Raw genomic sequence first — 87,230 nt, forward strand, 5'->3', positions numbered from 1 at the left:
CATCTTTTTAAAATCGAATTACTTGATAAACCATAGGTTTTCGTTAAAGATTCATAGCCTTTTTTTCCATTTAAATATTCCTAAACTATCTTAATTTTAAAATCAAATTTATAATGTTCACCACCCATAAAAACGCACCCCATAAAGTTAGATTTTAGTCCAACTTTTGGGGTGCACATCATTTTAATATGAATTCAACGAAAGTGTTTTTATATTATTCCCACAAATTGGGGTCAGCTCAATCGAAATAGAAATCATTTTTTATTATAGTCAGAAACTTTAATATTTCAAACATTTAGTGGATATTATACCTTTTTTATGCTGGGATTTCAGTACGTTTGTTACTATGTTTTCTAAGAGCTGCTGCTAATAAGCTTGATACTACTCCGAAAATCATAAATCCAATAAGCATCCACATTGTAGTGTTTAACTCTAGATGATGATTCATATAGATAATTTCTTTTAAGCTTGTTGAGTAATGTGCAAATGGGTTCCAATCATAAATATATTTTTGATAGAACTTAGGTAGCATTTGTTTTGGTAACATTACTAATTGCATACTAAAGAACATTGCAATGAAGAAGATTGGTACTGATTTCATACCTAACCATGTCATTGTTCCAAGAATCAATCCAACGAATCCCATAATAGCTAAAGCTACAAATATAGATACTCTATTTGGATGATCAAAATGGAAATCTAATGCACCTTTCATGAAATATACATATGCGAAACTACCAGCAAATGCTGTAATAGCTGTAAATACGATTTGTGCTACTGACGCAATTAAACGATGAGCAATTTTAACATTATTGCTAGTTCTAAATGCGAAGAACAATAAGACTGAAGCAACAATAGAACCCATCCAAACTGGCATGAACATTAAGAATGATGCATTGCCGCCACCTTGGTGATCTTTAACTTCATTAATTTTATCGTTATTGATTTTAACTGGATTAGTTACTGAATTAATATCTTTTGCTTCAACTTTAACATTTTGTTTTTCTAATGTTTGAAGACTTTGTTTCGTAATTTGATTGTTAATATTGTCACCCATACCTGACAATACGCTACTAGCCATTTGTGAACCTTGTAAACTTGTTCCTTCACTTACAATAGTTTTAAATTGTGCTTTTTTAACGTCAACTTCTTGGTTGCCCATTTTTTTAGCCATTTGTTGTGCTTGTTGAGCTGGAATTTCACCTGATTTTACTTTATCTTGCATTTCAGATTTTTTACTATCCATTACGACTTTTTGAGTTTTACTCATAGCATTTTTTGAAAAGTCTTTTTCAAAAATTGCAGCCCATAATATTTCTCTTTTTCCATACCTTTTTTAGCGTCTTTTTCACTGTCTACTTTAACCCATTTAACAGCGTCAGAATCACTATCTAATAATTTATCTTCTAATTTATCACCAATATTAGTTTTCTTACCTTGAATAGAAGTACCTTCATCGTGATTGACGATAGCAATTGGCATGTCTTTTGGTTTAGGATTAAACGCTGGGTAAAATGCAATTGCGAAAATCATTAATATTAATATGATTGCTATAGGTGTTAACCATAATAATTTACTTTTAAATATATTCATAACTTTTTTCCTCCCTTGAAACAATTCAACAATTTGTTGAACATTTATCACTTTTCCAATTATAATGAGTTTAAATAAATAAACAACAATCAATTAATAGAAAAACGTCTTTTATTGAACACTTTGATATGTATTGTCTATTAATTAAGGGAGGTTTTACATTTTTGAAGGAAGATCGACGTGTCCGTAAAACAAAATCAGCAATTAAACATGCGTTTATACAGTTATTAAAGGAACAAAATATTGAAAATATTACAGTTCAAGACATTGCAGATAAAGCTGATATAAATCGAGGTACATTCTATTTACATTATGAAGATAAATATTTATTATTAACCGATATGTAAGATGAATGTATTGCTCAAATATCTAAATTCACCACTTTTTCAGAAATTGAAGGTGAAAATGTTGAAATGATTGCGACACTATTTATAGATAAAGTATTGCGAAACATCATTCAACATGTATATGATAATCTAGACTTTTATAATACGATTCTTAATTTGGAACGAAAAAGTCGTTTAGAAGAAAAAATTAGCGACCTAATACAATATAATATGAAGAATCAGATCAGTATTAATAATGAAATCGAAGGCATACCAGAAATGTATTTTCATAGTTATGTGTCAGGTGCCACAATCTCAATCATCAGATATTGGGTATTAGATTCAAATCGTATTTCTGTTGATGACCTTGTAACTCATATTTTCAAAATTATTTATTATGGTCCGTTAAGAATTATGGCAGAACAAAAATACAATCAGTCTCGTTAAACACATTGCTCGTAAAATATTGTGATGCGTTTGAAGTTAAAAAGCTTGTGAAAGGACTTTTACAAATGATCACTGCATATAAACACTCTAATCAAATCAATAATGAAATAATCGAAACAACTCTTGATCAACAAGCATTGTGGATTAATGTAGTTGAACCTGATAGAGAAGAAATAGAACATTTAATGGAATATTATAATTTACCTGAAGACTTTATTCGAGATCCACTCGACTCAGAAGAAAGTGCTCGTATTGAGTATGACGAAGATACTGGATACTCTTTGATTATTATCGACTTACCTCTAGTTAATTCAACAAATCGCAGCGTTCTATCCTTTATTACAATTCCATTAGGCATAGTCATTGGTAATGGTGTAGTAATGACCATTTGTGATGCTGAAAATGAATTTTTAGAGAACTTTTCTAGACAAGACAATATTAATCTGAAGTTTCATAGTCGCTTTGCACTAGAAATCTTAACAACGATTGCAAATCATTATAATAGAAATTTAAGATTACTGAATAAATCACGTATTCGTATCGAAAGAGAATTGAAAAATAATATTACTAATAAGCAACTTTTCAAACTTATGGAAGTTGAGAAAAGTTTAGTATATTTCTTAGCAGCTTTGAAAGGTAACGATACAATAATTAAAAAGTTATTCCGTTTACCTGCTATTAAACGTTTTGAAGATGATGAAGAATTACTAGAAGATTTAATTATCGAAAATAACCAAGCAATTGAAACAACCGAACTACATCAACGTATCTTAGAAAGTATTACAACTTCTTATGCATCATTATTATCTAATGATATGAATACGATTATGAAAACATTAACTATGTTTACTGTATTATTAACTCTACCTACACTGGTATTTAGTTTCTTTGGAATGAATGTACCATTACCATTAAATGATCATAGTTACATTTCTTGGATTATCGTTGTTGTTATTTCTCTTATTCTTGTTGCAATCGTCAGTGTTTATTTATGGCGCAAACAAAAGCTATAGCTATAACAAAATTTAAAAAGGATGAGCTTGAATACATTGATTGATGTACCGGGCTCATCCTTTTATATAATCTATTTTATTGAACTTCTTTATATTTATTTCTTTTAGATAGAACAAACGTCACAAGAACTGAAACGACAAATGCTATTACCATTCCTATGAGGTAATGTAGCCAGCCACCATGGTTTGGATTGATTGATATAAATCCAGGTATACCTGCTGTACCTAAAGCAATTGCTTTAACTTTAAAGAATGAAATATACGCTGCTCCAAGACCTGACCCAATAATAGCACCTATGAATGGATATCTTAATTTAAGATTCACACCGAACATCGCTGGTTCCGTAATACCTAAAACTGCTGAAATACCTGCAGCTGATGCAACACCTTTTAATTTTTTATTATTTTTAATAATGAAGAATGACGCTAACGCTGCACCACCCTGAGCGATATTTGACATGGTAGCAATTGGGAAGATAAATGAACCACCAGTTTTAGCCTGGTCAGCAATTAATGTTGTTTCTACTGCAATGAAACTATGGTGCATACCAGTGATAACGATTGGCGCATATAGTAATCCAAAGATTAATCCACCAATTGCACCACCAAATTCGTATAGCCAAGTTAAGCCATCTGATAACCAATATCCTAATTGTCTTGTAATAGGTCCAACAAATAAAAATGTAATAAACGCAGTTACAAAGATTGATACTAAAGGTGTTACTAAATTATCTAATACTGTTGGTATAACTTTACGTAACCATTTCTCAATCGTTGCTAATATGTAAGCTGCTACTAACATTGGTAGTACTTGTCCTTGATAACCTACTTGATTAATATGTAATCCAAATAAGTCCCAATATGGAATTGACTTGCCCGCTTCTACTGCTGCTGGAAAATCATAAGCACTCATCAAACTTGGATGTACTAATATCATACCAAGTGCTGCTCCTAAATATGCATTACCTCCAAAGCGTTTCGCAGCACTAAAACCAATTAATATTGGCAATAATGTAAATGGTGCATTAGCAAAGATATTAATCATCTCTGCAAGTCCTGCAAATTGGTCATGCACTTCAATTAAAGATTTACCATCATAAAATAAATCCTTGGCAGTTAATAAATTGTTTAGACCCATCAACAAACCACCGGCAACAATTGCTGGAATAATCGGTACAAAGATATCTGATAACATTTTTACAAAACGTTGTAATGGATTCATATGTTTAGTTGACTTCTCTTTTACTTCAGATGTTGTAGATGCTTCTTTACCAGTAATATTCTCCATTTCGTTAAACACTTTATTGACAGTCCCTGACCCAATAATGATTTGGTATTGACCACCAGTTGAGAATGTTCCTTTAACGACATCCATTTTAGATAATGCGTCTTCATCTACTTTACTTTCATCGTTCAATATTAATCTAAGTCTCGTCGCACAATGTGCCATTGAGTCTAAATTCTCTTCTCCACCTATTGCTGTTAATATTTCTTCTGCTGATTGTTTATAGTTCATTTGTATAAACCCTCCTAATTTTTTGGAACCAGTTCCAAAATTACTAACTTTATTGTAAACGGTTGCAATTGTTAAATCAACCTCATTTCCTAAAGTTTTATATTAAATCATTGTTATGACCATTGTTTAACTTATATTAATTTACTTTTCAAATGGGTATATGAATATAAATAATTAAAAATGAAAGGAGTTAGTTTATTGAAAGAACGTGGATATATTGAAAAGTTATGGCGTGAAGAGAAATATCGTGTATTACTCCATAGTCAAAGTCATTACAATGCCATACGTGAAAGACTTAAACATAAGCCCTCGTATAATGAAATTAATCTAATGGTAAAAGAGGCAATTCAAATAGCCCCTAGTCAAGGAAGTGTTATGAATGCCTACGATCATATGTGGGGATACTTCAAAAAGTTAGCTACAGAAGAAGAAAAGGAAACTGCTACAAAATTAAAGCATCAATTTAAACATCAAGATATTCCAATAGAAGATTTATTATCATTTTTAAGATCGTTAGCGTATCAATATGATGTTCAATATTTAAAAGATAGTTCAGTATTAAAAGCATAAAAAAGACAAACCACACTTTTATAAGTTGGTTTGTCTTTATTTTAAGTAAAGGTAATAAACCTTTATTGACTCATTAAATGTACATTATTATAAATGTCTGAAGAAAGATTAATTCTAAGTTGTATCACTAAATAATTATAAACAATATAAAGGACTTATTTTTACATCCAGTGAAACGAATTGTCATGCTTCATTTAATTTGTGTCTACTTCGGGGGGAGTATTTCAAATTAATGTTTTTAAAAATCGCTACTTAAATATTGATGTTTCATCATACTTTAATTTTCAGAAGATGGTTATTCATTGGATGTCGTTTAAATATTTCTACTAAATATGAAATGTAATTGTCGATTCTTGTTGTCATTGTTTCATATATTCAACATTGATTCATGATGTCTAATTACTAGTTGCTAATGTGTTAGTAAAAATATTTAAAGTATGAATATAAGCCTTGTTGTTTATACTAATGTTAAGTTAATCAATTTTTATTCACTAAATATGGTATATGTGATTCTATGTTGTCTCTCTTTTTTTGTTGTTATATCTAAGTTGTGTATATAACGTACATTTAATACCATAGATTACAACCCTTAATCAATTTAAGTTTTTTAAATTTTCTTTTGGATTGGAATCTATATTTATTATGTACTAAATAATGAGATTACACGCTATTGAAAATTTCCAAATATACAATACTATATTTCTAAAACTCCTTTTATGTTGCAAACAATACAAAAATGGCTACGTTTTCACAAAATTTTTACTATGAACTTTATTTTTAACTATTACTATTTGAAGGCAAATCTATTATAATATCAATTATTATTTAATCGTGGATTAAATGCCATGGACATTGAATATAATAAAAACTATTCAATGCAAACAATTTATAAGTGATGATTTTTTTAGATTTTCAAAACAAATATAGAGGAGCTTCGTAATAACACATGACATGTAACCTAAACCTTTTTCATCAATACAGTACCAAGCCATTTCGTAATATTAATAAAGTCATCATCTTATTTTCATTAACTAATGACTTGAACATTAAAATCAACGGAGAAGTTAAAGATTTAGATGCACACATTGCTATCATTAATCATGGTGACATATTTGAAATTGAAAATGCTCATAATATAGTTCAATTAACTATTCCGATTTTTTATTTTTATGTCGAAGATGAGGACTTTTTCGAGTGCTATTTCGATAGACATTTATTACAATCTAGTGGTTATATCAAAACACTTATTCTACAAACTATACAGCAATATTCAGAGGATCAAACGGTTGATCACCAACTTTGTTCCAAAGTAATCCAAACCTTATTTAAAGAAGCAGTTATAAAATACGATGTTGATTATATCCCCAATATGTCAATTAGCAATACTTTATTTTTAGAGTGTTTACTTTTTCTTCAAGATAGAATAACTCAAACTATCTCTTTAAAAGATATCGCTATAAATAGTAATATTTCAGAATCTTATTGTTCAAATTTATTTATACGTTATTTAAATATGAATTTTAAAGATTACTATACAATTTTGAAAATTCGTCATGCTATTAAACTATTAATGACTACTAATTTATCAATTAACACTATATCCGAAGAATCTGGATTTAGTAGCCATACTAATTTTACAAATCAATTTAAAAACTATTTGAATTTTAGTCCAAAACAGTATCGATCTTACATAGTCAAAATGGATACTTTGCCCCACTTAAATATAGAAGATAAGGATTATTCACCTTTCTTGCCATTAATTAATCATTTTGATTTTAATAATCAATTAGCAACAGAGATTACTGAAATCAATATAGATAACTTTGATCCTAAAGATTATTCCAAAGCCTCAAAAGCATTTATTAGACTTGATAATTTTAATGAATTATTTCATTTTACGTTCAATGAATATTTTGATATTGATTTTTCATTTTTACCTGAACCAGTCATTCTTATTGAAAATGTTAGCGACGTAACTTCTAATCAAATTAACTATCATTTGTTACATAGATGCCTCGATAAATTATTTGAGAGACATATTGGTTTAGCAATAAAAATTAAATCTACAAATCAATTTAATGTAGTTAATCAATTTATTTTGAAGTTTTTACAAGGACATAATGACTATAAATTGAATAAAAAAGTCGTAAAATTAATGCTTATTTTTGATTCGTCTAAAATGTCTACACAAGATATACATCTTTGTCATTTAAAAATTAAAAACAAAAATAAAGATATCCAATATGGTATGACAGTAGACGGCCTATTACGTCAAAATCAGACTGTAGAAAAAACATATGATACTTTAAAACGACTTAATTTTGATTACTATTTAATTGATATTGAAAATATTGAAACGAAATTATCTTTAATTAATAAAAGAAGAACATATAATCATTCGACGACACATTTTGAAAATTATAAGCAGTTCATTTTAGATTCAGGCATAGACTCCACTCATTTTGTGTATGATTATTTATCTTTGAAATGTTTCAAATATGCAAGCAATAGTTCTAATCCTTTACAATTAGCTGATTTAGTTTGTCATATCATTGCTTTACTACGCTATGGTGGTGGTATTAGTTATCAACTCATTGCAGACGAAACGAAGTACTTGTCATTATTTAATGAATTCGGTAATGCATTACCACTGATTCACATTTATAAAATGACTCACCCTTTTGTAAATGAAGAATTACAAATTTGTAATAATTACATTATGAGTCGTAAAGATGGCAATTATCATTTCATTTTATTTAACAAAATAAACGACCGCTATTTATCTGATAGTCAACAGAAATTTATTTTCAAAAATACATTGAAATCTCATTCGTTAACAATAGTTCAAACTTTGAATAGTGAGCATGGGACAATAGATAATTTATTACCACAAACTAAAAAGCAACTGTTTCTTGATAAAGATATTATTAATCAATTGGATCAATGCAATCATCCAAAAACAGAATTATTCATTCAAGAAAATGATAATCAAGATGTTAATGTTGTTCTCAAACATGATGAAGTAATATATGTATGTTTCAAACCTATTTAGCTATAGACTGTAAAATGTTGTTGTCATAAGTTTAACAATCTCTGATTAAGGATATATTTATTATTAAGGAGATGATAAGATTGGATAATCAAAAAGCAACTGAAGCAATTGAAAAAGTATTAGACCATTCAAAAGTGGGTGTATTATCAACCGCTTATAATAATAAACCTAATAGTAGATATATGGTATTCTATAATGACGAATTGACACTATATACTAAGACAAATATTAATTCTATAAAGGTTGAAGAAATTGAAGACAATCCTTATGCTTATATTTTATTAGGCTATAACGAAACGACTAACAATAGTTTTGTTGAAATCGACACAACTATTGAAGTTGTTAAAGATGAAAAAACAATTAACTGGTTATGGGAAACTCAAGATAAATCATTTTTCGATTCTAGCAAAGACCCTGAATTATGTGTATTAAAAGTAAATCCTAAATCAATTAAATTGATGAACGACAAAGATTTAGACACACCCTTCATAATTGAATTATAAATGAATGATTAATCTCAACTTAAATAAGTTGGGATTTTTTGATGTGATACAAATTCGTATACTTGATGAAAATGTCAAATTATAATATCCACTTATATTTTAAATTTAATTGCAAATCACTCTATTTTTCTGTATAAATGAAATAGTAGATAAATAAACAATATCAAAGGAGATTTTGCTAAATGAAAGGTAAAAAAGGACTCGCTTATAGTCTTATTGCAATCATGGTCATTATATGTATTGTTTTAGTTATTGCTATGATGGCAGGCGGTAAAAAAGAAACATATTATGGCGTAATGAAGAATGGTACAACAATTGATAAAATGATTAGTGAAAAAGACGAAAAAATCGAAAAGAACGTTAAACTTCCATCAGATGCTGATGTATATGTTAAAAAAGAGGATTTCGTAAGAATTACTAAAAATGAAAAATCTGGCAAAATTGCTAGTGTTAAAAAGGTAGATCATGATGACGTACCACATGGTTTAATGACTCAAATCCATGATATGGGCGATATGCACATGTAATTTTAAAAGAAGCAAGTCAATAATGACTTGTTTCTTTTTTTATGTAATACGGTAAAATGGGTTAAGTTATAATCAATCAACCACTAGCTCTAACCATTATAAATGGAAGTACTTCTTTAAATGCATAAGAGCCCCTAATCGCTAAAGCGATAAGGGGCTCTAAAATGTCAGATTTATTATTTTATAATGTTTTTAAGTACTCTTGACCTTGTTTTTTATCATAAACGTTTTCCCATTTAGCAATGACAACTGTAGATAAAGCGTTACCCATAACGTTAACTACTGTACGTACCATGTCTAATAATCGGTCAACCCCTATAATTAAAGCAAGTCCTTGAGCTGGTAATCCCATTGCACCTAATGTTGTTAATAACACAACGATTGAAGTACCTGGAACTGCTGCCATACCTTTTGATGTAAGCATTAACGTGAACATTAAAACTAATTGTTCAGTTAATGTTAAATGCATGCCATACATTTGTGCTACGAATAATGCAGCGATAGATTGATATAAAGCTGATCCATCTAAGTTAAATGTATAACCAATCGGTATAACAAACGATGTGATATCTTTCGGCGAACCGAATCTTTCCATCTTTTTCATCATTACTGGTAATACTGCTTCTGAACTTGAAGTTGAGAAAGCCAAAAGTATTTCACTTTTTAGTATTTTCATAATAGAGAAAATACTAATGCCACACATTCTAGCTACAATGCCTAAAACTACAACTATAAAGAATACCATTGCGAAAATTACAACTAATACTAGTTTTAGTAAAGGAAGTAACGCTGATGCTCCGAATGTAATGATTGTTGTACAAATAAATGCAAAGACACCGAGTGGTGCTAATTTTAATATTTTATTAATCATCCAGAAAACTGCTTCTAAAGTTCCACTTAAGAAAGATTTTACTGGTTCTGCTTTTTCGCCAACGGCAGCTAAACCTAAACCGAAGAATACAGCAAAAAAGATAATAGGTAATAATTCACCTTTGTTTAAAGCTTCAAAAAAGTTTGTTGGTACAATGTTTACTATAGTATCAATAAAATGATTACCATATGTAGTTTGTTCTGCAGCATGTGCAGATGTTTGATATTTAGAAATATCGCCCTTTGGTAATTTTGATGGATCTAATCCAGAACCTGGTTTAAATAGGTTTCCGAAAATTAATCCAAGACCAATAGCGATTGTTGTTATAATTTCAAAGTATAATATTGTTTTCCATCCGTAGCGACCTACAGTTTTCGATTCCCCAACGTTCGAAATAGATAGTGCTAAAGAACAGAATACAACTGGAATAACAATCATTTTAATTAAGTTTAAAAAGATGTCTCCAAATGGCTTTATGTAGTTAGCCGCTTCTTCATTTCCGTATAATATAAGTCCAACGACAACACCTAGAACCAATGCAATTAATACTTGCACAGGTAGACTGATTTTTCTCTTAAACAGAGCCATATTGCAAACTCCCCTTCATCTGACATCACTTAATTATATCAGATAAGATAAAAATAGCTATAATTATTTATATAACAAATATAAATAATTGTATTGAAATGTTTTAACTTTTATGAATCAAGAGTAGTTTACTATGTTTATTTTTTATTTCTTTTTAAAGAATCTATGTTTCTGTTCTTTAATTTTAACTGATACCCAAAATAAAAAAGTTACCAAATGTTTTTCAATTTGGTAACTCACCTTATTACAATTATTTTGAAGGTTTATAGTTTTTATTAAAGTAATTATGTTTAGCACTTTTTATACTTTTCTTAGTTTCAGTATCAAAACCTTCAGCAAAGACACCTTTTCTAGTACTAATAGGTTGAATGACATAAGTTATTTTAGGTTCATCTTTAAAAATAACTTCCTTATAATAAACACCCTTTTTAGCACTATAAAGCGTTTCTTGTTTCTTCACTTTATCTTTTAAATGGTGTTCTTTTAAATAACTATCGACCATTTCAATATTTTTGTGACCTTGATACGATTTAAGTGCGAAGAAAAACGCAAACGCAATCACTAATGAAATAATTAATATAATAATAATTCTGATTAATTTTTGCTTCTTACTCATTTTATAGACTCCTTTTGCCTTATCTTAATTAGTATGAACGAAAATCATGCATTTTTAAAGTCTTATAAAAATTTTGTAACAAAATATTCTTAACTCATTGAAATAATGCAAAGATGATTCATATGTTAATTAAAGATATTGTCTTACATCATCAAGTGGTAAACATACTGATTCATGTGCTTCTTGTGCACCTTTACCTATGGCAATTGCTACAACTGGTACAAATCGTTCGCTATCTATTCCTAAGACATTCGCAATATTGGCTTTATCAAATCCACCTATAGCATTAGTATCATAGCCATGCGATTTAGCCACAAGCATTAATTGCATCGCCATTAAACTACTATCAATATTAACGATATCTTTCATACCTTCTCTAGATAGTCCTTTATAATGAGGCAATACCCAACTTAACATCTTATCTTTGATTTCTTCTGTCATATGATTTTTGCTTACTGCGTCACCATATATTTGTTCAGCTTTTTCATAATTTTTTAAGTCTCCAAATATGATTATCATAGCTGAAGACGTATTGACTTGTCTTGAATTCTTACCGAAAGATGGTAATATTTTCTCCTTGCCTTCACCAGAATCTACAACAATTAATCTCCATGGCTGCATATTCACTGAAGATGGTGCTTTTGTTGCTTTTTGAATGATATTATCCATTTCTTCATGGCTTATTTTATATTCTGTATCAAATACTTTTACTGATCTTCTTCCTTTTAATACATCGTCAAATTGAGTGATTTTCTCCATTATATATACTCCTTATTTTTTATAAGTCATTGGATTTTTCAAATCAATAATCTTTAATTATGATTTTCTAATATTTAAATGAAAAGCAATTTAACTTTACTATCAAAATAGGCACTTGACAAGTCACACACTTCATAATATGGTTACCTTAACAAGGAGTGATTTAATGTATGTCGAAAATAGTTATTTAAGCAAACAATTGTGCTTTTTATTCTATGTTTCATCAAAAGAAATTATCAAAAAGTATTCCAATTATTTAAAGGAATATGAACTCACGTACACTGGTTATATAGTGCTAATGGCGATTGAAGAAGATGAGAAACTTAACATCAAAACTTTAGGTGATAGAGTTTTCTTAGATTCAGGCACTTTAACACCATTACTGAAAAAATTAGAAAAGAAAAATTACGTTGTTCGAACTCGTGAAGAAAAAGATGAACGAAATCTTCAAATTTCACTAATAGAACAAGGTAAAAGTATTAAAAAACCTTTATCAGAAGTTTCGCAAAAGGTATTTGGCGAATTTGATATAGATGTAAATGAAGCTAAGGAATTAGTTAACCACCTTCAACTTTTTGTTTCTAAAAACTTCAATAAATCTTCAGAAAAATAATCTTATATAGAGAAAAAAGGCAAAAGTAAACTTGCCCACTTTCATCCCTTTCTTATGCGTTGATAAAATCAAGTTTTGTAAACTTTTGTCTATATTCTCTAGTACGAATTATCACTCTATTAATAATCCATTTTACTTTACCTCATAACAATCACTTCATATAATGAATTTACAATTAAATATAGTATTTATAACTGTAAAGGAGCTAATACTATGCCAAATAATGACTTCTTTAATAATTCATTTTTGAAAAATGATCCAACTGATTTATTTAGAGACTTAGGTAAACAAGTATTCAATCAATTTTCATCACAAGCTTTCCCTGTAAATTTATATAATGAAAATGATCATTACTTAATTGAAGCTGAACTTGCAGGTGTGAAAAAAGAAGATATTTCATTAACTTTTGAGCAACATACGTTAACTATTAAAGCTAATAAATATATTGAATCTCATAATGGACAAACGCAATTAAATGAACGTTCTAATAGTGAATTAGTGCGCAGATTTGAATTCGAGGATATAGACAAGTCTCTTATCAAAGCAACATTTGAAAATGGTGTTTTAAGCGTACGCTTGCCTAAACAACAACAAGAATCTGAAGATGCAACAACAATTTCAATTTCATAATATAAAATAATAGACCTTGTTATGGATTCACCATAGCAAGGTCTGTTTTATTAATGAATTGTTTTCGAGTCTTTTTTATTAACTAAAAACATTGTAATTACAGCAATAATAGCAAATATTGCTAATAATATAAATGCGAGATGGCTTGTACCAGTAATACTAGATACATAAGTAATTACTATTGGTGGGAAGAACCCTCCTAAGCCACCCATCATTGATACGATACCATTAGCTGTTCCAGCTTCTTTTGAAAAGTATGATGGTACAAGTTTAAATATTAATCCGTTACCAATACCAGCACATATACTAATTAATAAGCACCCTATTGTAAATAATACAATATGAGAAGAAATGCCCAGGATTACTGCGCCTATAATCATAGCAATGAAATCTATAATTAATACTTTAACGGCATTTAATTTATCCCCAAGCATACCTCCAATTGGTCTAAGGAATGTTGCTAAGGCGATAAAAATACCTGAACGAATTCCTGCATCTACTTTATCAATACCAAAATGATTAACTAAAAAGTTAGGTAAAAATAGACCAAATGCTACAAATGAGCCAAATGTTATAAAATACCATAAACTTGTATAATATAATTTAGGATTTTTAGCTAATATTTTAGTTTGTGCCACTAAAGGTACTTTAATTTTTGTTTCTTTATTATCACCAAAAATAAACATTAATATAGCAAATAAAGCAATAAATATTAAATACATTCTTACTGTTGTTTGCCAACCGATAATGCCAGCAATAGGTGGTGCTAAGAATGATGAAACTGCTGTCCCTATGTTCCCCATACCGTATATACCATTTGCTAACCCTACTTTTTCTTTAGGAAAATATTTAGGAATAGAAGTAACACCTACTGAAAATATAGCGCCCCCTACACCTAAGAAGAAACCAGAAAGCATTAGCATACCGGGAGATTTAGCTTGAGCTAAAAAGAATATTGGGAATAATAGTATTATGAAACTACAGAAGAAAACCCATTTAGCTCCAATGATATTTGTAAGATATCCAAACGGAACACGTAAAATGGATCCTAAAATTACAGGTATTGCTAAAATAATCGATAGTTGTTCTGCTGGAATTTTAATGTCTTGTGATATGTATGGCATTAAAGGAGATATGATACTCCAAGCCATAAATCCAACTACTAAACTTAACGTTTGTAAACCTAGTTGAAAACCACCTTTTCTTTTGTCCATGTCTTCACCTTCATAAATTATAATTATTTAGTATTTTAATGAATAAATCATTTAATAATTGTGAGTGTTACTACTTCTATGCAAAGTACTAACTATAACTATATTTTATGGCGTTTGTGAAAAATTGAACATTAGTGTAATCCCTTATTTGTTTACCTTTTTCCCCTATAAAAAATAAAAGAGTTCTGTAAAATTTATAGTATTTATTAATAGAACTCATGAGGCATGTTCATGCGTTGGAAATACTAGTGGTTATAGTGGAACACATGAGGTGAACTCATGTGTAAGAAATACTAATTTCTAAAGAAAAAGTATTTCTTTAAATGCATAAGAGCCCCTAATCGCTAAAGCGATTTTCTTCTTCGGTTCGCCTTAGCTTTGCTAATGCATAAGAGCCCCTAATCGCTAAAGCGATAAGGGGCTCTAAAATTCTAATAGTTTCTTTTTCATTGCGTATTCAACTAATTCTGGTTTTGTTTTTAATCCTAATTTGTTCATAATATGTGTTTTATGTGCTTCTACTGTTTTTACAGATACAAATAATTTTTCAGCAATTTCTTTATTACCGTATCCTTTAGCTATCAATGGTAATATCTCTAATTCGCGTTTTGATAAAATTTTAAAGGGATCAGACCCATCTGTAGGTTCTTGGTTGTTGTTATTAACAAATTCATTAACAAGTGATGTTGTTAATTTCATATCGACATAAGTATCTCCTTGATAAACTGTTCTAATTGCAAGAATTAATTGTTCATCAGGCGCATTTTTTAAAATATAACCCTTTGCACCATTTCTAAGTACATGGAATAAATATTCTTCATCATCATACATTGTTAATATTAATATTTTAGTCTCCGGAAAACTTTCATTGATTTTATTGATTTTGCTTGTTGCTATTAAACCAGATTCACCTGGTGGCATACTTAAATCCATAAGAAGAATGTCTGGTTTATGTTCTAACACCTTTTGATATGCTTCAACACCGTCAGCAGTTGTAGCCACTACTTCCATATCTTGTTGATAGTTTAATATCATGGAAAAACCTGTTCGAACAACTGCATGATCATCAGCTATCACAATTTTCAATTTAATTCCCCCAAAATTTTTCACATAGGTACTTCTAATGTAACAATTGTACCTTTATCAATATGTGTTTCTATATCTACATGCCCGTACACTAATTCAGCACGCTCGCGCATACCGTATAAACCTAGTCCAGATCCTTTTGGTTGAGAATTTGGATTAAATCCGTATCCATGGTCAATAATTTCTGCAATTAAATTATCATTATTTTTTTGAATCATTACATCTATTTCACTAACACCTGCATATTTTAATGCATTATAAATCGCTTCTTGAACTACACGATAAACAACTGTTTCTACTTCACTATCAAAACGTTGCTGTGAAATATTAGATGTGTAATTGATTTGCATTCCGAAATTTTCTTCAAACTGTTTAAAGTAAGATTTAAATGCAGCTTCTAAACCTAAATCATCTAATGAAGCTGGTCTTAATTCAACAGATAAATTTCTAACGTCATCGACTAATTGAGACATGATGCCCTCAATATTTTCAACATCATTTAATATTTTTTCTCTATCCTGTTGGTACTTTAATAAACGTAATTGGACGTTTATATTTAATAGTTCTTGAACTAGACTATCATGTAATTCTCTCGAAATACGTTTACGTTCGTTTTCTTGTGCAGAAATGGTTTTTCTTATCATCCTACGTTGGTTCATTTTTTCTTGACGTTCAATCTGAGGTGCAACGTCTTGCAAAGTAAAGGCATTGATACCTTTTTCCTTATCAATTGTTTGATATGTAGCAGTAAATGGTGCAATTTCTCTTTGATTAGTTTTCATAAAAACTTGAAATGTAGATCGATTGGGTTGTTCTACATCTAAAAAACAATTTTTACATGATTGCAAATCAAATTCATTGGTATAACCTTCACATCTACGACATATTGCATTTGTCATCGTACTATAATTATCTTCCATTGAAATCACTTCATTAGCTGCTTCATTCATAGCTATTACTTTGCCATCATTATTAACAAACACAATTTTCTCATTTGTGTACTCATAATATTTTTTCAATAAAGTTTCAAGTTTGATATCATCATTTTCCAACAATATAATCACCTAATATCTTCTTTTAAATCACCTAAACGCTCATTGATAATAATATTCTCTATATTATCAGGCAATGGTTTGTGATTTCTTTGGCCAAATAGTATTACACCATAAACTTGGTTATTAAAGCAGAGTGGTACAGCTATCACCGCTGTTAAACTCTCACTTAATAAAATGGGATATTTTACTTTTTCATCTGGTGACAGCGCTATATCCACATTAGCAATAAGCATTCTTTTCCCTGTTTTCATAACATTACCAGCTAATCCGCGACCTTTTCGTAGAACGATAAGTTTATATCTATCGTTTTTATTTCCGGAAACATATTGCCATTTTATTGGGGAATAAGTACTTGAATGCTCACAAAATGCAATCGCTGCAAAATCGACGCCTTCTTCTTCTCTTAATTTATCAATATTATATTGAATATTTTGCAGTTTCTTATTTAAACCTGGAGTCATTATCATTCCACCCTTGGATCATTACAATTTATTTTTTCGATATATAATATATCTTCTATTAGTATAAGATAACGGTACACTCCATACATGAACTAAACGAGTAAACGGCCAACATGCTAATATTGTGAATCCTAGTAATACATGAATTTTAAATTGAAGTGGTACTTCTAACATTAATTCAGCATGAGGTCTAAATAAAAATAACTGTCTAAACCACACTGAAATTGTTTCACGATAGTTAAATCCTTCATTTGTTATATTAGTGACAAGCGTTGAGTAACATCCTATAAAAATAATTAAAAGTAATAAAAAATTCACGAAAATATCAGAAAATGAACTCAAGTGTCTTACATTTTCAAATGTTATACGTCTTGCTGTTAACAATAACATACCAATCAATGTCATTATACCAAAAATACTTCCTATATAAACCACACCAAAATGATAAATTCCTTCAGTAACACCTAATGCTTCTGTCCATGATTCGGGTATTGCCAATCCAACAACATGTCCAAAAAACACAGGAATAACTCCTAAATGAAATAATAGACTTCCCCATTTAAGTTGTTTCTTTTCAATTAATTCACTAGACTTAGCTGTCCAAGAAAATTGATCATATTTATATCTTGCAATATGTCCTATAATAAAAATCATCAAGCATAAGTAAGGATAAATGACCCACAAAAATTGACTAATCATGTTGCGTCACTCCTTCTGGTGACTTTAGACATAATTTTAATGTCTTCCGTAATGCTTGGATAACGTATCCATAAGGATGATTATGTTTACCGAGCTCATTTGCCAATGCATACGTACCGTCTTCAATAATCATAATTACAAGTTGAATATTTTCTTCCGCTCTATCATCGCCATACCATTCGATAGTTTGTAGAAATTCTAACATTAACGGTAGATAATCAGATAATTCATTATCTACCATTTTTAATCCAAACATTTCGTATAATACTTTAAGTTTGGCTAACATTTGTCCTCGTTCTTTTTGAGTTTCAAATTTGTTATATGTCATATATAATGGAGAATTTTTACTGAAATCAAACGTATCAGTATAAATTTGTTTTGCTTCAGACAAAGTATAATTCATCATAACTTCTCTAAAATTAACAATATCTTGATAACCAGGATGTTGTGAAGTAATGGATTCATTAAATACATTTTCATTAAATGTTAATTTTTCTGGAAAGCTTAATAACATTGCTATATAACCAAAACTATCTTGATATTTTTTTAAATTATCGAAATTAATCACGGAATATCCCTCCATAAAAGTTTTCGTTATATATTTCTTGACCTGTTTTACCAGAACCAACAGCAACGCCACATCCTTCGCAATTTACACCGAAGTTTTCTCCACCATATCCTTGAGAACCTTGTGCATGATAAGTATCTAAATATGTTTCTTTATGTGTAGTTGGTATTACAAAACGCTCTTCATATTTTGCTAAACCTAATAGTCTATACATATCAGAAACTTGTCTTTCAGTAAGATCTAAAGCATCTAGCTTTTTAACATCAAACGGTCTATTAGTCACTTTAGCTCTCATATAGCTACGCATCATTGCCATTTTTTGTAATGATTTTTTCACTGGTTCAGTATCTCCAGCAGTAAACATATTAGCTAAATATTCGATAGGTAATCTCATTTCTTCAATTGCTGGGAAAATCATGTCTGGATCTTGTTGCGTATTTTTACCTTCGAAATAACTCATGATTGGGTTTAATGGTGGGCAATACCAAACCATTGGTAAAGTACGATATTCTGGATGTAATGGAAATGCTAATTTATACTCAATAGCCAATTTATATATTGGTGATTGTTGTGCCGCTTCAATCCATTCGTGGTTGATACCATCTTTTTCAGCTTGAGCAATAACATCTTCATCATATGGATCTAAAAATAGTTCTAATTGTTTTTCATATAAATCTTGTTCATTTTCAGTTGATGCGATTTCTTCAACGCGATCAGCGTCATATAAAAGTACACCTAAATATCTCATACGACCTGTACATGTTTCTGAACATACAGTAGGCATACCTGCTTCAATTCTTGGGAAACAGAATGTACATTTTTCTGCTTTATTTGTTTTCCAGTTGAAGTAAACTTTTTTATAAGGACAACCAGTCATGCAATATCTCCAACCTCTGCATGCATCTTGGTCAACCAATACAATACCATCTTCATCTCTTTTATACATTGCACCTGAAGGACATGATGCAACGCAACTTGGGTTTAAGCAATGTTCGCAAAGTCTAGGTAAATACATCATAAATGTTTCGTCAAATTGGAATTTAATATCTTCTTCAATTTTTTCGATGTTAGGGTCTTTAGGGCCTGTAACATTAGCACCTGCTAAATCATCTTCCCAGTTTGGTCCCCATTCAATATCCATATTTTTTCCAGAAATAACGGAATACGCTCTTGCTACTGGTGAATGGTTACCTTGTTTAGCTGTAGTTAAATGTTCATAGTTATAATTCCATGGTTCGTAATAGTCTTGTATTAAAGGCATATCTGGGTTATAAAAGATTTTACCTAAAGCAATCTTAGACCATTTACTACCTGATTTAAGTTGTAATTTTCCTTTTTTATTTAAAACCCAACCACCTTTGTAATGCTCTTGGTCTTCCCATCGTTTCGGATATCCTGTACCTGGTTTAGTTTCTACGTTGTTAAACCACATATACTCAGCACCTGGTCTATTTGTCCATGTGTTTTTACATGTAACACTACAAGTATGACATCCTATACATTTATCTAAGTTCAACACCATTGCGATTTGCGCTTTAATCTTCAAGCCAATTGACCTCCTTCATTTTTCTAACTGCAACGTAAACATCTCTTTGATTTCCTATCGGACCGTAGTAATTAAAATGATAGCTAATTTGAGCATATCCGCCGACTAATTGTGTCGGTTTCAAATGTATTCTAGTTGGTGCGTTATGTGAACCACCTCTTGTATCTGTAATTTCAGAACCAGGTGTTTGAATATGTTTATCTTGAGCATGATACATAAACATTGTTCCTTGAGGCATTCTATGAGAAATAACTGCTCTTGCAGTAACAACACCGTTTCGGTTGTATACTTCTAACCAATCATTATCATTAATATCATGTGCCTCTGCATCTACATTCGAAATCCAAACATTTGGACCACCTCTGAATAGTGTCAACATATGTTTATTATCTTGATACATTGAATGAATATTCCATTTACCATGAGGTGTAAGGTAACGTAATACTAATGCATCCGTGCCGCCTTTAATTTTTTTATCTCTTGTACCAAATACCATTGGCGGTAAAGTAGGTTTATATATTGGTAGACTTTCACCAAATTGTTGGAACACTTCATGGTCTAAATAATAACTTTGTCGTCCAGTTAATGTTCTAAATGGTACTAAGCGTTCAATATTAGTTGTAAATGGAGAATAACGTCTTCCATTTTTATTTGAACCTGGAAATACTGCTGTCGGTATAACTTCTCTCGGTTGCGATGTAATATTTAAAAACGTAATTTTTTCAGAAGCTCTTTCACTAGATATATCTGCTAATTTCATACCTGTTTGTTGTTCTAAATCTTGGTAAGATTTTTGAGATAATTTCCCATTAGTCGCTGATGAAATATTTAGCATGGCATCTGCAACATTTCGTGCTGAATGGATACGTGGTTTATCGTTTTTAATTGAGTCTGGATCGGTATCATTCCATGTACCTAACATACTTTTAAGTTCTTCATATTGATTTTTAACACTAAAGCTAACTCCGTGAGCACCTATTTTACCTGTCTCAAGTTTAGGTCCTACTGAAACGTATTTATCATAAATTAATGTGTAATCTCTCTCTACGATTGAAAAACTAGGCATTGTTTGACCAGGAATCGGATCAACTTCTCCTTTAGACCAATCTTTTACAATTCCGAGTGGCGTACCTATTTCTTGTTTTGAGTCATGACCTAATGGTGATGTAACCACATCTTTAAACGTACCTGGAAGGTAATCTTTAGCCATTTCAGATACTGCTTTTGCCAATGTTTTATAGATATCCCAATCTGAACGTGATTCCCATAATGGATCAATAGCCGGATTAAAAGGATGAACATATGGATGCATGTCTGTTGATGATAAATCATGTTTTTCGTACCAAGTTGCTGCCGGTAAAACAATATCAGAATATAAAGGTGTTGCTGTCATTCTAAAGTCGAGTGAAACCAATAAATCTAATTTTCCTGTTGTTTCTTCTCTCCATTTGATTTCTTCAGGTTTGTCATCTTCGTTTGGTGAAGCTAATAAACCAGATTTCGTACCTAATAGATGTTTCATGAAATATTCTTGACCTTTAGCAGAACTTGATATTAAATTTGAACGCCAAATAAATAATGTTTTAGGATGATTTTTTCTTAAATCTGGATCTTCTACTGCAAATTTTGTTTTCTTAGAAGTCACTTCATCTATAGCACGTTTAAGAATTGCTTCATTTGAATTGTCACCATTTTCTTTTGCTTCTTCACCAAACAACAAACTATTTTTGTCAAATTGAGGATATGATGGTAACCAACCTAATTTTGCTGCTGTAACATTATAATCAGCAGGATGTTTATGTTTAATATTTTTAGCTAATGGTGATTTTAATTTATCTACATCTGATTCTTCGTATTTCCATTGATCAGTAGCAAAGTAAAACCAACTTGTTCCATTTTGTAAGCGTGGTGGTCCTTGCCAGTCTTTTGCAAATGCAAGTGTATTCCATCCTTCTATTGGGCGACATTTTTCTTGACCAACGTAGTGAGCCCATCCGCCTCCGTTAACGCCTTGGCAACCACATAACATAACTAAATTGAGTATTGCACGATAAATAGTATCTGAATTGAACCAATGGTTTACGCCAGCCCCCATAATAATCATTGAACGCCCTTCAGTATCAATAGCATTTTGTGCAAATTCTTTAGCTACTTGAGTGACTAAATTACTTTTAATACCTGTTATTTCTTGTTGCCATGCTGGAGTATATTTAGAGTCTTTATCTTCATAACTATCTGCTTCTAAGTCATGGTTAAATCGACGTACACCATATTGACTTGCCATTAAATCAAATACTGTTGTGATATATGTTTCTGTCCCGTCAGCTAAAGTGACTTTTTTAGTAGGAATAGGTCTTTCAAATATTCCATCACCATTACTATCAAAATATGGAAATTGAATTTGCTGTAATTCATACTCACTATCAGCCATGGATAATGAAGGATCTATTTTGTTTCCTTCATCATCTTCTAATTTGAGATTCCATTGTTTGCCTTCTTCCCATCTTTGACCCATTGTGCCGTTTGGTACTGTTAAATCATTTGAAATTTCATCAAAAATTAATGGTTTCCATTCTCCATTTTCAGTTTGTTGACCTAAATCAGTAGCTCTTAAAAATCTACCTGCTTTAAAGCCATTTTCATCTTTATCTAACATCAATACGAAAGGTATATCAGTGTATTGTTTAGCGTAATCGATGAAACGTTGGTTTGGTTTGTTTATATAATATTCTTGTAAAATGACGTGTGTCATTGCTTGTGCCACAGCTGCGTCTGTACCAGGATTAGGCGCTAACCAATTGTCCGCAAATTTAACATTCTCTGCGTAATCTGGTGCTACAGAAATAACTTTTGTACCTTTATATCTAACTTCTGTCATAAAGTGAGCATCTGGTGTACGTGTTAAAGGTACATTTGAACCCCACATAATAATATATGATGCATTATACCAATCACTTGATTCAGGTACATCCGTTTGTTCTCCCCAAATTTGTGGAGAAGCAGGTGGTAAATCTGCATACCAATCATAAAAACTAAGCATTTCGCCGCCGAGTAAATTAATAAAACGTGCACCTGCAGCGTAACTCACCATTGACATTGCAGGTATAGGCGTAAATCCTGCAATTCTGTCAGGCCCATCTTTTTTAATTGTGTATAATAATTGAGCTGCTATGATATCAGTAACATCTTTCCAATTAGATCTTACATGGCCACCCATACCTCTTGCAGATTTATACTGTTTAGCTTTTTCTTCATCTTCAACAATAGATGCCCATGCCGCAATTTTATTACCTTGATTTTCTTCTAGTGCTTCTTGCCAGAGTTCTAATAATTTTCCTCTTATATATGGATATTTAACTCTTAAAGGACTATATTCATACCATGAGAATGATGCTCCTCTTGGGCAACCTCTAGGTTCGTATTCTGGCATATCAGGACCACAGCTTGGATAGTCTGTTTGTTGGTTTTCCCATGTAATAACACCATTTTTAACAAATACTTTCCATGAACATGATCCAGTACAGTTAACACCATGTGTAGTTCTAACTTCTTTATCATGGCTCCAACGTTCTCTATACATTTTCTCCCATTCTCTGCTTTTACTTTCTAACACTGACCAGTTCCCGTTAAATTTTTCTGTTGGTTTAAAAAAATTCAATCCAAATTTCCCCATATATATCCTCCTACACTAGTAAAGTGATTATCTATGTCCGTTAATTAATTTCGCTATTTTTTCTTATATTCAAATTGTATATTTTTTCACAAACTTTTTATATTAGGGAAAGTCCTAATTGAAGGTATAAATCCCCTATGATTTTTATAATCTTTCAAAATTCTTTTTATTAAAAAAAGACCACCTGTTTTTAGGTGGCCATACTGATGTGTAAGACAGAGATATAATGTACTCTCTTTTTATTATTGAGTTAGTCATATTTGAGGCTAGCTCCCGAAGGAACAATATAGAATCTAGACTTTAATAAATTGATGGTGATATTGATTTTTGATTTTTTCATATAATTGTTGTTGTGAAATATGGTATTTGCCATTACTTTTGACTTCAATTATGCAACCATATCCCTCATCACTTAATATTTCACATTTTTCCATAGCTCTTCCTTTTTCCCCTTGCACAATGTAAAAAGGTTGATCTGATTCGTTATCATTTTTAGTGTCCACATAATTCACAATATCACCTATTATGCAAACACCTGGCATGCCTTCAAGTTGATGAGATTTTATCTTTTGTTGAATATCGCTTAATGTTCCAATGATTACTTTTTCATCAAATAAGGAAGCTCGGAAAATAATAGCGATTGGAAAATTAATATCGCTAAATTGTTGTATCTGATTTATTATTTTTGGAAGTCGTTTCACTCCCATGTATATTGCTAATGTACCTTTATTAAGGAGTGGTGTAATATCCAACTGATTTTCTTGATTATCTTTAAAATGACCGGTTGAAAAAGTTACGTTTTTCGCAATACTTCTCATCGTCAACCCAATATTCATGGATTGTGCAGCAGCACTTGCAGAAGTTACCCCTGGAACTATTTCAAAATTGATATCTAACTCACTTAGCGTCTCAACTTCTTCATGTAAACGTCCAAAAATCGCTGGGTCTCCACCCTTAAGCCTCACAACATTATTGTGTTCTGAAGCTGCCTTAACCATGAGTTGATTAATATTATCTTGTTGAATATGTTTGGTATAAGGTTTTTTTCCTACATCTACAATTTCTATTTCAGGTTTAGCATATTGTAAAATTAACGGATTTACTAATCTGTCATATAGAATAATATCTGCGTTTTCTATAAGACGCTGCGCTTTCTTAGTTAGAAAATTAGGATTACCTGGTCCAGCACCTACTAAATATACTTGACCATAGTTACTTACAGACATATGAATATATCTCCATCGATAATTTCCACAGGATAAGTTTCTACACAACCGGTATCTGGTTCTTGCACATTACCAGTAGTTAAGTCTATTTTTTGGTCATGTAATGGACAATAAACAAAGTCTCCACTTACAGTGCCTTCTGATAATGGTCCTTGTTTATGTGGACATACATTATTCACTGCAAAAATTTTGCCTTCATTCGTTAAAAACAAACCAATTTCTTTATCTTTTACAATTACTTTTTTTCCAATGAGTGGTGTTAATTCATTCAAATTAGAAACTTTAATCTTTTCCATACTTTTCATAACTATACCCTCTCAACTTCAAAGATTTTTTGTGATGCTTTGTCATTTGCTATTGCTTGCCATGGTTCTTCTTTAATTGCTTGTTTAGCATCCATCACTCTATCGAATAAAGCTTGTTGGCGTTCAGGGTCCAATAAAACTTCTTTTACGTTTTCAAATCCAAGACGTTCTAACCAAGGCGCTGTTCTTTCAGCATATATGCCAGTTTCACGATAATATTGCATTAACGCACCGCACATACGTATTACATCATCTTCGGTTTCTACTGTAGTTAAGAACTGTCCTTTAGTCACTTCAGTTCCTCCATTGCCACCAATATATAATTGGTATCCATTTTCAACAGAAATGACACCAAAATCTTTCACACCAGATTCTACACAACTTCTAGGACAACCTGATACGCCCATTTTAAATTTATGAGGTGTATCAATATATTCAAAAGTTTTCTCTAATCTGATACCTAATCTTGTTGTATATTGTGTTCCAAAGCGACAAAATTCTTTACCAACACAACTTTTAACGGATCTTGTTTTTTTACCATATGCTGAAGCAGACCGCATACCTAAATCTTTCCATACTTGTGGGAGTTCATCTTTTTTCAATCCATATAACCCAACACGTTGTGATCCTGTTACTTTAACGAGAGGTACATCATATTTTTTAGCAACTTCACCAAGTCTAATTAATTGATCGGCGTCTGTCACACCGCCTCGCATTTGAGGTATTACAGAGAAAGTACCATCATTTTGAATATTTGCATGATATCTTTCATTTGCAAAACGTGATTCTTTTTCATCTTTATGTTCATATGGATATACCATATTTAAATAGTAGTTAATAGCTGGACGACATTTAGGACAGCCATTTTTATCTTTGAAATCAAGGACATGTCTAACTTCTTTTGATGTTTTTAATCCTTTTGCTCTAATTTGAGTTACAATTTGATCACGTGTTAAATCTGTACAAGCACATATTCCTGAAGGTTTAGCGGCAACAAAATCATCACCTAAAGCATATTGTAAGATTTCTCCTATTTGACCTTTACATTTACCACATGAATTACCTGCTTTAGTAGCTTTAGTTACTTCATCTACAGAAGTTAGTCCGTTTTCTTTAATAGCTTTGACAATAGTGCCTTTGTCTACACCATTACATCCACATATTGTTTCATCGTCAGCCATATCTTCTATAGAGTTACTAACTTCTTCCCCACCTTTAGTTAATAATGAAACTAATGTATAATCTTCAATTGATTCATGTTTTTTCATCATATTGTAAAATCGTGAACCATCATCTGTATTTCCATAAAGGACAGCATCAACAACTTCACCATCTTTTAGAAATACTTTTTTATAGTTATTATCTACGCTATTAAAGATTTCAATACCTTTAATTTCAGGTGATTCAACGATTTGGCCTGCACTATATAAGTCACAACCAGATACTTTCAATGATGTAAATGTTGTTGAGCCTTTGTAACCTTCTGTGTCATTATCAGTTAAATAGTCAGCAAGTACTTTACCTTGTTCATATAATGGTGCAACTAATCCATAGACTTTACCTTGGTGTTCGGCACATTCTCCTACAGCATATATATTAGGGTCACTCGTTTGCATCATATCATTGACTACAATACCTCTATTTACTTCTAAATCACTTTGTTTAGCTAATTCAGTATATGGTCTTATTCCAACAGCCATAACAACTAAATCCGCTTCTAAAACACGTCCATCAGCTAAACGTACAGCTTCAACATCTTCTTCACCTAAAATTTCTTTTGTATTAGCTTGTAATTCAAAATTCATGCCTTGCTTTTCTAAGTCAGCTTTTAACATTTGTCCAGCTTTTGCGTCTAGTTGCATTTCCATAAGCCATTCAGCTAGATGAATTACCGTTACTTCCATACCTTGGTCTAGTAAACCTCTTGCACATTCTAAACCTAAAAGTCCCCCACCAATAACAATTGAATGTTTTTTAGATTTAGCAATTTCCATCATGCGTTTAGTATCATCAATTGTTCTCCATCCAATGACACTTGGAAAATCAGAACCTTTGATTGGTAAAACAAATGCTTTAGATCCAGTTGCAAATATACATTGATCATAATCAACTTCGATGCCACTCTCTGTCATAACTTTTTGCTTATTACGATCTATTTTAATAGCTGGGTCATTATTAATAAGTTTGATATTATGTTCATCATACCAATCATATGAATTCATTATCGTCTCTTCTACTGACATTTTATTTTGTAAAATATTGGATAACATAATTCGGTTGTAATTTGGATATGGTTCTTTACCGATAATAGTAATATCAAAACGTTCATCGTCTCTTTCAAGAATCTCTTCAATCGTTCTCAAACCTGCCATACCATTTCCTATCATCACTAATTTCTTTTTAGCCATAAATATGCCCCTTTATCACTTGTGAATAGTTTTTATTAAAGGATTGGATAATTAGGCACATAGATTTTTATTATACATATAATGCTTCGAATCGTTCTCTAATAATTAATTTAAGTGAACCATCAAAGTTAATTGAAGGTGTGATGTGTAGATTGCAGTGAATAGGCATCTCATCAATCACTCCTTTCACTTTGTTGACTAATCTGCCGTCAAAAAAGAACAAAGGCACTATAATAAGTTCATCATATTGTTTTGATATTTCTTCTAAGTCATTTCTAAATGTTAGTGCACCGTACAATGTGCGTGCATACACAGGTTGTTTCGAATCAACTGCTTCTACAAAGTCTTTAAGTTCATCATGAGCCTTTGTAAATCGACCACTACCATTACCATGTGCGATAATAACAACCGCTGCGTTAGAATCATCGGATAATTTAACATCATCAATTCTTCTTTCAACTAATGCTTTCATATATGGATGTGTTCCTAACGGTTCACTTAAATAACTAGAGATATCCGGATACTTATTTTGCATTTTCATTAAAATATCTGGAATATCACTCATATAGTGCATTGCACTGAAAATAAGTAATGGTACAATTCTAAATTCTTTAATACCTTGCTGAATCATTCTGTCCATCGTTAATTCTAAACTTTGTGTATCACTCTCTAAAAATGCTAATTCATAATGGTAGTCTTCGTCTTTCAATAAAGTTGCAATAAATTCTGCTAAGGCCTTATTCTGATTTCCTTTTCTCATACCATGTGCCACTAAAATATTGCCTACCATAAAAACCAATCCTTTCAACTTGAATTGTAAACTAATTTCATGTATTTTTGTGATTATTTTCACATTTTAAGGAAAAATCAGGGAATCCCCTTATATAATAAGTATTATTTATATAACTCTTTTAGTCTTATAAAAAGGTATGAATAAATATTTATTTTACATGAAATAAGATATATAATTGAATAGTTGGTTGTTAATATATTACACAAGTAATCACTATTCTAAATGAATAGTCGTATACATAATGATCCGTACATACTTTTTAATTAACAACTTAATTTATTTTTTTCACATTAGAGAGGAGATATGTTCGTGAAAAGATTTACCTTTTTAATTATTATCGTATCTTTTATTTTAGCGAGCTGTAGTAATAATAATGCTTCTAAAAAGGATACTTTAAATGTTGAGATACCATTAAAAACAACATCAATTGCTCCTTATGAAACAGATGTGCCTGTCAAAGTTGGAGCATTAGAATCTTTATTTAAAATGTCTAAAGATGGTAAAGTAAAACCTTTGTTAGTAAAATCATACAAGCAAAAATCTAATGACACATTAATACTTACACTCAAAGACAACATCAAATTCCAAAATGGTCATAAATTAACTGGTAATGCAGTTAAACGAAGTCTTGAAAAAGGAATAGATAAAAGTGATTTATTAAGAGGCTCATTACCAATCGATAACATTACTGCTAAAGGTCAAAAAGTGACTATCAAAACGAAAGAACCTTATCCAGAATTAAAATCAGAATTAGCCAGTCCTTTTGCTGCTATTTATGATACGAAAGCAAAAGAAAAAGTCGCTGATCAACCTGTTGGTACAGGTCCTTATAAAATTGACAATTATAAACGTTCACAAAAAATTGAACTATCAAAATTCAAAGATTATTGGCAAGGTAAACCTAGATTAAGTAAAATTAACGTCACTTATCATGAAGATGGTAATACTCGTGTTAGTCACTTGCTATCTGGAAAATCTGACTTAACAACAGACGTACCAATCGATCAAGTCAATGATGTAAAGAAATCTAATAAAGCTAATATCCAAAGTACTTCAGGTTTCCGGACTCATTTATTACTTTATAATCATGACAGTAAAAAAATGAATAAAAATGTTCGTGAGGCCTTTGATTCAGTCATCAATCGTAAAGAAATAGCGAAAACTATTTCAAAAAATTATGCTAAACCGGCATCTGGACCTTTCAATAATAGATTAAAAAATATAGATGAAGGCAAAATTCAACCTCAAGATATTAACAAAGCTAAAAAATTATTGGCTAAAGAAGGCTATTCTAAATCTCATCCATTGAAAATAAATATGGTAACTTACGATGGTCGACCAGAATTACCTAAAATTGGACAAGTCATTCAGTCTGAAGCTAAAAAATCTAATATTGATGTGAAACTTCGAAACGTTGATGATATTGAAGGTTACTTGAAAGATAAAAATGCTTGGGATGCATCGATGTATAGTTATTTAACTGTCCCTAGAGGAGATACTGGTTACTTCTTTAACACTGCTTATTTACCAAAAGGTGCTAACAATAAAGGAAACTATGATAATAAAGAAGTCACTCAACTTAATCAAACATTTGGTCAATCTCAACGTGAACAAATGACTAATAACATTTTGAGAACATCTAACAAAGATATTCCAAATAGTTATATTACTTATAATGATCAAATTGATGGTGTAAGTAAAAATGTTAAAAACTTTAATGTTACACCAGAATCAATCTATTTAATTGATTATAAAGTAGATAAGAAATAAATATTAAAAGAAACTAGGACATAAATCCTAGAAAAATAACCAGTAAATGAGTTTATCCAAAAAACTCATTTACTGGCTTCTTTATTTATAATACTTCGTATTATCGGCTCGCTTTCTTAGGGGACAGCTTCAGCCTGTAGTCTTCAGCTTGTCCTGTTCCCTCAAGAGTCTCGCCAAAATACATCGTATTTATATGTAATTTTACATCAAAACAATTTTAAAAAATAAGGCCCCTTCGTACAATTTAATAAACATCACTAAACAAAATTAACGAGATACCTTATGTATAAAGATCATAACATGACTCAACTTACACTACTGATGGAAACTTCAGTTCTTATCCCCACAAATTATATGTCACGACATGTTAATAAAATCGTTGAAACTATTCCACATAATGAATTCGATGAATTCAAACATCATCGTGGAGCCACATCATATCATCCTAAAATAATGTTGAAAGTCATTTTATATGACTATACACAATTTGTATTTTCTGGTAGTAAAATAGAAAAATTACTTAACGATAGTATACGAATGATGTGGCTTTCACAAAATCAAACGCCTTATACATTTGTATGGAAAAAGAGTTTTCAAAATTATGAATCCAAAATGAATAAAGATTCTAAAGCACTTTATCATGAACTATTGACAAATCAGTTCGGAACTTATTAGTTCCGAGCTTTTGAATTTTAAAATGGCGGTTGTCCTAATATTTTTTCTTCAAAGCGTTCTGGAATTAAAATTTTTCTCATGATAACACCTAAATCGCCATCGTCATTTTCATACTTTGCATAAATTTCATAGCCTCTTTTTTCATAAATGCTTAATAGCCACGGATGCAAACGTGCTGACGTACCTAACGTCACCGCTGCTGCTTTTAATGTATCTCTTAAAAAATCTTCTTCTACATATTTCAATAACTGACTTCCATAGCCTAGGCCATCATATTCTGGTTTAGTTGCAAACCACCATACAAACGGATAGCCAGAAATACTTCTAACACTTCCCCACGGATAACGAACCGTAATTGTTGAAATAATTGTATTATCTAATTCTAATACGAAGGTTGTATTATTCTTGATATTATCTTTGACCATTTCAACGCTAGCATTGACTGATGGCCAATCTATACCTAATTCTCTTAAAGGTGTAAAAGCATCATACATTAATTGGTGAATTTCCTTAGTGTCTTTCTCGTTTGCAATTCTTATATTGACATTACTCATCTTAATCACGTCCTCATTTTTCTCTTTTCATGATTTTAAGCGTAAAAAGAAATGAGTATATAGTCAATTAACTTGATTCATCTTACATTAATTTCTAAAAAAAGCATAAGTCGTTCAATTTTTATTATGAACGCTTACGCTTTATGATCAATTTATTTTAAATGATTTCTTTGTCCATTTAAATATGCATATACTAATCCTACAAAAATACCGCCACCAATGTAGTTACCAATTAACGCAAATACGATATTTTTTAAAACGCCTAAACCTGATAAAGCATCTATATTAAAAAATAACATTCCTGAAAATAGACCTGCATTGAAAACAACGTGTTCATATCCCATGAATACAAAAACTACAACGCCACATGCAATAAAGAACGCTTTAGCCAATCCTTCTTTAAATTGCATAGAAACAAATATTCCAATATTAATGAAGAAATTACAGAAAATACCTTTAACTAGAATAGTTAACCATGTTGACGATTCTGTTTTCTTATGTACTGTTTCAGTTAATGCACTTGTCATTTCTGGAATCATAATATGTGCATATTTCATTAAGAAAAATAAAATGATACCCCCAATAATGTTGCCAATAAAACAAAATGTAAATATCCAAATCATCTTATTTAAGCGAATCGCTTTATAATACCAACCTACAGTTAAATACATAAAGTTACTAGTAAGTAATTCTGAATTGGTCAATACGATTAATACTAAGGCTAAACTAAATGCAATAGCACCTAATAAATTAATCAACCCATCAATATGTGTAGATGCAAATTGTGTTTTAATGGCAAGCATAAACACAGTAACAATGGCTAACAAAAAACCAGCCATCATTGATTTTAAAGCATATCTCATAGGTGTTTTATCAGCCATCACTTCTTTCATTTGTGTTTGGCCAACGATTGTTTCTATAATCTCTTTAGTCACATATGTATCCTTAGTGCTTTTACGATTTTCTATCCTCCATAAATCTCTCACTCTTTATTCTAACCATACTTATTATATGTGGAATTAAAGATAAAAAATAGAGGCAAATCTACTAAAAATTAAAGTTTCACTATTATTAAACTACTTTTCACTTTAATAAACAGCAAAAATACTACCTACATCAACAACTATGACGTAGGTAGCTAATATTCTTATATTTAGTAATTAATACATTATTTTGCTTTTCTTTTTAATTTAGCAAAGTAATGTAATCCTGTAGCAAAAATACCGTATCCTAATAATGTTCTTAATACAAAGCGTAAATAACGATTTGATATACATTTTGAACTAACAGCTATAGCTGAGACTAAATGTGTTAATGAGTATAATACTAATACAATAAGATATCTTTTCTTCATTTAAAATCTACCTCTTCTTTTGATTTGTTTATACTTATATTATACATCACTCATTCAACACTAAATGGTACAATTCGTTAACAATTATGATTCTAATAATTTTTCTAGTTGATCTAATGTTGAATTCATACCTTGTTCAACACCCATATCAAGTGCTTGTTGTGCTGCATCTTCTGTTGGGAAGACTGACGTCGATGTTACTGTTGTTTGATTGGGTTTTTCTTCGTTAAATTCTATAACAATGTGCATACCTGGCATACTTGTGTCCTTTTCCCCATCAGGTGTAGCAAAGAAGTCTAAATACTCTATATAATTCGGTTTCTTCACCTTTTTATACTCTGATAAAGTGTAACTTGTCATGCTAGGTGTATGAATTGCGAAAAACGTGTGCCCACCTTCTTCAACATTAAATTCAAAGACTTCAGTTGAAGCGTCTGCAGGGTGAAACCATTGCTTAAATAAATCCTCTTGAGTATAGGCATTAAACAATTCATGTATTGTACCTTTAAATGTTCTTGAAAAAATGATTTTATTTTTATCAATGTTAATAGTCATAATAGTCATAGTCCATCTCCTAATTCTTTTTGTTTTAACCAGTTTAATCATAGCAAAATATAGAAATAGTTACTAAAGAATGTATTTATTAAAAAAGCACTTCAAAAGTTAAATGCTTGGCTAACTTTTGAAGTGCATAAGATATGTTTAGGGGCTAAATCAATTAATGATGATGTTCATCTTCTTTGACTTTAATCTTACTATCTAATGCTTTTTTGATATTTTTAATATTTTCTTTCATTAGTGATTGATAAGATAGTCCTTTTTCATTTTGTTGTTCTTTTGTCACTGATTCCATATTATTAAATTTCAATGGTTTAGCATCAGTTTCTTTTCGAATCGTTTCAGTAATTTTATTTGATACGTTTTCTTCATATAAAATATATTCCACTTTATTCTTTTTAATCTCTTTTACTATGTTAGTTAAATCTTTTTGAGATGGATCTTCAGCACTCATGTTTTGTACACCTACTTGTTTAAATCCATATCTATTTGATAAGTAACCTAAAGATTCATGTGATATGAATACTGCATTACCTTTTTTACCTTCAGTAGCATCTTTCATTTTTTTATCAATATTCTCTAAATCTTTATTTAATTTCTTATAGTTCTTTTCATAATATTCTTTATGAGCTGGATCTTTTTTCACAAGTTGGTCTTTAATTTCTTTAGCAAATGTTTGGTCCATTTTTGGATCTAACCAAATATGCGGATCATATTTACCATGATGGTGTTCTTCTTCTCCATGATGTTCCTCTTCACCCTCGTGATGATGATGATCTGCTAATAAATCGTTCTTGCTAATTTTATCTTGTAGAGATAATTTTTTATTATCTTTTTTGATTGTTGAAGCTACTTTTTTTGCAACTGGATCTAAATCATCGCCTGTATAGATGAATAAATCTGATTTAGCTGCATTCAACATGTCTTTTTGTGTAGGTTCATAACTATGTAAATCAGCACCTGCTGGATAAATTGATTTTACATCAACATGCTTTCCACCAATTTGTTCTGTAAACGACTTAAGTGGATATACTGTCGTGCTAACTTTGAGCTTATCTCCTTTGTTGTTACCACTATCATTGCTGCAGGCTGCTAGTGCAAATATCATTAGAGGAATAAGAATTAATAAACTTAGATTTTTTTTCATATCGCTTCTCCTAAATAGTAATTATTACGATCAATGATTATATACCTTCTTTCCTTAAAAAACAAGTCCCTGAAAATACTTTTATATACTTATTATGTCTTTATGCATATTTAAATTTATTTATTCGAATACTCAATTTATTTTTGATATATATAAAACAGGATGGGCCATAAATATCAAAATAATAGCACTAAAGTGATTTATGTTAATAGTCTTAGTACTTTCTTTATATCCAATACTTCGTATTGTATGGCTACGCCTTCCTAGGGTACAGTTTCAGCCAGAAATACTACACAGATAAATCTGTGAGAATTTCTAAGGTCTTCAACTAGTACTGTTCCCTCAGGAGTCTTGCCATAAATACTACGTATTAATATGTAATTTTATATTAAAAAAAAACTTTAAAAAAATAAGGCACTTTCGTATAATTTGATAAACATCACTAAACTAAATTATCGAGATGCTTTATATATTAAGTTTATAAAATGACTCAACATACACTATCAATGGAAACTTCGATTCTTATTCCTACAAATAATATGTCACGACATGTTAATGAAATCAATAAATTAGATGAATTCAAACATCATCGTGGAGCTATATTATATCATCCTAAAATTATAAAAAAACTGCTAGCAAAGCACGAGGCTTTGTTAGCAGTTCAATATTAATTCTCTTTTAAGACTTTATCATATTCTTTAAAATGATATGGATCTTCAATTTTCTTTCCTTTTATAAATACTGTAGGCGCTGTAGAAATATGATGTTCTTTGGTTTCTTTTTTATCTTTTAAAGCTGCTTTCCACGATTGACTATTCTTGGTTTTATATTCCTCTTTAATTTTCTCTTTTTGAGCTGAGGTAATATTAAGATGATTAATTTGTTGGTCAACCATCTTTTCAGTAATCCACTGTTTCTTTTCATCTTTTTGATGTTCGAACATTAATTTTTGAAATTCTAAATAAGATTTAGGAGCAATTTGTTGGACAGCATGCCCTGCTCGGGATCCTATAATTGAGTCTTTACCTAAAAATGCCATATTTACATATTTAATTTTAGCTTTATTTTTGTCTAAATAATGGTCTTTAAGTTTAGGCATGACATTCTTCTCTACTTTTTTACAGTAAGGGCATTTAAAGTCGCCATAAATGACGATAAGTGGTTTGCCATCTTTTGTTGCTTCAGGTGCTTTTTCTTGTTCTTTACCGCAACCACTAATTAACACAACAATTAAACATGCGCTTATTATTCCTATTAACTTTTTCATTGTTGCTCCTTATAACTAATAGCTAATGCATATTTTCTTCTTTATAATCAGGATCATGTTGTTGATAATAACCTTTTGAATTAAAATCTTCTTTATATTTAGCTTTCTTGCCTTTAAATTCATAAGTGTAGTAATGTACTTCTTCATCATCATTTAAAGGTTTATAAGCCAAAATGACATATTTTCCTTTATCGTACACATAGATGTTAGCGTCCTTTTTATCAAAGTGTTTAACTTCGTCGCCAGCATCTCTTTTAGCTATTTTTGATTGTTTCTTTTCTTGTAATTTAACTGCTTTATCAATTTTGTCAGTATACTTACCGCTACTACATCCAACTAATACAAGCGTCAATACAGCAATAACTGCCACTATCTTCTTCAATATATTCACTCCCGATAATATGAATCACTTTATATGAAATCTTGTTTTAAATCCGTGTCATCTTTCACTTTAAATTTTATCACAGAATTCATAGCATCACAGTAATAATTAACGTAAAAATAACGATTTTAAAAGTTTTTTTAATTTAATTAAATACTTAGTATTTGTTATATCATACAAAAGTATGACGCTATTTTTTATGTTATGATGTGTAATGATTGCAGGAATTTGATAATATGAATATTAACGATTCATTTAATAGTTCTATTTCTAGAGGGGAAGATATATATTGAAATTTGTTAACTTAACATCAGAAGAGTTCGGTAAATTTACAGCCGAACATTTCTCACATTATACACAATCAAGTATCCATTACGATAATCGTAGTGATATGAAAGGAGACGTCCATCTTGTCGGCGTAAAAGACGATCAAGATGAGGTTATCGCTGCTTGTCTTTTAACAGAAGCACGTACGTTAAAATTCTTTAAATATTTTTATACACACCGAGGACCAGTGATGGACTTCAAAAATTTATCACTTGTCCGTTTTTTCTTTAAATCTTTAACATCATATTTAAAAAAACACAATTGTTTATATGTACTTGTAGACCCATATATTCTTGAAAATGTTAGAAATGCTGACGGTGAAATTTTAACATCATACGATAACCGTGCATTTGTCAAAACAATGGAAGACTTAGGTTATAAACATCAAGGTTATACTGTTGGATACGATTCAATGAGTCAAATTCGTTGGCTTTCTGTATTAGATTTAAAAGATAAAACTGAAGATCAATTGATGAAAGAAATGGATTATCAAACACGTCGTAATATTAAAAAGACTTACGAAATGGGTGTTAAAGTAAGAACGTTACCTATTGAAGAAACAGATACGTTCTTTGATTTGTTCAGAATGGCAGAAGAAAAACACGGTTTCAAATTCCGTGAAAAACCTTATTTCGAAGAGCTACAAAAGACATACGAGGATCAAGCTATGTTGAAACTTGCTTATATTGATTTGCAAGAATATCTCACTACTCTAGAAGATAAACATAAAGAATTATCAAAACAACTTCAAGAAGTAGAAACAGCATTACAAGAAAATCCTAATTCTAAGAAAAACAAAACGAAACATACTCAAGTTAAACAACAACATGATAGTAATGAAAGAAAAATCAATCAAACAAAAGATGAAATTGCTCAAGAAGGACAAGTATTGAATTTAGCTGCTGCAATATATATCTATAATGATCATGAAGTATATTATTTATCAAGTGGTTCTAATCCAAAATATAACCCTTATATGGGCGCATATCGTTTACAATGGGAAATGATTAAATTCGCTAAAGAACATAACATTGATCGCTATAATTTCTATGGTATCACTGGCGACTTTAGCGAAAATGCTGAAGATTTTGGTGTACAACGCTTTAAAGAAGGCTTCAATGCTGATGTCTATGAATATATTGGTGACTTCATCAAACCTATTAAACCAGTATTCTATCAAGTAAAAGAACTTCTTGAAAAAAGAAAGTAGCGAGTTTGTTTCCTACTTAATAACATATAAAAACCCAGTGAAATTAAATTCACTGGGTTTTCTATATCGTCATTTATTGTATTACATTTAAAAAGCGTTTAAGTTCGTCCGTTTTCGGATGATTGAAGATGTCTTCTGGGGAACCTTGTTCACCAATTTTACCTTCATGAATAAACACTATTTGATTTGAAACTTCTTTCGCAAATCGCATTTCGTGAGTGACAATAACCATTGTCATACCTTCTTGTGCTAGATCTTTAATAACTTTCAACACGTCATTAACAAGTTCAGGGTCTAATGCTGATGTTGGTTCGTCAAACAACATCACTTTAGGATTCATAGCTAATGCTCTTGCTATCGCTACACGTTGTTGTTGTCCACCAGACAATGCATGTGGTCGTTGATCTTTAACATGTGTTAAACCAACTTTTTCAAGTAAATCTAACGCTTTATTTTTAGCTTCTGATTTACTTTGCTTTTTAACTGTGACTAAACCTTCCATCACATTTTCTAATGCTGTTTTATGCGGGAATAGATTGTAATTTTGAAATACCATTCCAGATTGTTTTCTAACTTCTATTTGTGACTTTTTATCTTTTTCAGTGTATGTCTTGCCATTTACATAAACTGTTCCTTCAGTAGGAATTTCAAGTGCATTCATCATACGTAAAAGGGTCGTTTTACCTGAACCGGAACGTCCAACTAATGTCACAACTTCGCCTTGATCTACTTTTAAATCAATACCTTTAATCACTTCTGTTTGATTAAATGATTTATGAATATTCGATAATTCAATCATGAGCGATACCCTCTTTCAATGTATGATTCATAAAAACTTTGGATTACAGATATAATGAAACAAATTACCCAATACATAAGTGCAACAAGAATATAAATTGTTAAATATTCATAAGTTGTTGAAGCAACTTCTTGAGCTTTACGGAACATTTCAGCTACTAAGATAAATCCTAATAAAGATGTATCTTTAATTAGGCTTAAGAATGTATTACCTAGTGCAGGAATAGAAACTCTTATCGCTTGCGGTAAAATAATACGTTGTACAGTTTGGCGGTAATTCATTCCGATTGAATATGCCGCTTCTGTTTGACCTTTTGGTATAGAAATAATTCCGCCACGAATGATTTCTGATGCATATGCACCTACATTGAGTGACAAACCAATAATTGCAGCTATAACAGGAGCTAATGTCCATTGATTATCAGCATCATTGGTTATTAATCTACCTAATTCTGGAATACCATAAAATATAATAAATAATTGAACAATCATCGGTGTACCACGAATAATTGATACATAAACTCTTGCTACACCTTTTAAAAATTTACTTGTAGAGATACGCATTAATGCTGTAAATAAGGCAATTATTAAACCTAATACGAATGTAACAAGTGTAATTGGGATAGAATATTTAACTAACCCTTCTAACATCGGTCCAAATGCTTGCTTTGCAGCGTCTAATGCATGAAGTTGCTCACTATTCAGGTTTAGAGACATCTTGACCAAACCATTTCTTACCTATTTTTTTAAGTTCGCCACTCTCTTCGATTTTTTTCAATCCATCGTTGAATTTTTGAACTGTTTTATCATCAACTTTTTTAGAGAAGGCAAATGCTGATTTATTTTTCTCTGCGTCACCTTTGATTGCTTTGATTTTAGCATTAGACTTTTGTTTTTTATAATCTAAATAAGATAAGCTATCATTAAATGTAGCATCTACACGTTTAGATAATAATAAATCCATAGATTGGTTAAAACCATCTACTTTAGTAATTTTAGCACCTTTATCTTTTGCTAATTGACCGTAATTAGAAGTAAATGTTTGTGCTAATTTTTTACCTTTAACATCATTAAAAGATTTAATGTTCTTTTCGTTATCACGAACTACTAACACTGCACTTGAATAAGTATATGGATTAGAGAATTTATATTTTTTCTCTCTATCTTTATTAATACCTACTTGGTTAGCAATAACATCAAAACGACCTGCATCTAATCCAGCAAACATAGAATCCCATGATGTTTCATTAAATTTTAATTTAAGTCCTTCTTCTTTAGCTACTGCTTTAATAACGTCGATATCATAACCAGTTAATTTGTCTTGTTTATTGTGGAACGAGAATGGTGCATATGTACCTTCTGTCCCCACTTTAATTGTATTATCATCTTTACTGCTTGATTTACTGTCCTTGCTTGAATTATTACCACATGCTGCTAGTACGAATACTAATGCAACGACACAAAATAAAAGTCTTTTCATTAAACTATTCTCCCCTATTCTTATTATTCTAATCGGAATAAAAATATTTTAATCCTTAATGGGTGTGAAGTCAATAACTTGTTTCGTTATTCTTACTGTCATCTCAACTTTCAACCACTTATTTATTATTTGAAGTTTGAGCATTTCTTTTTAACATAAACGAACATAAGAAACTAACTATTGTAATAATAACTGCAAATAAGAATCCAGCATGATAACCATGTAACATTGTATCTATTTTAATTTGACCTAACATTTCACTGCGTTTCATACCATCATAATCACCCATATTAGGTGTATAGTTTTTACTAGCTTGGCTTAAGATAGTAATTAAGACCGCTGTCCCTATTGAGCCGGCAATTTGTTGAGCTGTATTCGTCATAGATGAACCATGTGCATTCATTTCATATGGCAATTGATTCATTGTATGTGTCATGACAGGCATTAAACCAAGTGCAATACCAATCATGCGTATACCATATACCGTTGCTAACATTGCGGAACTTGTATTTTCATCCATCACAACAAAGTAAGTAGTTGTGATAACTACAATTAACATACCTATTAGTGCTAAAGGTTTAGCGCCAAATTTTTCATAAAGTGATCCTGAAGCAAATGACATAATTGCCATTACAATTGCACCAGGTAATAAAATTAAACCAGAATCTAGAGGCGTACGATTTAGTAAGTTTTGGACAAACATAGGTAATACAGTTTCTGAACCAATCATTGAAATCATTGTTACCGCCATAATTAAAATACCAATTGCGAATTGAGAATTTTTGAAAACATCAAAGTTTAACAATGGGGTTTCAAGTTTCGATTGTCTCCAAACAAATAACACAACTAGAATAATGCAACCAATAATAGTGGTTAATACAATTGGGTCGTCCCAGCCATCATGTGATATAGAACTAGTACCATATAGTAAGCCTCCAAATCCTAAGACAGACAATATAATAGAAAGTACATCAATTGGGACCTTAACAATTTGACCTACGTTTTTAACTGTAAATATTGCAATGATAAATACAACTGCTGCGATAGGTGCAACAACATGGAATAATGATCTCCAATTAAAATATTCAACTAAATATCCTGATAAAGTGGGACCAATTGCCGGTGCCAAACCAATCACTAAACCAAACATCCCCATATACTTACCGCGTTCATGTGGTTCAAATATATTTAAAATACTAGTCATCATGAGGGGCATCATGATACCTGAACCTAATGCTTGAATAATTCTTGCAATTAATAAAATAGTGAAATTAGGACTAAATCCACCTAATATTGTACCAATATAGAATACTAAAATAGCTATTAAGAAGACCTGTCTAGTGGTATACCTTTGAATAAATAATGCTGATAATGGAATGACTATGCCGTTTGTTAATAAAAAGGCGGTTGTCAGCCATTGCACTTGTGAATATTGGATATCAAAATCTTTCATAATACTAGGTAAAGCTGTTGTTAATAATGTTTCATTTAGTAAACCAAAAAAGCCGCCTAGTAACATCGTAATAATCATTACCAATTTTGCTTTAAGTGTCACGTTAATTCCTCCTTACTTTCCTTTTCAATTATCACAACATTATACATAAGTTATATGCAATATGCATTTTATTAGTTTAGAATTAATATTTTCTTACAAATCGTAATAATTACTATTTACATTTTCGAAACTTTAATTCATAATATTACTACATAAAGGAGGTCATTTTATGAAAACTGATTTACAAACTGCACGCCGTAATTTGAACAGCCCAAATATTAAAACGAGAAAACGTGCTTTAAAAATTATTAAACAACATAAAAAAATAAAATAATTAGACATATCTGTTTTGGCAATGCTCATATATTTAATTTCTAATCATACTAAGCATCAAGTTAGATAATAAAATGCTTAAATTCTTATTTAAATTACTCCACAAAAAAGGTCACTTATTGATGCTTTTCAACATCAGTAAGTGACCTAATTTTTTTATTTTATAAATAATATTTATCTTTAACTTCTAAATCATCAGTCAATTCATAAACAAGTGGTGCACCTGTTTTAATTTCATAACCAATAATATCCTCATCAGAAACATTTTCTAAATATTTGATTAATGCTCTAATGGAATTACCATGAGCTGAGACAAGTACAGTATTACCATCTAATAAATGTTGAGATATTTGATCTGTCCAAATAGGCACCACACGTTCTAAAGTATCTTTTAAACTTTCAGAATATGGCATCATACGATGATCTAAATGACGATATCTTCTATTTTTTAGGTATTCATTACGTTGTTCTTCACTTTCTGCTGGTGGCTGTACATCATAAGAACGTCTCCATTGGTGAACTTGTTCTTCACCGAATTGCTCTTTAGCATCGTCTTTATTTAACCCTTGTAACGCGCCGTAATGACGTTCATTCAAACGCCAGCTTTTATTAACAGGAATCCATTGTTGTTCAGATTGCGCTAAAATATGTTGTGTTGTTTCGAGTGCTCTTGTTAATAACGAAGTATATGCAACATCGATTTCTAATTGGTTTTCTAATACTTTTTTACCAGCTGTAGTCGCTTCTTCAATTCCTTGTTCAGATAATTTTACATCTGCCCAACCAGTAAATAAATTTTTCGCATTCCATTCACTTTGACCGTGACGGCATAATATAAGTTTTGGCATAATTTAACACCTTCCTATTTATATAACGAACTAACTTGGATGCTAGTTGATACAATTAATGATTTAAATATAAAATAGATGACATTCATTACTAAATGATGACATGATTCTATTTATATTTTTACTGTATATCTTTATTATAGAACGCTCATGTAGATTTTCAATTAATAACGTTTGCTTTAGCTTTTGTAACTTTTGAAATATTCCTTTTTAAATTTGAAATACTTGTATTCTAACTAAAATGTGTGTCATTACCTTTTTATATTCATGTAACCTATGCAATACCTTTAGATGATATAGTATGAACACACCTTAAGAAATCAACACATTCAAATATGAACAGACACATATCCTTGGGATTATTTTTTAAGTCTGATTGAAATCACACACTAAAGGAGTTAACTATTATGAAAAAATCAATATTAGCAATTATCGCTACAGTTTCTATAGGAGCAACAGGTTTAGAAGCACATCAAGCACATGCAGCTGAAAACAATCAACCTTCACAATGCTCTCCTCAACAAAATCAATCATTTGGTAATCAACAACAAGATAAGTCTTCATCAGTTTCTTCAAATTACCAAACAACTCAAACGTCTACACAAAGCACTAGTACGGAGAGTAAATCATCATCTAGTGAAGATTCATCATCAAGCAGTGAGTCATCAAGTGATGTCTATAAAGAATTTATAGACGCAGGTGGCACAAAAGAATTATGGGATAGCGTAGTAATGCCAGAATCTGGTGGTGATCCAGATGCTTCAAACGGACAATATCATGGTTTAGGTCAAACGAACCAATCATGGGGCTATGGTTCTGTAGCTACTCAAACTAAAGGTATGATTAACTACGCAAAAGAGCGTTATGGTTCAATTGATGCAGCTATTTCTTTCCGTGAATCAAACGGTTATTGGTAAGATTACTTTATATAAATAACAACAAGCGCCAAACAGAAATCAACGTTGATTTCTGCTTGGCGCTTATTTTGCTTAAATTTCTATACTTAATTATGTATTTCATTACTTAAATTATCATTCATATTAGGTTCAGGATGCACATATACAGAAGAAATCCCCTTTTCATGTAGATGATCTTCAACTTTATCGCAAATTAAATGTGCTTGGCTAATGGATAAATTGGGTTCTACCACTATCGTAACGTCTAAGAAAATACTACTTCCATGATAACGTCCCTTAATACTTCTAACATCTAACACATCGTCCACTTCTAATATATCATTTCTGTATTCTTCCAAATCTTTTTCATTAAATCCATCACTCAATGTAAAAATAGACTCTCTAAAAATTCCAAATCCTGTATAAATGATAAGCAAACCTAGTAAGGTTGCTAAAATAATATCCACGATAGGAAATCCAATCTGAGTGAAAACCAAACCAATTGCTGTACCTATACTAACTAAACTGTCAGATAAATTATCTTTAGCGGCTGATTTTAGTGAACTACTTTTAGTTTTCTTTGCTAATTTTTGATTCACTAAAAATACACCTAGCATGATTAAACCACTTATAATACTTACTAAAATAGTAATTGGACTCGGTACATTTTTATCTTGTGTTAGAAGTCTTGGCGCATTCTCAATAACAACTTGTATACCTACAAACATGATTATAAATGAAACCAACAATGTAGATATATTTTCTGATTTTAAATGGCCATATGGATGGTTTCTATCAGCTGGTTTAATTGATATTTTCAATCCAATAATCACAGCAATAGAGACAACTATATCTGTCATATTATTTAATGCATCGGCTCTCACGGCAGCTGAATTAAAAACAAATCCTGTAACATATTTTGCTATAGATAATATGATATAAACGACTAAACTTAAATATGCACCTCGTTGTGCAATCTTTAAATTTTCATTTTGAGACATGACCTTTGACCACCTTGAATTCCTTTAGTAATCATAGTATGAATCATAAAAAATATTTTTACAACGTTTTTTAATTTCTATATTTTTTATATAATTAAGCTAATTATTTTTTAGACTTACCTAAAAAATTACCGCTTTTTATAGAATAAATGCTAAAATGCTCTGTAAAATTAACTTAGCTATGCTTAAAAATAACAAAGTAAAAAAAGCCTATAAATGAGCTAACTCATTTATAGACTTTCAAATTATGTATTACATTTTTAGGATTAATCTTTTAATATCCATTTAGATAAGATGAATGTTATAGGTATCGTAATGATTAAACCTGCAAACGGTGCAATTTCTGACGGAAAATGAAACCACTGTACAAAAACATATAATAGTAACGTTTGCATTCCCATATTCACAATTTGTGTCAGTGGAAAACTTATAAATTTACGTAATGTTGGTTTCACTTTATACACAAAATAACAATTTAAATAGTAAGATATGATGAAACTAACTAAAAATCCAGTAATATGACTAATTAAATAATTCACATCTAGTAATTTTAATAATAGTAAATAAACGATGTAATAATTTAATGTGTTCAAGCCACCGACTATTATAAATTTAATAATCTCAATATGCGTTTGAGTTAATTTCATACTTAATCTCCTTCAAGTTTCGCCAAGCTTGAACCATAAGGTACTATTTTCAGCTTAACATTCTGAGGTATATCGTAATACATTTTAAATGATTTTTGTTGCATATTAGAAAATGGCGTTGCCTTATTTAAGATATTTTCAAATGGTAACCTCTCTAACACGACAACATGTTTGTATCGATGTGTATCAAGTTGCTTATTTATCACATCAATGCGTTGAATATTATTAAAATATATCACACTCATTGTAACAATAAAAATAAATACCAACGCTAAAGAAAATCCTTTTAAACCAATCCATATTGACTGACATTGTATTTTATATTGAGAAATTAATAATAATAAGTACAAACACCACAATACATAAATAGTATAAAAATTACCTGCCCCTATTGGGGAAACTAATAATAACGGCAATGTTACCAGTGGTATCGATCCAACTGTATAATAACCTAAATTCCTTATAAATTGTTCTTTAAAAATAAAACGAACTGAAATTACTAACGCTATATAAAACCAACCACATACGAATGTGTTTATCAACGCAACCATTAATGAGCCTTTTAATAGATTAAATTGAAGAAAATCATAAACAAAAAGTTTATAAAAAGGCAATATCGCTATACTTAATATTAGTAGTATCTTCCAATATAATTTTGTAAGAACAAACAACTGATTTTTAATAAGAAAACCAATTGTGATAAATCCAATCATACTTACTATAAAAAATTGATCGGTAAATATATATTCCGGTATTTCTTTTAACAATGTATACCCTATTTTATGTTTTAACCCTATTTTATCTGAGAATCGAAAATAACTATCTCCTCCTCGATAAATGCTGATGTAAATAGGATTGATAAACATTAACATGGCACCAATTAAACTTAACATAAAACCTATAATCAAATAATAATTAAAATCACGATGTCTTATCATAAATACAATATTACCAATAAGCAATATCAATATATTGTAAAGGGTTATATTTTCTACAAAAAATTGCCCTAGCAATGTACAAATCAAGAATAATGCTATCCATTTTATCGATAGCAATTCTATTTTATATATCGTTAATACGACAATAAATAATATAAATATGGAGATTAAAGTGCTTGGCACATATCTAAAAAACCCGTCAAAGTCACCGTATGTTTCTCTGTAAATCACTCTTGGCATCATTAATAATAAAATAAACGATACTACTATATAAAATTTGAAGTGTTGCTGTTGCTGCATTAGAGCTAGTAAATAAACAAGTCCAAATGAAATAATCGCATATAATATGTATCGTAAAATATTAATCTTCATAGCTGTCAGTTCTAATAAATGACATAAATACCTTCCATCCATATATTCAATCATTTCTCTATAGTTGGATGCTTTATTTACAACAGCCCATTTAAAATCATCTGCTGACAGAGGCGTTAATATACTGATTAATAAATAAAATAGAAAAATGAAAATACATCCAACGTATAATTCATTTATTCTAAACTTAGTCATATTGTACATTTCTTGTTGTTCTCCCTACTCCTAATAATTACTGAGATATTTTATTATACTATTATATAATAAAAATTTCATATAGATATTCCTATAACAGTAAAGTTATCTCAAATATAAATACTTATGTTTTGTCTTTTGTTTTAATCTAACCTCTTATAAAATAAAGATAAATAAAACGATGAGGAAGTGTTGATTCATGAAAATAGTCATCGCACCAGATTCTTTTAAGGAAAGTATGTCTGCAAGACAGGCAGCTGAAGCTATACATCAAGGCTTTTCAAAAGTATTACCATCTTCAACTGTTTATGATTTGATTCCCATGGCTGATGGTGGAGAAGGTACTACTGCAGTTTTAATGGAAGCATTAAATGCAAGTAACATTGAAATTGATGTCAAAGATCCCCTTCTCAGAGATATAATTGCACGATACGCATATGCACAACACAACCAAACTGCGATCATTGAAATGGCAGCTGCTTCAGGGTTAGATTTATTATCTACGAATGAGAAAAATCCCATGACAACTAGTTCTTATGGTACTGGACAACTTATCAATCATGCTTTAGAACAAGGCGCTAAAAAAATTATACTTGGTATTGGCGGTAGTGCTACAAATGATGGTGGTGTCGGCATGTTACAAGCATTAGGCGTAAAATTTTTAGATTCAAATCATAATAGTATTGCACCAGGAGGCATTCATTTACTTGATATAGACAATATAGATATTTCACAGTTAAATCCAAAACTTAAAGACATTGAAATTAAAGTAGCTTGTGACGTCACTAACCCTTTACTAGGTGACAATGGTGCTACTGCTATTTATGGTCCTCAAAAAGGCGCAACTGCAAAGATGATACCAAAGTTGGATACCGCATTAAGTCATTATCATGATAAGATAAAATTACAACTAAAAAAAGATGTCAAGGATGTACCTGGTGCAGGTGCAGCTGGTGGTATGGGAACTGCATTATTGACTTTCCTTGATGTAGATTTAACTAAAGGCATTGATGTTGTCTTAGAAGAAACACGTTTTACATCTAGAGTTGAATATGCCGATCTTGTAGTAACTGGTGAAGGAAAAATTGATAATCAAACAATATTAGGTAAAACGCCTATTGGTGTTGCTCAAGCGTCTAAACAAACCAATATTCCAGTTATAGCCATTGGTGGAAGTTTAGGAGAAAACTACGAAGCTGTTTATGATTATGGTATTGATAGTGTCTTTAGTATTATGAATCAACCTAGTGACCTTAAAAATGCTTTAGATAACGGGTATGAACTTTTAACTAAAACAGCTCACAATATAGCCCGTACACTAGTGTTAAATTTGCCATTTAATCAATAAACTAGAATTGCCATTAAAAAATGAGGTGGACAGTATGAAAAGAACTGATAAGTATAAAGATTCTTATCGATATGATGATCAATATCAAAATCATCGCAGACAAAGTGAAGAACGAGATTATAGAAACCAAAGTCAATATAATGATCGACGTGAATATAATGAAAACGAATGTGAACAAAATCCTGAACGCTATTATAACGGTAGAGACTATAGAAGAGAACAAGAGCTACAGGAAGAAAACCAAAAAACACGTAAATCTAAAAAATGGTTAATAGCCATTATCGTTATCCTATTAATTATTGTAGCTATCTTCGTAACCAGAGCCGTATTAAATCATAATAATGATAAAGTTAGTAATGATCCTGACGTATCACAAAACTATAAAAAAGAAGTCGAAAGTCAAAATGATGATATTAATAATAAAGTTGACTCAGCTAAAAATGACATTAAACAAAATAAAGATAGCCAATCACAAATTAACCAATTACAACAAGACATCAATAATTTAAAACAAAAAGAAGAAACAAACGCAGATTCTAAACTGACTAAATTTTATCAAGATCAAATTGATAAACTGAAAAATGCTAACACAGCCCAACAAAATAACGAAAATCAAAGTAAAGTAAACAGTATGTTACAAGATATTAATACTAAATTTGATAGCATTAAATCTAAAATTGAAGAATTAATTAATGGCTCTAGCTCAAACGGTCAATAAATATAATGTAGTAATAATTTAAAATCAACATAAACAGGCTTGTATTTCCTAATTTTTATAGGTATATACAAGCCTGTTAGTTATTAGTTTTATATTGACTGTAAGCATTAAAAGCAAAATTTACCCTTTATACATAATATTGATGCCATAAAAAATGAAATAACTACATACAAATATGTGTAAAACATATATAATTTGTTCTATAAATTCTTAAAAAGGAGAACGCTTATGCAAAATTCAAGTGCCAAGCACTTTCCATTCATATTAATTATCATTTTTGGGGTGATGACGACTTTTGGTCCCTTATCTATTGATATGTATTCACCATCATTGCCAAACGTTCAACATGACTTTGGCTCAACAACTTCAGAAATTCAATTAACTACATCGTTTGCGATGATCGGCTTAGCACTTGGCCAATTCTTCTTTGGCCCGTTATCCGATGCTTTTGGTCGCAAGAAAGTCGCATTAACCATTTTAGTTATATATTTACTTGCATCTTTAATTGCTGTTTTTACAACTAATCTATATTTCTTTTTATTCTTAAGATTAATTCAAGGATTAATGGCAGGCGGTTCTATAGTTATAGCTAAAGCTTCAGTTGGAGATAAATTTAGTGGTGACGAGATGGCTAAAATGTTAACTTCACTTATGGTAGTTAACGGAATTATTACAATTATAGCACCACTACTTGGCGGTTTTGCTTTAACGATATCTACTTGGAGAAGTATCTTTATCATCTTAACTATTATTACACTTATCGTCATTATTGGTGTATTTATGAAGATGCCACCATCAAATAAAGCCGAACAGACTACATCAAACTATTCACGAATATTTAAAGACTTTGGTGCATTATTAAAAAAACCATCTTTTGTTATTCCAATGTTGTTACAAGGTTTAACTTATGTCATGTTATTTAGTTATGCATCTGCATCACCATTTATTGCACAAAAAGTTTATAATTTAACCCCTCAACAATTTAGTATTATTTTAGCCGTTAACGGTATAGGGTTAATTTTAGTAAGTCAAGTCGTAGCATTATTAGTAGAAAAATTAAGCCGATATACTTTACTTATTTACTTAACTGTCATTCAAATTATAGGTGTAATATTGATTATTATTACATTATCTATGCACTTACCTATTTGGTTACTTATCATAGCATTTTTCTTAAATATAAGCCCTGTAACGTCTATTGGACCTTTAGGTTTTGCATTAGCTATGGAAGAAAGAACTGGAGGTAGCGGTAATGCCTCAAGTTTATTAGGATTATTCCAATTTATTCTTGGTGGTGTTATTTCTCCTTTAGTTGGACTAAATGGCGAATTTGATCCGACACCATATTTAGTTATTATTTCAATCACAGCAATCTTGTTAGTGTTATTACAATTCATTTATTTCAAACTCAATCCAACAAAATACCGTTCTTAAACTAAAAACGCAAATGTAAGGCGTTAGTCAGATTTAATATCTGTTCTATGCCAATCACTTGCGTTTTTTTATTATTTATTTTGCTCTATTGGTAACCAAAGTTCAGTTACATAGTTATCGTCTTGAGTATCACCATTAGGATACAATTCGAAAAATGGCTCCTGTTTTAATTGAATATGTTCCTTAGGCAATAACTCATTATGAATGTGACGCATCGCATGTCTAATAGAATAAGGAACTTTACCTACTGCATTAACAACAAGATAGTCATTATCCTCCAACTGGTACGTTTCTAATCCATCATTAGGTGTTTTGTCACTAGGAACACCAATCATATAATTCATTTTTCCATCTTGCTGTGGTATACATAGACCAACTAAGCCTTCAAATGATTCATCACTTTTCTCTGACAATCTGCGATCTAAACCTATTGTTGTCACATCTTACCAAAAGTCTGGGATATTACTTTGTGCATGTCCCCCACTCTTAAATTGGCGTTTTACACCAATAAGATTAATAGCTTCCATACTTTTTATTTGATAATTCATTTTTGACTCCCCTTAAAAAATTCTGCTTTCTACTATTTATAACCTTTCTGATTCTGAAATAACATTAAAACGAATATTTCCAAACAAATAATTATCCAAAATATAAAGACTCAGTATATAATATTGAATACTATATAAACGTATAACAGCTTAAGGAGATTACCTATGAACAAAACAATTCTACCTGTTAAACCCATTAGCCAATTGTTTCCTATCCCTATGGTCATGGGATGTGAAGGCGTATCAGCTTCAATGATGTTTCAATATAATCAACAGCCTATTAAAGTAACTGACATAATGAAAAATTGGCCAACACACCCTAATAATCCTTATAAAGGTTATGTAGGCAATCATTTGCTAGTTAAATTTGGCTACCATCAAACCATTTTTCCAGAGGCTTTTGTCCCATTTTTACAAAAATATAATTCAAATGTCATTAACGGTACAGGTGCAAGTTTAGCTGAATTGGAAAAAATTATTGACCAACGACAACCAGTAGTCATGTACCATACGAGTTTAGGCGCTAAGCCAATGCGTCGTAGTTTTAAATTTGATGGTTATAAAATTCGACTTGTATCAAATATTCATGTCACACTTCTTATTGGCTATGATAAAGAAAATTATTACTACATCGATCCACTTTGGAGTCATATCAGTAAAGGAATTGTATTCCCTGCTATTATTCCAAATAGTAAACAAATCATTAAAATCAAAAAATCAAAAATGGAACGAAGTTTTAATGCGCCAGGTCGTATGTGTCTATATATTAAACCTAACAACTAAATCTCCTTAATTCATACCGTCATCATATTTTCATATAAATAGATTGACGTTTTTTTAAATGATAAAGTCAACCAATGTATGATTTATTTCCTGAGAAATATCATCTGTACGCCATTGACGCGGATAACCTAAACAAGGACAAATATAATTTATGTTGTTTTCAATTAAATTTTTTCTAAAGTGAACATGCCCCATGATACTGTACTGAATATTATTTTGTTGATAAATATGGTTAAAATCACTTGTTCCAATATATGCATTAAAGAAATCAAAAATGCGATGAGGCGTTGGAACGACAAAGGCTGGATGTGTAACGATATGGGTAACTAAAATAACTTGTCGATGACCTGTTGCTGCTATATCCTTTTCAACTTGATTAGCAGCTTGTAATGAACGCTCTCTATCATCTAGATTACAATCTATTCTTATTTTATCTTGCCATGTTGCACCATAATGTTTTCCCTTTTGTAATTTTTCCTTTGAAAATTTTGTATCGGCAAAGGAATAATCGTACCATCCTATGTGACCAACAATTGCCCAATTTTCATTAATCATATAAGGGCGCTCGATTAAACAATCTTCTTGTTGTTTAAATATTTCAAAAATCTCTTTAGAACTTTTGTCTATACTATCCGACCATAAATCATGATTACCTGGTACAAATAACACAGGTATTTCAAGTTTATTTTTCAAATCTTTAATAAATTGGATAGATTGACGATAATCATTTGAAATATCACCTGCAATAATAAGCAATTCGATTTCTCTCTTCATTATTACATCTACTAATGTTTCAAAATAATATTGTGAATTTAGTCTTGGGTTTCGATCAATATGTAAATCAGAAATAGCCCCTATTTTCATTTTAGATTCCTTCTTCATATATTTTTCATTGCTATTCATTATTACACATCCCTGTTTATATTTAAAATAACAATGTTTGGAACTTAATTTCACAAATCATTTCAAAAATGATCGACTTATCATTATAATAGTTATGTTTTCCGTAATTAATAACTAATGGTACTACCCCTGATTTACAGAATAATGTGATTTTTCAAAAAATATAAGTAATAATTATCATACAAAGCTTAATAAATGTATTTACTTATATTTTAAAAATTAATTGCTTTATTCCAAATAGTTCTATAGTATTAATTTTAAGAAAACGCTCTCATAAATTGTTTATTTTGCTTTCCTGAGGAGGAAAATTATGGCAAGACAACTACATAGAGAGTTGAATAATAGACATATCCAATTAATTGCAATTGGGGGAGCAATTGGTACTGGACTATTCTTAGGTTCTGGACAAACCATTGCATTGACCGGACCTTCACTATTATTCACATATATGATTATTGGAATGATACTTTTTGCATTTATGCGTGCTTTAGGGGAATTATTATTAAGTGGTACACACTTTAATTCTTTTGTAGATATAGCTAATGAATATATAGGTCCTTTTGGTGGTTTCGTCATTGGTTGGACCTACTGGATTTGTTGGATCGTTTCAAGTATGTCTGACTTAACAGCAATGGGGCAATATTTTGCATTTTGGTATCCACAAGTACCCCATTGGTTAACCGTGTTATTCATTGTTTTAATCTTGATTTCATTTAATTTATTAGGTGCTAGATTATTTGGTGAACTAGAATTTTGGTTCTCTATTATCAAAGTTGTAACTATTGTAGCCATGGTAATTGTAGGTTTAGTATTAATCTTCTTTTCTTTCAAGACACACTACGGGCATGCGTCTTTTACTAACCTAGTTAAACATGGTGGTATGTTCCCGCATGGTATATTTGGGTTCTTAATGTCATTCCAAATTGCTGTCTATTCATTTATTGGTATTGAGTTGATTGGGGTTACAGCTGGGGAAACTAAAGATCCTCAAAAAACGATTCCAAAAGCTATCAATAATGTACCTATTCGAATTTTACTATTCTATATTGGCGGTCTACTTGTCATTATGTCTGTCATTCCATGGAATGGTATTGATCCAGATAGCAGTCCATTCGTGAAGTTATTTACATTGATTGGTATCCCGTTTGCTGCCGGTATTGTTAACTTTGTAGTTTTAACTGCAGCAGCTTCTGCAACGAATAGTGGTATTTATTCAAATAGCCGTATTCTATTTGGTTTATCTAAACAAGGCTTAGGACCGAAAGTGCTAAGTAAAACAAATTCAAATGGTGTTCCATATTTATCTATGTTTGTATCATCATTTACTTTATTAGTTGCAGCATTACTTAACTTCATCTTTCCAGATGCCATTCAATTATTTATATATGTCACTACACTATCAACAGTATTATTCTTAGTAGTATGGGCAATGATTATTGTTTCTTATATTATTTACGTTAAAAAGAATCCTCAAGAACATAAAAATAATAAATTTAAATTGTTCGGTGGACAAGCAACTGCCTATGTCGTATTAGCATTCTTTGCATTCGTATTTATATTATTATTCTTTAGTGATGATACTAGAGCGGCTATTTTTATTTCACCATTCTGGTTTATCTTCTTATACTTTTATTATAAAAAGTACAAAAATAATGCTAAAGAATTAGCTGAGAAGCAAAAATTAGCTGATAAAGAACATACTGAAAACCTATAATCTTAACAATGATAAAGAGTTAGCAAAGTTTATTTTGCTAACTCTATTTTTTTATAACTTTGAAATTTACAAATTTTAAATGGTCTATTTCATGTTAAAATAATACTTATTATTGATATAAGGAGATTAAGATGGAATTACTTGAAGCATTTTTAATATTTATATTTGCTGTTATATTAAGTGCAATAATTAATAATCGTTTTCCTAAAATTCCCACAGCGTTTATTCAGATTGCACTAGGTGTAGCCATTTTCACCTTGCCTATTCCTATTCATTTTGACTTTGATTCTGAAGTGTTTATGATGGCTGTCATTGCACCATTATTATTTGTAGAAGGTACTCATATCAAAAGATCAAAATTAATGGAATATAGAACACCTATCATATTGATGGCAATGGCATTAGTATTCACAACAGTTATCGGTGTCGGTTATTTTATACATTGGATTTGGCCCGAGTTACCAATGCCAGCCGCATTTGCAATTGCAGCAATACTTTGTCCAACTGATGCTGTAGCCGTATCTGCTATAACTAAAGGGAAGATTTTACCTAAGGGATCAATATCTATTTTAGAAGGAGAATCTTTACTTAACGATGCTGCTGGTATCATTTCTTTTAAAATTGCTGTTACTGCCCTTGTTACTGGTATGTTCTCAGCAGTCAGTGCAATTGAACAATTTATAGTATCAACTGTTATAGGAATATTAGTTGGTGTCATTCTTGGTATATTAGTAGTGCAGTTACGTGTCTTTTTAACTGCAAATAAAGGGTTTAAAGATAATAATACTCTCACTTTTATTCAGTTACTTACACCATTTGTTATATATTTTATTGCCGAAGAATTACATGCATCTGGTATCATTGCGGTTGTGTTTGCCGGCTTAGTACACGGTTTAGAACGTGATAGATTACTTCGTGCTCAAACAGAATTACAAATTAACTACTCTCAAATTTGGAATACGCTAAGCTATGCATTAAACGGCTTTGTATTTGTCGTTTTAGGATTTATAGTACCTGAAGTGGTTATAGAAATTATCAAAGTTGAACCTGATAATCTTAAATTTTTAATCGGTATTATCTTGCTTATTTCATTAGCTATTTATAGTTTCCGTTTTATATGGGTCTTCTTATGGTATAAAGATTTTTATTATCCTAAAAATATACAACGTTATATTGAAGATGAGGAATTAGGAGAAGAAAAGCCACCAAATCGAATACTTTATTCATTTATCATGACTATGTGTGGCATTCATGGGACGATTTCTGTATCAATGGCTTTAACCTTACCTACAATGATGAGTCATCATCAAAATTTTGCGTATAGAAATGATTTATTATTTATCGCATCATTAATGGTTTTAATTAGCCTTATACTAGCTCAAGTCGTCTTACCTCTCATAACAAAATCAGAAAGTAAAGATACTAAAGAACTTCATAGATTAACTAAAATAGCAGAAGAAGAAGAAACAGCAACCTTAGAACGTCTTATTAATAAAGGGAAAATTACATCTCAAGAATTATCTAATTACAGAAATATTGTGGAGTTGAGTAAATCCTATAAAGAAGCATCGTTTATCACAAAATTCTCACGTTTCTTTAACATGATTTATTTAAGATTCAAAGCCAGAAAGAATTATAGAAAACACGCTGCACATAGCCTTTCATCAGAAGTGCAAAATAAAAATAAAGATAAAGTTAACACAACTCATCAAGAGAAAATATCAGTTGCACAAAATAATGAAAGACACAAACCTTCAAGAGATCAAATTGAAGAAAGACGTACTGAGATGTTGAAATCATATAAAAATGAATTAAAAAGCGTACAAAAAATTATGCGTGTGGTGAATCATCAAATAACACATAGATTACACAAAGAACAAAACAGTTCAAATGTGCTTGAAACATCACTTGTTGTGAACCAATATTATAATTTGATACGTACATTACGTAAAAGACAAAGTACCACTCAAAGTAGAAATAATAATGCAATAACTAATTTTTCTTCAGAAACACAATTATCTTTACGTTTACACGCAATTTATACTGAAAGAAAATTTTTAGATGAATTAATTAAACAACAAAAAGTCATATCAGAAATAGCTAAACAACTAAGAGAAAATATTAACTACAATGAAATTATTATTGCTGAAGAATCATAAATAAAAAAACCACAATGACTGTTTATTCACTTATCTGAATATCAGTCATTGTGGTTTTTTAATTATTTTTTAAGTTTAAATGGAATTGTACAGAGGATAACGTTTTTCTGATAAATCAAATGCATTTTTAAACGTAAGCTTGTTTGGTTGTGTAATAGATGATGCCATGGTTTCTTAGGTATAAATTCTGGTACAACAACCGTAATTAAATAGTTTTGATTTTCTGCTTTACGGTGAATTTTATCGATAAATCTAGAAATCGGTCGTATTATACTTCTGTATTCCGAATGTAATATAATAAGTCGTACATCTGGATAGTGTTGTTTCCATTTTTCTTGAAATGCTTTTTCATCCTCATCACCAAATGATACATGCACTGCAATCACATCATTATTAGCTAACATTTGAGCGTAATAAATAGATTTGTCTACTACAGTCGTAATACTCATAATAGGCACAATGGCTAAACTTCGATCTACAACTGGTACATCGTATACATCTTTATCTGACCGCAATTGTTCAGCGACATTACGATAATGCATTTTAATTCTTACAAAGATTGATACAAAGAATGGTAAGAACAATAATATTGGCCAAACATGTGTAAATTTAGTAATTAAAAATATCATAAATACAACAAATGTAATTGTTCCACCTAGTGTATTGACTGCTAGTTTCGCTTGCCAACCTTTTGGTCTCTCTCTAAACCATTTTAATACCATACCAAATTGTGCCAGTGTAAATGGAATAAATACACCTACTGCATACAATGGAATTAGATTTTCAGTTTTACCTTTGAATAGAATAATTAATATAATGGCAAAAATTCCTAATACTAAAATTGAGTTAGAATAACCTAATCGGTCGCCTCTAACTGTAAACATTCTAGGCATATACTTGTCTTTTGACATAGACGCAGCTAACATTGGAAATGCAGTAAAACCTGTATTAGCAGCCAATACTAAAATCATTACAGTTGTTGCTTGTACAAAATAAAAGGCCCCATTATCACCAAAAATTTGTGACGCTAATTGTGAAAGTACTGTCGTTTCAGTTTGTGGCATAACACCATAAACATAAGCTAATCCTACGATACCAACTAAAAGGAATGCTAAAATACTTCCCATTGTTACTAATGTTTTGACAGCGTTTTTAGCAGCTGGATCTTTAAAATTTGTAACAGCATTTGAAATAGCCTCTACCCCTGTTAAAGAAGAAGCCCCTGAAGAAAATGCTTTTAATAGTAAAAAGAGTGTTACGCCATGTACTGATGTTCCAATTGATGATTGCATATGTGGTTGTATATCACCATTAGCAACACGCCATGTTCCTATCACTATTAACACAACTAATCCTATGATAAATAGATAAACTGGGTAAGATAATAAAGTCGCTGATTCAGTTAACCCTCTTAAATTCAATATCAAAATAAATAAAACTAGTAGACAAGCTATTAATACCTTATGATGATATAAACCTGGAAATGCAGCTAAAAATGCATCGGCTCCAGAAGAAATACTTACAGCTACGGTTAAAATATAGTCAACCAGTAACGACCCTCCAGCAAGGAGTCCCCACTTCTCGCCTAAATTGGTTTTAGACACCATATATGCGCCGCCACCTTTAGGGTATGCATATATAATTTGTCTATACGATAATATAAGTGCTGCTAATAAAATCAATACGCCAGCAGCAATCGGTAATGTATACCATGAAGCGACTGCTCCAACGACCGATAACGTAATTAGTATTTGCTCAGGCCCGTATGCAACAGAAGATAAGGCATCTGATGATAATATCGCTAGTGCTTTGAATTTAGTAATCTTTTCATTTTTTAAGTCCCTATTCTTTTTGGGACGCCCAATTAAAAGTTTTTTAAATTGATTAAACATAACTCCAATACCTCTTTGTATGTTGATGGATAAACTATACTCCCATCGTAATCAATTGTATAGATTCTTCCTTAAGATTTTTAAGGTTTATATACCATTTAATTGTTGTATTACACTTTTTATTGATGTGTATTTTAATGATTTATCATTTTTATTGCAAGTACTTTAACTCGCTAAAATATTTCTAAACCTGCTATAATAAATTACACTTAATAAAACTTTATGCAATATAATTTAAAAAGGGAACTCTAACTATGAAAAAAAGGCCATTTATTATCACTCTCATATTTACGATAGTCATACTTATCATCGTTATTATTACGAAACATTTTTTAGCTTATAATAAAAGTGAAACATTACTAACGAAATCGTCGCAAAACTTTATTGATACAATTGTACACTCAGACATGAAAGCTGGAGATATTCCAGGTGTTTCAATTTTAATAGTCAAAGATAATAAAGTCTTTTTAAATAAAGGATTTGGCTATGCAAACGTTGAAAAGAAAATAAAAGCAAAACCAACAACTAAATATGAAATTGCTTCCAATACAAAAGCTTTTACAGGGTATGCCATATTAGATTTAGCACATAAAGGAAAGCTTCATCTCAACGATAAGGTATCCAAGTATATACCTGGATTCTATATGACATATAATGATAAAAAATATGATATCACTATCAAGCAACTTCTGGGGCAAAAGAGCGGCATTCCTTCGAATATTACTAGCGAGGATCAAACCGAGCAATATGGTGATTCAATCAACAATTTAGTTAACAGTATTAAAGGAAAAGAATTAAATCATAAACCAGGAGATACATTTGAATATTCAAATATGAATTACGATGTATTAGGGTTAGTTATACAAAATGTTTCTAAGGAATCTTATCAAAACTATATTAAAGAGAATATTTTAAAGCCGCTTCATATGAAACAAACATCATTTAAAACGACAAACACAAAGCATAAAAATGAAACAGTTGGCTATGAACAAGCCAGTGGCGTTATTAAACAAAGTGCTCCATCGTTCAATATTGGGGATACACCTTCAGCTTATTTAATGTCTAACACTAGAGATTTAGAACATTGGGTTAAAATGCAATTATCACCTTCTAACAAAACAAAACGTATTGTTAATCAATCACATCAAACTATCAATGAATCAATAGGTGAAGATAATGCAAATGGTTATGCTGCAGGTTGGTTTACCAATTCAAATAATAATTATGTATATCATATTGGGACACTAGATAACTATTCCTCAATTATATTACTCAATCCTAAGAAGTCGTACGGTATCGTGATTTTAGCAAATTTGAAATCTACCAAAGTCTCACAACTAGCAGATCACTTAAATGCACAAGTCATGAACCATAAACATTATACGACTATTGAAACTAAGATAGAACAAGCGTACGACATAAATATTGTTATTACTATTTTATCGGCAGTAGTTATTTTAATTAGCTTATATTTTATTTTTAAACGTTTATTTGCTATCAAAAATGGCTTATATAAAGTTCAAAGAAGTAAAGCTTCTCTCTATGCCTTTATAGCATTAATGTTGGTATTCGTATTAATCAGTGTAGCTATTTATTTAATTCCTTATTTTGTATTAGGAAATAATAGTTGGTCATTTGTGATGACTTGGTTACCTTCCCACGCTAAATATGCACTATTTAGCTTTTACAGTTGTGTTATCTCAATAACTATTTTACTTATTATTATTATCTTAAGTAAAAATTCCTATAACTAAGTGACACACTTACGTTCAAATAGTTAACAGTTACGAATAATTTGATAAAATGCCTTCTTATTTCTGTTATATTAAACATAAAATATTTATGTTATTTCAAAAAGCTCATATCTTTACACGAAAGCTATATTTTATAAAGAGGAAGTCAGTTATGGCCAAACGTATATCAATATTATTAGTTGTAGTTTTATTTTTAACAGGTTGTGATTATTCAAAATCTGACAATCGTACTGGTGTTTTTTATAATACATTCGTCCAACCTATGGATAAATTATTGCATTTATTAGGTAGATTATTTAACGACAACTATGGATTAGCTATCATAACAATAGTACTCATTGTACGTTTTATTCTATTACCATTTATGCTTATTCAAGTTAAAAATATGCATATCATGCGAGAAAAAACAAAAGTAGTTCAACCACAAATAGATAAAATTAGAGAAAAAATTAAAAATGCATCTTCTCAAGAAGAGCGTAATGCAGCTAATCAATTATTAATGAAAAAGTATAAACAATATGGCATTAATCCATTTAAAAATGTTGTTGGTTGTTTACCAATCGTGATACAAATTCCTATATTAATGGGACTATATATGAGTTTGAAATATCCAAGTAGTGATGGTATTACTAAATATCCTCATTTTTTATGGTTTAATTTAACAGAACCTAATATTGTAATGACTTTGATTGCTGCTTTAATGTATTTTATTCAGCCATTAGTGAATTCAATTCATTATCCTAAAAAAGAACGCAAAACCTATTATGTCATGATGGTGTTATTTCCTATATTTATTACATATGCATCTTTAACATCTGCATCTGCTTTAGGCCTATATTGGTCTATAAGTGCTGCATTTTTAATTATTCAAATGCATTTTGCACATCGTCATTATTCAAAAGTAGGACAATTAGAAGCTGAACAACTTAGAAAGTCATTAAACACTAAAAATGATAGTCATTAAATAACTAATCAAAAAATAAAAGCGACTTAATGTCACCTATATAAAAGGTAACGTTAAGTCGCTTATTTTAAATGACTATTTGATAGGATTCATACCATCTTTCCAAGTTGAATAAATTAATTTACCACCTTGGGCTTTGAATTTATCATTTGTGATACCACGTTCAAATGGTTGTGCAGGTTGAATATCAATTTCAGGATCAACATTTAATTGTTGTTTATACCATTCCGCAAAGTCAGAACCTTTAACTGGTTCATCATCGGCAACGTTATAAATACCATTATCAAAGTTTAACGCTTGAATTGATGTTTCAACTGCATCATCAAGATGAACAAATGAAGTAACGCCATCTGATAATGTTACTTTGCATCGATAAATTGATTATAAATCATACCGTCTTTTCCATACCAAGTACCTGGTCCGTATAACCAACCAAATCTTAATACGACATATTCGTCCATGCGAGATGTTTCTTCTTCAAGACCAACAACACCATCAACAGTAACTTTTCGATCACCTGTGGAATCTAAATCTAATGGTGTTTCTTCAGTGGCAAGACCTTCACCTGCTTCATATACGAAACCTATACTTTGTGCAATGACTTTTTTCACATCATATTTTTGAGCAGCATCGATTAAATTTTTTGATCCTTCAACACGTACTTTAGTATTGGCAGACATATCAACATTTTTTAAATCTGTTATTTGATTGATAATGATTTCTGGACGGAAATCTGCAATAGCACTATCAATTGTATCGTATTTTAGAATATCTCCAATATATGCTTTTACATTAGATGATTCTAATTTTTGTTACCATTTTCAGATGTAGTAAACCCAGCTACATCATGTCCTTCTTCGATTAATCTTTTAGTTAATCTTGTTCCGATTAAACCTGTCGCTCCAGTTACAAAAATTTTATTCATAATCTCACCTTTTCTTTATTTGTCTATTGGGGGATATTTTTACTTGTTAGATGAGTGTACAAAATCTATCGTATTCATCCAAATAATATGCCCAAGTAATTCTGATAATCTTTCTTCTTTAGGTAAATCTTCTACTTTTGGTGTTAATGATAATTTAGGTAGTAAGTATTCATGGAATGCTATATTAACTATTATTCCAAAAATAGAACCATTTAAAGCTTTCACTTGTGGACACTTCTCAGCAACTAATGCGTAGCTCATTGCATTTACAATAGAGAAGCCATAATGCACACCCATAATTGTTAAAGGTATGTCATTTCCATTGTAGTGATAAGTGGCATTTTTAATATTTTCGGGTAAGCCAAGTTGATTCAACAATGTCATTGGTGGCGGTTCTTCATCACGTTCTGGTGTTCTAGGTGGCATTAATGCTTCCCAGCCCATTTTGACAGCTCCACCTAAGAAACCACCAACAATACCAGTTATTAACACATTTTTATATGAAATATTCATATATGCATCTCCTTAATTCAACATTTTATTTTATTTACCCTATCATGTTATTTTAAGTCATTCATCATTAATTATTTCAATAATTGATATATTTACTATTGATTCAAATCCTAAAAAATAAGCTTATAAGCAGAAATTTCTATTCGCTTATAAGCTTAATATATACTTCGTCTATTGTGCGTCTAATTTATTTTCTTTAGCATGAATAAGATTAGCAACAAATTGATTTACTGGTGCATCAATCCCGTTCTCAACACCTAATTTAGCTACAGCACCATTAATATAATCTATTTCTGTTTTGCGATGATTATTAATTAAATCTTGATACATGGATGGGTAATGAGGACCAACTTTGTCATTGATATCGAGTAGATATTCGAATATTTCATCTAGATTTAAATGGACATTATCAATAGTTGCCACATGAACAATTTCCTGGGTAATTTTATAAATAAGATTTTTCGCATCGTTACTTTCATTTAATGTACCCATATTACATTCTAAAATAGTACATAATGCATTCGCTGTTCCATTGACACAAATTTTCTTCCAAATAGACTGATGCAAATCTTCACTTAACACACCATTTAAACCAGCTTGATTTAATATTTCAACAACGGTTTGAGCGTTATCCATCCCTTCTGGCACAAGTCCACCTACTTCAACTGGGCCACTTCCTAACAAGTGGGTACAACCTGGACTTTCTATTCCTGCTGTCCAAGTCGTTACACCTCTTACAATTTGCGACGTTTCAATATATTGTTCAATTAAACGTTCATGTTTCAAACCATTCATTGTACAAACAACAATGGACGTTTCACTTAAATGTGGTTTGATATAATCTAGGACATCTTTTAATTGCATAGATTTTGGAAATAAAAATACTATATCATAAACATCATTATTAGGTATGTCTTCATGACTATACATTGGTATGTCTAAATGACAACGTTCTCCATTTATATCAATATGCAAGCCATTGGTTTGAATCGCTTTAACATGAGTCATCCAACTATCAATTAATGTCACATCAAAACCTTGTTGAAATAGTTTAGCACCAAATCCACATCCTAAAGCACCTGAACCTGCAATAGCAATCTTCATTCAAATCCCTCATTCCATGATAAAGTTAAATTTAAAATACTATTTAATTGGTATAACGTCAACGTAAATAGTATAATCTTCATAATTTTCTAACATTAATGAGTATAAATAAAGATCGAGACATGCTTTTATTGTCTCGACCTTAATAATAACGTTGATTCTATTCTTATAAATTTGTTTGTTTCTTAGGTACTAATAATAAAATGGCGAAGAATGCAATTAGTGCGATGACCGCATTTAAGACAACGCCCATAAAGCCACCTAATGCCATATTCATTTGCGATGCAAAAGCACCATATATTGTTCCTGAAATAGCTACGCCAAATGCATTACCTAAAGAAGAAGCCATTTTATAAACACCTGAAGCAACACCCACTTTATCATCAGGAGCTTGTGCAACAGCTGTATCAGTTGATGGTGTCGCATAAATACCAAGTCCTGTACCAAATAATAAATAACCGATAACACTTGAAGTAATGTACCAAGGTTCTGGTAAGAAAGTTAAAGATAGTAAAACTAATCCAATAGCAGTTATACCACTTCCCATTAATAATGGTCGTTTAGGTCCTAATGCTTGAAGAATCTTCTCACCTACACGAATCATAATTAATACAGCAATTAAATATGTAAGTGAAATCATACCAGTTTGTGATTCATTAAAATGAAGTTGTTGCTGATAATAAGTATTGACTACGATTAACGTACCACCTGCAACACCATTCAACATAAAGTTAGAAACAGTTGCACCACTATATCCTTTATTAGCAAATAAACTAAAGTCTACTAAAGGATATTTAATTTTATTTTCATACATAATAAAGCCTATCAGTGAAACAAAAAATACAACGATTAAACTAATAATAATTGGAGAAAATAATCCTAATTTAGAAGATTGCGTAATAATAACATTAATACTTAACATACAAACGATTAGTATCATCAAGCCAACTATATCGAATTTCTTTGTCTCGCCATTTTTAGTAATAATTGGTTCTGCTTTTGTTTCAGGTGTATGTTTAATTAAATACATAGACAACAATGTTAAAACAATTGATACGATGAAAATGGTTCTCCAACCAAAATGTGTAGACATTAAGCCGCCAAATAGGGTACAAATACCACTACCACCCCATGATCCAATTGACCAATAACTTAATGCTCTTTGTCGTGCAGTTCCAATATAATATTCATTAATGATGGCTAATGTAGCAGGCATAATACATGCTGCTGATAACCCTTGGAATATTCTACCTGCAATTAAAAAAGGTACTAACGGGGTAATAATGATTAATAAAGATCCAATGATATTTAATATTAATCCTATGTATGTCACTTTTACGCGACCAAACTTATCTGCAAAGTCGCCAGCACCTACAATGAATAGTCCTGACATTAAAGCTGTTAAACTAACAGCAATATTAATTGTGCCAATATCACTTTTAAACGATGTTTGTAACGGTACCACTAAATTCACTAGTGATTGAGCGAATAACCAGAAAGTAATTACCCCTAAAATAATACCTAGAAGAAGTCTATTGTCTCCTTCAAACTCCTTTGAAGTTTTGTTCATAAAATATTAATTCCTCCTACAAAACACTTTCCAAATTTTACTTACTCATTTTAAATCGATTTATGTTAATGTTTTAAATTAAAAAACAACTACTTTCCCTTTTCTATTTCTCTATTTGCTTGATTATTTTTAAATCGATTTTATTAGTTTTTTACTATACCCTTTAATTTCTTTTAATATTTAGAATATTTGTATATATGAATACATATTTTACACCAATTACTTTTATTTTTCCATTACATCTTGAAGTATATATTTTTTAGTATTATCTTTAAAATAGGTAAGCGCTTACTATATAATAATAAAAGAATTTGTCGAAACTTACTAAAAAATAAAAGGATAAATTTTTTGAAATTTGTCACGAAAATGACGAATTCAATATACAAATTAATATGAATTATATTGTATAATTGCTGGTGAATTACTTCACAAAAGATTCGTTTGAACTTTACAATTGATTTTTTTATTTTTTAAAACTAAATAACTTTAACTTTTAGTTTACGTTTTAAATTAGTAAGTGAATCCTATTTTTGACAAATCCAAACGTTCTTACCAACTCATTATATACAAATAGAACAGGAGGAATGTATGTTATGGCTAACTCATCTTCTACAAAAGAAAGAGTTCAACATACATCTGGAAGAGTGTACAATTTCTTCCAACAAGCTTTAACAATTGCAGTTATTTTGTTTATCTCTAAGATTATTGAAGCATTCATGCCTATCCCAATGCCCGCTTCAGTAATAGGTTTAGTTTTATTATTTATCGCTTTATGTACTGGAATTGTTAAATTAGAACAAGTCGAAACAGTAGGAACTACTTTAACTAATAATATTAGTTTTTTATTCGTTCCAGCCGGCGTTTCAGTAATCAATTCATTACCTGTATTAAGTCAAAGTCCGATATTGATTATTTTATTAATCATATTATCTACAATCTTTTTATTAATTTGTACTGGTTTCGCTTCTCAATTATTAGTGACAAAATCATTGTTCCCTAGTAAAGAGAAAAATGAAGAAACTAGTCGTATAGGAGGTTAATCATGTTAGAACATTTAGGTATTAATACTCCATATTTTGGTATTTTAGTTTCCCTTATTCCATTTGTAATTGCAACGTATTTTTATAAAAAAACGAATGGATTTTTCTTACTTGCACCTTTATTCGTTAGTATGGTTGTAGGTATTGCATTCTTAAAATTAACAGGAATTAGTTATGCAAACTATAAAATAGGTGGAGATATTATTAATTTCTTCTTAGAACCAGCTACGATTAGTTTTGCAATTCCTTTATATAAAAAACGTGACGTATTAAAAAAATATTGGTTACAAATATTTGGTGGTATTGCTTTAGGTACTATCGTTGCACTTATTTTAATCTATCTAGTTGCAACTTTATTCCAATTCAGTAATCAAATTGTTGCTTCAATGTTACCTCAAGCTGCAACAACAGCAATCGCTTTACCTGTATCAGAAGGTATCGGTGGTATGAAAGAACTTACATCATTAGCAGTTATTTTAAATGCTGTAGTTATTTCTGCATTAGGTACTAAAATTGTAAGATGGTTCAAAATTTCAAACCCAATTGCACGTGGTCTTGCTTTAGGTACTAGTGGTCACACATTAGGTGTAGCTGCTGCTAAAGAATTGGGAGAAACAGAAGAATCTATGGGTAGTATTGCAGTTGTTATTGTAGGTGTTATTGTAGTAGCAATCGTACCTATTTTAGCGCCAATATTATTATAGGTTAAACGTAGTAAGTTAAAATTAATAGAACAAGGTCAGGGCTATGAAAGTAGTCCTGACCTTGTTTTATATTTATTTAATTTGTTGTGGTTGGTGTTCAAATTTCTTTTTGTTTTTACGTGTTGGATCTAATCGTTTTTCTAAGAAACGTAATCCCAAATCAATTAAAATAGCAATTAAAGCAATTGGTATCGCTCCTGCTAAAATAAAAGTTGTACCGTCTGTTGAGTTAGTTCCACGAATGATAATATCACCAAGTGTTGGTGCACCAATGAATGATCCAATAGCAACAATTCCGATTGCAACTACTAGAGCAATACGAATACCACCGATAATTACTGATAAAGATAATGGTAACTCAATCATTCGTAATACTTGGTTTCTAGTCATTCCCATACCTTTACCCGCATCTTTAATATTTTCATCTACATCTACAATGCCTGTATAAGTATTTTTAATAATTGGTAGTAGCGAATATAAGAATACTGTTACAACAACAGTTGTTGGACCTAATCCCATAGCTAACATCAAAATCGCAAGCATTGCTATGGCTGGTACAGTCTGAATAATATTAGCGATTGTTATTATAGGCCACGCTAGTTTCTTATATCGAGCTATGACAATGCCTAATGGAATCCCTATAATACAAGCAAATAGTACACCGTAAACAGACATTAATAAATGTTTAAAGAATAATTCCATAAGGTAGCCAAAGTTCAATGAATAATATTCAATAATAGATTGGAATAAATTACCTTTCATAATTATTGACCACCTTTCTTACTATTTTTGTCATCATCAAAATAGTTATGTTTTTTCAAGTATTCTTCTGCAATAATTGCAGGTTCTTTCCCTTTACCGTCAGCTTCATAATTTAACTTTTGCATTTCTTTAGTTGAAACTTTGCCTTCTAACTTTTTCAAGGCTGTATCAATTTTTGGATTATCTTTAATTACTTTTTCTGTAGCCAATGGACTACCATCATATGGTGGGAAGAATTTACGATCATCTTTTAAAATTTTCAAATCGTAAGCTGCAATACGTCCATCAGTAGAATATCCCACAGCTACATCCAGTTTTTTATTTTTTAGCGCATCATATACTAAACCTATTTGCATTGGTCGTGCACTTGCAAATTTAAATCCGTAATCTTTAACGAAGGCCGGATATCCATCTCCTGCTCTATTCATCCATTGTGTATCCATACCTAATTTTAAGTCGTTTTTATGTTTTTCTAAGTCTGAAACTTTTTCTAAATGGTATTTTTTAGCTGTTTCTTTTGTCACCATAAATGCGTACGTATTCGCAAATCCTAATGAATTATAATATTTTTGATCATATTTTTTCTTAAATAGCTTTTGTGATTCAGACATTGCTTTTTTAGGATCTTTTGTTGGTTTTGCATCTAACACACTAGTTAATTCTGTACCTGTGTATCTTACAGCTGACATATTAACGTCCCCGCGTTGCAATGCGTTATGTTGAATAATACTTGATCCCAAGTTCCCAATGATTGTCGGCTTAATTTTACCTTTAGTTTCATGTTCAATCATTAGTTTTTCCATATTTGCAATAATCTTTGTTTCACTTGTTTCAGTAGTCGTGATTTTAACATCATTTTTTGAATTGCCGTCACCTAAACCTGGTAAACTACATCCAGATAATACTAAGAGGGACAAGGCAATAAGAATCACTGTATATTTAATATGTTTCTTCATATTGTTACATCCTCCCTTTTCTTATCTAGATACTTTTAATCCTTTAGGTACCGCCCATTTTTCAACTAATGACAATAGCATGTCGACAATTAATGCTAACAATGTAACTAATATCGCAGCACTAATAATCATAGGTGGTTGATATAAATTTAAACCGTTGAACACTAAGTCTCCTAGTCCTCCAGCACCAACATAACTCGCTAAAGTAGCCCAGCTAATGACATAGACACTTGAAAGTCTAATGCCGCTAATAATTAATGGTAAAGCTAGAGGCAATTGGACATCTTTCATTAATTGTAATTGTGTCATCCCCATACTTTGTCCAGCTTGTATAACATTTTTGTCTATATTTTTGACACCTAAAACTGTATTATTCAATATCGGTAATAATACATAAATAAATAATGCAACGATGGCAGGTGTCTTACCAACCCCGAAAATAGGTATCATAATGGCCAATACAGCTAAAGTCGGTATCGTTTGAAGTACGCCAGCTATCGTTAATACAACGTTAGCAGTTTTAGTCGTTTTAGATAATAAGATGCCTACAGGAACAGCTACGACGATTGCAATTAATAAAGCAATGATAGAAATATAGAAATGTTCAATCGTCTTTGATACGAGCTGGCTTCCATATTCATTCAAAAATGCTTTCATTATCGTTCATCTCCTGCTTCATCCTTATTCATCTCGTTTATAGAAGATGTATTCACATGTTGATGAGTGTCATCTTGATTGTGAAGATTATTTAAAGATTCATTACCATTTGAAATGTCTGTCTCATTTGACTCTACAGATTCTGACATTTCAGTATCACTGTCCCCCCAAATGGAGTCATATACGATATCAACTAAGTTTGCACGTGTAATAAGACCTATTAATTGATTGTCATCATCAATCACAGGTATGTTTCTCACATTACGTTTTAAAATAGTTCTAACTGAATCCTGTAATTTGGAATCAATATGTACTTTATAAATATCACGTTGCATTGTATCAATCAGTTCTTTTTTAGCTCTTAAACCTTGATTAATATCTTCTATATCTAAGAATCCAAGTAGTTTGTCATGGCTATTCACAACAAATATGGTATCTACACGTCTCTCACGCATGATATTAACTGCATCATTCAATGAATCATCTGCATGAACTGTAACAGGTTTAATCATGGCACCTTCAACTGTTTTCATATTTGGTCTATCTTGGATCAATCTGTTTTGACCAATAAAGTCTTTAACGAAATCATTTGCTGGGTTTCTTAAAATATTATCTGGCGTATCAAATTGCACAACTTTACCTTGTGACATGATGCAAATTTTATCAGCAAGTTTAATTGCTTCATCCATGTCATGTGTAACGAAAATAAATGTTTTACCTAATTTTCGTTGTAATTCTTTAACTAAATCTTGTAACGTATCTCGAGTAATCGGATCAAGCGCACCAAAAGGTTCATCCATTAAAATGATGTCTTGTTCAGCAGCGAGTGCTCTCACTACGCCAATACGTTGTTGTTGTCCACCAGATAATTCGGCTGGATAGCGATCTAAATATTCAACTGGTAAATCAACAAGTTGAATTAACTCTTTCGCTTTTGCATCTTTCTTTTCTTTAGACCACTTTAATAATTTAGGTACTAATACAATATTTTCTCTAATTGTCATATGCGGCATTAAACCAATTTGTTGAATAACATAACCGATACTTCTTCTTAATTCCACGGGATTCATATGACGAACATCTTTGCCATTCATCTGGATTTCTCCATCAGTAGCCTCAATCATTCGGTTAATCATTCTTAATGCAGTTGTCTTACCACTACCACTCGTCCCAATAAATGCGATAAACTCTCCTGATTCAATATCAAGTGATAAATTATCAACTGCCTTTTTATTCCCAGAGTAAATCTTGGTTAAATTCTTAATACTTAACATGATTATTTTCCCCTTCCATTAAGTAAAAAATGGCGAATATCACTATACAATTTAAAAGACCAGCAGAACAGTTGTTAACTAATAAATAATATTGGTTGAACAAGCGTACGATGGTCTTTACCTTCAATGTTTAATTTTAAAAAGATGTCATTATGTTACTACTATGTGTATAACATTGGCTTTAGGTTTTCTATGTATGCATATTCGACAACGATATAAATATATACCCTATATAATTTTAACAAACATATTGCATTTTTACAAAATTCATTTGTTTAAACTTAACAAATTTATAAAAATATTCATAATTTTAATTTGAATTACAAAACGATAAACATTATATTTCCAGGCTTTAATTATGAATTATGAAAGTTATTTTAATACTTTATGACAATAAATTGAAAAGTATTTTTATGTTACACATTTAGGTTTATCCATCTCTAATTTGTGATATATTTCACATACAAAATAATTAAAAAGAAGAGTTTAATATGAGCAATGAAAGTAAAGTAGCAGTTGTAACTGGTGGCGCACAAGGTATTGGTTATCAAATTGCTAAACGTTTATTCTCAGATGGTTTTAAATTGGCTATTGTAGATTTCAATGGAGAAGGTGCAAATCAAGCAGCACATGCTCTATCACAAGATGATTCAAAAGTAATCGCAATCAAAGCTGATGTTTCAAATCGAGACGATGTATTCAATGCGATGAATCAAACAGTAGAACACTTTGGAGACTTACACGTACTAGTAAGTAATGCAGGTTAAGGTCCTATGACACCTATTGATTCTATTACCCCTGAAGACTTTGACAAAGTATATGGTGTCAATGTGAAAGGTGTACTATGGGGTATTCAAGCAGCACATGCTCAATTTAAACAGTTAGGTCATGGTGGTAAAATTATTAACGCCACATCACAAGCTGGCGTTGAAGGAAATGCAGGTTTTTCACTTTATAGTAGTAGTAAATTTGCAGTGAGAGGTTTAACACAAGTTGCTGCGCGTGATTTGGCAAATGAATCTATCACAGTAAATGCGTATGCGCCAGGTATTGTCCATACACCAATGATGGAAGGCATAGCTAAAAAAACAGCTGAAGAAGCTGGCCAACCTGAATCTTGGGGATGGAAACAATTTACTGATCAAATTGCTTTAGGAAAACTATCCCAACCAGAAGATGTATCCAATGTTGTTAGCTTTTTAGCTGGTAAAGATTCAGACTATATTACTGGCCAAACAATCATCGTTGATGGTGGCATGAGATTCCATTAATAATCATTGGCATTGTTTAAACTCTTACTATATAAAAAGACTAAGCGAAGTTAGCAGTATATGATTACTGTTAGCTTCGCTTAGTTATTACTTATCATGCATACCTTTACCTTCAAGGATATGATTAATATATTTATCCACACGCTTTTGTCTAGTATCTGCGCGTTTTGCTTCTCCGATATGATGTAAATATTGTCGTTGTCTCCCAGGTGTTAATTGTTTAAATGCTTCTTTTAACTCTGGCATTTTATCAAATTGTTGTTGTAGTTCATCTGGAACTTCATAGTCCTCTGTTTTCTTTAATTTTACTTCTTTACCTGCTTTTTCAATGTCTATCGCTTGTTTCACATAATCAATAATTTCTTCTTTTCGTGATTGAATATCTTCTAATTTTTCAAATCGTAACTGTCTTGCAGATTGTACGTTTTTCGTTTGTTGAATTAGCGTGTTGTAACTGTCTTCTATTAATGCACCTTTGAAAAACATAACCGCAACATATTCTTTAAACCCGTGTATTAAAACAACGTTTTTATTATTAATTGTGTAACAAGGGTGCATCCATTTCATTGTTTCTTCTAAATCATCAAAATTTACAATGGTCTCTCTTAAATAATTGAATTCATCTTTCCATTGACTATCCTTTTTTAAAAATGCTTCCACATCAGCATTGATATTTTTTTGACTACTCATTTGTTTGCCCTACTTTCTACTTTTTCCAGTGATTTATTCACTATTATATACCAAAATATTTAAAACACTATTTTTATACATTTATACAAAAATTACAATATATGCATTTGACTAATATTTTAACTAGCGTATAATAATGGCGTAGTATTTTCAGAATATAAAAGAATGAGGAGTCAATATGGCAAATAAAAATGAAACAGAATCGAATAACAGCAAGATTAATCTGCCCCAATTAGTGTTACTCGGACTAGGATCATTAATTGGTTCAGGTTGGTTATTCGGTGCATGGGAAGCATCTTCTGTTGCAGGCCCAGCAGCTATCATTTCTTGGATTATTGGATTCGTAGTTATAGGAACAATTGCTTATAACTACATAGAAATCGGAACTATGTTCCCACAATCGGGTGGTATGAGTAACTATGCTCAATATACACATGGTTCATTACTTGGTTTCATAGCCGCTTGGGCAAACTGGGTATCACTTGTAACGATTATCCCTATTGAAGCAGTATCTGCTGTTCAATATATGAGTTCTTGGCCTTGGGATTGGGCTAAGCCAATGAGTGCCTTAATGAAAGACGGTTCGATAAGTACTTCTGGTTTATTCGCCGTTTATGCTATCATTATCATCTTTTCATTATTAAACTATTGGTCAGTAAAATTACTAACGTCATTTACAAGCTTAATTTCATTCTTTAAATTAGGTGTGCCATTATTAACAATTATCATGTTAATGGTATCTGGATTTGACACTGGTAACTATGGTCATTCCGTAGGTACATTCATGCCATACGGAAGTGCACCAATATTTGCTGCGACTACAATGTCTGGTATTATCTTCTCATTTAATGCATTCCAAACAATCATTAATATGGGATCAGAAATCAAGAGTCCTGAAAAAAATATCGCACGTGGTATTGCAATTTCATTAACTATTAGTGCTGTACTATATGTTATTTTACAAAGTACATTTATCACTTCAATGCCACAATCAATGATTCATGAACATGGTTGGAGCGGTATTAATTTTAACTCTCCATTCGCTGATATGGCTATTTTATTAGGATTAAATTGGTTAGCTATTTTACTTTATATTGAAGCTGTAGTATCACCATTTGGTACTGGTGTATCATTTGTTGCTGTAACTGGTCGTGTGTTACGTGCAATGGAAAAAAATGGTCACATTCCTAAATTCTTAGGAAAAATGAATGAAAAATATAAAATCCCACGTGTTGCAATTGTCTTTAATGCTATTATCAGTATGGTAATGGTGACATTATTCCGCGATTGGGGTACACTAGCAGCCGTTATTTCAACTGCAACATTAGTTGCTTATTTAACAGGTCCAACAACAGTTATCGCATTACGTAAAATGGGACCTAAGATGACGCGTCCATTCAGAGCTAGAATTTTAAAATTCATGGCACCACTGTCATTCGTACTTGCTTCATTAGCTATTTATTGGGCTATGTGGCCAACGACTGCAGAAGTTATTTTAATCATTATTTTAGGTTTACCAATTTATTTCTTCTATGAATATAAAATGAATTGGAAAAACACTAAAAAACAAATCGGCGGAAGTTTATGGATTATCATTTACCTAATTGTACTTTCTTTCCTATCATTTATCGGTAGTAAAGAGTTCAAAGGTTTAAACTGGATTCATTATCCATGGGATTTCTTAGTTATCATTATTGTTGCCCTTATTTTCTATCAATTAGGTGCAATTAGTTCATTCGAAAGTGTTTATTTCAGACGCGCTAAGAAAATGAACAGCAATATGGGTGATAAACTTAAGAAACGTAAACGTCGTGAAAGACGCGAAAAAATCGCCGAAAAACGTCAAGAACAACAAGAAGAGCAAGAACAAAATAAATAATATATTGAAAACTGCTAATGACTAAAAATAGTCATTAGCAGTTTTTTTGTATGTAGTTAGAAGTTATCACTCATTTATAATATAGTGAATATATAGTACGAATTGAGAGGACGATTGGTGTGTATGTTAAACGTGAAAACAAGCAATGGAGAAATTAATGGTATTCATAAAGATGGTATAGATACATTTCTTGGTATTCCGTATGCCACCTTGTCTATTGGACGTTTTAATCATTCTAAAGTTTATACACAATGGTCTGAAGCTATACGTGCAACACATGTTCAAAGTATTCCTCCTCAACCTTATAATCAACTTGAAGACTTTTTCTCAAGTGATGATGACTACCATTTCAATCAATTTTCTCAACATGAAGAGTGTCTATATTTGAATATATAGCGACAGCATCACCATTCTGAATCACGTCCAGTTATTATTTATTTTTACGGTGGAGGCTTTATCAATGGTCATGCTAATGCCGAATTATACTCTCCTAAAAATGTTGTAAAACAAGAAGATGTCATTGTCGTCACTTTTAACTACCGTTTAGGTGCATGGGGATTTTTAGATTGGTCTTATATCAATTCTAATAATGATTTAAATAATGGCTTATCTGATCAACTAAATGTTTTAAAATGGGTTCACCAAAACATTGAAGATTTCGGCGGTGATCCTAACAATGTCACATTAATAGGACAATCAGCAGGAAGTATGAGCATCATGGCTTTAATGCAATTACCTCATACTTATCCATACTTCCATAAAGTAATGTTGCTAAGTGGCATCTTAAACTTAGATAGCCCAACAATAGGATATGATAAAGCTCAAAGATTTAGTAACTTAATCTCAAAACAATGCCCTAATGTCTCAATAGATGCGTTATCGACTGACGATATATTAAATATCATGATGTTAGATCAAACATCTAGAGGTAATTCAAAAGGATTGGAATTAATATATGCACCCATTCAAACAGCTGATATGGACTTTAATAATGCTAACTTTTCAAAACCCATCTTCGTTTCATATACGAAAAATGAAGGTGATATTTATATAAAAAATGAATCACGCAAACTAACTCCCGAACGATTTGTTGAAGCCATGTCATTTAATAAAGTTAATATCGATTCGACTGAAGCAATATCTGCCAAACAGCAATCAGATTGTATTACCAAATATATTTTTCAACAGCCAGTACATCGTTTCTTAAATGACATGAAGCATAACCCAAGTATATGGTTAGCTTGTTTCCAGTGGCATCGAACTGATAGTAAGTACTATAAAAGTGCATATCATATTTTAGATATGATTTTTTGGTTTGGTAACTTGAATATTTTAAAAGCGCATCAATTATCTGTTACACAGTATGAAACAAAGTTAAGCTCGAAAATGATACATGATTTATGTTACTTTGCTACACACAGTAAAATGCCTTGGACTCCTTATAATGAAGACAATAAAAGTTCATTTCAATACAAATAAAAGCGTCTCCTCTTTTGGGAGACGCTTTTTGTTTATTTAAAAATTTAATTTTTAGCAAAATGATTATTTTTTAATGCTATAGTAACAATTAAACCTAAAAATCCAATGAATGCGCTCGTATAAGTCACAAAGTGAACTGACATATTTGATACAACGAGTCCACCTATAATGCCACCCATTCCTATTCCGGCATTCAAACTAGACATATTCCAACTCATCACTTGACTTGTGTCGCCTTCAACTTGTTCGATAAGACCACTTTGTACGGCAGGATTAGTACTCCATTGCATAATATTCCATACAAATAAACCAATTAATAACATAATAGTACCTGATAATATGAAGTTCAAAATAAGCATCATTACAATAAATATTGTAATTGAAATAATCAACCAACGCTTACTTGTCCATTTATCAGCAAAAATACCACCTAATGATGTACCAATGACACCAGCAACACCATTAATTAATAATGCGAGTGATACAAATGACATTTCATGACCATTTGATAATATAAGTGGATTAATATATACAAATGTGACTGAGTTTGCAACTAAAATCAAGAATGTAATTGTTATAAATTTAGCAACTTCACCAGGACGTAATACTTTTGATATGACTTGATTGCTATGATTAGCGTTTGAGTTATTAGAATGGCTTAATTCATTCTCTTTAGGTAGGAAAAACATCATTAATATTCCTACAATAACACTGATAACAACTATAAATACAAATGTAAATCGCCAACCTACCATATCACCTATTAATGTTCCTACAGGCACTCCAAACACATTTGCTCCGCTAAAACCTGAATAAACGATTCCTATCATTTTCCCTCGATTTTTAGCTGGCGTTAACATTGCAGTGAGCGCTAGTACTTTAACAATAATTAATGAGGCCGCTGCAGATGAAAGAATTCGACCTATAACTAATATCGTGAAATTAGGTGCGACTGCTATAATTAAATTTCCTATAATAAAAGCAATTAAGGTCCATAACAGGACTGATTTAGCTTTAAAACGTTGTGTTACTTTAACAAGTATTGGCCCACAAATCGCAAAGGTTAAAGCATATAAAGTCACTAGTTGACCTATTACGGCTTCTGATACATGTAAGTCCTGACTCATTAAATTCATAATTCCAGCTACCATCATCTCAACCATTCCAACGATAAATACACTGAATATGAAGGTGATGATACGCATCAACGACATAATATATCCCCCTTCCCTATAAAAATACAATATTTGTAGCATCAAAAAAACAGCTACAAACCCATTTAATTAGATTAGTAACTGTTACATTATATAATATAAATTAATACTTTTGTTTGTCAGGAATTTAAAATTTTAAAATTTTTCTTCCCCAATAGCATGATTAATGATTTCCAGTACACCCATTAAAACAATTGCGCCCATAACTCCGCCATTAACTATATAAGCATTATGTAGTAACGTTTCCATTCCAAAATCTTTATGCCACGTATTTTCAATGAATACTAAAATACATCTAGTTACATCATATATTACTAAAATTATTAATATAAAAGACAACAGATAACCTAAGATTTTCATTTTATATTATCTCCAATCTTCTTTTTACTATCATATTTCTCTTTGATTTCATCAAAATAGAAAATTAAAGTATTGATAGAAGATATACCAATAATGACATACGGTTCTTCTAAGAAGTTAAAGAAAGTTAAATTGAAATACTCACCGAGTTCCCTTACGAATAATAGAGTTAAGATTGAGATTATAAACACGCATGAAGCAACTAGAACTTTTTTCATTGTTAACATCTCCTAAACTTAATATTTAATTTTATGGTATGACATATAAGTAAAGCTTCATTTATTTTAAGTTTAAATTTTCCTTAAATATCGAAAGTTACGTAGTTTAATTATTCAAGAACGCGTAAACTATATCAGTGAGGTGCATAAAATGAGTTCCCAAATATTAATCATTGAAGACGATAAAGATATTTAAGAATTAATCAAACTTTCTTTAACAACTAAAGGTATTTCATCAATAGATACAGCAGATGATATAGAAGAAGGATTACACTTCATAAACCAACATACATACAATGTCATACTGTTAGATTTAAATCTAAAGTCTGAAGATGGATATGAATTAATGAAGTATATTGATTTATCATCTACCTCAGTAATAGTCGTCACTGCTAAGGAAGAAAATATAGAATTATATAGAGGTTTTGAAAAAGGTGTTGTTGATTATATTAAAAAGCCCTTTGATCCAATGGAATTATATTATAGAGTGTCTCTTCATTTAAAAGAAACACCAAATGATTTATATAAACAAGGCCATTTATCTGTTAATTTTAAAAGTGGCTCAGTTCAAATTAATGGTCAACCTGTTACATTAACTGCTCGAGAATTAGACTTACTTTTCTATTTTATTAATAATAAAAATCAAATTTTATCTAAAGATCAAATTTACGCAAAAGTTTGGGGATATGAGACGTCCGTTGATGATGATAAGTTAATGGTACATATTAGAACGTTACGACGAAAAATTGAAAAAGATCCTAATCATCCAGAATTTATAAATACATTACGTGGAAAGGGATACATATTTAAGGATAATAATTATGAATAAACGATTTGTACTAAAGTTTTTTAAATACTTAACAACATTTTTGACACTATCTTTCATCATAATTATTGTCACTATAGTATTAATGATTAACTTATTAATGAGCGCATCATATTCTGACATTAAAAGTATCGATCCTGATTATTTTTTATCCAATAAGATTAAAGACATTCCTTATACACATTTAAATAATTTGGCCAAAAAGGAAAATGCTGAATTATATGTTACTAATCATAAGGGGGATATTCTCTACCCTAAAAATTTTAATAAGAAAAATGTTAAATCTTTAATTTTGAATAATATTAATTATGCCAATGCTATTCCAACTTCTAAAGAAGAAAAGAATTATATTGTTTATATATACAAAAATAATCATCAGTCCTCTGTAAAAAATGCTAAGCATATTAAAACACATCAATTACTTCAAAGTATTACGACACATGACTATAATAAATACAACTATAACTATCAAAACAACAAAATTGGATTCTACAAAAATTCTAATCAAAACCCAATTTCAAGTAAATCATTTAGTCAAAGTGATATAGCGAATAAACTTATTGATATTCCTAAAATTTTGATAATTGCCTTAATCATCAATGTCATATTAGCGTTAATTACTTCTTATTTAGTATCAAGAAGGCTAACTAAACCTTTAGGCTATTATATTGATTGGATTGGTAATCTATCTAAGGAAAAACTGCATCAACCGAATACTAAAGGTAATATTAAGAAATATAGTAAAACGTATCCAGAATTACACAAATCATTAACATCATTAAATCAACAATTACTTCAAGACAAAATATACCAAAATCAGATTAACTATTATAAATCAAAATGGATTTCTCAAATTTCACATGATTTAAAATCACCACTAACGTCTATCTATGGTTATTCAAAAATAATTGAAGTTGATGACTCAAATAAAAAATATTTAAATCTTATATCAGAAAAAGCTAAATACATGGAAGATTTGATACAAAGTTTAAATAAAGATTTTGATAACGAAACAAATCAAATGAAACATGATAAAGAAAGTTTTCCAATTCAATATACAGTAGAAAAATTCGTTTCCTCTATTGGTTATGACAATATAGAACTCTCTTTTCTATTTGACCAAGAAGAAACTTTTTATGGTAATAAATTATATTTTGAAAGATGTCTTATCAACTTAATAGAAAATAGCATTGAGCATAATAATCTGAATCCAAAAATTAATATATTGTTTGATAAAATTGAAAATACTCTTTTAATTGATTACAAAGATAATGGTCAAGGATTACCAAGTAATAAAAATGATATTTTCAAACCTGGTTATAGTACTAAAGCGACCAACAAAGTTAATCATGGTTTAGGATTAACCATTATCAAAGAAGCTATTGATTATCATAATGGCATTATTCATATTATTCCTACAACGAACGGCGTACATTTCAAAATCAAATTAATTTCACAGATATAAAAAAGCCAACTAATGATTTCAATTAAGTTAATCATTAGTTGGCTACTTGATTATTTAAAGCTATAAATCATATTAAACAATCGCCTAACTATAAAGTAAATAACATCGCTACAAAGGCGACACTATTATTAATTACATGTAATGTTATGGTCGCTGCTAAGTTACGATTAGTAAAGTGATACGCTGCAACAAAACAACTTGCCATAATAATATATGGCCCTATTTCAAATGGTGACTGTGCATCTGTTACATGCACACTTGCAAATATTAAAATCGACAACACATACATAACAACATAAGTTAATTTTTTACCCAGTTCATGAATTAATAAATGTCTAAACAGTAATTCTTCTACGATAGGTGTAACAATCACATTGTCTAAAAACAAGATTGGCCACATCCAACCTGATGTAAACATTTGTGCTAACATTTTATTATTTTCGGTATCATCAAATTGATATTTTTCAGGTAAAAATTCAACCATAGCTCCATACAAAATATTTAATACATACATTACAACAATAATAATCGCAATTGTTGCGAAATGTTTTTTCAAATCTTTAAAACGTTGTTTAGCTAAGGGAATTAATGTTTTTCTGTGCATTAAATAAAATAATAACAATACTAATGCCATACCAATCAAGCCAAATACAGTAGCAAAATTGGTTATAAGATTATTAATTTTATGATCTGACTTCATATGAAGTGAATACGATATAATAAAAGCAATTAACATACCAATCATTGGTAATAAGAATTGCGCTAATATAATATAGGCAGGAATAAGCCAAAAACCTCTTTTAACTACCTTCTTTGATGCAAATTCATTCTGTAATTTATCAGAATCTAATAGTTGTTGAGTAGTTTCATTTTCCATAAAATTCTCCTTTAAATCTTCTTTAATTTTATTACTACATTAATAAGAATTTCACTGTAAAAACGATAAAAATAATGAGTTGGATACCTGCTTGAAATAAATAAGTTGCTGCTAAATTCATTCCAGATTTAAGATACACAAATGTTGAACCTATAGCAATAATCAAATAAGGCAACATTTCCATTATATTTATCATATCATACACATGGACAACCATTTCTATGAATATAGAAAGTATAATCACTACAACAATATGCCACTTTTTCCTTAATTCATGAATTAATACGTGTTTATAAATAAGCACCTCAATCATAGGTCTTAAAACAACCATTGATATAAAGGTAAAGAATAATCCAGATGGATAGTTAAACAAACCTTCTACTCTACGTTCATATTGTGTTGGTCCAAAGTTTAATATACCTAGTAACCATGTTGCCATTAACATACCTAATAATACAACGACGGTAGAAATCATAATATGTATAGTGTATTGTTTCGCATAATGAAATTGTCTTTTCATTACTTGTGCTATATCAAATTTATGCATTACAAAAAAGGCAAATAATGTTAAAAACTGAGCTAACACGAATCCCACGCTTAAACTAAGATTATAAAAAAGTTGTGACGGTGGTCTTTGCGTTATCATTGCTGTTAATCCTAATGTCCCAAATACCGTACCAATAGGAATTAACATTTGAAATAATATGTATATAGGTATGATTAAAAAATCTTTTTTCATCATTTGGTTTTGATTCCAAACGTCACGTTGTAATTGGTTATATTGGCTCATGTGTCACCTCCTAAATCGCATTTTATCACAATTACTTTATCATTTTATAATTCAGTTGAATACACTAATTAAAATAAATTATCTCACATAAATATTTCATAAACTAAAATAATTTAAATTCTACAATATAAATTTAACCGGTTTCATTGTAAAACATTAAGAATGGTGTATCATAGTGTTGGAGTAATGATTAAGGGAGGCATATTAATGAGTGTACTAACGACGATGCAGTTCATTGTCAACATCATTATTATGATTTTTTTATTGGGTGCATTATTATTAGGTATCATTTGGCTAATCAAGGATAAACGACAAACACAACACAGTGTATTAAGAAATTATCCGTTACTTGCACGCATTAGATATCTTTCAGAAAAAATGGGGCCTGAATTAAGACAATATCTATTTTCTGGTGATAATGAAGGTAAACCCTTCTCTCGTACAGATTATAAAAATATCGTATTAGCTGGAAAATATAATTCAAGAATGACTAGTTTTGGTACTATGGAAGATTATAAAGATGGATTTTACATACAGAACACAATGTTTCCACTTCAAGCAAATGAATTAAAAGTGGATAATACCACACTACTTTCAACATTTATTTATCAAATTGAGAATGAACGTTTATTTAGTAGAGATGAACATCGTAAAAGTAAGGAAGTGGATCCTTATTATTTAACTGATGAACACGCTGTCGTTCTCGGAGAACATCTTGCGCATCCTTATAAAATCAAACGATTAGTTGGTCAATCAGGGATGAGTTATGGTGCATTAGGTAAAAATGCTATTTCTGCTTTATCTAAGGGATTATCTAAGGCTGGCACATGGATGAATACAGGTGAAGGTGGTTTATCAGAATACCATCTTAAAGGCGATGGAGATATCATTTTCCAAATTGGACCAGGTCTTTTTGGTGTAAGAGATAAAGAAGGTAATTTCAGTAAAAAAGAATTTAAAACACTTGCTGAACGTAAAAATGTACGTGCTTTCGAATTAAAATTAGCTCAAGGTGCCAAAACTCGTGGCGGTCATATGGAAGGTGCAAAAGTAAACGAAGAAATTGCTAAAATTCGTAATGTTGAACCGTTCAAAACAATCAATTCACCAAACCGCTTCGACTTTATTCATAATGCTACTGATTTATTAAATTGGGTAGATGAAATCCAACAATTAGGCCAAAAGCCAGTTGGTTTTAAAATAGTAGTGAGTCATGTTGAGGAAATTGAAAACTTAGTCAAAACTATGGTTGAACTTGATAAATATCCAAGTTTTATCACTGTTGATGGTGGTGAAGGTGGTACTGGTGCCACATTCCAAGAATTACAAGATGGTGTAGGTCTTCCATTATTAACTGCTCTACCTATTGTTTCTGGTATGTTAGAAAAATACGGTGTTCGTAATAAGGTGAAAATCTTTGCATCTGGAAAATTAATTACACCTGATAAAATTGCAATCGCTTTAGGATTAGGTGCTGACTTAGTTAATATTGCACGCGGTATGATGATAAGTGTAGGATGTATTATGAGTCAACAATGTCATATGAATACATGCCCTGTAGGTGTTGCGACAACAGATCCTAAAAAAGAAAGAGGATTAATTGTTGATGAAAAACAATATCGTGTAACTAATTATGTAACAAGCCTTCACGAAGGATTATTTAATATTGCAGCAGCTGTTGGCGTATCAAACCCTACTGAAATTACTGCTGAACATATTATTTATCGTAAAATGGATGGCGGCACACAAACTATTCATGACTACAAATTAAAATTAATATCTTAAATAAGTTCAATATATCGCGATCACTTCAATGTGGTCGCTTTTTTAATGTCATTTTCTTATATAAACCTTCATAGACAGATATATATATATAGATGATAGTCTATATTTAATTTGGAGGTTATCATGAATTATCAACAATTAGCAATTTCATTAAAAGTGTTATCAGATGAAAATAGATTAGAAATTTTAGATATTCTATCTTGTGGTGAATTATGTGCGTATGACTTATTATCATATTTTCATTTTTCTCAACCAACGTTAAGTCATCATATGAAAATCTTAGTCACACATCAATTTGTCACCACTCGAAAAGAAGGAAATAAACGTTTTTACCAATTAAATGATGCGTTTTACACTCAAATACTTAATCATTTAAACCTCATTAAAAATAATAATGAACAATGTAAATGTCATTCAATGAAATTAGGTGATAGTCAATGATGAGTATCCTTGCTATTGCTATATTTCTAATAACCCTCTTATTTGTTATTTGGCAACCTAAAGGATTAGATATCGGAATAACAGCTTTAATAGGTGCTGTCATCGCAATTGTTACAGGCGTTGTTAGTTTATTAGATGTCGTTGAAGTCACTCAAATTGTTTGGAATGCAACACTTACTTTCGTGGCTATTATATTAATATCCTTAATACTAGACCAAATCGGCTTTTTCGAATGGGCAGCCGTACACATGGTACGTGCATCAAATGGAAATGGTCTTATGATGTTTATTTTAATTATGGTTCTGGGTGCTATAGTGGCAGCATTTTTTGCCAATGATGGTGCAGCATTAATACTAACGCCCATCGTACTTGCTATGGTGCGTCATTTAGGTTTTAATAAAAAGATTATCTTTCCTTTTATTATTGCCTGTGGATTTATCGCTGATACGACGTCCTTACCCTTTATAATTAGTAACTTAGTCAATATCGTTTCTGCTGATTACTTTGGTATTGGTTTTACTGAATATATGGGGCGCATGATTATCCCAAATATATTCTCATTAGTCGCAAGTATAGTTGTTTTATGGATTTATTTTAGACATTCTATACCTAAACGTGTAGATATCTCACATATCAATAAACCAAAAGATGTTATTAAAGACCATCGTTTATTTAATATTTCTTGGATAGTTATTGTTGTTTTAATGATTGGCTATTTTGTTAGTGAGTGGATGCAAATTCCAGTTTCAATTATTGCTGGTGTTATTGCGATAATATTCCTAATACTTGCTAGCAGATCCTCAGTAGTAAATACGAAACAAGTCCTTATAGGCGCTCCGTGGAATATCGTCATCTTTTCAATAGGCATGTATTTAGTCGTATTCGGTTTGAAGAATGCCGGCATTACTACTTTATTGGCACATGTTTTATCAATGATTTCGAACCACGGATTATTTGCTAGTATTATGAGTATGGGATTCATATCTGCAATTCTCTCTTCTATTATGAATAACTTACCTACAGTATTAATTGATGCTATAGCAATTGGACAATCAGGTGTTTCTAGCACAATTAAAGAAGGAATGGTTTATAGTAATGTTATCGGCTCTGATTTAGGTCCTAAAATAACACCTATTGGTTCGCTAGCAACATTGTTATGGTTACATGTACTGGCACAAAAAGGCATGAAAATTTCTTGGGGAACATATTTTAAAACAGGCATTCTCATTACTCTACCTGTATTATTCTTTACATTACTGGGTCTCTATTTAACATATTTTATTTTTTAACATAAAAATGGCAACATTGAACACGTTTCGCTCAATGTTGCCATATATTTTATTCGTCATGATCAGTCATATTACTTTTTTCTTTTAATCCATTACGTTTCATCTGACTAACCGTTTTATCAAGACTCACTTTATCATTTTTACCTTTAACTGAAACAAATCCTAATTTTTTCTTCAATTGATCTATATCTGCTTTTTTATAATCAATATCAATATGTTCTACGGCTTTATCATTTTTATAATCTATTTTGAATGATACACCTTTATTACCTTTAAATGCTTTTTCATCTTTTTTTAATATAACTTTGGCTTGTGCTTTATCTATACCTAAATCTTCATATTTTAGTGTTCCTAATGTAGATTGTTTAAGTACTTCATCACCTTTATACGTTAAAGATGTAATAACTTGTTTACCATTAACGTCCCCTTCGAACGTTTTAGTCTGTTCTTTACTACACGCAGACAGTGTAATGACACTTAACGCAATGACTATCAAAACTGAAACTAATTTCTTCATATGGTCGCCTTCTCTCGCCTGTTTCTTAAATTAATTATACTATTATTTTTGTTATTGTTGGTATTACTATACTCTTATTTAACACAAAATTCTAATAATATATCACACCATTATCACTATGTTAAACTATACATAATACGTATTTGGGAGGATTGTAAAATGAGTGATTCAGTTCAATTACTTAAACAATTAACGTCAGCAAATGGCATTGCAGGTCGTGAAATGCAAGTTAAATCATTAATGAAAAATCATTTATCAACTGTTAGCGATGCTATTATTGAAGATAATTTAGGCGGTATTTTCGGAAAAAAATCAGCTACCAATGGTTCAAAATCTATTTTAGTTTCTGGACATATGGATGAAGTAGGATTTCTAGTGACAAAAATTGATAAAGATGGCTATTTATCTTTTAATCCAATCGGTGGTTGGTGGAATCAAGTCATGTTATCTCAAAAAGTGACTGTTACCACAGATGATGGTAAAACTCTAAGAGGTATCATAGGTTCGAAACCACCTCATGTGCTTACACCAGAAGAACGTAAAAAAACTGTAGATATTAAAAATATGTTTATTGATATCGGTGTAAGTAGTAAAGAAGAAGCTGAACAATTAGGTGTATCTGTAGGAAATATGGTAACGCCATATAGCGAATTCGAAACACTAGCTAATGAAAAATATATGACAGCTAAGGCTTTTGATAATCGTTACGGCTGTGCATTAGCCATCGATGTACTTAATGCGTTAAAAGACGAATCAATCGTCATTAATTTATATTCAGGTGCTACTGTACAAGAAGAAGTTGGACTACGTGGCGCAAAAGTTGCAGCCCAAACGATTCAACCTGATTTAGCTATTGCAGTTGATGTAGCCGTTGCTTTTGATACTCCTGGAATGTCAGGCCAAACGAGTGATAGTCATCTAGGCGGTGGTCCAGTTGTTATTATGATGGATGCATCTAGTATTGCTCATGAAGGTTTACGTCAACATGTTAAAGATGTGGCACAACAACATAACATTGATGTACAATGGGATACTACACCTGGGGGAGGAACGGATGCTGGAAGTATACATGTTGCAAATGAAGGCATTCCAACTATTACTATCGGTATCGCTTTACGTTATATGCACTCAAACGTTTCAGTTATCCATAAAGATGATTATGACAATTCAGTTCGTCTCGTTACTGAAATCGTGCGCTCATTGAATGATGATACTTATAATAATATTAAATGGTAAATATTTAAGAAGTCTTAATTTATGGAATTATTTGTAAAGTGTTACATGAGCTAACACTCATGCATAAGTATTTCTTTAAACTATTGCCAATATATAATTATAGTGTCCGTGACATAAAGTTCTAAAACAAATGAAAAAAGAGTGATTTCTATTGAAATAATATAGAAATTACCTTTTTCATTTTTTAAAGTATTTTAATATAACATCACTTATAAATACGTAGTATTTATGGCGAAGACTCCTGAGGGAACAGTACTAGTTGAAGA

General features: G+C 30.7%; 77 protein-coding genes and 6 pseudogenes. 33 read left to right on the forward strand and 50 right to left on the reverse strand.

The window, feature by feature from the left end:
* Positions 1-316: 316 nt before the first annotated feature.
* Positions 317-1,593: pseudogene (locus HMPREF3125_RS01425) on the reverse strand (YhgE/Pip domain-containing protein).
* A gap of 164 nt (positions 1,594-1,757) precedes the next feature.
* Here HMPREF3125_RS01425 and HMPREF3125_RS01430 point away from each other — a divergent pair.
* Together HMPREF3125_RS01430 and HMPREF3125_RS01435 are read left to right on the forward strand one after the other, a co-directional pair.
* Positions 1,758-2,366 (forward strand): annotated as a pseudogene (locus tag HMPREF3125_RS01430) (TetR/AcrR family transcriptional regulator).
* Between the two features lie 65 nt (positions 2,367-2,431).
* Positions 2,432-3,379, forward strand: a complete 948-nt coding sequence (locus HMPREF3125_RS01435) for a magnesium transporter CorA family protein (protein WP_070451452.1) — start codon at positions 2,432-2,434, stop codon at positions 3,377-3,379.
* Between the two features lie 76 nt (positions 3,380-3,455).
* Here the strand turns inward: HMPREF3125_RS01435 and HMPREF3125_RS01440 are convergent, their stop codons facing one another.
* Positions 3,456-4,895: a sucrose-specific PTS transporter subunit IIBC gene (locus HMPREF3125_RS01440; protein WP_070451454.1), complete on the reverse strand. Its 1,440-nt coding sequence runs from the start codon at positions 4,893-4,895 to the stop codon at positions 3,456-3,458.
* A gap of 198 nt (positions 4,896-5,093) precedes the next feature.
* Between HMPREF3125_RS01440 and HMPREF3125_RS01445 the strand changes: the two genes are divergently transcribed.
* From HMPREF3125_RS01445 to HMPREF3125_RS01460, 4 genes are all read left to right on the forward strand, one after another.
* Complete coding sequence (locus tag HMPREF3125_RS01445; RefSeq protein ID WP_070451456.1) at positions 5,094-5,465, forward strand: YbgA family protein; 372 nt, start codon at positions 5,094-5,096, stop codon at positions 5,463-5,465.
* A gap of 946 nt (positions 5,466-6,411) precedes the next feature.
* Positions 6,412-8,517 carry an AraC family transcriptional regulator Rsp gene (gene rsp, locus HMPREF3125_RS01450; RefSeq protein WP_070451458.1) on the forward strand — a complete coding sequence of 702 codons (2,106 nt, stop codon included), beginning with the start codon at positions 6,412-6,414 and terminating at the stop codon, positions 8,515-8,517.
* A 71-nt stretch (positions 8,518-8,588) separates the two neighbouring features.
* Positions 8,589-9,020, forward strand: coding sequence for a pyridoxamine 5'-phosphate oxidase family protein (locus tag HMPREF3125_RS01455; RefSeq protein ID WP_371106428.1), 432 nt, complete (start codon positions 8,589-8,591; stop codon positions 9,018-9,020).
* A 182-nt stretch (positions 9,021-9,202) separates the two neighbouring features.
* A complete protein-coding gene (locus HMPREF3125_RS01460; protein WP_070451462.1) occupies positions 9,203-9,547 on the forward strand; it encodes a DUF4889 domain-containing protein in 345 nt (114 codons plus the stop codon).
* Between the two features lie 181 nt (positions 9,548-9,728).
* Here HMPREF3125_RS01460 and HMPREF3125_RS01465 read toward each other — a convergent pair whose 3' ends face one another.
* From HMPREF3125_RS01465 to HMPREF3125_RS01475, 3 genes are all read right to left on the reverse strand, one after another.
* The gene (locus HMPREF3125_RS01465; protein ID WP_070451464.1) at positions 9,729-11,006 is read right to left on the reverse strand and encodes a cation:dicarboxylate symporter family transporter; all 1,278 of its coding nucleotides are present in this window, start codon (positions 11,004-11,006) and stop codon (positions 9,729-9,731) included.
* A 250-nt stretch (positions 11,007-11,256) separates the two neighbouring features.
* On the reverse strand, positions 11,257-11,622 hold the full coding sequence (locus tag HMPREF3125_RS01470; protein WP_017637746.1) for a DUF3139 domain-containing protein: 366 nt from the start codon (positions 11,620-11,622) through the stop codon (positions 11,257-11,259).
* Positions 11,623-11,751: 129 nt separating this feature from the next.
* Positions 11,752-12,381 carry a nitroreductase family protein gene (locus tag HMPREF3125_RS01475; protein ID WP_070451466.1) on the reverse strand — a complete coding sequence of 210 codons (630 nt, stop codon included), beginning with the start codon at positions 12,379-12,381 and terminating at the stop codon, positions 11,752-11,754.
* A gap of 166 nt (positions 12,382-12,547) precedes the next feature.
* Between HMPREF3125_RS01475 and HMPREF3125_RS01480 the strand changes: the two genes are divergently transcribed.
* Positions 12,548-12,994, forward strand: coding sequence for a MarR family winged helix-turn-helix transcriptional regulator (locus tag HMPREF3125_RS01480; RefSeq protein ID WP_070451468.1), 447 nt, complete (start codon positions 12,548-12,550; stop codon positions 12,992-12,994).
* Between the two features lie 213 nt (positions 12,995-13,207).
* The gene (locus HMPREF3125_RS01485; RefSeq protein WP_070451470.1) at positions 13,208-13,624 is read left to right on the forward strand and encodes an Hsp20/alpha crystallin family protein; all 417 of its coding nucleotides are present in this window, start codon (positions 13,208-13,210) and stop codon (positions 13,622-13,624) included.
* Between the two features lie 50 nt (positions 13,625-13,674).
* On the opposite strand, the gene HMPREF3125_RS01490 is transcribed toward HMPREF3125_RS01485, so the two are convergent.
* From HMPREF3125_RS01490 to HMPREF3125_RS01545, 12 genes are all read right to left on the reverse strand, one after another.
* On the reverse strand, positions 13,675-14,838 hold the full coding sequence (locus HMPREF3125_RS01490; RefSeq protein ID WP_070451472.1) for a nitrate/nitrite transporter: 1,164 nt from the start codon (positions 14,836-14,838) through the stop codon (positions 13,675-13,677).
* A 423-nt stretch (positions 14,839-15,261) separates the two neighbouring features.
* Positions 15,262-15,924 (reverse strand): nitrate respiration regulation response regulator NreC, encoded by a 663-nt coding sequence (gene nreC, locus HMPREF3125_RS01495; RefSeq protein ID WP_070451474.1) that lies wholly within the window; start codon positions 15,922-15,924, stop codon positions 15,262-15,264.
* A 20-nt stretch (positions 15,925-15,944) separates the two neighbouring features.
* A complete protein-coding gene (nreB, locus tag HMPREF3125_RS01500) occupies positions 15,945-16,979 on the reverse strand; it encodes a nitrate respiration regulation sensor histidine kinase NreB (RefSeq protein ID WP_070451476.1) in 1,035 nt (344 codons plus the stop codon).
* Positions 16,980-16,984: 5 nt separating this feature from the next.
* Positions 16,985-17,440 carry a nitrate respiration regulation accessory nitrate sensor NreA gene (gene nreA, locus HMPREF3125_RS01505; protein WP_070451479.1) on the reverse strand — a complete coding sequence of 152 codons (456 nt, stop codon included), beginning with the start codon at positions 17,438-17,440 and terminating at the stop codon, positions 16,985-16,987.
* Between the two features lie 21 nt (positions 17,441-17,461).
* A complete protein-coding gene (gene narI, locus HMPREF3125_RS01510) occupies positions 17,462-18,139 on the reverse strand; it encodes a respiratory nitrate reductase subunit gamma (protein WP_070451481.1) in 678 nt (225 codons plus the stop codon).
* Positions 18,132-18,707, reverse strand: coding sequence for a nitrate reductase molybdenum cofactor assembly chaperone (narJ, locus tag HMPREF3125_RS01515; RefSeq protein WP_017637737.1), 576 nt, complete (start codon positions 18,705-18,707; stop codon positions 18,132-18,134). Before narJ ends, narI begins: the two co-directional genes overlap by 8 nt.
* Positions 18,700-20,253, reverse strand: a complete 1,554-nt coding sequence (gene narH / locus HMPREF3125_RS01520) for a nitrate reductase subunit beta (protein ID WP_070451483.1) — start codon at positions 20,251-20,253, stop codon at positions 18,700-18,702. The genes narJ and narH overlap by 8 nt, the downstream gene beginning before the upstream one ends.
* A complete protein-coding gene (locus HMPREF3125_RS01525; protein ID WP_070451486.1) occupies positions 20,243-23,926 on the reverse strand; it encodes a nitrate reductase subunit alpha in 3,684 nt (1,227 codons plus the stop codon). The genes narH and HMPREF3125_RS01525 overlap by 11 nt, the downstream gene beginning before the upstream one ends.
* A gap of 293 nt (positions 23,927-24,219) precedes the next feature.
* The gene (gene cobA, locus HMPREF3125_RS01530) at positions 24,220-25,152 is read right to left on the reverse strand and encodes a uroporphyrinogen-III C-methyltransferase (RefSeq protein WP_070451488.1); all 933 of its coding nucleotides are present in this window, start codon (positions 25,150-25,152) and stop codon (positions 24,220-24,222) included.
* A complete protein-coding gene (gene nirD, locus HMPREF3125_RS01535) occupies positions 25,143-25,457 on the reverse strand; it encodes a nitrite reductase small subunit NirD (protein ID WP_017637733.1) in 315 nt (104 codons plus the stop codon). Before nirD ends, cobA begins: the two co-directional genes overlap by 10 nt.
* Before the next feature lie 2 nt (positions 25,458-25,459).
* Positions 25,460-27,865: a nitrite reductase large subunit NirB gene (gene nirB / locus HMPREF3125_RS01540; protein ID WP_070451489.1), complete on the reverse strand. Its 2,406-nt coding sequence runs from the start codon at positions 27,863-27,865 to the stop codon at positions 25,460-25,462.
* Positions 27,866-27,935: 70 nt separating this feature from the next.
* Positions 27,936-28,655, reverse strand: a complete 720-nt coding sequence (locus tag HMPREF3125_RS01545) for a sirohydrochlorin chelatase (RefSeq protein ID WP_070451491.1) — start codon at positions 28,653-28,655, stop codon at positions 27,936-27,938.
* A gap of 306 nt (positions 28,656-28,961) precedes the next feature.
* Here HMPREF3125_RS01545 and HMPREF3125_RS01550 point away from each other — a divergent pair, with 306 nt between their 5' ends.
* Both HMPREF3125_RS01550 and HMPREF3125_RS01555 read left to right on the forward strand, forming a co-directional pair.
* On the forward strand, positions 28,962-30,428 hold the full coding sequence (locus HMPREF3125_RS01550) for an ABC transporter substrate-binding protein (RefSeq protein WP_371106429.1): 1,467 nt from the start codon (positions 28,962-28,964) through the stop codon (positions 30,426-30,428).
* A 282-nt stretch (positions 30,429-30,710) separates the two neighbouring features.
* Positions 30,711-31,088, forward strand: a pseudogene (locus tag HMPREF3125_RS01555) (transposase); the annotation flags it as partial.
* Positions 31,089-31,120: 32 nt separating this feature from the next.
* Here HMPREF3125_RS01555 and HMPREF3125_RS01560 read toward each other — a convergent pair.
* The 5 genes from HMPREF3125_RS01560 to HMPREF3125_RS01580 form a co-directional block, all read right to left on the reverse strand.
* Positions 31,121-31,657, reverse strand: a complete 537-nt coding sequence (locus tag HMPREF3125_RS01560) for a GNAT family N-acetyltransferase (protein ID WP_070451496.1) — start codon at positions 31,655-31,657, stop codon at positions 31,121-31,123.
* A 152-nt stretch (positions 31,658-31,809) separates the two neighbouring features.
* Positions 31,810-32,625 carry a formate/nitrite transporter family protein gene (locus tag HMPREF3125_RS01565; RefSeq protein ID WP_070451569.1) on the reverse strand — a complete coding sequence of 272 codons (816 nt, stop codon included), beginning with the start codon at positions 32,623-32,625 and terminating at the stop codon, positions 31,810-31,812.
* 200 nt (positions 32,626-32,825) lie between these two features.
* Positions 32,826-33,011, reverse strand: coding sequence for a hypothetical protein (locus tag HMPREF3125_RS01570; protein ID WP_070451498.1), 186 nt, complete (start codon positions 33,009-33,011; stop codon positions 32,826-32,828).
* 84 nt (positions 33,012-33,095) lie between these two features.
* Entirely contained in the window at positions 33,096-33,566 is a 471-nt protein-coding gene (locus tag HMPREF3125_RS01575; protein ID WP_070451571.1) for an SRPBCC family protein, read from the reverse strand.
* A gap of 163 nt (positions 33,567-33,729) precedes the next feature.
* A complete protein-coding gene (locus HMPREF3125_RS01580) occupies positions 33,730-34,716 on the reverse strand; it encodes a metal ABC transporter solute-binding protein, Zn/Mn family (protein ID WP_070451500.1) in 987 nt (328 codons plus the stop codon).
* 485 nt (positions 34,717-35,201) lie between these two features.
* Between HMPREF3125_RS01580 and HMPREF3125_RS01585 the strand changes: the two genes are divergently transcribed.
* Positions 35,202-35,387: a hypothetical protein gene (locus HMPREF3125_RS01585; RefSeq protein ID WP_070451502.1), complete on the forward strand. Its 186-nt coding sequence runs from the start codon at positions 35,202-35,204 to the stop codon at positions 35,385-35,387.
* On the opposite strand, the gene HMPREF3125_RS01590 is transcribed toward HMPREF3125_RS01585, so the two are convergent.
* Together HMPREF3125_RS01590 and HMPREF3125_RS01595 are read right to left on the reverse strand one after the other, a co-directional pair.
* Positions 35,384-35,983 carry a DsbA family protein gene (locus HMPREF3125_RS01590; RefSeq protein WP_070451503.1) on the reverse strand — a complete coding sequence of 200 codons (600 nt, stop codon included), beginning with the start codon at positions 35,981-35,983 and terminating at the stop codon, positions 35,384-35,386. The two genes, HMPREF3125_RS01585 and HMPREF3125_RS01590, sit on opposite strands and share 4 nt — an antisense overlap.
* 22 nt (positions 35,984-36,005) lie before the next feature.
* Positions 36,006-36,365: a DUF4467 domain-containing protein gene (locus tag HMPREF3125_RS01595; protein ID WP_070451505.1), complete on the reverse strand. Its 360-nt coding sequence runs from the start codon at positions 36,363-36,365 to the stop codon at positions 36,006-36,008.
* Positions 36,366-36,654: 289 nt separating this feature from the next.
* On the opposite strand from HMPREF3125_RS01595, the gene HMPREF3125_RS01600 reads away from it, so the two are divergent.
* A complete protein-coding gene (locus HMPREF3125_RS01600) occupies positions 36,655-37,902 on the forward strand; it encodes an aminoacyltransferase (RefSeq protein WP_070451507.1) in 1,248 nt (415 codons plus the stop codon).
* 73 nt (positions 37,903-37,975) lie between these two features.
* Here the strand turns inward: HMPREF3125_RS01600 and HMPREF3125_RS01605 are convergent, their stop codons facing one another.
* The 4 genes from HMPREF3125_RS01605 to HMPREF3125_RS01620 all read right to left on the reverse strand — a co-directional run bounded on the left by HMPREF3125_RS01605 (position 37,976) and on the right by HMPREF3125_RS01620 (position 41,735).
* On the reverse strand, positions 37,976-38,701 hold the full coding sequence (locus tag HMPREF3125_RS01605; RefSeq protein ID WP_070451508.1) for an amino acid ABC transporter ATP-binding protein: 726 nt from the start codon (positions 38,699-38,701) through the stop codon (positions 37,976-37,978).
* Positions 38,698-39,417: an amino acid ABC transporter permease gene (locus tag HMPREF3125_RS01610; RefSeq protein ID WP_070451510.1), complete on the reverse strand. Its 720-nt coding sequence runs from the start codon at positions 39,415-39,417 to the stop codon at positions 38,698-38,700. Before HMPREF3125_RS01610 ends, HMPREF3125_RS01605 begins: the two co-directional genes overlap by 4 nt.
* Positions 39,398-40,180: a transporter substrate-binding domain-containing protein gene (locus HMPREF3125_RS01615; protein ID WP_017637718.1), complete on the reverse strand. Its 783-nt coding sequence runs from the start codon at positions 40,178-40,180 to the stop codon at positions 39,398-39,400. The genes HMPREF3125_RS01610 and HMPREF3125_RS01615 overlap by 20 nt, the downstream gene beginning before the upstream one ends.
* Positions 40,181-40,298: 118 nt before the next feature.
* Entirely contained in the window at positions 40,299-41,735 is a 1,437-nt protein-coding gene (locus HMPREF3125_RS01620; protein ID WP_070451512.1) for an MDR family MFS transporter, read from the reverse strand.
* Between the two features lie 169 nt (positions 41,736-41,904).
* Here HMPREF3125_RS01620 and HMPREF3125_RS12610 point away from each other — a divergent pair, with 169 nt between their 5' ends.
* Positions 41,905-42,009 (forward strand): putative metal homeostasis protein, encoded by a 105-nt coding sequence (locus HMPREF3125_RS12610; RefSeq protein ID WP_017637716.1) that lies wholly within the window; start codon positions 41,905-41,907, stop codon positions 42,007-42,009.
* Positions 42,010-42,169: 160 nt separating this feature from the next.
* On the opposite strand, the gene HMPREF3125_RS01625 is transcribed toward HMPREF3125_RS12610, so the two are convergent.
* Complete coding sequence (locus HMPREF3125_RS01625; protein ID WP_017637715.1) at positions 42,170-42,856, reverse strand: 2,3-diphosphoglycerate-dependent phosphoglycerate mutase; 687 nt, start codon at positions 42,854-42,856, stop codon at positions 42,170-42,172.
* A gap of 407 nt (positions 42,857-43,263) precedes the next feature.
* Here HMPREF3125_RS01625 and HMPREF3125_RS01630 point away from each other — a divergent pair, with 407 nt between their 5' ends.
* Complete coding sequence (locus HMPREF3125_RS01630) at positions 43,264-43,773, forward strand: aggregation-promoting factor C-terminal-like domain-containing protein (protein ID WP_070451516.1); 510 nt, start codon at positions 43,264-43,266, stop codon at positions 43,771-43,773.
* Between the two features lie 86 nt (positions 43,774-43,859).
* Here the strand turns inward: HMPREF3125_RS01630 and HMPREF3125_RS01635 are convergent, their stop codons facing one another.
* From HMPREF3125_RS01635 to HMPREF3125_RS01645, 3 genes are all read right to left on the reverse strand, one after another.
* Entirely contained in the window at positions 43,860-44,753 is an 894-nt protein-coding gene (locus HMPREF3125_RS01635; protein ID WP_017637713.1) for a cation diffusion facilitator family transporter, read from the reverse strand.
* 266 nt (positions 44,754-45,019) lie between these two features.
* Positions 45,020-45,400, reverse strand: a complete 381-nt coding sequence (locus HMPREF3125_RS01640; RefSeq protein ID WP_017637712.1) for a GtrA family protein — start codon at positions 45,398-45,400, stop codon at positions 45,020-45,022.
* A 2-nt stretch (positions 45,401-45,402) separates the two neighbouring features.
* Positions 45,403-46,914, reverse strand: a complete 1,512-nt coding sequence (locus tag HMPREF3125_RS01645; RefSeq protein WP_070451518.1) for a hypothetical protein — start codon at positions 46,912-46,914, stop codon at positions 45,403-45,405.
* A gap of 190 nt (positions 46,915-47,104) precedes the next feature.
* Between HMPREF3125_RS01645 and HMPREF3125_RS01650 the strand changes: the two genes are divergently transcribed.
* The 3 genes from HMPREF3125_RS01650 (at position 47,105) to HMPREF3125_RS01660 (ending at position 50,405) form a co-directional block, all read left to right on the forward strand.
* On the forward strand, positions 47,105-48,253 hold the full coding sequence (locus HMPREF3125_RS01650; protein ID WP_070451520.1) for a glycerate kinase: 1,149 nt from the start codon (positions 47,105-47,107) through the stop codon (positions 48,251-48,253).
* 34 nt (positions 48,254-48,287) lie between these two features.
* The gene (locus tag HMPREF3125_RS01655) at positions 48,288-48,971 is read left to right on the forward strand and encodes a hypothetical protein (RefSeq protein WP_070451522.1); all 684 of its coding nucleotides are present in this window, start codon (positions 48,288-48,290) and stop codon (positions 48,969-48,971) included.
* Positions 48,972-49,199: 228 nt separating this feature from the next.
* Positions 49,200-50,405, forward strand: coding sequence for a putative multidrug effflux MFS transporter TcaB (locus tag HMPREF3125_RS01660; RefSeq protein ID WP_070451524.1), 1,206 nt, complete (start codon positions 49,200-49,202; stop codon positions 50,403-50,405).
* Positions 50,406-50,476: 71 nt separating this feature from the next.
* Here the strand turns inward: HMPREF3125_RS01660 and HMPREF3125_RS01665 are convergent, their stop codons facing one another.
* Positions 50,477-50,818 carry a GyrI-like domain-containing protein gene (locus HMPREF3125_RS01665; protein WP_256278044.1) on the reverse strand — a complete coding sequence of 114 codons (342 nt, stop codon included), beginning with the start codon at positions 50,816-50,818 and terminating at the stop codon, positions 50,477-50,479.
* Positions 50,819-51,118: 300 nt separating this feature from the next.
* Between HMPREF3125_RS01665 and HMPREF3125_RS01670 the strand changes: the two genes are divergently transcribed.
* The gene (locus tag HMPREF3125_RS01670) at positions 51,119-51,736 is read left to right on the forward strand and encodes a C39 family peptidase (RefSeq protein ID WP_070451526.1); all 618 of its coding nucleotides are present in this window, start codon (positions 51,119-51,121) and stop codon (positions 51,734-51,736) included.
* Positions 51,737-51,790: 54 nt separating this feature from the next.
* Here the strand turns inward: HMPREF3125_RS01670 and HMPREF3125_RS01675 are convergent, their stop codons facing one another.
* Entirely contained in the window at positions 51,791-52,600 is an 810-nt protein-coding gene (locus tag HMPREF3125_RS01675) for a metallophosphoesterase (protein WP_070451573.1), read from the reverse strand.
* 349 nt (positions 52,601-52,949) lie between these two features.
* Here HMPREF3125_RS01675 and HMPREF3125_RS01680 point away from each other — a divergent pair, with 349 nt between their 5' ends.
* Both HMPREF3125_RS01680 and HMPREF3125_RS01685 read left to right on the forward strand, forming a co-directional pair.
* On the forward strand, positions 52,950-54,353 hold the full coding sequence (locus HMPREF3125_RS01680) for an amino acid permease (protein ID WP_070451528.1): 1,404 nt from the start codon (positions 52,950-52,952) through the stop codon (positions 54,351-54,353).
* A gap of 131 nt (positions 54,354-54,484) precedes the next feature.
* Positions 54,485-56,512, forward strand: a complete 2,028-nt coding sequence (locus HMPREF3125_RS01685; protein WP_070451530.1) for a cation:proton antiporter — start codon at positions 54,485-54,487, stop codon at positions 56,510-56,512.
* A 62-nt stretch (positions 56,513-56,574) separates the two neighbouring features.
* On the opposite strand, the gene HMPREF3125_RS01690 is transcribed toward HMPREF3125_RS01685, so the two are convergent.
* On the reverse strand, positions 56,575-58,404 hold the full coding sequence (locus HMPREF3125_RS01690; RefSeq protein ID WP_070451531.1) for an APC family permease: 1,830 nt from the start codon (positions 58,402-58,404) through the stop codon (positions 56,575-56,577).
* Between the two features lie 254 nt (positions 58,405-58,658).
* Between HMPREF3125_RS01690 and HMPREF3125_RS01695 the strand changes: the two genes are divergently transcribed.
* Together HMPREF3125_RS01695 and yidC are read left to right on the forward strand one after the other, a co-directional pair.
* Positions 58,659-60,158: a serine hydrolase domain-containing protein gene (locus HMPREF3125_RS01695; protein ID WP_070451533.1), complete on the forward strand. Its 1,500-nt coding sequence runs from the start codon at positions 58,659-58,661 to the stop codon at positions 60,156-60,158.
* Positions 60,159-60,309: 151 nt separating this feature from the next.
* Positions 60,310-61,122 (forward strand): membrane protein insertase YidC, encoded by an 813-nt coding sequence (gene yidC / locus HMPREF3125_RS01700; protein ID WP_070451535.1) that lies wholly within the window; start codon positions 60,310-60,312, stop codon positions 61,120-61,122.
* A gap of 75 nt (positions 61,123-61,197) precedes the next feature.
* Here yidC and HMPREF3125_RS01705 read toward each other — a convergent pair.
* The 4 genes and pseudogenes from HMPREF3125_RS01705 to HMPREF3125_RS01720 form a co-directional block, all read right to left on the reverse strand.
* Positions 61,198-62,047 (reverse strand): annotated as a pseudogene (locus tag HMPREF3125_RS01705) (NAD-dependent epimerase/dehydratase family protein).
* A gap of 39 nt (positions 62,048-62,086) precedes the next feature.
* Positions 62,087-62,560, reverse strand: a complete 474-nt coding sequence (locus HMPREF3125_RS01710; protein ID WP_070451537.1) for a DUF1440 domain-containing protein — start codon at positions 62,558-62,560, stop codon at positions 62,087-62,089.
* 171 nt (positions 62,561-62,731) lie between these two features.
* Positions 62,732-63,664 (reverse strand): 2-dehydropantoate 2-reductase, encoded by a 933-nt coding sequence (locus HMPREF3125_RS01715; RefSeq protein WP_070451539.1) that lies wholly within the window; start codon positions 63,662-63,664, stop codon positions 62,732-62,734.
* Between the two features lie 166 nt (positions 63,665-63,830).
* The gene (locus HMPREF3125_RS01720) at positions 63,831-65,234 is read right to left on the reverse strand and encodes an MFS transporter (RefSeq protein ID WP_070451541.1); all 1,404 of its coding nucleotides are present in this window, start codon (positions 65,232-65,234) and stop codon (positions 63,831-63,833) included.
* 593 nt (positions 65,235-65,827) lie between these two features.
* Here HMPREF3125_RS01720 and lrgA point away from each other — a divergent pair.
* Together lrgA and lrgB are read left to right on the forward strand one after the other, a co-directional pair.
* Positions 65,828-66,274 carry an antiholin-like murein hydrolase modulator LrgA gene (gene lrgA / locus HMPREF3125_RS01725; protein WP_017637574.1) on the forward strand — a complete coding sequence of 149 codons (447 nt, stop codon included), beginning with the start codon at positions 65,828-65,830 and terminating at the stop codon, positions 66,272-66,274.
* Positions 66,275-66,276: 2 nt separating this feature from the next.
* Complete coding sequence (lrgB, locus tag HMPREF3125_RS01730; protein WP_070451543.1) at positions 66,277-66,978, forward strand: antiholin-like protein LrgB; 702 nt, start codon at positions 66,277-66,279, stop codon at positions 66,976-66,978.
* A 72-nt stretch (positions 66,979-67,050) separates the two neighbouring features.
* Here the strand turns inward: lrgB and HMPREF3125_RS01735 are convergent, their stop codons facing one another.
* The 4 genes from HMPREF3125_RS01735 to HMPREF3125_RS01750 are packed head-to-tail and all read right to left on the reverse strand — an operon-like array spanning position 67,051 to position 70,627.
* Complete coding sequence (locus HMPREF3125_RS01735; protein ID WP_017637572.1) at positions 67,051-67,740, reverse strand: ABC transporter permease; 690 nt, start codon at positions 67,738-67,740, stop codon at positions 67,051-67,053.
* 2 nt (positions 67,741-67,742) lie between these two features.
* On the reverse strand, positions 67,743-68,696 hold the full coding sequence (locus tag HMPREF3125_RS01740) for an osmoprotectant ABC transporter substrate-binding protein (protein WP_070451545.1): 954 nt from the start codon (positions 68,694-68,696) through the stop codon (positions 67,743-67,745).
* A 21-nt stretch (positions 68,697-68,717) separates the two neighbouring features.
* Positions 68,718-69,353 carry an ABC transporter permease gene (locus tag HMPREF3125_RS01745; protein ID WP_070451547.1) on the reverse strand — a complete coding sequence of 212 codons (636 nt, stop codon included), beginning with the start codon at positions 69,351-69,353 and terminating at the stop codon, positions 68,718-68,720.
* Positions 69,353-70,627: a betaine/proline/choline family ABC transporter ATP-binding protein gene (locus tag HMPREF3125_RS01750; RefSeq protein ID WP_070451549.1), complete on the reverse strand. Its 1,275-nt coding sequence runs from the start codon at positions 70,625-70,627 to the stop codon at positions 69,353-69,355. The genes HMPREF3125_RS01745 and HMPREF3125_RS01750 overlap by 1 nt, the downstream gene beginning before the upstream one ends.
* 491 nt (positions 70,628-71,118) lie before the next feature.
* Between HMPREF3125_RS01750 and HMPREF3125_RS01755 the strand changes: the two are divergent.
* Positions 71,119-71,898 (forward strand): annotated as a pseudogene (locus tag HMPREF3125_RS01755) ((S)-acetoin forming diacetyl reductase).
* 87 nt (positions 71,899-71,985) lie between these two features.
* On the opposite strand, the gene HMPREF3125_RS01760 reads toward HMPREF3125_RS01755, so the two are convergent.
* Positions 71,986-72,588, reverse strand: coding sequence for a YdeI/OmpD-associated family protein (locus tag HMPREF3125_RS01760; RefSeq protein WP_017637567.1), 603 nt, complete (start codon positions 72,586-72,588; stop codon positions 71,986-71,988).
* Between the two features lie 178 nt (positions 72,589-72,766).
* Between HMPREF3125_RS01760 and HMPREF3125_RS01765 the strand changes: the two genes are divergently transcribed.
* Both HMPREF3125_RS01765 and HMPREF3125_RS01770 read left to right on the forward strand, forming a co-directional pair.
* Entirely contained in the window at positions 72,767-74,467 is a 1,701-nt protein-coding gene (locus HMPREF3125_RS01765; protein ID WP_017637566.1) for an APC family permease, read from the forward strand.
* A 123-nt stretch (positions 74,468-74,590) separates the two neighbouring features.
* Positions 74,591-75,946: pseudogene (locus tag HMPREF3125_RS01770) on the forward strand (carboxylesterase family protein).
* Between the two features lie 44 nt (positions 75,947-75,990).
* Here HMPREF3125_RS01770 and HMPREF3125_RS01775 read toward each other — a convergent pair.
* The 3 genes from HMPREF3125_RS01775 to HMPREF3125_RS01785 all read right to left on the reverse strand — a co-directional run bounded on the left by HMPREF3125_RS01775 (position 75,991) and on the right by HMPREF3125_RS01785 (position 77,738).
* A complete protein-coding gene (locus HMPREF3125_RS01775) occupies positions 75,991-77,160 on the reverse strand; it encodes an MFS transporter (RefSeq protein WP_070451551.1) in 1,170 nt (389 codons plus the stop codon).
* A 135-nt stretch (positions 77,161-77,295) separates the two neighbouring features.
* Complete coding sequence (locus tag HMPREF3125_RS01780; protein ID WP_070451553.1) at positions 77,296-77,520, reverse strand: hypothetical protein; 225 nt, start codon at positions 77,518-77,520, stop codon at positions 77,296-77,298.
* Positions 77,517-77,738 (reverse strand): hypothetical protein, encoded by a 222-nt coding sequence (locus HMPREF3125_RS01785; RefSeq protein WP_070451555.1) that lies wholly within the window; start codon positions 77,736-77,738, stop codon positions 77,517-77,519. The genes HMPREF3125_RS01780 and HMPREF3125_RS01785 overlap by 4 nt, the downstream gene beginning before the upstream one ends.
* Before the next feature lie 202 nt (positions 77,739-77,940).
* Between HMPREF3125_RS01785 and HMPREF3125_RS01790 the strand changes: the two genes are divergently transcribed.
* Together HMPREF3125_RS01790 and HMPREF3125_RS01795 are read left to right on the forward strand one after the other, a co-directional pair.
* A complete protein-coding gene (locus HMPREF3125_RS01790; RefSeq protein WP_256278045.1) occupies positions 77,941-78,567 on the forward strand; it encodes a response regulator transcription factor in 627 nt (208 codons plus the stop codon).
* Positions 78,560-80,029: a HAMP domain-containing sensor histidine kinase gene (locus HMPREF3125_RS01795; protein WP_070451557.1), complete on the forward strand. Its 1,470-nt coding sequence runs from the start codon at positions 78,560-78,562 to the stop codon at positions 80,027-80,029. Before HMPREF3125_RS01790 ends, HMPREF3125_RS01795 begins: the two co-directional genes overlap by 8 nt.
* Positions 80,030-80,117: 88 nt before the next feature.
* On the opposite strand, the gene HMPREF3125_RS01800 is transcribed toward HMPREF3125_RS01795, so the two are convergent.
* Entirely contained in the window at positions 80,118-80,906 is a 789-nt protein-coding gene (locus HMPREF3125_RS01800) for a CPBP family intramembrane glutamic endopeptidase (protein ID WP_070451560.1), read from the reverse strand.
* A gap of 34 nt (positions 80,907-80,940) precedes the next feature.
* Positions 80,941-81,696 carry a CPBP family lipoprotein N-acylation protein LnsB gene (lnsB, locus tag HMPREF3125_RS01805; protein WP_070451562.1) on the reverse strand — a complete coding sequence of 252 codons (756 nt, stop codon included), beginning with the start codon at positions 81,694-81,696 and terminating at the stop codon, positions 80,941-80,943.
* Between the two features lie 207 nt (positions 81,697-81,903).
* Between lnsB and HMPREF3125_RS01810 the strand changes: the two genes are divergently transcribed.
* From HMPREF3125_RS01810 to arsB, 3 genes are all read left to right on the forward strand, one after another.
* Positions 81,904-83,481, forward strand: coding sequence for an FMN-binding glutamate synthase family protein (locus tag HMPREF3125_RS01810; RefSeq protein ID WP_070451563.1), 1,578 nt, complete (start codon positions 81,904-81,906; stop codon positions 83,479-83,481).
* A gap of 123 nt (positions 83,482-83,604) precedes the next feature.
* Positions 83,605-83,922, forward strand: coding sequence for an ArsR/SmtB family transcription factor (locus HMPREF3125_RS01815; RefSeq protein ID WP_029056124.1), 318 nt, complete (start codon positions 83,605-83,607; stop codon positions 83,920-83,922).
* The gene (arsB, locus tag HMPREF3125_RS01820) at positions 83,922-85,211 is read left to right on the forward strand and encodes an arsenite efflux transporter membrane subunit ArsB (RefSeq protein ID WP_070451575.1); all 1,290 of its coding nucleotides are present in this window, start codon (positions 83,922-83,924) and stop codon (positions 85,209-85,211) included. The genes HMPREF3125_RS01815 and arsB overlap by 1 nt, the downstream gene beginning before the upstream one ends.
* A 49-nt stretch (positions 85,212-85,260) precedes the next feature.
* Here the strand turns inward: arsB and HMPREF3125_RS01825 are convergent, their stop codons facing one another.
* Positions 85,261-85,728, reverse strand: a complete 468-nt coding sequence (locus HMPREF3125_RS01825) for a YehR family lipoprotein (RefSeq protein WP_070451565.1) — start codon at positions 85,726-85,728, stop codon at positions 85,261-85,263.
* Between the two features lie 159 nt (positions 85,729-85,887).
* Here HMPREF3125_RS01825 and HMPREF3125_RS01830 point away from each other — a divergent pair, with 159 nt between their 5' ends.
* On the forward strand, positions 85,888-86,964 hold the full coding sequence (locus HMPREF3125_RS01830) for a M42 family metallopeptidase (protein WP_070451567.1): 1,077 nt from the start codon (positions 85,888-85,890) through the stop codon (positions 86,962-86,964).
* Positions 86,965-87,230: the final 266 nt, after the last annotated feature.

The sequence above is a fragment of the Staphylococcus sp. HMSC13A10 genome, assembly GCF_001808005.1.
GTDB lineage: Bacteria > Bacillota > Bacilli > Staphylococcales > Staphylococcaceae > Staphylococcus > Staphylococcus pasteuri.

Coding starts and splice junctions, on each gene's coding strand:
- HMPREF3125_RS01545 (WP_070451491.1), bottom strand. CDS start 28,655: ATGGTAGGCAATATTTTAGTGGCACATGGTATGAGAAAAGGAAATCAG.
- HMPREF3125_RS01490 (WP_070451472.1), bottom strand. CDS start 14,838: ATGGACAAAAGAAAAGGTGGTTTTCAACTAGGTTTACAAACGTTAAGT.
- HMPREF3125_RS01580 (WP_070451500.1), bottom strand. CDS start 34,716: ATGAAAAAAAATCTAAGTTTATTAATTCTTATTCCTCTAATGATATTT.
- HMPREF3125_RS01655 (WP_070451522.1), top strand. CDS start 48,288: ATGAAAAGAACTGATAAGTATAAAGATTCTTATCGATATGATGATCAA.
- HMPREF3125_RS01435 (WP_070451452.1), top strand. CDS start 2,432: ATGATCACTGCATATAAACACTCTAATCAAATCAATAATGAAATAATC.
- HMPREF3125_RS01690 (WP_070451531.1), bottom strand. CDS start 58,404: ATGTTTAATCAATTTAAAAAACTTTTAATTGGGCGTCCCAAAAAGAAT.
- lnsB (WP_070451562.1), bottom strand. CDS start 81,696: ATGAGCCAATATAACCAATTACAACGTGACGTTTGGAATCAAAACCAA.
- nreA (WP_070451479.1), bottom strand. CDS start 17,440: ATGACTCCAGGTTTAAATAAGAAACTGCAAAATATTCAATATAATATT.
- HMPREF3125_RS01660 (WP_070451524.1), top strand. CDS start 49,200: ATGCAAAATTCAAGTGCCAAGCACTTTCCATTCATATTAATTATCATT.
- HMPREF3125_RS01485 (WP_070451470.1), top strand. CDS start 13,208: ATGCCAAATAATGACTTCTTTAATAATTCATTTTTGAAAAATGATCCA.
- HMPREF3125_RS01650 (WP_070451520.1), top strand. CDS start 47,105: ATGAAAATAGTCATCGCACCAGATTCTTTTAAGGAAAGTATGTCTGCA.
- HMPREF3125_RS01775 (WP_070451551.1), bottom strand. CDS start 77,160: ATGTCGTTGATGCGTATCATCACCTTCATATTCAGTGTATTTATCGTT.
- HMPREF3125_RS01795 (WP_070451557.1), top strand. CDS start 78,560: ATGAATAAACGATTTGTACTAAAGTTTTTTAAATACTTAACAACATTT.
- HMPREF3125_RS01780 (WP_070451553.1), bottom strand. CDS start 77,520: ATGAAAATCTTAGGTTATCTGTTGTCTTTTATATTAATAATTTTAGTA.
- HMPREF3125_RS01815 (WP_029056124.1), top strand. CDS start 83,605: ATGAATTATCAACAATTAGCAATTTCATTAAAAGTGTTATCAGATGAA.
- cobA (WP_070451488.1), bottom strand. CDS start 25,152: ATGTCTGTAAGTAACTATGGTCAAGTATATTTAGTAGGTGCTGGACCA.
- HMPREF3125_RS01750 (WP_070451549.1), bottom strand. CDS start 70,627: ATGTTAAGTATTAAGAATTTAACCAAGATTTACTCTGGGAATAAAAAG.
- HMPREF3125_RS01570 (WP_070451498.1), bottom strand. CDS start 33,011: ATGAAGAAAAGATATCTTATTGTATTAGTATTATACTCATTAACACAT.
- HMPREF3125_RS01785 (WP_070451555.1), bottom strand. CDS start 77,738: ATGAAAAAAGTTCTAGTTGCTTCATGCGTGTTTATAATCTCAATCTTA.
- nirB (WP_070451489.1), bottom strand. CDS start 27,865: ATGGCTAAAAAGAAATTAGTGATGATAGGAAATGGTATGGCAGGTTTG.
- HMPREF3125_RS01630 (WP_070451516.1), top strand. CDS start 43,264: ATGAAAAAATCAATATTAGCAATTATCGCTACAGTTTCTATAGGAGCA.
- HMPREF3125_RS01810 (WP_070451563.1), top strand. CDS start 81,904: ATGAGTGTACTAACGACGATGCAGTTCATTGTCAACATCATTATTATG.
- HMPREF3125_RS01680 (WP_070451528.1), top strand. CDS start 52,950: ATGGCAAGACAACTACATAGAGAGTTGAATAATAGACATATCCAATTA.
- HMPREF3125_RS01550 (WP_371106429.1), top strand. CDS start 28,962: ATGTTCGTGAAAAGATTTACCTTTTTAATTATTATCGTATCTTTTATT.
- HMPREF3125_RS01745 (WP_070451547.1), bottom strand. CDS start 69,353: ATGAAAGCATTTTTGAATGAATATGGAAGCCAGCTCGTATCAAAGACG.
- rsp (WP_070451458.1), top strand. CDS start 6,412: ATGACATGTAACCTAAACCTTTTTCATCAATACAGTACCAAGCCATTT.
- HMPREF3125_RS01765 (WP_017637566.1), top strand. CDS start 72,767: ATGGCAAATAAAAATGAAACAGAATCGAATAACAGCAAGATTAATCTG.
- narI (WP_070451481.1), bottom strand. CDS start 18,139: ATGATTAGTCAATTTTTGTGGGTCATTTATCCTTACTTATGCTTGATG.
- HMPREF3125_RS12610 (WP_017637716.1), top strand. CDS start 41,905: ATGAAAACTGATTTACAAACTGCACGCCGTAATTTGAACAGCCCAAAT.
- yidC (WP_070451535.1), top strand. CDS start 60,310: ATGGCCAAACGTATATCAATATTATTAGTTGTAGTTTTATTTTTAACA.
- HMPREF3125_RS01800 (WP_070451560.1), bottom strand. CDS start 80,906: ATGGAAAATGAAACTACTCAACAACTATTAGATTCTGATAAATTACAG.
- HMPREF3125_RS01670 (WP_070451526.1), top strand. CDS start 51,119: ATGAACAAAACAATTCTACCTGTTAAACCCATTAGCCAATTGTTTCCT.
- HMPREF3125_RS01560 (WP_070451496.1), bottom strand. CDS start 31,657: ATGAGTAATGTCAATATAAGAATTGCAAACGAGAAAGACACTAAGGAA.
- HMPREF3125_RS01470 (WP_017637746.1), bottom strand. CDS start 11,622: ATGAGTAAGAAGCAAAAATTAATCAGAATTATTATTATATTAATTATT.
- nirD (WP_017637733.1), bottom strand. CDS start 25,457: ATGAAAAGTATGGAAAAGATTAAAGTTTCTAATTTGAATGAATTAACA.
- HMPREF3125_RS01760 (WP_017637567.1), bottom strand. CDS start 72,588: ATGAGTAGTCAAAAAAATATCAATGCTGATGTGGAAGCATTTTTAAAA.
- HMPREF3125_RS01830 (WP_070451567.1), top strand. CDS start 85,888: ATGAGTGATTCAGTTCAATTACTTAAACAATTAACGTCAGCAAATGGC.
- HMPREF3125_RS01685 (WP_070451530.1), top strand. CDS start 54,485: ATGGAATTACTTGAAGCATTTTTAATATTTATATTTGCTGTTATATTA.
- HMPREF3125_RS01460 (WP_070451462.1), top strand. CDS start 9,203: ATGAAAGGTAAAAAAGGACTCGCTTATAGTCTTATTGCAATCATGGTC.
- HMPREF3125_RS01585 (WP_070451502.1), top strand. CDS start 35,202: ATGACTCAACATACACTATCAATGGAAACTTCGATTCTTATTCCTACA.
- HMPREF3125_RS01475 (WP_070451466.1), bottom strand. CDS start 12,381: ATGGAGAAAATCACTCAATTTGACGATGTATTAAAAGGAAGAAGATCA.
- HMPREF3125_RS01525 (WP_070451486.1), bottom strand. CDS start 23,926: ATGGGGAAATTTGGATTGAATTTTTTTAAACCAACAGAAAAATTTAAC.
- HMPREF3125_RS01575 (WP_070451571.1), bottom strand. CDS start 33,566: ATGACTATTAACATTGATAAAAATAAAATCATTTTTTCAAGAACATTT.
- HMPREF3125_RS01675 (WP_070451573.1), bottom strand. CDS start 52,600: ATGAAAATAGGGGCTATTTCTGATTTACATATTGATCGAAACCCAAGA.
- HMPREF3125_RS01735 (WP_017637572.1), bottom strand. CDS start 67,740: ATGAAAGGTAATTTATTCCAATCTATTATTGAATATTATTCATTGAAC.
- HMPREF3125_RS01645 (WP_070451518.1), bottom strand. CDS start 46,914: ATGTACAATATGACTAAGTTTAGAATAAATGAATTATACGTTGGATGT.
- HMPREF3125_RS01455 (WP_371106428.1), top strand. CDS start 8,589: ATGATAAGATTGGATAATCAAAAAGCAACTGAAGCAATTGAAAAAGTA.
- HMPREF3125_RS01635 (WP_017637713.1), bottom strand. CDS start 44,753: ATGTCTCAAAATGAAAATTTAAAGATTGCACAACGAGGTGCATATTTA.
- HMPREF3125_RS01465 (WP_070451464.1), bottom strand. CDS start 11,006: ATGGCTCTGTTTAAGAGAAAAATCAGTCTACCTGTGCAAGTATTAATT.
- arsB (WP_070451575.1), top strand. CDS start 83,922: ATGAGTATCCTTGCTATTGCTATATTTCTAATAACCCTCTTATTTGTT.
- HMPREF3125_RS01825 (WP_070451565.1), bottom strand. CDS start 85,728: ATGAAGAAATTAGTTTCAGTTTTGATAGTCATTGCGTTAAGTGTCATT.
- lrgA (WP_017637574.1), top strand. CDS start 65,828: ATGGCTAACTCATCTTCTACAAAAGAAAGAGTTCAACATACATCTGGA.
- HMPREF3125_RS01615 (WP_017637718.1), bottom strand. CDS start 40,180: ATGAAAAGACTTTTATTTTGTGTCGTTGCATTAGTATTCGTACTAGCA.
- HMPREF3125_RS01590 (WP_070451503.1), bottom strand. CDS start 35,983: ATGAAAAAGTTAATAGGAATAATAAGCGCATGTTTAATTGTTGTGTTA.
- HMPREF3125_RS01695 (WP_070451533.1), top strand. CDS start 58,659: ATGAAAAAAAGGCCATTTATTATCACTCTCATATTTACGATAGTCATA.
- HMPREF3125_RS01610 (WP_070451510.1), bottom strand. CDS start 39,417: ATGTCTCTAAACCTGAATAGTGAGCAACTTCATGCATTAGACGCTGCA.
- HMPREF3125_RS01480 (WP_070451468.1), top strand. CDS start 12,548: ATGTATGTCGAAAATAGTTATTTAAGCAAACAATTGTGCTTTTTATTC.
- HMPREF3125_RS01715 (WP_070451539.1), bottom strand. CDS start 63,664: ATGAAGATTGCTATTGCAGGTTCAGGTGCTTTAGGATGTGGATTTGGT.
- HMPREF3125_RS01440 (WP_070451454.1), bottom strand. CDS start 4,895: ATGAACTATAAACAATCAGCAGAAGAAATATTAACAGCAATAGGTGGA.
- HMPREF3125_RS01625 (WP_017637715.1), bottom strand. CDS start 42,856: ATGCCAAAACTTATATTATGCCGTCACGGTCAAAGTGAATGGAATGCG.
- HMPREF3125_RS01605 (WP_070451508.1), bottom strand. CDS start 38,701: ATGATTGAATTATCGAATATTCATAAATCATTTAATCAAACAGAAGTG.
- HMPREF3125_RS01710 (WP_070451537.1), bottom strand. CDS start 62,560: ATGAATATTTCATATAAAAATGTGTTAATAACTGGTATTGTTGGTGGT.
- HMPREF3125_RS01740 (WP_070451545.1), bottom strand. CDS start 68,696: ATGAAGAAACATATTAAATATACAGTGATTCTTATTGCCTTGTCCCTC.
- lrgB (WP_070451543.1), top strand. CDS start 66,277: ATGTTAGAACATTTAGGTATTAATACTCCATATTTTGGTATTTTAGTT.
- HMPREF3125_RS01640 (WP_017637712.1), bottom strand. CDS start 45,400: ATGAAATTAACTCAAACGCATATTGAGATTATTAAATTTATAATAGTC.
- HMPREF3125_RS01720 (WP_070451541.1), bottom strand. CDS start 65,234: ATGAACAAAACTTCAAAGGAGTTTGAAGGAGACAATAGACTTCTTCTA.